A 113,383-nucleotide genomic window follows, 5' to 3' on the forward strand; every position below is an offset into this window, starting at 1 on the left:
CTGGAAGCGCGCGAAGGCGGAGGACGGCACGGAGTTCACCGCGGCCGACGGCAGTCCCGTCGCGTTCGCCGCGGGGCAGGTGTGGGTGGTCTTCGCGAAGGCGCCGTGAGCGGAACCCGCCGTCGGGACCGGCCACGTCATGAGCGGGTCCCGTCGCGGGGCGGCCTCCCCCGGTTCCGGCCGAACCCCTGTCGACGGCCCCGGCCTCCCGGTCCGTCCGCGGTCAGGCCCGGCCGGCCGGCAGGGCCTCGGCCGGGTTGCGCAGTCCCTCGGCCGCGTCCGAGACGCGCTGGATCAGCCGGAGGAACAGGGCCTGTTCCTCGGCCGACAGCGGCGACAGGAAGACCTGGTTCATCCGGGCGGTGCGCACGGTGAGCCTGCGGTGGGTGCGCAGCCCGTCCTCGGTGAGCCGCAGCAGGAAGCGGCGGCCGTCCTGCGGGTCGCGGACCTTGTCGAGGAGGGACCGCCGGGTGAGCCTGCTGATCACCTCGGCGACGGTGGAGCGGTCGAGGCCGACCCGCTCCCCCACCGTGCGCTGGTCGAGGCCCGGTTCGGCGACGAGCGCGTTGAGGACCGCGAACTGCGGCGAGGTGATCTCCTCGGAGACCATCGTGTTCCACAGCAGGTAGTGCGCCTGCTGGAGCCGCCGGGCCAGGTGCCCGGGATGGCTGGCGAGGTCCACCGCGGCCATGAGCGCTCCTCTGCTGAAATCGATCGGTGCACTGAACGATACCGCTCGACGGCGGGCACGTCGCACCTCCCGGCCGGCCGAATCCGCACTGCAGCACGGGTATTGACGGGTTCGGCCGACGGTGGCAGCGTGTGCGAGGTCTCGACGAGATGCTCAGTGTGCTGACTATCGCGCGGAGCGCCTCGGTCCGCGTCAGCAGGTTCGAGAGATGGGCTTCACGGATGGACAAGGTGGTCGCCACAGCCCTGGAGGCGGTGGCCGACGTGCCCGACGGCGCGTCGCTGGCAGTGGGCGGTTTCGGCCTGAGCGGCGTGCCCGGCGTCCTCATCGGGGCCTTGTACGAGCGGGGCGTCAGCGCACTGTCGGTCGTCTCCAACAACTGCGGGGCGATGGAGTCGGGCCTCGCGGTGCTGCTCGCCGCCGGGCGGATCGCCCGGGTGACCGGCTCCTACATCGGCGCGAACAAGGAGTTCGCCCGCCAGTACCTGGCCGGGGAGCTGGAGGTCGAGCTGATCCCGCAGGGCACGCTGGCCGAACGGCTGCGGTCCGGCGGCGCCGGCATCCCCGCCTTCTACACGCCCGCCGGGGTGGGCACGCAGGTCGCCGAGGGCGGACTGCCGTGGCGCTACGACGGTGCGGGCGGCGTCGCGCTGGCGTCGCCGCCGAAGGAGGTCAGGGAGTTCGACGGGGTGGAGTACGTGCTGGAGCGCGGCATCCGCACCGACTTCGCGCTGGTGCGGGCCGCCCGCGGCGACCGGCACGGCAACCTGGTCTTCAACAAGGCCGCCCGCAACTTCAACCCGCTCGCCGCGATGGCCGGACGCGTCACGATCGCGGAGGTCGAGCAGCTCGTGGAGCCCGGTGAGATCGACCCGGACGCGGTGCACGTGCCCGGCGTCTTCGTGCAGCGCGTGGTCGCCCTGACCCCGGAGCAGGCCGACGACAAGAAGATCGAACGGCGGACGGTGAGCGGCTGATGGCCTGGACACGCGAGCAGATGGCCGCCCGCGCCGCGCGCGAACTGCGGGACGGCCAGTACGTCAACCTCGGCATCGGCCTGCCCACGCTCATCCCCAACCACCTCCCGCCGGGCGTCGAGGTGGTGCTGGAGAGCGAGAACGGCATTCTCGGCACCGGCCCCTACCCCGCCGAGGACGCGGTCGACCCGGACCTCATCAACGCGGGCAAGGAGACCGTGACGGTGCTGCCGGGCGCGTCCTTCTTCGACTCGGCCCTGTCCTTCGGCATGATCCGCGGCGGGCACATCGACGTGGCCGTGCTGGGCGCGATGCAGGTCTCCGAACACGGCGACCTGGCGAACTGGGCCGTCCCGGGCAAGATGATCACCGGTATCGGCGGGGCGATGGACCTGGTGCACGGGGCCCGCACGGTCATCGTCGTCATGACCCACACCGCCAAGGACGGCAGCCCCAAGATCCTGGCCGACTGCGCGCTGCCGCTGACCGGGAGGCGCTGCGTCGACCGGATCGTCACCGACCTCGGCGTCCTCGACGTCACGGAGGAGGGCCTGGCGCTGGTGGAGACCGCGCCGGGGGTCGGCGTCGCGGAGATCGTGGCGAAGACCGCCGCCGAGGTCCGGGTGGAGGGGCGCACAAAGGCCCCGTCATGAGCGCCGGCCCGAGGACCGTCCACGTCGTCGACGCCGTCCGCACCCCGATGGGCCGCCACGGCGGCGCCGTCGCCCCCGTCCCCGAACGACAGGAAGACCGGGAACCCCCATGGCCCTCACGCAAGCCGACATGGACCGGGAGATCGCGGCCGAGCACGCCGCCTACCGGAAGCGGCTCGCCGGCGGCGCGCCCGTCGAACACCAGCCGCGCCGCGACTACGCGCCCTACCGCTCGTCCGTCCTGCGCCACCCGAAGCAGCCGCCGGTCGCCGTCGACGTCAGCGGGGATCCGGAGCTGGTGGAGCTGGCCTCCCCCGCCTTCGGCGCGCGGGACGTCACCGAGACCGACAACGACCTCACCCGCCAGCACCACGGCGAGCCGATCGGCGAGCGCATCACCGTCTCGGGCCGGCTGCTGGACCGCGACGGTCGTCCGGTGCGCGGTCAACTGGTCGAGATCTGGCAGGCCAACTCGGCCGGACGCTACGCCCACCGGCGCGAGCAGCACGACGCGCCGCTGGACCCGAACTTCACCGGAGTCGGCCGCACCCTGACCGACGACAGCGGCTTCTACCGCTTCACCACCGTCCAGCCGGGCCCCTACCCCTGGCGTCAGCACCTCAACGCCTGGCGGCCGGCGCACATCCACTTCTCGCTGTTCGGCACGGCCTTCACCCAGCGGCTCGTGACCCAGATGTACTTCCCCGGCGACCCGCTCCTCCCCTACGACCCGATCATCCAGTCGGTGACGGACGACGCGGCCCGGCAGCGGCTGGTCGCCACCTACGACCACAGCCTGTCCGTGCCCGAGTTCTCCATGGGCTACCACTGGGACATCGTGCTCGACGGGCCGCGGGCCACCTGGATCGAAGAAGGACGCTGAGCCGCCATGACGAAGACCGACCCGAGCCGTCCGGAGACCGTGCTGCCCACCCCGTCGCACACGGTCGGCCCCTTCTACGGGCACGCCCTGCCGTTCCCCGGCGGCGGCGACATCGCCCCGCCCGGCCACCCGGACGCCGTCGCCCTGCGGGGATACGTGTACGACGGCGCGGGCGTGGCGCTGCCGGACGCGTTGCTGGAACTGTGGGGCGCGGACCCGGCCGGCAGGCTGCCGCGGGTCGACGGGTCGATGCGCCGCGATCCGGCGTCCGGCGGGTTCCTGGGCCGCAACGGCGTGGAGTTCACCGGCTGGGGCCGGGTCCAGACCGACGCCGACGGGCACTGGTCCGCACGGACCCTGCGGCCCGGCGCGCGCGGCGGCAGCGCCCCCCACCTGAGCGTGTGCGTGTTCGCGCGCGGACTCCTGGTGCACCTGTTCACCCGGATCTACCTGCCCGGCGACGACGCGGCGCTCGCCGCCGACCCGCTGCTGCGGCGGGTGGACCCGGCGCGGCGCGACACGCTGGTCGCGACGCGGGAACCGTCGGGGACCTACCGTTTCGACATCCGCCTTCAGGGCGAAGGCGAGACGGTCTTCCTGGAGTTCCAGTGACATCTGCCGCCCGGCCCGGATCCGCTCTGCTCGCCCCGGGGTGGACCGGCTCCCCCGCCGCCCGCACGACGGACGACGACGCCTACCTGCGGGCGCTCCTGGACGCGGAGGCCGCGCTGACCCGCGCCCAGGAGGCGCTGGGCGCGGTCCCGGAGGGGGCGGGGGCGGCGGTCACCTCGGCCGCGAGCGGCGCGTTCGACGCGCGCTCCCTCGCCGAGCGCGCCCGCGGCGGCGGCAACCCGGTGATCCCGCTGGTCGCCGACCTCACCGAGGCGGCCGGTCCCGAGTACGGCCCGTACGTGCACCGGGGCGCGACCAGCCAGGACATCATGGACACGGCGACGATGCTGGTCGCGGCGCGGACCCTGGACCCGGTGCTGGCCGACCTCGACCGCGTCCAGGAGGCGCTGGCCCGGCTCGCCGCCCGGCACCGCGACACGGCGATGGCCGCACGCACCCTCACCCAGCATGCGGTGCCGACCACCTTCGGGCTGAAGGCGGCCGGCTGGCGCTCCCTGGTGCTGGACGCCCGCGACCGGATCACCGCCGTACGGGACGCGCTGCCCGCCCAGCTCGGCGGCGCGGCGGGGACGGCGGCCGCCTTCACGGCGTACGGCGTGCCGGACACGAGCGCGCTCAGCGCCGCGTACGCCCGCGAAACCGGCCTGGCCGCACCGCTGTTGCCATGGCACACGCTGCGCACGCCCGTCGCCGACCTCGCCGCCTGCCTGGCGTTCGCGGCGGGCGCGCTGGGCAAGCTCGCCGAGGACGTCCTCGTCCTGGGCCGCACCGAGATCGGCGAACTCGCCGAAGGCGGCGCGGGCGGCTCATCGGCCATGCCGCACAAGGCGAACCCGGTGCGCTCGACGCTGATCGCCGCGGCCGCGCGACGGGCTCCGCAGCTCGCCGCCACGCTGTACGGCTCCCTGGTCGCCCAGGACGAACGCCCGGCCGGGGCCTGGCACGCCGAGTGGGAGCCGCTCAGGGATCTGCTGCGGCTGGTCGGCGGGGCCGCCCGGGACGCGGCGGAGCTGGCGGAGGGCCTGCGGGTGGACGCGGACGCGATGCGCGCGAACCTCGGCCTCACCCACGGGCTCGTCGTCTCCGAGCGGCTGTCCGCCGAGCTGTCGGGACTGCTCGGCCGCGCCCGTGCCCGGGAACTCCTCACCGAACTGGCCCGGCGGGCCTGTGCCGAGAACCGGCCGCTCGTCGAACTCCTCGCCCGGGAAGCCGACCTGAAGGACGTCGACCTCGGCGAACTCACCGATCCGGCCCGCTACACCGGCTCCGCCGGAGCCCTCACCGACCGTGCCCTGGAGCGACGTTGACCGGGAAGCTGCTCAACCACCGTGCCGAGGGGCCGGCTTCCGCGCCCGCGCTGCTGCTCGGCCCCTCGCTGGGCGCCTCGCACGCGCTGTGGGACGAGGTCGCGCCCGAACTGTCCCTCACCCGCCGGGTGATCCGCTGGGACCTGCCGGGACACGGCGGTTCGGCCGCCGACCTGATCGGGCCCGGCGCCACCGTGGGCGATCTGGCCGGCCTGGTCCTGGCCCTCGCCGACTCCCTCGGCCTGGAGAGGTTCGCCTACGCGGGCGTGTCCCTGGGCGGCGCGGTGGGGCTGTACCTCGCGCTGCACCACCGCGAACGGGTCTCCTCGCTGGCCGTGATCTGCTCCTCCGCCCACTTCGACGGGCCCGGGCCGTGGCAGGAGCGGGCCGCGCGGGTCCGCCGCGAGGGGCTGGCGGACCTCGCCCGGACCGCGAACGGCCGTTGGTTCACGCCGGGGTTCACCGCGCCGAAGCTGATCGCCGACCACCGCGCCGCCGATCCGGAGGCGTACGCCGCGTGCTGCGACGCGCTCGCCACGTTCGATCTGCGCGAGCGGCTCCCGGAGATAGCCGTGCGGACCCTGCTGATCGCCGGCCGGCAGGACCCGGCGACGCCGCCCGCGCATCTGCGGGAGATCGCGGACGCGGTGCCGGACGCCACCCTGGTCGAACTCGCGGACGCCTCCCATCTCGCGCCCGCCGAGTGCCCCGAGGCCGTGCTGACCGCGCTGCGGGCCCACCTCGACGGCGGGGCCGCGCGGGGCATGGCGGTCCGGCGCGAGGTCCTCGGGGACGCGCACGTGGACCGGGCCCAGGCGCGGCAGACCGCGTTCACCGCCCGCTACCAGGACTTCATCTCCCGCTACGCCTGGGGCGAGATCTGGACGGACCCGACGCTGGACCGCCGCGAGCGCAGCATGATCACCCTGACCGCGCTGGTGGCCCGCGGCCACTACGAGGAACTCGCCATGCACGTGCGGGCCGCCCGACGCAACGGCCTGACCCCGGACGAGATCGGGGCCGTCCTCCTCCAGACGGCCGTCTACTGCGGAGTCCCGGCCGCGAACTCGGCGTTCGCCACGGCCCAGCGGGTGCTCGCCGAGGAAGCCGGCCCGGACGCCCCGCGGTCCGCCCCGGAACCTGCCGGGAACGACACCGACCGACCCGGACCGGCGGCCGGCCCGCCCCGGCCCCGGAACGGCCGCCACGGACCGACGGGCTGACGGGCTGACGGGCTGACGGGCTGACGGGCTGACGGGCTGACGGGCTGACGGGCTCACGTGCCTTCGGGCCGAGCCGGCGGGTTCCGGCCCGCGGGACGGGCCGGCGGCTTCGTGCTAACGCCGGGTCTGTCCGGGCACCAGGCCCGCCTGGGGCGCGCCCAGGCTCTGGAGGGCCTGCTGCGCCTTCTCCGCCAGGGCGTCCGCGCCGCAGGAACGCGCCAGCGTGAGACCCCGGCTCAGTTCGGAGACCGAGCGGGAGAGGATGCCGTACTCGACGCGGGCGGCCGCGTGTTCGTACTGGCAGGGCGAGGACTCCAGATAGGTGACCGCCTGCTGGGCGAGCCGGACCGCGCGCTGGCCGGTCTCCAGGGCGGCGGCGCAGCGCAGGGCCTCGCCGATCGCGGTGTCGGTGCCGAAGCGCTCGGCCTGGCGGCGCGCCTCGGTCGCGAGCCGGGCCGCGCGGGCCGGGTCCTCGTGGGCCAGGGCGCGGGCGAGGTCGACGGCCCAGGGGACCATCACCGGGTTGCAGTGGCCGCGCACGGCGGCCGCCTTCTCGGCCTGCTCCAGTTCGTTGACGCCGTCCTTGAACCGGCCGACGGCGAGCAGCAGCCGGCCGCGCACCGAGCGGGGGTCGGGCAGCACGATCGTGGACGGGTAGGGCGGGGCGAAGCCGTACTGCTCGGCGATCTCCCAGGCCTCCCCGACATGGCCGCGGACGAGCAGCGTGTCGACCAGGTTGCAGATCGCCGACCAGTACAGGGGCAGGCCGCGGCCGACGCGCTCGGCGAGTCGCAACGACTCCCGCAGGGACTCCTCCGCCTCTTTCAGGCGGCCCCGGCGGCGCAGTCCCAGCCCGAGGTAGGCGTGGGCCAGGGCGAGGTGGCCGCCGCTCCAGCCGGCGGAGACGTAGGCGCGCAGGGCCTCGTTGAAGAGGGCGTCGGCGCGGTCGAGCCGGTCGGTGTAGGCGTAGGAGCTGGCCAGCATCATCAGCAGTTCGATGCCCCACTCCTGGTCGGTCCAGCCGAGGCCGGGGGCGAGGCGGCCGTTGACCAGGGCGCGGTCGCAGAACTCGACGACCTCCTCGGCGTTCTCGCCGTGGGTCATGGCGTCGAAGCCGCGCAGGATGAGCAGGGCGCGCTCGGCGTTGTCCCGGCCGGTGCAGGTCGCGGCGAGCGCGGCGAGCTTCTCGGAACCGTGCGGCGAGGTCGGCTCGCCGGCGTTCACGCCTTCCCACATGAACTGCACGGCCTGGAGCCGCATCCGCGCGGGCCCGGGCGCCAGCCGGGCGGCCTCCGCCTCGACCGTGCGGACGGCCTCGTCCATCTGGTCGTTGTGCAGGAGGGCCTGGGAGAGGCGGTAGACGGCGTCGACGCGTTCGCCGCCGTCGAGGCCCGGCAGGGACAGGGCCGTGCGCAGGTGCTCGATGGTCTTGGCGGGTGCGGTGAGGAGGGTGGCGCAGCCCAGTTCGTAGAGCAGGTGGGCGTGGACGTCGGGGACGGGCGGTTCCCGCAGGGCGCGTTCCAGGCAGCGGCGGGCCGCGTCGGGGGCGCCGACGGCCAGGTGTTCGCGGGCGGCTTCGCGCAGTTGCTCGACGAGTTCCTCGTCGCCCTCCGCGTGCACCTGGAGCAGATGCCGGGAGGCGGCGGCGAGTCCTTTGCCGGCGTCGGTGACGACCTGGGCGGCGATGCCGTGCATCGCGGTGCGCAGCCCGCCGGGGATCGAGTCGTAGACGGCGGTGGCGATCAGCGGGTGGACGAACTCGAGGTCGCCGTCGTCCGCGGGGACGGCGCCGGGGTCGGGCTCGGTGAGGATGCGGGCGTTGCGCAGCAGTTCGGCGCAGCGCACCGCCTCGTCGCGGCCGAGGCCGGCGAGCCGGGCGGCCTGGGCGACGGAGATGTCGGCGCCGAGGATCGCGGCGGCCATGGCGAACTTGGTGGCGTCGACGCCGAGTTTCTCCAGGCGGTCGACGAGTCCGCCGCCACGGGCGGCACGGTTGAGGGGGCGCAGTTCGGTGGCCGAGGACTCGCTGGGCGCCAGTTCGCTGTCGCGGACCTTGGCGAGGAGTTCGACGGTCTCGTACGGGTTGCCGTCGGTGACCGCCCACACCTCGCGGCAGAACGCGGCGTCGGCGTGCGCTCCGAGGGTGGCGCGGGTGAGGCCCGCGACCGCGGCCGGGGTGAGGGCGCTGAGGCTCGTGACGGAGCGGCCGGCGGCCTCGTCGACGGCGTCGAGGAGGCGGGCGGCGTCGCCCTTGATCTCGCCGGGCCTGCGGGCCACGACGACCAGGACGCAGAGTTCGTCGAGGCGTTCGACGAACGCAGCGAGCCAGCGCAGGCTCTCCTGGTCGGCCCAGTGCGCGTCGTCGATCAGCAGGACGAGCGGGTAGCCCCCGCGGGCCAGTCGGGTGACGGCGGCGACGAGGCCGTCGCACACGCCCTGCGGGTCGGCGTGGCCCTCGCCGGGCTCCGCGATGCCGAGGGCGGGGCCGGCGATGTCGTACCAGTCGCCGAGGTACTCGCGGGCCTCCTCCGGGTGCAGCGTGAGCAGCGCGGGCTGAAGCAGTTGCCGGACCACGTTGAAGGGGACGGACCGCAGGGTCTCGCCGCCGCGGGCCGACCACACCGCGCAGCCGCGGGCCTCGGCGATACGACGGGTCTCGGCCAGCAAGGCGGTCTTGCCGAATCCTGCCTCGCCCCGGAGCACCAGCAGGTGGCCCGAGGAGGACCGGTCGGCGCAAAGCCTGTCCACCGCCCGCGCGATGGCGGCGACTTCCTCGTCGCGCTCCCAGAGGGGAGCCGAGGGGGCCGTCGTCGGCCTGACCTCCGTCATCCCGCTACCTCCCCATGTCGCCCGAACGACGTACCGACGTCGAGCGTAGCCCGCCGCGGGTCCGTGTGGAGGGTGGACGGCGCAGGTCCCGCTCCACGGGTGACGGGTGACGGCTGCGGAGGCACCGGCGGGCCTGCACGAGAGCCTCCCCGGCGTCAACAGGGAGCGACGCGCACCGAATTGACGGCCGGATCGCGCCACCCCGGTCTCCGGGCGCGCCGGGTGGATCCGGCGCGGGGGGCCGCCCTCTCATCCGGCTTTCACCGACGCCTCATACGGTGGGGGTATGACGCAGGTGACTCCTCCCGGGTGGTATCCCGACCCGGGGCAGACGAATGACGGTCCGGCCACCGAACGCTGGTGGGACGGCAAGGCGTGGACGGACCGGACCCGCACCGCGGGTGAGGCCGCCGCATGGGGTCCGCCGGCGCAGGGCCCGGCCGACGCGACGTATCCGGCGCACCCGACCCAGCTGGACCACCCCGGATACGCGGCCCCGCCGGGGCAGCCCGGCTACCCGGGATACCCCGGTTATCCGGGATACCCGGGACATCCCGGATATCCCGCGGCGCCGCAGGGCGCGGGCGGGCGGCGCGGGCTGCGCACGGGAATAGCCGTGGCCGTGGCGGTCGCCGTCCTGACCAGCATCGGGGTGGGCGTGTACGCGCTGGCCCGGGACGACGGGTCGGGCGGCGGCGGCACGGCCCAGGGGCCGGGCGGCGCCGGCGGCCAGGACGGCGGCCCCTTCGGCGGCCCGGGAGGATCCGGCGGGTCCGGCGGGTCCGGCGGGTCCGGCGGGGGCTCCCCCTCGCCCGGGGAGTCCGAGGCGCCGAAGATCAGGAGCGGCTCGGTGACCGACGCGCTGAACGGCATCAGCATCCCCGTTCCGGCCGGCTGGGCGGGCCAGGAGATGAACGTGGGTGCGCAGGTGAACTCCGAGTCCACCTACAAGTGCCCGGGCGACACCTCCAAGACCTGCACGAAGGGGGGCGTGTACTCCGCGCCCGCCGAGGCGCTGAAGGCCAAGGGCGGCACCGCCGAGGCGGTCGCGAAGGCGGACATCGCGGCCAACGCCGAGGAGTCCTACGGCGGCACGACGTACGGCGCGATCACCTCGCACCAGGTGCTCGCCTCGAAGGCGGTCACGGTGGCCGGGCAGAAGGGCTACCTGGTGCGCTGGAAGGCGGTCACGAGCAAGGGCGCGGACGGCTATGTGCAGTCGGTGGCGTTCCCGGCCCCGGCCGACTCCAAGCGACTGGTGGTGCTGCGCTTCGGCCTCGACGCCGACCAGAGCCCGTCCGTCATCGACACCATCGTGCAGGGCATCGACGTGTCGACGGGGAGCGGTTCCGGACAGCACATCTGAGCGCGCCTCGGGCCCGGCCGCGGAACACGGCCGGCCGGGCGGGGCGCCCTCCGCTCAAGGGCGCCCGGCCCGGCCCGCGGGTGCGCGCCGCCCCCGTCCCCACGGTGCGGCGCGGTACAGGTCGCCGTCCGGTCATCCCGTGGGCGGCGGCCTGAGTCGTCCGCCGGCCCGAGCGGGCCGGCGGACGAGTGCTAGGTGAGGCCGAGCGCCGGGAGCACGGCGGCCTCCACGAAGCGGACCAGGTAGTCCTGGTCCGCGTATTCGCCGTCCACGACGGGACGGGCCCGGATCACCCCGAACATCTGCGCCGGCACGTACTCCAGCGCCGGATGGTCGCGGGGGACCTCGCCGCGCTCGACGCCGCGCCGCAGGATCTCGCGCAGAGCGGCGATCTCGGGGTCGATGAGCGCCTCCCGCAGCGCCTTCGCGAGTTCCTCGTCACCGGTGACGGCGTGCCCGAGGGCCTGCAGCAGCTTGGAGTCGTTGGTCGACCAGCGGCCGGTGGCGCGGGCCGCCTCGCGCAGGTCCTCGGCCAGCGACCCCGTGTCGATGCCGGCGAGCCGGGCGCGGCGGCGCGAGCGCAGGGCGGCCACCACGAACTGGGGCTTGGTCTTCCACTGCCGGTAGAGCGTGGACTTGCTGCACCGGGTGCTGGCGGCGACGCCCTCCATGGTGACGGCCTCGTAACCGCACTCGCGAACCTGGTCGAGGACGGCGTCGAAGAACTCCTGCTCACGCTCGGGCGTGATCTTGGAGCGGCGCGTGGCGGCGGCCGACTCCGGCCCCTCCGCGTCCTGCGACGTCATCTGCTCTTCCTCCCTGGTCCGCTTCGGCTCGGGCCGGTCGCTCCGGCCGGTGCGCCGGGGGCCCGGACGAGCCCGGTCTCCAGTGTGGCGCACATCAATCGATACGCCAGTGTACCGGTACGCGTCCGTATCGGTACACTGACGTATCGGTACGACATCGTATCGATGGTGCATGCACGAGTCACGAGCCCGGCGGCACCGCTCACCGCACCACACCGTCAGCGAAGGGGCCGGGGGATGAATGCCCGCACCGAGCCTGCAGAAGCGGGGCCGGCCACACCGGCCAGGCCGCCCGTAGTCCGCGAGCTCCTGCTTGTCGCAGGGCTCTTCCTCGTCTACAAGCTGGGACGGCAGCTCGTCGCCGGGCACACCGGCGAGGCCTTCCGCGACGCCCATGACGTGTGGCGCCTCGAACGGTGGCTGCGGCTGCCCGACGAAGGCACGGTGCAGTCGCCGCTGCTGCACGGGGACGGCCTGGCACAGGTCGCGAACACCTACTACGCCACCGTGCACTTCCCCGCCACGCTGGCGTTCCTGGTCTGGCTGTACCTGCGCCGTCCGGCGCACTACCTCTGGGCGCGCCGGGCGCTGACGGCGGTCACCGCCGCCGCCCTGGCGCTGCACCTGGCGTTCCCGCTGGCCCCGCCGCGGATGCTGGCGGCCACCGGACTGGTCGACACCGCGCGGGTCTACGGCCCGTCGGTGTACGGCCCGCCGCAGACGGACCAGCTGTCCAACCAGTTCGCGGCGATGCCGTCGCTGCACTTCGGCTGGGCCCTGATGGTCGCGATCGGCCTCATGGCCGCCACCCGGTCGCGCCTGCGCCGGCTGTGGCTGCTGCATCCCCTGCTGACCCTGCTGGTGATCGTGGGCACCGCCAACCACTACTGGCTCGACGCGGTCGCGGCGGGCGTCCTGCTCGGTGCGGCGCTCACCCTGATCCGCGCCCCCCGGCGCACGGCCACCGGCGGCGTCGGACGCGGGGCGCCCGCCACCGTCCCGGCCGACGCGACGCCCGTCCTGGTCGGAGCGGGCCGGTGAACGCCACGCTGCTCGCCGTCGTCCTCTCCCTCTTCTCGGCCGTCGCCTACGCGGCCGCCGCCGTCGCCCAGGAGCGGCTGGCCTCCCGGCATCCCGGCACGGGCCTGCTGCGGCTGCTCGGCAACGGGGCGTGGTGGTGGTCGGTGGGGCTGAACGCCGGCGCCGCGCTGCTGCACGTCGTCGCCCTCAAGTACGGCCCCCTGACGGTGGTGCAGCCGCTGGGCGCCCTCACGCTGGTCGCGGCCGTCCCGATGGGCGCACGGATGGCCGGGCGGCGGGTGAGCGCCGCCGAGTGGCGGGGCACCGCCTTCACCCTGGCCGGTCTGGCCGCGATCCTGGTCACGGCCTCGGGACCGGCCCCCGAGGACGTGCTGAGCCTGCCCGAGGCCGTCGCGGTGGCGGGAGCGACGGCCGCGCTGATCGGGGCGCTGGCCCGGCGCGGCGCCAGGCCCGGACTGCGGCACGCGACCGCTTCCGGCTTCGCCTCGGGTGTCGCCTCGGCGCTCACCCAGACCGTGACGGTGGCCGCCACGGATCCCTCGGGCTCGCCGCTGAGCCTGCGGGTGATCGGGGTGACGCTGCTGGTCGCGGCCTTCGCCACAGGCGGACTTCTGCTGTCGCAGACCGCCTACCGGGGCGGCCTCGGCGCCCCCCTGGCGATGGTCACCCTCGCCAACCCGGTGGCCGCCGCCGCGATAGGACTCGCGCTGCTGGGCGAGCGGCTCCAGGGCGGACCCGCCGGAATACTGCTCGCGCTGACGGGCGCGGGGCTGGCGGGCCGGGGCGTGGTGCTGCTGTCGCGGGCCTCGCCGCACCCGGCGGCCGCCGACCACGAGGACCGTCCGGCCCTCGACCACGAGGGCCGTCCGGTCGTGGACGACGAGGACCACCCGGTGGCGGCGGTGCTGGCCCTGAGGCCGGAGACCGCCTCGGCCGAACCCGCCCTGCTGCCGCGGCCCGCGAACGGGCCCGAGCACCTGACACCCTTGTAGGGCACGCGGCCGCAGGGGCCGTCCTCCCGGGAGGACGGCCCCTGCGGCCGCGTGCGCCCCGGACCGGGCGGGTGCGTCAGCCCAGACCGCGTGCGTCCTGCTTGAGCGCGGTGTCCACGGTCAGCGCCGTGGCGACGACCAGGCTCAACAGCGGCTCGGGCAGCTGGTAGTGGATCTGGAGCACATAGTTGTCCGCGGTGGTGAACATCGTCTTGGCGAGGCCTTCCCAGGTCTTGGTGATCCGGGCGACCTCGTTGTCCGCGTGGTCGACGATCGCGAAGTTCCAGGCCCGCCAGTTCTCCGCCTTGATCGCGCCGACCTGCCGGCCGTCCGCGTTGATCGCGAAGTTGATCTTCCCGAAGACGTTCTGCTGGACGATCTCGCCGACCGGCTGCCCGTCCGGGCGGGTGACGATCACCCTGGACTTGAATATCTTCGCCGGCCGGGTCAGCAGCAGCACGGGGTGACCGTGGGCGTCCCGGATCTCCAGACGCTGCGTCAGGTACTGGTCGATGCTGGCGAGGAAGCGGACGATCTTGCGCAGCATGCTCTGGCCGACCTGGACCACCGAGCCGAGCTGGTTGCCCTGCTGGTCCATGACCTTGTACTCGTTGGTCAGCTCGATCAGCTTGGCCTTCTGGTTCACCACCAGCACCGGCTCGCTGAAGAGCGTGCCGCCGCCGGGGCCGCTCGGCGCGACCCCGGCCTGCCGCTGCACCTGGCTCTGCACCCGGTGGTCCGGCCCCGGCTGCGGCGGCACCTGCGGCGCGCCCTCCCCCGGGCCCTCGGCGCGGGTCTGCTCGGTCCACTGGACGCCGTCCCAGTAGCGCATGGTCCGGGAGGCCCCGTGCGGGTCCGGGTACCAGCCTGAAGGTGTGTTCGAATGCGTGGTCACCGGGGCACACTATCCCGGTCCCGCCCGGGGCCCGACCGCCCCCGCCCCCGGGCGCCGGCCGGGCGTCGGGCGTCCTGTCCGCGTCGGCGCGTCACTCCGTGGCGATCGCCGGGTCGCTGACGCCCGGCCGGCCGTTCTCCACGTGTCCGGCGAACCGCCTGAGGAACGTCCGGTCGGCGGTCGAGGTGACCGTGAGGTCGTACCAGCGCCGGCTCGCGCGCAGGTCCACGGTCCGCTTGAGCACGGCGCCGGGCCGCAGCCGGACCGTCGTGGTCCGGCCGCCGTAGCCGTCGGCCACCTCCAACTCGACCGTGTCCTTGCCCCGGTGCGTGAAGATCAGCTCGACGCCGTCGCCGGCGTGGCGTGCGACGATCTCGGGCCCGGTCGCCCTCCCCGCCCCCTTGAAGGCGCGCAGGAACCCGTTCGGGCCGTGCACCGTCAGGTCGTGCGCGCCGTCGGAGTAGGCCGAGTTCCAGGTGTCGGAGACGGTCGCGCCCGCGCCGGTGGTGTAACTCCAGGGCCCGTCGGCGCGGTTGCCGGAGGTCACCAGGAAGGCTGCGCCCGACTTGGCGCCCGAGGCGAAGGTGAGGGTGAGCGTCCCGGCGGCCGCGTCCACCGAACCGTCCACCTGGGGCGCGTACTTGAGCGGGCGGGTGGGGCGCGTGCCGCGCTCCTGCCTGGGCAGGACGGGGTGGGCCGGCGGGACGGGCACGTAGTCGGGGTGCCGCTCGCGGTCCGGGGGCCGGTAGCCGTCGGTGCCGGGCAGGACGACCGGCCGGGCGTCCGCGCGGGAGAAGTCGAACGCGGCGGTCAGGTCGCCGCAGACGGCCCGCCGCCACGGCGAGATGTTCGGCTCGCGCACGCCGAAGCGGCGCTCCATGAACCGGATGACCGAGGTGTGGTCGAAGGTCTCGGAGCAGACGTAACCGCCCCTGCTCCAGGGGGAGACCACCAGCATGGGCACCCGCTGCCCGAGCCCGTAGGGGCCCGCGGCGTGGCCGGCGTCGCCCGGGAAGAGGTCCGGCCGGACGTCGACCGTGGAGCGGCCCTGTGCGGCCGAGGCCGGCGGGAAGGGCGGAAGCAGGTGGTCGAAGAAGCCGTCGTTCTCGTCGTAGGTGACGAACAGGGCCGTTCTCGCCCACACCTCGGGGTCGGCGGTGAGCGCCTCCAGGACCTGGGAGATGTACCAGGCGCCGTAGTTGGCGGGCCAGTTGGGATGCTCGGTGAAGGCCTCGGGTGCGACGATCCAGGAGACCTGCGGCAGCCTTCCGCCCTCGACGTCCGCCTTCAACCGGTCGAAGTAGCCCTCGCCCGTGCGCGCGTCGGTGCCGGTGCGGGCCTTGTCGTACAGCGGGTCCCCGGGCACGGCGTCGCGGTACTGGTCGAAGTACAGCAGCGAGTTGTCGCCGTAGTTGCCGCGGTAGGCGTCCTGGATCCAGCCCCAGCCGCCCGCGGCGTCCAGGCCGTCTCCGACGTCCTGGTAGATCTTCCAGGAGACCCCGGCCCGCTCCAGTCGCTCGGGGTACGTGGTCCAGCTGTAGCCGGCCTCCTCGTTGCCGAGGACGGGGCCGCCGCCCCTGCCGTCGTTTCCGGTGTACCCGGACCACAGGTAGTAGCGGTTGGGGTCGGTGGAGCCGATGAACGAGCAGTGGTAGGCGTCGCAGACGGTGAACGCGTCGGCCAGCGCGAAGTGGAAGGGGATGTCCTCGCGGGTCAGGTAGGCCATCGTCGTGGCGCTCTTGGCGGGCACCCACCGGTCGTACCTGCCGCCGTCGAAGGCGGCGTGCCCGTCGTTCCAGCCGTGCGGGAGGTCCTGGACGAAGGCGAGGCCCAGGTCGTCGGCCTCGGGACGGAACGGCAGGACGTCCTTGCCCGCGGCGTCCCGCTGGTGCCAGACGGACCTGCCGCCGGCCAGGGTGACCGGACGCGGGTCGCCGAAGCCCCTGACGCCGCGCAGCGTGCCGAAGTAGTGGTCGAAGGACCGGTTCTCCTGCATCAGGACGACGACGTGCTCGACGTCCTGGATCGACCCCGTGCGGTGGTTCGCGGGCAGCGCCGCGGCGCGTTCCACACTGCCGGACAATGCGGTGAACGCCGTCGTGGCGCCCGCGAGTTGGAGGAAGCGACGCCGGTTGACCTCGGACATGGGTGAGGCACCTCTCGTACGGAAGGGTTCTGCCGGCCGGTTCGTGACGGGATGCGCGCGGGAGGAGTCTCGCAAGAGCGGCGGACATCGGGGAAGGCCGAAATGAAGCCAGGGTGAAGGCTGCCGGTACAAGCCCCGCACGCCGCCTCGCGGGCAGCCTCCCGGTCGGCCGTGCTCACCCGGGCCGTCGGCGGCCTCTGCTCAGGAACAGAGACGCTTCCGCCTGACAGAAGCCGTCTTGCGCGCCGGCCGCGGCCGTCAGGAACCTGGGTCCGACCACGGCACGCGGGGCGACGGCGCCCCGCCGACAGTGACGGGAACCCCATGCCGCACACCACCGCATTCGCCAGGAACCAGTGGTACGTCGCCGCCTACAGCCAGGAGGTCGGACGCGAGGAGCTGCTCGGCCGGACGGTCCTCGGGGAGCCGCTCGTCCTCTACCGCACGCAGCAGGACGGCACGCCCGTCGTGCTGCACGACCGGTGCGTGCACCGCAGGTTCCCGCTCTCCGAGAGCCGCCTCGACGGCGACCGCGTCGTCTGCGGCTACCACGGCTTCACGTACGACACCACCGGCGCCTGTGTGTACGTGCCGGGCCAGAAGCGCATCCCGCGCACCGCACGGGTGGCCGCCTATCCGGTCGTCGAACAGGACTCCCTGGTGTGGGTCTGGATCGGCGACCCCGCCCTCGCCGACCCGGGGACCGTCCCGCGCGCCCGGCACCTCGACTCCCCCGGCTGGACGACCGTGCGCGGCATGGAGCCCGTCGACGCCGACTACGGACTGCTCGTCGACAACCTCCTCGACCTCTCCCACGAGACGTATCTGCACGGCGGGTACATCGGCACCCCGGAGGTCGCCGAGACGCCGATCACCACCGAGGTCGACGAGGGCGCGGGCATCGTGCGGGTCAGCCGGCACATGGACGACGCCGAGTGCCCGCCGTTCTACGCCCGCTCCACCGGCATCCAGGGGCGGATCACCCGCTGGCAGGACATCGAGTACCACGCCCCCTGCCTGTACCTGCTGCACAGCCGCATCGCACCGGTGGGCGTCCTGCCCGAGGCCGACGGCAGCGACCCGAACGGCTTCCACACCGAGATCACCTACGCCATCACGCCGTCCGCCGACGGCAGGGTGTACGACTTCTGGATGGTCTCGCGGGACTGGGCGACGGACGACGAGGAGGTCACCGAGTTCCTCCGGGGCAACAACCACACCGTGGTCATGCAGGACGTCGACGCGCTCAACCTCCTTCAGCGCACCCTCGGTTCGGAGCGCGCCGGGTACCAGGAGCTGAGCATCAACATCGACACCGGCGGCCTGGCCGCCCGCCGTATCCTCGCCCGGCTCGTGGAGGAGGGCGACAAGCCGGTGGAGAGGATCTCGTGAGCAGCGGCGACACCGGCGAGGTCTACCGCGTCGACTGGCTGCCGGGCACGGATGTCCTGCACGGCACCTGCCACTGCGGCGCCGAGCACGCCGCGCAGGACCCGGTCGAGATGTGGGAGTGGATGCTCGGCCACCCCGACGGACACCCGCCGCAGGGGAACGTCTCATGAGCGACATGTACGCGACCGAGGTCGAACTGGTCGTCGAGCGACGGGAGTTCGCGGCCGACGAGGTGCTCGCCCTGACCCTGCGCCATCCCCTGGGCGAGCCGCTGCCGGCCTGGGAGCCCGGCGCGCACGTCGACGTCGTCCTCGGGCCGGGCCTGGAACGGCAGTACTCGTTGTGCGGCGACCCGGCCGACCGCACCGCCTGGCGGATCGCGGTGCTGCGCGAGACGGACGGGCGGGGCGGCTCCGCCCATGTGCACGAGCAGGTGAGGCAGGGCGACAAGGTCGCGGTGCGCGGCCCGCGCAACCACTTCGCCCTGCGCCCGGCGCCCCGCTACCGCTTCATCGCGGGCGGCATCGGGATCACCCCCCTGCTGCCGATGGTGGCGGCCGCCGAGGCGGCGGGCGCCGACTGGAGCCTGCTCTACGGCGGCCGCACCCGCGCCTCCATGGCCTTCACCGCGGAGCTCGCGGTCCACGGCGACCGGGTCACCGTCGCCCCGCAGGACGAGACGGGACTGCTCGACCTCGGGCCGGTGCTCGACGCACTGCCCGGGGACGCCCTGGTCTACTGCTGCGGCCCCGGCCCGCTGGTGGACGCGGTGCAGAAGCGGTGCCCGGCCGACGTGCTCCGGATCGAGCGGTTCCGGGCCCAGGAGCAACCGGCTTCCCCCGACGGGGAGTTCCAGGTCGAGCTGGCGCGCAGCGGCCGTACCCTCACCGTCGCGCCGGGCGTTTCCGTACTCGACGCCGTGCGGGCGGCGGGCGTCCAGGTGCTCTACTCCTGTGCCGAGGGAACCTGCGGCACCTGTGAGACCGACGTGCTGGACGGCACTCCGGAACACCGGGACAGCGTGCTCGGCGCCGAGGAGCGGGAGGCCGGGGAGACGATGATGATCTGTGTGTCCCGGTGCCGGGGGAAGCGGCTCGTGCTGGACCTGTGACCGGGGGACGGCCCGCCCGCCCCCGCCCCCGCGCGACCGGGCGGTCCCGGGCACGCGCGAGCCGCGCGCCTCCCGGCCGGCCCCGCCTTCGGGCCAAGGTCCGGACGGTGGAGACGCGCGGCCGCTACGGGACGGTGCGGCGCAGGTCGCCCGCGGGCCGGCTCACGGGGTCGTGTAGGCCTCCACCTCGCTGAACTGCCCGGCCGGCCAACCGGTGTTGGCGGTCACCTGGAGCCGCAGGAAGCGCAGGTTCGTGGTGGCGGGCAGCGGCACGGTGACGGTGTTGCCGGTCGCCGGGTCGAACCGGTGGCCCTGCGAGGGGACCACCGCGGTGTATGTGGAGCCGTCCGTGCTGCCCAGCACGCTCAGCGTCTGGGTGCGCGCGCCCCAGGCGGGCGAGGGCGGCAGCTTCAGCACCAGCCGGCGCAGTGCCCGTGCCTGGCCGAGGTCGACCGTCCAGGCCTGTGGGAAGGCGTTGTTGGCGGACTCCCAGTAGGTGCCCGGGTCGCCGTCGACGGCCTTGCCGGGGGTGTAGACGTCCTGCGAGCCGGTGGCCGTGGCGGGCCGGCCCGCGGCCAGGTTGCGGTCCGGGCCGGGGCCGGGGTTGCCCTGGCCCGGCTGCGGCCAGGTGGAGCAGTCGGCCCAGACGGTGTCCCAGCCGGAGTTGCCGCCGCCGTCGGTGAGGGTGAAGACGCCCGAGCCGGCCGGGTAGGGGCAGTTGTAGACGCCGGCCGCCCCCACGCCGGTCGCGGTGACGTTGCGCAGGACGGCCTCCCCGGGCGCCTCGGCCTGCACCACGACCGTGCCGGTGCCGCGCACCGTCGCGTCCGTGACGTGCACGTTCCTGACGGGGCGGCCCTGGCCGCCCCCGGAGACGAACTCGAACGCGCTGTAGGGGCTGTCGGTGACGGTGGTGCCGGTGATGTTCACCGTGGCGTCGATCGGGCTGTCGTAGGAGTCGACGCGCAGCGCGCCCATCGGGTGGTTCCAGTTCGGGTTCATGGCACCGGTGCGCACGAGGGTGTTGCCGTCGACGGTGATCGTGCCGGCCAGCGGGGAGAAGGGGTCGAGGAACTTCTGGTTGGAGATGGCGATGCCGCTGCCGAGGGCGTTGGTGTCGAGGACGAGGTTGTTGCGGACGGTGAGGTCGGTGCCGCCGTAGACGGCGATGCCGTTGGCCAGGTTGGGCTGGGTGACGGTGTTGTTCTCGAAGCTGCTGTCGGTGTCCGGGGCGTGGAGCGACCACATGGCGAGGGAGTCGTCGCCCTGGTTGCGCAGGAAGTTGTCGCGGACGCGGACCCCCCGGGCGTTGCCGTTGAGGTTGATCCCGTCGGCGGTGGTGTCGAGGATGCGGTTGTCCTCGATGACGAGGCCGTCGTTGTTGCCCGTCAGCCAGAGCCCGACCTTGAGGTGCTGGAGCCACATCCCGGACACCGAACTGCCTGGCCCGAGGCTGCCGTTGACGAAGTTGTCCGGGGCGGAGTCGACGCGTTCGGTGACCTCGCCGATGACGGCGAAGTCCTTGATGTGCACTCCCCCGGACGAGCTCGGCTGGTCGATGAAGCGCGAGGCGTGCACCACGGAGTGCCAGGCGCCCGCGCCCTGGAGCGTCACGTTCTGGACGCCGCCGAGGGAGGAGGTCAGACGGTAGTCGCCGGGCGGGATCCACACGACCTTGCCCTGTGCGGCGGCGATCGCGTCGCGGAAGGCCTGGGTGGAGTCACCCTGTCCGCTCGGGTCGGCGCCCTTGTCGACCACCGAGACCGAGCCGGCCGGGCGGGCGGCGGGCGCGGCGACCTGCTCGAAGTCGGCCACGTCCACGGTGACCTCGACGTCGGTCGCCTCGAACGCCACCTTGTCACCCGCGTGCACGTCCTGTCCCAGCAGCAGCCGTGCCTCGTCGAAGAAGTGGTGGGTCTTCGCGCCGGGTATCCAGCCCGTGTCCACGAACGAGTACTTCGACGTCACCGGGAGCGTCCGGGCGAGCCGGACGCCGTTGACGTAGACGGCGAGGGCGCCGGACCGGCCGTCGGGGACGCTGTACACGAGATTCACGGCGTCGGCCGCGCCCGGCGCGGTGAACTCGACGCGGCGGCCCGCGGCGAGCCGTACCGCCCGGCGGCCCGAGGCCTCGGAGGCGAGGGTGCCCTGGGTGTGGTCGGGGCCGATCGCCGTCCCGTCGGTGGTGGCCGTCTCCGCCTCCACCGAGGTGAAGGGCAGGGTGGCCCCGGCGGCCGCGTGCGCGGCGGGCGCGGTCGCCCCGAGCAGGCCGGCGGCGAGCGCCACGGCCAGCAGGGCGGGAACGCCCCTGACGACGCGGGTGAGGGCTCGGTCTGTGCTGTGGGTGTTCATCCGTGCTGGTCCCTTCGTGGTGGGGGTGCGGGGACAGCGGCACGCGGTCTCAGAGGCGCAGCCAGACCGCGGTGTCCTGGGGCAGCCGCCCCTCGTCGTCCAGCGGACCGCTGGCGAGGAGGAGTTCGGCGGCTGCGGGGGGTGCGTAGGGGGCGCCGGCGAGGTTGACGGCGCAGACCACGCCGTCGGCCCGGCTGAAGGCCAGCACTCCGTCGGGCGCGGGCAGCCAGGTGAGGGGCGCGTCGCCGCCGAAGGCGGGACGCAGCCGGATCGCCGCACGGTAGAGGGCGAGCATCGAGCCGGGGTCGTCCTGCTGCCGGTCGACGGCGTACGAGGCCCAGCCGGCCGGCTGCGGCAGCCAGGGCTCCCGGCCCGGGCCGAATCCGGCGTGCGGGGCCCCGGCCGCCCACGGCAGCGGGATCCGGCAGCCGTCGCGGCCGGGGTCGGCGCCGCCGGAGCGGAAGTGCATCGGGTCGACGATCCGCTCGACCGGCACGTCGGCCTCGGGCAGCCCGAGTTCCTCGCCCTGGTACACGTAGACCGCTCCGGGCAGGGCCAGTGACAGCAGCGCGGCCGCCCGGGCCCGGCGGGCGCCGAGAGCGAGGTCGGTCGGGGTGCCGAAGGACTTCGCGGCGAAGTCGAACGACGTGTCGGCGCGTCCGTACCGGGTGACCGTGCGCGTCACGTCGTGGTTGCACAGCACCCAGGTGGCGGGTGCGCCGACGGGTGCGTGCCGGGCGAGCGTCTCGTCGACGCAGGCGCGCAGCCGGTCGGCCTGCCAGGGGCAGGTCATGAAGGCGAAGTTGAAGGCGGTGTGCAGTTCGTCGGGGCGCAGGTAGCGGGCGAACCGTTCGCTGTCGGGCAGCCAGACCTCGCCCACGAAGACCGCGTCGTACGCGTCGGCGACGGCCCGCCAGGAGCGGTACACGTCGTGCAGTTCGTCGCGGTCGACGTAGGGGTGCGGGTCGCGGCCCTCGACGAGGTCCGGCAGCCGGGGGTCCTTGGCGGGCAGGGCGGCCGAGTCGATGCGGACGCCGGCGACGCCCCGCTCGAACCAGAAGCGCAGGACGTCCTCGTGCTCCCGGCGCACGGCGGGGTGGGCCCAGTTGAGGTCGGGCTGCTCGGGCGCGAACAGGTGCAGGTACCAGTCGCCGTCGGGGAGCCGCGTCCAGGCGGGCCCGCCGAACTCCGACCGCCAGTCGTTGGGCGGGAGTTCGCCGTGCGCGCCGCGCCCCGGCCGGAAGTGGAACAGCTCGCGCTCCGGGCCGCCGGCGCGTGCGGCGCGGAACCAGGGGTGCTGGTCGGAGACGTGGTTGGGCACGATGTCGACGATCGTGCGGATGCCCAGTCCACGGGCCTCGGCGATCAGTTTCTCCGCGTCGGCGAGCGTGCCGAAGGCCGGGTCGACGGCGCGGTAGTCGGCGACGTCGTAGCCGCCGTCCTTCATCGGAGACCGGTACCAGGGGGTGAACCAGAGGGCGTCGACGCCGAGTTCGGCCAGGTAGGGCAGCCGGGCGCGGACGCCCGCGAGGTCGCCGGTGCCGTCGCCGTCACCGTCCGCGAAGCTGCGCACGTACACCTGGTAGATGACGGCCCTGCGCCACCAGTCGTGATCCTGCGCGGCGCGGGCGGTCCGGGTGGTCCGGGTGGGCTGTCCCACGGTGCCTGCCTTTCTGTCGAGGGGGCGGTGTCAGCCCTTCGTGCCGCCCGCGCTGATCCCGGCGACGATGTGCCGCTGGAAGAGCAGGAACAGGGCGACCATGGGGATGCTGGCGATGACCATCGCGGCGAGGAGCACGGTCAGCTGGATGTTCTGCGACAACTGGACGAGGGCCACGCTGACCGGCTGTTCGTCGGTGTCGGAGAAGACCATCAGCGGCCACAGGAAGTCCTGCCACACGGCGACCAGCGCGAAGATCGACACCACGCCGAGCACCGGCCGCGACATGGGCAGCACGACGGACCACAGGGTGCGCAGCCGGCCCGCTCCGTCGATCTCGGCGGCCTCCAGCACCTCGCGCGGGAGCTGGTCGAAGAAGCGCTTCAGCAGATACAGGTTGAAGGCGTTGGCGGCCGCGGGCAGCCAGATCGCCAGGGGGTCGTTGAGCAGACTGATGTGGATCAGCGGCAGGTCGGCGACGGTCAGGTACTTCGGCACGACGAGGGCCTGGGCCGGCACCATCAGGGTGGCGAGGATCCCGCCCAGGATCAGCCTGCCGAACGCGGGCCGCAGCCGGGACAGGGCGTAGGCGGCGGCCGTGCACAGGACCAGCTGGCACAGCCAGGCCCCGGCGGCCTGGACGACCGTGTTCCACAGGTGCTCGGGGAGGTCCATGAGGCGCCAGGCGTCGGTGTAGCCGCTGAGCCGCCACTGCCGCGGGGCGAGCGTGGGCGGGGTGCGCGCCACCTCGTCGGGCGACTTCATCGCGCCGGTCGCCATCCAGTACACGGGGAACAGGAACGCCAGCACGAAGAGCAGCACGACTCCGCAGAAGACGCTCCAGTAGACGGCCCGGCCCCGGGGGCGGGCCAGCGTGGCGGGCGAGACGAGGGTGCGGACGGTGCTCACGCGTCCTCCCCGGAGCCGGTGAGCCGCAGGTACAGGGCGGAGAAGCCGGCGAGCAGCGCCAGCAGCATGACGCTGAGCGCGCAGGCCCCGCCGAAGTCGTTGTAGAGGAAGGCGTACTTGTAGATGAGGTAGAGGACGGTGACCGTGGCGTCCTGCGGACCGCCGCCGGTGATCACGAAGGGTTCGGTGAACACCTGCATGGTGGCGATGATCTGAAGGAGCATCAGCATCAGGATGACGAACCTGGTCTGGGGGATCGTGACGTGCCGGATGCGCTGCCGGAGGCCGGCGCCGTCCAGCTCGGCCGCCTCGTAGAGTTCGCCGGGGATGGACTGGAGCGCGGCCAGGTAGATCAGGACGGTGCCGCCCAGGTTGGCCCAGGTCGTCACCAGGACGAGGGAGACGAGCGCGGTGTCGGCGCCGTTGGTCCAGTTCGAGGTCGGCAGGTGCGCGAAGCGCAGCGCCTCGTTGGCGAGTCCGGCGCCGGGGTCGTAGAACCACTTCCACAGCAGGGCGCTGACCACCGGCGGGATCATCACGGGCAGATAGACCACGACCCTGAAGAACGCTCTGGCGTGCCGGAGTTCGTTCAGGACGAGGGCGAGCGCGAAGGGGACCGCGAAGCCGATCAGCAGGGCGAGCAGGGTGAAGGCGAGCGTGTTGCGCCAGGCGGCGGCGAACTCCGGGTCGTGCAGGACGCGGGTGAAGTTGGCGGCGCCGACCCACTCGGGCGCGGACCCCGGCGTGTACCTCTGGAAGGCGATCACCACCGCGCGGATCGCCGGGTACCAGGAGAACAGGGCGAAGCAGAGCAGTCCGCCGAGGAGGAAGGCGTAGGCGCGGGCCTGCTCGGCGAGGCGGCGCCGCCCCCTGCCCCCCGCCGGGGGCGGCGCCTGCACCGGGTGGGCCGGCACCGCCTCGACGGGCCGGGGAGTCGCGGTCTCGGTCATCGGTTCAGCCCCGGGCCAGGATGCCGTCGATCTTGGCCGAGGCGTCCTTGAGAAGCCGGTCGATGTCGGCGTCCTTCTTGGTGAGGACGGCGGAGACGGCGCCGTCGAGGACGGAGTAGATCTGCTGGGCGTGCGGCGGCTCGATCCTCATCCGCAGGCGCCGGCTGCCGTCGAGGAAGGCCCGGTAGTTCTCCACGGGCACGTTGGCGTTGGCCTTCTTGACCTGCTGGTCCCTGGCGTCGGCGGCGCCGGTGAACAGTCGCGGCTCGGGCAGGCCGACCGGGGCGTCCGCCTTCTTGGCGCGGGCGTAGTCGCCGAGGAACCCGTCGCCGGGGGTGAGGAACATGTGGTCGAGCCACTTCAGGCCGGCGCGGATCTGCTCGGGGGTGTCGCTCTTGCGGAACATGTAGCCGTCGCCGCCGATGAGGGTGCCCTTGCCGCCGGGCATCGGCGCGAGGGCGAGGTCCTTGTAGTCGCCGCCCTTCTCCTTGACCAGGATCGGGATGTTGTCCGGGGCGGAGAGGTACATGCCGAGCTTGCCCGAGCCCATCAGCTGCTGGACGTCGTTGATGACGAGGAGCTGCTTGCTGCCCATGGATTCGTCGCTCCAGCGCATGTCGTGCAGGGTGCGCAGCACGGCGTGGCCGGCGGGCGTGTCGACGGCGGCCCTGCGGCCGTCGGCGCTCACCACGTCCCCGCCCTGCGCGTACATCTCGGCGGTGAAGTGCCAGCCCCCCTGGTTCTGGGCGCTGTAGTCGGCGTAGCCGACCGTGCCGTCGCCGAGCGCGGCGATCCGCCTGGCGTCCGCGCGCAGTTCCTCCCAGGTGACCGGGGGTCTGTCGGGGTCGAGGCCGGCCTTCTCGAAGAGCGCGCGGTTGTAGATCAGCCCCATGGAGTAGCCGGTGCGCGGAACGCCGTAGACCTTGCCGTCGACGGTGTAGATGTCGCGCAGCTGCTTCTGGACGGCGCCGTAGCCCTTCGACTCCTTGAGGTACGGCGTGAGGTCGGCGGCCTGCTTGATGTCGACGACGTGCCGGGCGTCGGTGAAGTACGTGTAGAAGACGTCCTCCATCTGGCCGCCGGCGAGTTTGGCGTCGAAGGTCTTGGGGTCCTGGCAGGGGAACGCGTCGTGCGGGACGACGTCGATGTCCGGGTTCTGCTTCTCGAAGGCGGCGACGTCCTCCTCGAAGAACCGGCGGTCGACCGCGGCGCTCTTGGGGGGCATGCAGTTGACCGTGATGCGGGTCTTTCCGCTCGCGCTGTCGTCGTTCGACCCGCAGGCGGTGAGGACGAGGCAGCCGACGCCGAGTGCGGCGACGGTACGACGGAACCCGGTGCTTGTCATCGGTGGACCCCTCTGGGCAGGAGCAAGGAAGGCCCCACGGCGACGGGTCCGGGCCGCCGCCGTGCTGGCGCGGCACACTCAAGCACCGGCGACAGGTGTCCGCAAGATGTCGCGCAGAATCTGTAATTATTCGACAGGCGGCCGCAGATCAGTCGCGGGGCGCCTGCCCGGTGGAGCCCCGGACCACCAGCTCGGGCTCGAAGAGCAGCTCGTCGGCGGCCACGACACCCCCGGCGACCTGCGCGTTCAGCAGCTCGACGGCCGCCCTGCCCATGGCCTCGATGGGCTGCCGCACGGTGGTGAGCGGCGGCTCGGTGCAGTTCATCAGCGCGGAGTCGTCGTAGCCGACCACCGAGACCCGGCCGGGCACGTCGAGCCCCTTGCGGCGGGCGGCGCGGACCGCGCCGAGGGCCAGCGGGTCGCTGGCGCAGATGAAGCCGGTGACTCCCCGGTCGATGAGCCGGGCGGCGGCCGCGTGACCGCCCTCGATGGAGAACATGGCCCGGGCGACGCGCTCGTCGGGGAGGTCGCCGAGCGCCCGCGCGGCGGCCAGCTTGCGCGCGGAGGGCACGTGGTCGCCCGGTCCGAGCAGCAGGCCGATGCGCTCGTGCCCGAGCGAGGCGAGGTGCCGCCAGGCCTGCTCGACAGCCACGGCGTCGTCGCAGGAGACGCCGGGGAAGCCGAGGTCGTCGATGGACGCGTTGACCAGCACGACCGGGATGTTGCGGTCGGCGAGCCGCCGGTAGTGGTCGTGGGGCGCGTCGGCCTGGGCGTAGAGACCGCCGGCGAAGACGACGCCGGACACCTGCTGCTGGAGCAGCAGGTCGACGTAGTCGGCCTCGGAGACCCCGCCCTTGGTCTGCGTGCACAGCACCGGCGTGAGGCCGAGCTGGGCCAGCGCGCCGCCGATGACCTCGGCGAACGCCGGGAAGATGGGATTCTGCAACTCGGGCAGCACCAGCCCGACGAGCCGGGCGCGCTCCCCGCGCAGTTGGGTCGGCCGCTCGTAGCCGAGGACGTCCAGGGCGGACAGCACCGCCTGCCGGGTGGCCTCGGACACCCCGGGCCTGCCGTTGAGCACCCGGCTGACCGTGGCCTCGCTGACCCCGACCTTCCTGGCCACTTCCGCAAGTCGTCGCGTCATGCGCGCAAGAATAGCGCAAGAAATGCAAGCAGCTTGCGTAAAGGGAGGGAGGGACACGGCGAGAAGGAGGGAGTCGGACGGCCCGGGCGCCGTCGGCGACCTGAACGCCGGCGGTGCCCGGCCGGGCCGGGACGCGGCCCCTGAATCGGTCCCCCGGCGGCGACTTCGCGGCGGCCGCTGCCGCTGCCGCGAAAGTCCGGGGAGCCGGGCGGGAGCCGCTCGGAGGACGAAGTCCACGCCGGGCCGCCTGCCCGCAGCCCCTCGCGCCGGACGTCCGGCGCCTCGGACGGGCGGGACCGAGGGGATCGACGAGATGGAGGGGATCGGAAGAAGCGCGCGTGTCGCGGGTATCGCGGTATCTCGGGAAGCGGGGGGTCCGGTGGGGGCAACGGGCACGGCGGGGGTGCCGGGCCCGGGGCCGAGGGCGGCGGTCCGGCGGTCCGGCGGCGGCCGCGTTTCGGGGGTGCGGGCCCCGGTGGCGGTCAGCCCGCCGGGGGCGGGACCACGCTGAGATGGCTCGCGCCGCGGCGGACGCCGCGCGCTCTGCCGGTCGAGGCGGCCGGGCGGGCCTCGCGCAGCACCAGGGTGAGCCGCGTGTACCCCATGTCGCGCAGGGTCCTCGGGGTCTCGGTCACGATGCGGCACTCCGTGGCGCCCCGGCGCGGGTCGGGATGCAGAAGCGAGCGGACCGCCCCGTCGTGCTCGACGGCGCCCTCGCCGACCGCGCGGACCCAGTGCGGCAGCCCGTGCCGGTAGGCGGCCTCCATGATGGGGTCCTGGCCGATCTCGCGGCGGATCGCCTGAAGGACGTGGTCGTGCGCGTGGCGTTCCACGGCCGCGGAGAAGCCCGCGAGCATCGGCAGGCACCAGCCGGTCTCGTGGTCGCCGAGAACCGCGCACGCGTCGGGATGGAACAGGACGAACCGCAGGAAGTTGTCGGTCGGGTGGGCGGTCGGATGCGGGCTCACGTCGCGGAAAAGTGACGCGAAAGCGGCGTTGGACAGCACCACGTCCCAGCGGTGGTCGAGCACGACGGACGGGAAGGGGACGGCGTCCAGATAGACGCCGTAGTCGTGCAGATACGCCTGGGCCTCGGGACTCTCGGGGACGGGCCGCGGTGCGGACCGCTGCCCTCCTGCCTGATATGCCATCGGGAGGTCACCCCTCTTGCCTATGCGGCCTTCACGCGGCGCCCCGATCCTGCTGCCCGGACGCGAGGCATGTCAACTATCGTGGCATTCCGCGGTCGTTGACGGCTGAAATTGGCCACAGTTGTGGCGAGACCTGGATGTGAGTTCGAAAGACCCGCTACTCTCCACGCAGTTCACGGCGACCGTCCGTGTCGGCGATCGTGTGCCTGTGAGAGGGACGTGAGAGACCTAGGAGACCTGTCGGTGGCGGAGGATGGCTTCGAGGTTCCGGGCGCCGCGGCGACGGTGCTGCTGTCGGCCGTCGTCGCCCGTGTCGCCGCGCTCGCCGACCGGCTGGGCGTGCCGCACGCGGAGGTCTTCGCCACGGGCCGGCTGTCCGTCGCCTCCGGGGTCCCCGAGCCCGTGGTCAAGGCTCTGCTGAGCGGCCGGCCCGCCGGTGAGCCCGACGTCCAGGCACGCTTCCTCCAGCGTCTCGACCTGCTGCGCCGTACGCGGCTCAAGCCCAACGGCCGCAAGTACACCCAGCAGGAGATCGCCGACGGCGCCGGCATGTCGCGCCAGCAGGCGGGCGCCCTCATCAACGGCGACCGGCGCCCCACGATGGAGCACTGCGACGCCCTCCAGCGGTTCTTCCGCGTCCACGCCGGGTTCCTCACGGCCGAGGACCCCGAGGCGCTCGCGGGCGCCCTCCAGCACACCGAGCAGGAGTTGCTTCAGAAGCTCGCCGCGCGCGAGGCGGCCGCGGCCGCCTCGGACCCGCTGGAGCGTCTGCTCCAGGACCACGGCGTGCGCGGGATCGCGTGGCGGGCGGCCCAGCTGCCCACCGACCAGCACCGCGACAAGGTCGCCGAGTGGCTGGACATGCTCCTGGAGAGCGTGAAGCGGCCCGAGTCGTGATCCGGGGGAGAAGCGTGAGCATCGCCAAGGAAATGCGCCGCCTGAGCGGCGAACTGGTCTCGGAGCTGGCCCTTCCGGCCCCCTCGGCGCCGATGGACCTGTACACCGCCCTGTGCGACGGGATGAGCAGACGGCGCGGCCGCCCGGTCCACTTCCGCATGGCGTCCTTCCCCGCCGACACGGCGAGCGGACTGTGGCTCGACATGGCCGACCAGGATCTGGTCGTCATCGAGGAACGCACCGCCCCCGACCACCAGTTGGTGATCCTCGGGCACGAGCTGTGGCACATGAAGGCGGGCCACTGCGGTCATCACGTCGAGGGCGCGACGGTCGCGGCCCGTTTACTCAGCGACGGAGCGGACCTCCAGGCGACCGTGCGCAGCGTCGCCGCGCGCACCCGTTTCGATCTGGCCGACGAAAGGCAGGCCGAGACGTTCGGCCTGCTGCTGGCCAGCAAGTGCCGGGCCTGGCTGCCCGGTTCGGCGCCGCGCGGCCGCGGCCAGCGCGACCACCTGGCGGGCCGGATCGAGGCGTCGCTGGGATACCTCGGCCCGCAGAGCTGACCGGCCGGCAGCCCGGCAGGGACGGACGGGCGGGCCGACGGACGAGCGACAGGCGGACGGGCGGACGGGCGCCGCGTGTTCACCCCCGATGACGACGACCGGGCGGGCGCTACTGCGGGCGCGGGCGCCGTCGGGTGGGCCCGGGCGCGCTCCGTGCTCCCCGGAAGCCCTCGCAGCAGCGAGGATCCGTCTCCTGGAAGGGCCGGGACGGGCCTCGGAGGCGGCACGGAGAGGATCCGGAGAGGGGCGCGCGCAGGTCTGCGCCTGCGCTGAGCGGGCGAACCGACGCGCTGCGCGGCCGGATTGTCAGTGGTGGGCGGCAAGCTGGGTGGTGCGCCGCCGCACGGGGGCGTACGCGCCGTCGGGGCGCGTGGGAGACGACGCCGACACGGGGAGAGCCGACCGATGCCCACAGCCGTACTGACCGACCGCGAGCGCACCGCCGTGCAGGCCTACCTGAGGCTGCTGCACACCGTACGGGCCGCCTTCGGCGACGAGGAGGGCCGGGAGGGCGCACTCCTGTCCGGCGCACGCCTGTCCGGCACATCGCACGACCGGCTGCCGCCCGTGGTGCCGCCCTCCGTGCTGGCCGAGGCGGAGCGGGCCCTGGCGGACGCCGGGCTCACGGGCAACGAGGAGGAGTTCTTCCGGCTGCTGCACAGCTGGTGCCCCGGCGCGTGAGCGCAGGGCCGCGGCCTCAGCCGTGCCGGACCGTCACGGCCGTGGCCACCAGGCCCCGCCGGACGGTCCAGCGGCCCTCGAAGTGCCCGAGCCGCCGGCCGCCCACCAGCGGCCCGGGCACGAGCAGGCGGGCCCGGAAGGTCCCCTGCGGGTCCGCGCCGGGGCCGGCGACGGCCGTCAGTTCGATGTCCGCCTCACTGAAGTCCAGCCACTGGCGGGTGAGGGGGAACCACGCCTTGTAGACGGACTCCTTGGCGCTGAACAGCAGCCGGTCCCAGTGCACCTCGGGCCGCTCCCGGGCCAGGCGCGCGTGCCGGGCCGCCTCGGCGGGCAGGGCCACGGTGGCCAGCACGCCGTCGGGAAGGGGAGCGTGCGGTTCGGCGTCGATGCCCAGGGAGGCGAGGTCGTCGGCGCGGACCAGCGCGGCGGCGCAGTAGCCGTCGCAGTGGGTCATGCTGCCCGTCAGTCCGGCGGGCCACTGCGGCGCGCCGCGCTCGCCGGGCAGCACGGGCTGCGGGGGCACGCCGAGCTTCTCCATGGCCCGCCGGGCGCAGGCGCGCACGACGGTGAACTCGCGACGGCGTTTGTCCACCGCGCGGGTCAGCAGCGCCTCCTCCTGCGGGTACAGCGGCATATCCGCGAACTCGCCCTCGCCGTCCTCGGCGAAGGCCTCCACCGCCACCACCGGTCCGGGCAGCAGTCCGGCGATCACCGGGCCTCCCCCGGCTCCGCGGGTTCCCCGGACGGGTCTCCGGGCCGTCCGGGCCCGCCGGGCGGTGCGGGCAGGACGCGTCGCAGCCGGCCCGGGGGCTGAGGGCGTCCCCGCCACTCGCGGGGGTAGCCCACCGACACCTCCTCGAAGCGGACGCCGTCCTGCCAGGTGGTCCGTGGAATGTGGAGATGGCCGTAGACCATGGCGGCGAGGCGGAAACGGCGGTGCCAGTCGGCGGTCAGCTCGGTGCCGCACCACATGGCGAACTCCGGATGCCACAGCACGTCCATGGGATGCCGGTGCAGCGGATAGTGGTTGACGGGGACGACGGGCAGGCCGTCCGGGATCTGTGCGAGCCGGCGTTCGGTCTCGGCGACCCGGGCCCGGCACCAGGCCTCGCGGGACGGATACGGGTCGGGGTGCAGCAGGTACTCGTCGTTGCAGACGATGCCGGTGCCCTGCGCGTAGGCCAGCCCCTCCGCCTTGGTCGTGCAGCCGGCCGGGAGGAACGAGTAGTCGTACAGCAGGAACAGCGGCGCGACGACCACCGGGCCGCCGGGGCCCTCCCACACCGGGTAGGGGTCCTCCGGCGTCGTCACGCCCAGGTCGCGGCAGACCTCCACGAGGTGCTCGTAGCGGGCCACCCCGCGCAGCGAGACCGGGTCGCCGGGATGCGACCACAGCTCGTGGTTGCCGGGCGCCCACACGACCTTGCCAAAGCGGCTCGCGAGGGTCTTCAGGGCCCAGCGGATGTCGGCCACGTTCTCCGAGACGTCACCCGCGACCAGCAGCCAGTCCTCGTCCGTCTCCGGGGCCATCGCCTCGACCAGAGCCCGGTTCTCCGGATAGCCGATGTGCAGATCGCTGATGGCCAGCAGTCGTCCGGCGCCACCGGCCGTCGTCGTCACCTCGAGCCCCCGCTCACTAGAGCACGCTCCGCGTTCCCGCGAACACACACGTGCTTCCCAAGAGAACACGTTCGCGGCCCGTGGGACAAGGTCGAATCCGGTCGCTTGCGGAGCCGTACCCGCCCCCACCTGCACCGCAGCGCGCCTTTACCCGATCGGGCCGCGTACGGGAACAAGATCGGAAAATCCGTGACACGCGCGTTGCACGCGGCACCCCCGGGACCCCGTATGATCGCCCCAACACCACCGCCATGGACGTCCCTTCACGCAGGGCGGTTTGGTGACCCACCATTTCCCCTGCCCGGGCCGGGCCTGCTTCGCCCTGCCCGCACACCGTGAAAGGCGGCCTCGCATGGTCTCTCGCGTACGCGTCTGGCTCAACCGCACGTACGCGGAGAACGTGTTCTTCACGGATCAGCTGCGACGAAATCCCAGCGACCGGGCCGTCGAGATCCATGCCACGCACGGTGACGCCGACTCCCCCGTGCTGGCCGCCGCCGACACCGCCGAGCTGGAGCCGGAGGGCCTGTCCCCGGCCGCGTACGTCGAGTACGCCCTCGCCCAGTGCCGGCGTCGCGGCATCGACGTGTTCGTGCCGCGCCTGCACCAGTCGGCCCTCGTGGCGCACCGCGCCGACTTCGAGGCGGTCGGCACGGCGCTGCTCGCACCGCCGCCGGAGGCGGTCGCCGTCTTCCACGACAAGGTGGTCGCCTACGAGGCCGTGCAGGCGATCGGAGTGCCGGTGCCGCCATGGCACCGGGTCCGTTGCGCCGACGAACTCGTCGCGGCCGTCGAGGAGTTGGAGGACGCGGGGCATCGCGCCTGCTTCAAGCCTGCGTCCGGAGCGGGCGGGGTGGGCTTCCGGATGATCACCCGGAAGCCGTTCTCACTGGATCTGCTCACCGGGTTCCCCAGCCCCTACGTCCAACTCGACATGGTGGTCGAGGCGTTGCGGCAGGCCGAGGAGCGGGGCGAGGACCGGGTCGACTGGCTGGTCATGCCCCGGCTCGAGCAGCCGGAGGTGTCCGTGGACTGCCTCACCGGCCCCGACAACATCCTGCGGATGTCCGTGGGCCGCACGAAGAACGGCCGCCGCCGGGGCTTCACCCTGCACGAGCAGTGGCTGGAACCCGCGCGTCTCATCGCCGAGGGCTTCGGGCTGCACTACCTGTCCAACATCCAGTTCCGCATGTTCGGTGACCGACCGGTCCTGATGGACGTCAACACCCGTCCGGCCGGCGGCCTGCACCAGCTGGCGCTGTGCGGCGTCAACGCGCCCTGGGCGGCGGTGCAGCTGGCGCTCGGCGAGGACCCTGGCAGGATCGAGCCGCCGTTCCTGGGCCAGGACTACACCGTCGTGTCGGGCCCCCGCCCGCTCCGCGCGGTCGCGCTGCCGCACCAGCGGCTGGAGGAGGCCGAGCCGCTCCTGCCGGCCGTGCCGGCGCCCGCCGGGTCCCCCGAGCCGACCGCGCAGGCCGCCGCGTCGGCGTCCGCGGACGCGGCGCAGGCCCTGCCGCTGTAGCCGAACGGCCCGGGCGTCTCGGTCCCCGCCCTGGCCCGCAGGCCACGACTCGTGTCCCACACCTCCCGGTCCGGTCCCCCGCTCGCGGCTCGCCCGCCCGGATCACCGGACCGTCAACTGGTATGGACCAATCCCGTCACTCTCCTTGACAGCCGGATTGGTCCATACCAAATTTGTTGCGCACCCCCTTGCACAGCTCTGCACTCCCCTTGCACTCCCGAACACCCCCATTCCTTCAGGGAGATCGCGTGCGCACCAGATCCCTCGGACGCCCATGGCGTCGTTTCCTCGCCCTGACCGGCACCGCCGGTCTCGCCCTGGCCGGAGCCGTGGCGCTGCCCGGCACCGCCCAGGCGGCCAACGTCCTGACCAACCCCGGCTTCGAGTCGGGCTCCGTCTCGCCCTGGTCCTGTACGGGCAACCTCGGCTCCGTCGTCTCCTCGCCCGTCCACAGCGGCTCCAAGGCCCTCTCGGGGGCGGTGAGCGCGAGCGACATCGCCAAGTGCGGCCAGACCGTCTCCGTCCAGCCCAACACCACGTACGCGCTGTCCGGTTGGGTGCGCGGCTCCTACGTCTACCTCGGCGTCGACGGCGGGGCCTCCACCTGGACCTCGTCGCCGTCGGCGTACAGCAAGCTCTCGGTCTCCTTCACCACCGGCGCCTCGCAGACCAGCGCCACGATCTACGTCCACGGCTGGTACGCCCAGGGCGCCTACCAGGCCGACGACATCAGCCTGGACGGACCGGGCGGCGGGGGCGGCTCCGACACCCAGGCGCCGACCGCGCCCGGCGGGCTGACCTCGACCGGCAAGACGTCCTCCAGCGTGTCGCTGTCCTGGAACGCCGCCTCCGACAACGTCGGCGTCACGGCCTACGACGTCTACAGCGGGTCGTCCAAGGTGCTCACCGTCTCCGGGACCTCGGCCACGGTCGCCGGGCTGTCCCCGAGCACGTCCTACTCGTTCAGCGTGCGGGCGCGCGACGCCGCCGGGAACACCTCCGGCGCCTCGAACACCGTGAGCGTCACGACCAGCGCGGGCGGCGGTGGCGGGACCGGCTTCAAGCAGGCCGCGCCCTACCTCTTCGAGGGCTGGGGCGATCCCCCGAACGTGACCACGGTGATGAACGCGACCGGCGTCAAGTGGTTCACGATGGCCTTCGTGCTCGACGGCGGCGGCTGCAACCCGATGTGGGACGGCAACCGGCCGCTGGCCGGCGGTGTCGACCAGAGCGTGATCAACCAGGTCCGCTCGGCCGGCGGGGACATCGTGCCCTCCTTCGGCGGCTGGCAGGGCAGCAAGCTCGGCGCCAACTGCTCCTCGGCGAGCGCGCTGGCGGGCGCCCTGCAGAAGGTGATCGACGCCTACTCGCTCAAGGCGATCGACATGGACATCGAGAACACGGACGAGTTCGAGAACGAGGCCGTGCAGGCGCGGATCCTCACCGCGCTGAAGACCGTGAAGGCGAACAACCCCGGCCTGAAGACCATCGTCACCTTCGGGACGTCGACGACCGGACCGACCTACTACGGCAACCGGCTCATCGAGCAGGCCAAGTCGCTCGGCGCCGACATCGACGTCTTCACCATCATGCCGTTCGACTTCGGCGGCGGCTCGGACATGTACGGCAACACCGTGAACGCGACGGAAGGGCTGAAGAACAAGCTGAAGTCCACCTTCGGCTGGGACGACGCCACCGCCTACGCCCACATCGGCATCTCCGGCATGAACGGCCTTTCCGACCAGCAGGAGAACACCACCCCGGCGATCTGGACGTCCATCCGCGACTGGGCCAACTCGCACCACATCGCGCGGCTCGCCTACTGGGCCGTCAACCGTGACCGGCCGTGCCCGGGCGGCGGCGTGGTGAGCAACTGCTCCGGCATCAGCCAGAGCACCTGGCAGTTCACCTCCATCACCGCGGGCTTCACCGGCTGACCTCCCCGGACGTCGTCGGACGTCCCCGAGAATCCCCCGGGCCGCGGTCCGGGGGATTTTTTTCCGCGCAAGGTGTATCAGGGGCCGGACCGCGCGCTCCTAAGGGTGCAGGACCCCGCGGGGGGAGCCGGGGGGAACACCGGGGTCTCGGGGGGAAGCACGGGGATCCACGGGGGAAGAACGGGAATCGACGGGGGATTCCCGGGGGAACGGGGGATCGGGTCGGTCGGCCGCTGTCACGGGGAGCGACCGGCCGGCCCGAGCGCTTGCCGCCCGCCGACGCACAGGCCGGGGGGAACCGGGGCGGGCGGGACGCGAAGTCCCGCCCGCCCCCGCGCGCGCCTCTTCCGCGGCCCACGCCGGGTCAGTGGCCGGCGGCGCGTTCCAGGCGCAGCGTAAGGATCTGGAAGGGGCGCAGGCGGACGGCGACCGCGCCGTCCTCCGTGAGCGCGGCCGGCTCCAGCGGCCGCTCCAGCAGATCGGTGACCCGCGCTCCGGCCAGCGGGAAGCCCGTGCGCAGGACGCCCGTCGCCCGGCCGCCGCTCGACTCGTAGAGCCGTACGACGACGTCGCCGGACGTGTCGTCGGCGAGCTTGACCGCCTCCACGGTGATGCCGTCGCCCTCCACGGAGACGACCGGCCCGGGCGCGCCGGGCGCGTCCGCCACGCGCAGCGGGAGGTTGAGGGCGTAGCCCTCGGCGACCGCGTCCTCGATGCTCGCGCCGGGCAGCAGCGCGTAGGTGAAGCGGTGCCGGCCCTGGTCGGCCTCGGGGTCCGGGATGCGCGGCGCGCGGAGCAGGCTGAGGCGGACCGTGGTCGTGGTGCCGCCGTCCTCGCGGACGGTGCGGGAGACGTCGTGGCCGTAGGTGGAGTCGTTGAGGACGGCGACACCGTAGCCGGGCTCGCCGATGTGCACCCAGCGGTGGCCGGAGACCTCGAACCGGGCCGCCTCCCAGCTGGTGTTGGTGTGGGTGGGGCGCTGGATGTGGCCGAACTGGATCTCGGCGGAGGAGTGCGGCGCGCGGATGTCCACCGGGAAGGCCGCCTTGAGGATCTTCTCCGCCTCGTGCCAGTCGATGTCGGTCTCGAAGTCGACGCGCGGGCTGCCGGCGCGCAGGGTGATCGTCTGGGTGAGCGTGGATCCCTTGCCGAACGAGCGCGTGATCCGGATCGCGCCGACCAGCGGATCGTCCTCGACGACCGTGACCGCGTCCGGCTCCAGCAGGTCGGTGTAGCGGTTCTGATAGTGCTTGTCGATGTCCCAGGCGTCCCAGCAGTTCGGGAGGTCGGTGTGCAGCCGCAGCAGGTTGCCCGCGCCGGCGAGCACCTCGCGGCCGGCCCGCAGGTCGTACACGGAGGACAGGGTGCCGTTCTCGGCGACCTCCACCCGGACCAGCCCGTTGTCGAGCACCCGGCCACAGACCGTCACCGGGTGCGGCGGCCGCGCCTCGTCGAGGGGCGCGCTGCCGTTCGCGGGCGCCTGGACGAACACGGGCCGGCCCTGCGGCGTCCGCATCACCTCGGCGCGCGCGTACGGGCCGGTGTTGAACACCCGCGGCGACGCGTGCGGCTGCCGCTCGCCCGGCCGGCCGGCGCCCAGCGCGGCGACCGCCTCGGCGGTCAGCGTCTCCAGCTCGCCGGCGACGCGGGCGTACTCGGCCTCGGCCTCCCGGTGCACCCAGGCGATGGAGGAGCCGGGCAGGATGTCGTGGAACTGGTGCAGCAGCACCGTCTTCCACAGCCGGTCCAGCTGCTCGTACGGGTAGGCGTAGCCCGGCGCGTGCACTGCGGCCGTCGTCGCCCACAACTCGGCCTCTCGCAGCTTGTGTTCGCTGCGCCGGTTGCCCTGCTTGGTGCGGGCCTGGCTGGTGTAGGTGGCGCGGTGCAGTTCCAGGTACAGCTCGCCGACCCAGACGGGCGCGTCCGGGTACTCGGCGCGGGCCTTGGCGAAGAACGCGTCGGGGTGCTCGACGACGACCTTCGGCGAGCCTTCCAGGTCGGCCAGCCGGCGCGCTCGTTCCATGATCTCGCGGGTGGGGCCGCCGCCGCCGTCACCCCAGCCGAAGGGGGCCAGCGAGCGGGTGCCGCCGCCCTTCTCGGAGTAGTTGCGGACCGCGCGGGCCATCTCCTCGCCGCTGAAGCGGGCGTTGTAGGTGTCGATGGGCGGGAAGTGCGTGAAGATGCGGGTGCCGTCGATGCCCTCCCACCAGAAGGTGTGGTGGGGGAACGTGTTGGTCTGGTTCCAGGAGATCTTCTGGGTGAGGAACCACTCGTTGCCGGCGAGCTTGGCGAGTTGCGGGTAGGCCGCGTTGTAGCCGAAGGAGTCGGGCAGCCAGACGCCCTTGGTCTCGATGCCGAAGTGCTCGATGAAGAAGCGTTTACCGTGGACGAGCTGCCGGGCGATGGCCTCGCCGCCGGGCAGGTTGCCGTCGGACTCGACCCACATGCCGCCGACGGGCGCCCACTGCCCCTTCTTCACCGACTCCTGGATCCGCGCCCACACCTGCGGGTAGTTGTCGCGCACCCATGCGTACTGCTGGGCCTGCGAGCAGGCGAAGACGAAGTCGTCGTACTCCTCGGCGAGCGCGGTGACGTTGGAGAAGGTGCGGGAGGTCTTGCGCTTGGTCTCGCGGATCGGCCACAGCCAGGCCGAGTCGATGTGCGCGTGGCCGACGCCGGAGAGGGTGTGGGCGCTGGCGTGCGCGGGGCGGGCCAGGGCGGGGGCGAGCACCTCCCGCACGGCGGCGGCGCTGCCGCTGACGTCGTCCAGGTCGAGGGCGTCCATGGCCCGGTCCAGGGTGTGCATGATCTCGTGGCGGCGCGGCTCGTGCTCGCCGAGCTGGACCATCAGCTCGCGCAGCACCTGGAGGTCGAGGTCGAGGTGAAAGACCTCCTCGTCGAGGACGGCGATGTCGGCGCGGCGGAACGTGTAGAGGGGGCGGTCGCCCGCGGTCAGCACGTCGCCGAGCGGGGTCGGGGCCGCGAAGCTGCCCGCCAGGATGTCGGGGTTGGAGGCGGCCTCGACCAGGTAGTCGATGCGCTCCCCGCCCTGTGCCGGGTTGCCGATCGGCACGTACTGGTTGAGCGGGTTGACGGCCTTGAGCGGTGTCCCGTCGGTGAGGTGGACCAGGGCCTCGGCCTGGTTGCCGGGCCAGTCGGTGGTGAAGCCGAGGTCGATGACGGCCTCGACGCGCCGGCCGGCCCACTCGGCGGGCACCTGTCCGCGCATCCGGAACCAGGTGGTGCCCCAGGGCGGGCCCCACGGGGTGTCCGTCGCGAAGGGCGCGTAGGCGGCGGCCGCGGCCTCCGCGAACGGCACGGGCTCCCCCGGCGCCTGCCAGGCCTCCACCTCGAAGGGGACGGCGTCCGCGTAGATCGCGGGCTTGACGCGCTGGTGGTGGACGCGCTCGACGCGCTCCTCGATGCGGCGGCGTTCGTCATGCATGGGGCATCTCCAGTGAGGGACCACGAGGGGCGGACAGGCGCGGGGCCGACGCCGGGCGGACCGGGGTCGGCATGCCTGGCGAACCGGATGGAAAGCGCTTTCCCGCCCGGTGTCTACCTAAGGTACGCCAGCCCCGGATGGACGGCGGTGTAGCCCTCCACCAGCCTGCGGGCCACGGTCACCGAGTCGACCAGGGGATGCAGCGCGAACGCCTTCACGGCCGTCGCGCGCGAGCCGGACGCGGCGGCGGAGAGCACCTCGCGCTCGACGCCCTTGACCGCGCAGACGAGCCCGGTGGCGTGTGCGGGCAGCGGGGCCACGGAGACCGGGTGCGCGCCGTTGGCGTCGGCCAGGCAGGGCGCCTCGATGACGGCGTCGGCGTCGAGCGCCGCGAGGGTGCCCCGGTTGCGCACGTTGAGGATCAGCGTGGTGCGCTCGTCGCGGGCGATGGCCCGCATCAGGGCGAGGGCGACCTTCTCGTAACCGCCGGAGAGGTCGTCGGCTTCGCGTTCGCCCGCGCCGGCGCTCTCGCGGTTCTCGGCCATGTAGGTGGCCTCGCGTTCGGCGCGGGTGCGGTCCCAGGCGGTCAGGGCCGCCGCGCCGGGGCGTTTCATCTCCTCGTAGAAGCGGGCCTGTTGCTCGGCGAGGAAGGCGCCGCGGGTCTTCTCGGCCTCCTGGTAGGCGCGTACGGTCTCGCGGTTGAAGTAGTAGTAGTGCAGGTACTCGTTGGGGACGGCGCCGAGGGACTGCAGCCAGTCCACGCCGAACAGCCTGCCCTCCTCGAAGGAGCCGAGCAGGCCGGGGTCGGCGAGCAGCCGCGGCAGCTCGTCGCGGCCGGCGACCCGCAGGCCGCGCACCCAGCCGAGGTGGTTGAGGCCGACGTAGTCGATCCACGCCTCCTTCGGGTCCGCGCCGAGCACGCGGGCGATGCGCCGGCCGAGCCCGACCGGGGAGTCGCAGATGCCGATCACCCGGTCGCCGAGGTGGCGGGACATGGCCTCGGTGACGAGGCCGGCCGGGTTGGTGAAGTTGATGACCCAGGCGTCGGGGGCCAGCCTGGCCACCCGCCGGGCGATGTCGACGGCGACGGGCACGGTCCGCAGGCCGTAGGCGATGCCGCCCGCGCCGACCGTCTCCTGGCCGAGGACGCCTTCGGCGAGGGCCACCCGCTCGTCGTCCGCCCGGCCTCGGAGGCCGCCGACCCGGATCGCGGAGAACACGAAGTCGGCGCCGCGCAGGGCCTCGTCGAGATCGGTGGTGGCCCTGACCGCGGGGGCGTCGGGGACGGCGGCCGCCTGCTCGGCCAGCACGCGGGCGACGGCGTTCAGCCGGCCGTCGTCCAGGTCGTGCAGGACGACCCGGGTCACCCGGCCCTCGCCGCGGTCCGCCAGGAGCGCTCCGTACACGAGCGGCACCCGGAATCCGCCGCCGCCGAGGATCGTCAGTTGCACGCCCGCACCTTTCCTGCCACGGCCGCCTCGACGCCCGCCTCCGGGAAGGAGGAGCGGGCCGCCGGGTCGCCGGGCGTGTCCGTCACCGCCACGTCAGGGTCTTCGGGACCGCAAACCTTCGCCGTCCCGGCGCCCGGGACCCTCGCCGGGCCGGCGGGCAGCACCACCCTGCCACCGGCCCCGGCCACGGCCCGTTCCACCGGCGCCGCGACGACTGTCGTGTCCCTCACCTGGCCGCCCGGCCGCACGGTGAGGTGACGTCGTCGTTCCGCCGGCACGCCGTGAACACTACTCGTCGGCTTCCACCCACCCCTGTCTCACTTCCAATGAGCCGTCGACCGAGCTTCTCGAGGGGGCCACGGACCCTTCTGCGCCGGCTCCCGGATCTGCTCCGGTCCCCTGTTCGCAGCAGGGCGGCCCGGACCGCCCGGGGCTCACGCGTAGAAGCGCGACAGGCTCTGGAGTACCGCCGCGGGCTTGGCTCCGCCCTCGATCTCGACCGATCCGTCGACGGTGATCTGCACGCCGCCCGGCACGTCCTCGACCTCGGCCAGCCGGGCGACCAGGCGGATGCGGGAGCCCACCGTGACCGGCGCGGGGAAACGGACCCTGTTCAGGCCGTAGTTGACCTTGGTGGTGACGCCCCGGACGTCCAGCAGCTCGGTGAACAAAGGGATGAACAGAGACAGCGTCAGGTAACCGTGGGCGATCGGCGCGCCGAAGGGGCCCTCCGCCGCCCTTCGCGGGTCGACGTGGATCCACTGGTGGTCGCCGGTCGCGTCGGCGAAGGTGTCGATGCGCTGCTGGGTGACCTCGATCCACTCACTGGCGCCCAGCTCGCCGCCGGCCAGCTTCCTCAGCTCGTCGAGTCCGTTGACGGTGATGCTCATATGCCGTTCCTCACAGGGGGAGTTCAGAGGGAGTAAGGGGAGTTCCAGGAGAGCTCGGGAGGCGACGGAAGGGTTCGTGGACGGGCTTGGCCGTTCAGGAGCCGGCGCCGTACCGGGAGCGCACCCGGGACTTCAGCAGCTTTCCGGAGGCGGTGCGCGGGAGGGAGTCCGCCACCACCACCGACTTGGGGATCTTGTACTTGGCGAGGCGTCCGGCCAGCGAGGCCAGGACGGCGTCCGGATCGAGCGAGGCGCCCTCACGGGGCACCACCACCGCGCGCGGCACCTCGCCCCATCTGTCGTCGGCCACGCCGATGACCGCGCACTCGGCGATGTCGGGGTGGGTGAGGAGGAGGTCCTCGATCTCGGCGGGGTAGATGTTCTCGCCCCCGGAGATGATCATGTCCTTGATGCGGTCGACGATGTGCACGTATCCGTCCTCGTCGACCCGGGCCGCGTCGCCGCTGCGGAACCAGCCGTCGACGAACGAGGCGGCCGTCTCCTCGGGCAGTCCCCAGTAGCCGGGCATGACGTGCGGTCCGCGGACGACGACCTCGCCGGTCTCGTCCACGTCGGCCGGGGTGAGGTCGGGCCGCAGCACGCGCACGTCGCTGAAGAAGTGCGGGACGCCGGCCGAGCCCGCCTTGCTGACCGCGTGCTCGGCGTCCAGGAACAGCGTGCCGGGCGACGCCTCGGTCATGCCGTAACCCTGGAGGAAGGTGAGCCCTCGTGCCTGGTAGGCGGCGATCAGCGGGGTCGGCACCGGGGAGCCGCCGCAGGTCAGGATGCGCAGGGAGGACAGGTCGGCGCCGGGCCAGCGCGGGTGCCGGGCCACCTGCTCGAACATCGTCGGCACCCCGAACATGAAGGTGATCCGGTGCCGCTCGATCAGGTCGAGGGTGTCCGCCGGGTCGAAGGCCTCGACCAGGAAGCAGCAGCCGCCCTTGAGGAGCACGGGCAGCGTCAGCATGTTGAGGCCGGCCGTGTGGAACAGCGGCGCGCTCACCAGGGCGCGTTCGTCGGCGACCAGGTCGGTGTCGACGAGCACGTTGACCGCGTTCCAGGTGAGGTTGGCGTGCGTGAGCATGGCGCCCTTGGGGCGGCCGGTCGTTCCCGAGGTGTACATGATGATGCAGGTGTCGTCGGGGGCGACCGGGGTGTCGATCGGCTCGCCGGAGGCCGCACCGAGCGCCTCCTCGTACTCGGCGCCGACCTCGACGTACGTGCGGACGTCGGTGTGTCCGGGGAGGCCGGCGACCAGGCCCGAGTGGGAGGGTGCGTGGACGAGCGCCTTGGCCCCGGAGTCGGCCAGCTGGTAGGCGATCTCGGGGCCGGCGAGACGGGTGTTGAGCGGGACGAACACCGCGCCGAGCGTGCCGGCGGCGAACAAGGTCTCCAGGTGGGCGGGGTGGTTGGGGCCGAGGTAGGCGATGCGGTCGCCGCGCCGTACGCCCCGCTCGCGCAGCACGTGCGCGAGGCGCGTGGTGCGGGCGTGCAGCGTGCGGTAGTCCGTCGGCCTCCCGGCGTGGACCAGGGCGGTGCGGTGCGGGGTCTTGCGGGCCCGGCGTGCGGGCCAGGACCCCAGTCCCTCGTTGCGCATTGTCGACGCCCCTTACGGTGTGGTCAGCCCGAGCAGCCGGGCGGCGTTCTCCTTGAGGATCCTCGGCCTCACGTCGTCCTTGATCGTCAGCTTGTCGAAGTCGGCGAGCCAGCGGTCGGGGGTGAGGACGGGGAAGTCGGAGCCGAACAGCACCTTGTCCTTGAGCAGCGTGTTCGCGTACTGCACGAGCTGCGGCGGGAAGTACTTCGGCGACCAGCCGGACAGGTCGATGTGCACGCCCGGCTTGTGCGTGGCGACGGCGAGGGCCTCGTCCTGCCAGGGGAACGACGGATGCGCCAGGATGATCTTGAGGTGGGGGAAGTCGGCCGCCACGTCGTCCACGTGCAGCGGGTTGGAGTACTTGAGCCTGATCCCGCCGCCGCCCGGGACGCCCGCGCCGATGCCGGTCTGGCCGGTGTGGAACAGGGCGATGGTCCCCGTCTCCTCGATCACCTCGTACAGGCCGTACGCGACCGAGCGGTCGTCGGGGAAGAAGCCCTGGATGCTGGGGTGGAACTTGAAGCCCTTCACCCCGTACTCCTCGACCAGCCGGCGGGCCTGCTTCACGCCGGCCTTCCCGCGGAAGGGGTCGATGGAGGCGAAGGGGATGAGGACGTCGGCGTTGGCGGCCGCCGCCTCGGCGACCTCCTCGTTGGGGACCGGCGCGGCGCCGGTCGCGGACTCGGCGTCCACCGTGAAGATCACGGCGGCCATCCGGCGCTCCCGGTAGTAGCGGGCCGTCTCCTCGATGGTGGGCCTGCGCTCGCCCTCGACCTTGAAGTAGGCGGAGGAGGCGTCGTGCAGCTCGTCGTCCAGCGAGGAGTGGCCCTGCGAGGACACCTCCGCGTGGGTGTGGACGTCGATCGCGACCAGGTCGGCGACGTTCATCGGGGCGCCCCCGGAGGGGGCCGCGGCGGGGGTCGGGCCGGGGTTCATCATGCCTCCGGGAACGTGGGGGCCGGGATGCCGACCGTCTGGAGCTCGGCGCCGGCCGAGGCGGGGAAGACGTCGGCCAGGCTCTCCGGCGTCCAGCCGCCGTCGGCGTAGGCGGCGCGGATCTCCTGCGGATGCGACCAGAGTGCCACCTTGTCGCCGCCGATGCCGATGGCCTGGCCGGTGATGCCGCGGGCGGCGTCGGAGGCCAGGAACGGCACGATGGCAGCGCAGTCCTCGGGGGTGCCGAACCCCTCGCCCTTGCGCAGGAAGTCCGGGAACGGCTCGCCGTTCTTCAGGGCCTCGACGTACGGGGCGAAGGCCGGGATCGTCTCGGTCATGGCGGTGGCGGCCACCGGGACGATCGCGTTGACGGTGATGCCGGCGCGGCCCAGCTCCATCGACCAGGTGCGGGCGAACGCGGCGATGCCCGCCTTGGCGGCCGCGTAGTTCGTCTGGCCGAAGTTGCCGCGCTGGCCGGCGGGCGAGCCGACGAGGATCAGCGTGCCGCCCTCGCCCTGCTCCCTCATCCGCACGGCGGCGGCACGGGCGCAGGTGAACGTGCCCCTGAGGTGGGTGGTGATCACGGCGTCGAAGTCGTCGTCGGTCATCTTCCACAGCACCTTGTCGCGCAGGATGCCCGCGTTGGCGACCAGGACGTCGAGCCGGCCGAACTCCTCCACGGCCCGGTTCACCAGCCGCTCGGCGGCCTCGGCCGTCCCGACCGGCGCCACCTCGGCGACGGCTCTGCCGCCGGCCTCGACGAGGGACCGCACGGCCTGCCCGGCGGCCGCCTCGTCGACGTCGTTGACGACCACGGCGGCGCCACGGGCGGCCAGGGCATGGGCGTAGGCGAGGCCGAGGCCCCGGCCGGCGCCGGTGACGACGGCGGCCTTGCCGGTGAGATCGATGCTGGGCACGACGGTGTCCCTTCCCATGGGGTCACGGCTGCCGGTCGGAGCGCGGCGCCGAGATCGAAGCTAAGAGCAATAATTGTCGTCGTCAATAGTTGTGGTCCACCTCGGGGTGCGCCATGCTGCAATCTGTAGGGAGAAACCGCCCCCGCCGGGGGACCGAGCCCAGGGAGCCCGCCATCGCCCGCCAGGACAACGCCGTGAACGCCGCCCCCATCGACGGGGACGAGCCGTGGATGCGCGAACTGCACGCGGACACCGGCTATCTGCTCTACCGCCTGGGGCTGCGCTCGGGTCAGTTGTTCAACACGTTCCTCCAGGAGTCGGGGCTGCGGCTGCGTCACTACGCGGTGCTGCGGTTCCTGGCCACGTCCGAGGGCGCGCTCCAGCGCGAGCTGAGCGCACGGCTCGGCTACGACCCCAGCGCGATCGTCGGCCTGGTCGACGACCTGGAGCGGCAGGGCTTCGCCGAACGCCGGCCCGCCCCGGACGACCGGCGCAGCAGGATCGTCGCCCTCACCGAACAGGGCCGCGCGTTCCTGCGCGGCACCGACGAGGCGGGCCGGCGCGTGACGAACGAACTGCTCGACCCCCTCGACGCGGCCGGACGCGAGACGCTGCACACGCTGCTGCTGCGGATCGCCGGGGACGGACTGGCCTGACGCGTGAGGAGAACGTGGCCGAGAGGAGAACGTGATGGACCGGGGCGTCCTCGCCGCACAGTCCCGTTCCGCGTCCGAGCGGCTGCTGTCGGTGCTGGCCGCGTTCGACCACACGCATGCCGCGCTGTCCCTGAGCGACATCAGCCGGCGCGCCGGGCTCACCCTCACCACCGCGCACCGGCTGGTCGGCGCGCTGACCGAGTGGGGCGCCCTGGAGCGGGACCCGGCCGGGATGTACCACGTGGGGCTGCGGCTGTGGGAGGTCGCGGCGCTCGCGCCGCGCGGACTGGCGCTGCGCCAGGTGGCGCTGCCCTTCCTGGAGGACCTGTACGAAGCCACGCACGAGAACGTCCAGTTGGCGGTTCGGGACGGGTCCGAGGTCGTCTACACCGAGTGGTTGTCGGGGCGTTCGGCCGTCGGCGTGCACATCCGGGTGGGCGCCCGCTGGCCCCTGCACGTCACCGGTGTCGGGCTGGCGCTGCTGGCGCATGGCGGCTCCGCGCTGCAAGAGGCCTACTGTGCACAGCCGTTGGCCGCGTACACCGCCCACACCATCACCGATCCGGCACGGCTGCGCCGGATGCTGGCCGAGGTGCGGCGCTCCGGGGTGGCGGTGAGCAGCCGTCAGGTCACGGACGACGCCCTGTCGGTGGCCGCCCCGGTGCGCGGACCGGACGGCACGGTGACCGCCGCCGTCTCGGTCGTCGTGCCGTACGCCGACGCCCGGGTGCCGGCACTGGCCCCGGCGGTACGCCTCGCGGCCCGCGGCATCTCACGGGCCCTGGGCTGGCGGCCGCGGAGCAGGGAGGAGTGATCGGGGGGACGGGGGCCCCGGCGGCCGGGAGCCCGTTGGCGAGGGGCAGGCGAGAGAGTCCGGACCGGGGGCCGGACCAGGGAGCCCGGAACCGGGGCCGGACAAGGGAGCCCGGGACCGGGGGCCGGACAAGGGAGCCGGGGCCGGGGATCACGGGTCGGCCGGGCAACTCACTGGCGGCCGGGGGCACTCCGGGCGAGAATGCGCAACCATGATCGAGACCGGCCCCCTGGGCCCGCAGGACCGCGCCGCGTGGGAAGTGCTGGCCCGCGGCTACAAGAGGTTCTACCGCACGGACGTTTCCGACGAGGGCTACGAGCGGATGTGGCGGCGTCTGCGCGAGGGCGGTGAGCTGCACGCCGTCGGCGCGCGGGCGGACGGAGAACTGGTGGGCATCGGGCACTACCTGTTCCACGTCACCGGCTGGGCGGCGGACAGCTGTTACCTCCAGGACCTCTACGTCGACGAGGCCGCGCGCGGCCGGGGGGCCGCGCGGGCGCTGATCGAACGGGTCGCCGAGGCGGCGCGCGAGCGGGGGGCCGCCCGGCTGTACTGGACCACCCGGGAGGACAACGTCACCGCACGCGCCCTGTACGACAAGGTGGCGTCCTTCAACGGGTTCGTCCGCTACGACTATCCCCTCGGGCGGTAAGGGGGCGGGCGGGGGCCGCCCCGGCCGGGCGCGGGCCCCGCCCCACCGCCGTACGCGCCACACGCAGGGCGCCCGTCCGGCGAGGGGCCCCGGCGATGGGCCGACGTCCGGCCCCTTCACCACCTTTGGGTGGTTCAAGCCATGAACTTCCGTGCCCCGGAAGCACTTTCCTTGCTTTAAGTCTTGACGGTCTCCGTGACGGGGAGCACATTGGGCCCACTTTGAGAGCGCTCTCAGGCTGTCGTGGAGCGCCCTCGAACGCACCCGCGCACCCCACCCCGTACCCGAGAGGCCCCCATGAGTGTGAGTGCAACCCCCGGCATCCCCCGAAGGCGACGCGCCCTGATCGCCGTCCTCAGCACGCTCGGCCTGGCGGCCGCCGCGGCGGCGGCCGTCACGCTGCCCGCCAACGCCTCCGCGCCCACCCCGCCGACCGGGTGGTCGCAGGTCTTCCTCGACGACTTCACCGGCTCGGCCGGCACCGGCGTCAACACCTCGAACTGGCAGTACAGCACCGGGACCTCGTATCCGGGCGGGCCGGCCAACTGGGGCACCGGCGAGGTCGAGACGATGACGAACAGCACCGCCAACGTCTCCCTCGACGGCAACGGCAACCTGCGCATCACCCCGCTGCGCGACTCGGCCGGACGGTGGACCTCGGGCCGTATCGAGACCAGGCGCACCGACTTCCAGCCCCCGTCCGGCGGCAAGCTGCGGATCGAGGCGCGGATCCAGATGCCGAACGTGACCGGCACCCCCGCCGAGGGCTACTGGCCCGCGTTCTGGGCCCTCGGCGCGCCCTACCGGGGCAACTACCAGAACTGGCCGGGGGTGGGCGAGCTGGACATCATGGAGAACGTCCAGGGCCTGAACAAGGTGTGGGCCACGATGCACTGCGGCACCAGCCCGGGCGGCCCGTGCAACGAGACCAGCGGCATCGGCAACAACGTCGCGTGCCCGAACTCCACCTGCCAGTCCGGCTTCCACACCTACGCGACGGAGTGGGACCGCTCGGTGTCCCCGGAGGCGATCCGCTTCTACGTCGACGGCGTCAACTACCACACCGTCACCGCGAACCAGGTCGACGCGACGACGTGGAACAACGCGACGAACCACGGCTACTTCGTCATCCTGAACGTCGCGATGGGCGGCGGCTTCCCGGACGCCTTCGGGGGCGGCCTGGACGGCGACACCCAGCCCGGCCATCCCATGGTGGTCGACTACGTGCAGGTCCTCCAGGCCGCGGGCAGTGGGAGCGGTACCACGTCGCCTCCGCCCACCGGCGACCGCGACGCCTACGGCACGATCCAGGCGGAGTCCTACGACAGTCAGTCGGGGACGATCACCGAGACGACGACCGACACCGGCGGCGGCCAGAACATCGGTGCCCTGGCCAATGGCGACTGGGCGCTCTACAAGGGCGTGAACTTCGGTTCCTCGGCGGCCACCCAGTTCCGCGCGCGGGTCGCCGGCGGGGCGGCCGGCGGGGTCAGCGGACTGGTCGAGGTGCGCCTCGACAGCCGCGGCGCCGCGCCGATCGGCAGCTTCGCCGTGGGCAACACGGGCGGCTGGCAGTCCTGGCGGACGATCCCCGCGAACATCGGCGCGGTCACCGGCACCCATGACGTGTATCTGACGTTCACCAGCGGTCAGCCGGCGGACTTCGTCAACGTCAACTGGTTCTCCTTCGGCCACTGACCAACCGCTTCCCCCTCCCCTTCTCTCCATCCCCTCGGCGTCCGCTCCCCCCTCCCCCGGTCCCCCGGCGATGGGCGCCGCTCACACGGGACGCACCCCGGCCGGTCTCAGCGCAGTTCCGCGCGGAAGGCCACCGGGGTGTGTCCCGTGTGCAGTTGGAAGAACTTGGAGAAGTTCGCCGCATCCGCGAAGCCCACCGCCGCGCCCACCCGGCCGATCGGCAGGTCCGTGTGGGCCAGCAGCCGCTTCGCCTCCAGGACCACCCGCTTGTCGATGAACCCCTTCGGCGTCTCGCCGGTGGCCGCGCGGACCGCGCGGACCAGGGTGCGGCGGGAGTAGCCGAGCGCGTCGGCGTAGGCGCTGACGCTGTGGTTGGCGGCGAAGTCCCGCTCCACGGCGTCCCGGAAGAGCGTGAAGGTGGTGTCGGCCTGTCGGCGTGCCGCCTCCTCGCCGCTGGCCGCGAGGTGCGCCAGCCGCAGCAGGAAGGCGCTCAACGCGTGCCGCAGCACCGCCGTGTGCTGAGCCGGGGGCAGGGACCGGTCGTCGTACTCCCCGCGCAGATAGGCCAGGGCCGCGCGCAGGCCCGCCAGCTGCGCCGCGTCGGGGCGCAGGCGCGGCGGCAGGTCGTAGCGGTACAGGCCGGCGGCCTCGACGGTGGCGCGGGGCAGGAATCCGGGCTGCATGGTCAGGACGGTTCCGCGGTACTCGCTCGACGGGGAGAAGCGGTGGACCTGGCCCGGGCGGATCCACAGCAGGTCCCCGGCCGCCGCCTCGTGCTCGGCGAAATCGATCATGTGGCGGACCGGACCGTCGTCGAAGAGCATCACGACGTGGAAGTCGATGCGGTGGACCCGGTCCAGCGGGGCATCCGTGTGCCAGGTGCGTCCGGCGTCCATCGGTCCGATCCGCATGCCGACGCCGCCGACGCTGTGCTCGACGGGGAAAGGAAAGGTCCTGATGGCCTCACCGGCGCCGTCTTGGGTACGTGTGTCCACCATGTCCTTCTCGTGTCGCCCACCTGCCGCCCGGCACCGCTCACATGGTGCGCGCCGGTGTCCCACATTCACCACAGGCTGACACAGGAAGACCTACCACCGTAAAAGTCAGACTTTTAAGTTTGAACACGCCAGACCAGCTGACCGCTCCGATCGAGGATTTCTTGAAGATGAGCACGCAGACCCCGAACAGCTTCGAGTGGACCGACATCGACCGGCGTGCCGTCGACACGGCGCGTCTCCTGGCTGCGGACGCCGTGCAGCAGGTGGGCAACGGCCACCCCGGGACCGCGATGAGCCTGGCCCCCGTCGCCTACACGATCTTTCAGAAGGTGATGCGGCACGACCCCGCCGACCCGGAGTGGACCGGACGCGACCGCTTCGTCCTGTCCCCCGGCCACACCTCGCTGACGCTCTACACGCAGCTGTACCTGTCGGGCTACGAGCTGGAGCTGGACGACCTCAAGCGCTTCCGCACCCACGGCTCGAAGACGCCCGGCCACCCCGAGTTCGGGCACACGGCGGGCGTGGAGACGACCACCGGCCCGCTCGGCCAGGGCGTCGCCAACGCCGTGGGCATGGCGATGGCGGCCCGTTTCGAGCGCGGCCTGTTCGACCCCGAGACCCCGGCGGGCGAGTCGCCGTTCGACCACACCGTTTGGGGGATCGTCTCGGACGGCGACCTCCAGGAGGGCGTCTCGGCCGAGGCCTCTTCGCTGGCGGGCCATCAGAAGCTCGGCAACCTGGTCCTCGTCTACGACGACAACCACATCTCCATCGAGGGCGACACCGCGACCGCGTTCTCCGAGGACGTGCTGGGGCGGTACGCCGCCTACGGCTGGCACACCCAGCGCGTCGAGCCCGCCGAGAACGGCGACGTCGACGTCCCGGCCCTGTACGCGGCCCTGACGGCGGCCCGGGCCGAGACCGGGCGGCCGTCGATCATCTCGCTGCGCACGGTCATCGCCTGGCCCGCCCCTCACGCGCAGGGCACCGGCGCCGCGCACGGCGCCGCCCTCGGCGAGGACGAGGTCGCCGCCACCAAGCGCGTCCTCGGCTTCGACCCGGAGCGCACCTTCGAGGTGTCCGACGACGTCCTCGCCCACACCCGTGCGGCCCTCGACCGGGGCGCCGAGGCGCACGCCGCCTGGGACAAGCAGCTCGACGCGTGGCGCGGCGCGGACCCCGAGCGCGCCGAGCTGTTCGACCGGGTGGTGGCCGGTCAGCTCCCCGAGGGCTGGCAGGAGAAGCTCCCCGTGTTCGAGCCGGGCAAGTCCGTCGCCACCCGTGCCGCGTCGGGCAAGGTGCTCCAGGCGCTCGGCGACGTCCTGCCGGAGCTGTGGGGCGGTTCGGCCGACCTCGCCGGCTCCAACAACACGACGATCGACAAGACGTCGTCGTTCCTGCCCGAGGGCAACCCGCTGCCCGAGGCGAGCCCGTACGGCCGCACCGTGCACTTCGGGATCCGCGAGTTCTCGATGGCCGCGGAGATGAACGGCATCGCCCTGCACGGCAACACCCGTGTCTACGGCGGCACGTTCCTGGTGTTCTCCGACTACATGCGCAACGCGGTGCGCATGTCGGCGCTGATGCAGCTGCCGGTGACGTACGTGTGGACGCACGACTCCATCGGCCTCGGCGAGGACGGCCCCACCCACCAGCCCGTCGAGCACCTCGCCTCGCTGCGCGCCATCCCCGGCCTGAACGTGGTCCGCCCGGCCGATGCCAACGAGACCGCGATCGTCTGGCGAGAGATCCTCGAGCGGCACGCGACCCGGCCGGCCCCGCACGGACTGGCCCTCACCCGGCAGGGGGTGCCGACGTACGCGCCCGACCCGGATGCGGCGAAGGGCGGTTACGTCCTGCGGGACGCTTCCTCCGGGACGCCCGACGTCCTGATCGTCGCCACCGGTTCCGAGGTGCAGCTCGCCGTGGCGGCGCGGGAGGCGCTGGAGGCCGAGGGGATCGGCACGCGGGTCGTGTCGATGCCGTCCGTGGAGTGGTTCGAGGAGCAGCCGCTCGAGTACCGCGAGCGCGTGCTGCCGCCCTCGGTGAAGGCGCGGGTGGCGGTCGAGGCGGGCATCGGCCTGACCTGGCACCGCTTCGTGGGCGACGCGGGACGCATCGTCTCCCTGGAGCACTTCGGGGCATCCGCCGACGCCGGGACCCTGTTCGCCGCCTACGGCTTCACCGCCGAGCACGTCGCCGCCGCGGCCAGGGAATCGCTGGCCGCCGCGCGCGGTTGATCCGACCGCAGGAAAGAAGATGATCGAAGTGACCGAAGCGACCGCGACCGCGGGAGCCCTCAAGCGCCTGTCCGACGAAGGCGTCTCCGTCTGGCTGGACGACCTGTCGCGCGAGCGGATCCGCTCGGGCGGTCTCGCCCGCCTCGTCGAGACGCGGGGCGTCGTCGGCGTGACCACCAATCCGTCCATCTTCCAGGCGGCCATCGGCTCCGGCGCGGGCTACGAGGAGCAGCTCGCCGACCTGGCGGTGCGGGGCGTCACGGTCGACGAGGCCGTGCGGATGCTGACGACCGCCGACGTGCGGGCCGCGGCCGACGTCCTGCGTCCGGTGTTCGCGGCCACGGACGGCCTCGACGGCCGGGTCTCCATCGAGGTGGACCCCCGGCTGGCCCACGACACGGCGGCCACCGTCGCCGAGGCCAGGCAGCTCGCCTGGCTGGTCGACCGCCCCAACGTCATGATCAAGATCCCGGCGACGAAGGCGGGACTGCCCGCGATCACCGAGGTCGTCGGCCTCGGCATCAGCGTCAACGTCACGCTGATCTTCTCGCTGGAGCGCTACCGGGACGTCATGGACGCCTATCTGGCGGGCCTGGAGAAGGCACGGGCCGCGGGCCTGGACCTGACGCTGATCCGGTCCGTGGCGTCCTTCTTCGTCTCCCGTGTCGACGCCGAGACCGACAGGCGGCTGACCGCCATGGGCACCGACGAGGCCCTCGCGCTGAAGGGCCGGGCGGCGCTCGCCAACGCCCGGCTGGCCTACCAGGCGTACGAGGAGGTGTTCGGCCCGGCCGACGCCCCGGACCGCGCCGGCGCCCGCTTCGCGGCGCTGGCCGGGGCGGGGGCGAACCCGCAGCGTCCGCTGTGGGCGTCCACCGGGGTGAAGGATCCTGCCTACAAGGACACGCTGTACGTGGACGGGCTGGTCGCGCCGGGCACGGTCAACACCATGCCCGAGGCCACGCTGGACGCCGCCGCCGACCACGGCGACATCACCGGCGACACGGTCACCGGGGGGTACGCCGCGGCCCGCGCCGACCTGGCCGCGGTGGAGGCGCTCGGCGTCTCCTACGACGAGGTCGTCACCCGGTTGGAGGACGAGGGTGTCGCCAAGTTCACGGCGGCGTGGCAGGACCTTCTGGACGCGGTCACGAAGTCGCTGACGAGCAAGGGAGTTGACGCCACATGAGCACCAGCAGTCTCGGCGCGGCCTGGGAGAACCCCCTGCGGGACCCCCGCGACCGGCGCCTGCCCCGCATCGCGGGCCCCTCCGGCCTGGTGATCTTCGGGGTGACCGGCGACCTCTCCCGCAAGAAGCTGATGCCGGCCGTCTACGACCTCGCCAACCGCGGTCTGCTCCCGCCGGGCTTCTCGCTCGTCGGGTTCGCCCGCCGCGACTGGGAGGACCAGGACTTCGCGCAGGTCGTCCACGACGCGGTGCGCGAGCACTCCCGGACCCCGTTCCGCGAGGAGGTGTGGCAGCAGCTCGCCGAGGGCATGCGGTTCGTCCCCGGCGACTTCGACGACGACACCGCGTTCAAGCAGCTCAAGAACGCCGTCGAGGAGCTGGACTCCTCCCGCGGCACGGGCGGCAACTTCGCCTTCTACCTGTCCGTGCCGCCGAAGTTCTTCCCCAAGGTGGTCGAGCAGCTCAAGAAGCACGGGCTGGCCAAGGCCCGCAAGGGTTCCTGGCGGCGGGCGGTCATCGAGAAGCCGTTCGGGCACGACCTGGCCAGCGCCCAGGAGCTGAACTCCGTCGTGCACGACGTGTTCGAACCCGATCAGGTCTTCCGCATCGACCACTACCTGGGCAAGGAGACCGTCCAGAACATCCTGGCGCTGCGCTTCGCCAACACGATGTTCGAGCCGATCTGGAACCGGTCCTTCGTGGACCACGTGCAGATCACCATGGCCGAGGACATCGGCATCGGCGGCCGGGCCGGCTACTACGACGGCATCGGCTCGGCCCGCGACGTCATCCAGAACCACCTGCTCCAGCTGATGGCGCTCACCGCGATGGAGGAGCCCGCCTCCTTCGACGCGGCCTCGCTGCTCACCGAGAAGCTCAAGGTGCTCAGGGCGGTGAAGCTGCCGGAGGACCTGGGCCGGCACACCGTCCGGGCGCAGTACGCGGGCGCCTGGCAGGGCGGCGCGAAGGTGAGCGGCTACCTGGAGGAGGACGGCATCGACCCGGCCTCCACGACCGACACCTACGCGGCCGTCAAGCTGGGCGTGGACAACCGCCGCTGGGCGGGCGTCCCGTTCTACCTGCGCACCGGCAAGCGGCTCGGCCGCCGGGTCACCGAGATCGCGGTCGTCTTCCAGCGGGCCCCGCACTCCCCGTTCGACTCCACCGCCACCGAGGAGCTCGGCGCGAACGCGATCGTCATCCGCGTCCAGCCCGACGAGGGCATCACGGTCCGCTTCGGCTCCAAGGTCCCCGGCACCTCCATGGAGATCCGCGACGTCACGATGGACTTCGCCTACGGCGAGTCCTTCACCGAGTCCAGCCCGGAGGCGTACGAGCGGCTCATCCTGGACGTGCTGCTCGGCGACGCCAACCTGTTCCCGCGCCATCAGGAAGTGGAAGAGTCCTGGAGGATCCTCGACCCGATCGAGGAGTACTGGGCCCGGCACGGCCGGCCCGCGCAGTACGCCTCGGGCAGCTGGGGCCCCGAGGAAGCCGACGAGATGCTCGCACGAGACGGACGGAGCTGGCGCAGGCCATGAAGATCGACCTGACCGACACCACTGCAAGCAAGATCAACAAGGCGCTGGTGAAGGGCCGCCGCGCGATCGGCACACCGGCCGTGGGCATGGTCCTGACGATGGTCATCGTCACGGACGAGGAGAACGCCTACGACGCGATCAAGGCCGCCGAGGAGGCTTCGCACGAGCATCCCTCGCGCACCCTGGTCGTCATCAAGCGGCACGCCCGCAGCCCGCGCGACCGCACCAATTCCCACCTCGACGCCGAGGTGCGGGTGGGCGCGGACGCGGGCACCGGCGAGACGGTCGTCCTGCGCACGTACGGCGAGGTGTCCGATCACGCCGACTCGGTCGTCCTGCCGCTGCTGCTGCCGGACGCGCCCGTCGTCGTGTGGTGGCCGGTGGACGCGCCGGACAACCCGGCCAAGGACCCGCTGGGCGCGCTGGCCCAGCGCAGGATCACCGACCTGTACGCCGTCGAGAACCCGCTGGCGACCCTGGAGGCCAGGGTGCGCTCCTACGCGCCCGGCGACACCGACCTCGCCTGGACCCGGCTGACGCCGTGGCGCTCGATGCTCGCGGCGGCGCTGGACCAGGCCCGGGTGCCGATCGTCTCGGGCGCCGTGGAGGCCGAGGCCGACAACCCGGCCGCCGAACTGCTGGCCCGCTGGCTGGAGGCCCGGCTGAAGGTGACGATCGACCGGGTCGTCACCGACGGGCCGGTCGTCACCGCCGTGCGCCTGGGCACCGCGGACGGCGAGATCGTCATCGACCGCCCGGAGGGCCCGCTGGCCACGCTCTCCCTGCCGGGCCAGCCCTCGCGCACCCTCGCGCTGAAGGTCCGCACCACCTCCGAACTCATCGCCGAGGAGCTCAGGCGCCTCGACGCGGACGAGATGTACGCCGTCGCCCTGCGCGGCGAGGCCACCAAGGAGACCGTCTCTCATGTCTGACACCCCCAAGCTCACCCGCCGGCCCGAGTGGACGGCACTGGAAGAGCACCGCGGCACGCCGCCCATGCAACGCCCGCGGCTGCGCGAGCTGTTCGACGAGGACCCCTCGCGCGCCGAGCGGTACGTCGTGCGGGTCGGCGATCTGCGCATCGACTACTCCAAGCACCTGATCACCGACGAGACCCTCGCCCTGCTGCGCGAACTCGCCGCCGCCACGGACGTGTCCGGACTGCGGGACGCCATGTTCCGCGGCGAGAAGATCAACGTCACCGAGGACCGGGCCGTGCTGCACACCGCGCTGCGCGCCCCGCGCGACGCGGTGATCGAGGTCGACGGCGAGAACGTGGTGCCCGAGGTGCACGCGGTGCTGGACCGGATGAGCGACTTCGCGGACCGGGTCCGCTCCGGCGAGTGGACCGGGCACACCGGCAGGCGCATCCGCAACGTCGTCAACATCGGCATCGGCGGCTCCGACCTCGGCCCGGCGATGGCCTACGAGGCGCTGCGCACCTTCGCGACGCGCGAGCTGACGCTGCGCTTCGTGTCGAACGTGGACGGCGCCGACCTGCACGAGGCCCTGCGCGACCTGGACCCGGCGGAGACGCTCTTCATCGTCGCGTCCAAGACGTTCACCACGATCGAGACCATCACCAACGCGACCTCCGCGCGCTCCTGGCTGCTCGCGGGGCTCGGCGGCGACGCCAAGGCGGTCGCGCGGCACTTCGTGGCGCTGTCCACGAACGCCGGCAAGGTGGAGGAGTTCGGCATCGACCCGGACAACATGTTCGGGTTCTGGGACTGGGTCGGCGGCCGCTACTCGTTCGACTCGGCCATCGGCCTCTCCCTGATGATCGCCATCGGTCCGGACCGCTTCCGGGAACTGCTCGACGGGTTCCACGTCGTCGACGAGCACTTCCGCACCGCCCCGCCCGAGGACAACGCCCCGCTCGTCCTGGGCCTGCTGGGCATCTGGTACAGCAACTTCTTCGGTGCCGAGACGCACGCGGTGCTCCCGTACAGCCACTACCTGTCGAAGTTCACCGCCTACCTCCAGCAGCTGGACATGGAGTCCAACGGCAAGTCGGTGGACCGCGACGGCGACCGGGTCCAGTGGTCGACCGGCCCGGTGGTCTGGGGCACGCCCGGCACCAACGGGCAGCACGCCTACTACCAGTTGATCCACCAGGGCACCCGGCTGATCCCGGCCGACCTGATCGGGTTCGCGCGTCCGGCGGCCGAGCTGAGCGAGGAACTCGCCGCCCAGCACGACCTGTTGATGGCCAACCTGTTCGCGCAGGGGCAGGCGCTCGCCTTCGGCAAGACCGCCGACGAGGTGCGCGCGGAGGGCGTGCCCGAGGAGCAGGTGCCGCACCGCACGTTCCTGGGCAACCACCCCACCACCACGATCCTGGCCCCCGAGCTGACCCCGTCGGTCCTCGGTCAGCTCATCGCCCTCTACGAGCACAAGGTGTTCGTCCAGGGCGCGGTGTGGAACATCGACTCCTTCGACCAGTGGGGCGTGGAGCTGGGCAAGGTCCTCGCCAAGCGCGTCGAGCCCGCGCTCGCCGAGGGCGCCGAGGTGCCCGGCCTCGATCCCTCCACCTCCGCCCTCGTCGCCGCCTACCGCGAACTCAGGAAGTAGTGAACTGACATGACATCGATGCAGCTGGGTCTGATCGGTCTGGGCAAGATGGGCGGCAACATGCGCGAGCGCATCCGCCGCGCCGGCCACACCGTCGTCGGCTACGACCGCAACCCCGACCTCTCCGACGTCAAGGATCTCGCCGAACTGGTCGGGCGGCTCGAAGCGCCGCGCACCGTCTGGGTGATGGTCCCGGCCGGCGCCGCCACCCAGTCGACCGTCGACGAGCTCGGCGAGCTGCTGGAGCCGGGCGACGTCGTCGTCGACGGCGGCAACTCCCGCTGGACGGACGACGAGAAGCACGCCGCGGAACTCGGCGCCAAGGGCATCGGCTTCGTCGACGCGGGCGTCTCCGGCGGCGTGTGGGGCCTCAAGAACGGCTACGCGCTGATGGTCGGCGGCGAGAAGGAGCACGTCGACCGCCTCCAGCCGATCTTCGACGCGCTCAAGCCCGAGGGCCCGCACGGCTACGTCCACGCGGGCAAGGTCGGCGCCGGGCACTTCTCGAAGATGGTCCACAACGGCATCGAGTACGCCATGATGCAGGCGTACGCCGAGGGCTGGGAACTGCTGGAGAAGGTCGACTCCGTGGAGAACGTCCGCGAGGTCTTCCGCTCCTGGCAGGAGGGCACGGTCATCCGTTCCTGGCTGCTCGACCTCGCGGTCAACGCCCTCGACGAGGACACCCACCTGGACAAGCTGCGCGGCTACGCCGAGGACTCCGGCGAAGGCCGGTGGACCGTCGAGGCGGCCATCGACAACGCCGTGCCGCTGCCCGCGATCACGGCCTCGCTCTTCGCCCGGTTCGCCTCCCGGCAGGACGACTCGCCGCAGATGAAGATGATCGCGGCGCTGCGCAACCAGTTCGGCGGCCACGCCGTGGAGTCGGCGCAGAAGTAGCGGCGGTTCCAGAAGGTCGCCGTGGGCCTCCGCCGGACCCTCCCCCGCCGCCTCACGCGCACGGGAGGCCCCGGCGAACGGCCTCTGATCGGCGAACCGGCCGTACAGGCCCGGCCCGGGTGACCCGTGATCGTCGAACGGGACATACGGGCCGGGCCTGTTGACACCGTTCGGACGGGCCCGCCAGAGTCGCGGCTGATGGAGATCGACGATCTGACACCGGCCGAACAGCGCGTCTGGCGGGCCTTCGCCACGGGAGCGACCACCGACTTCCGCGAGGGCGCCGCCGGCGCGCCCGACCCCGACCGCGGTCCCGAACCGGCCCTGCGGGCGGCCGTGCTGCGCACGCTGCTCCTCAACGGGCCCCGCGAACCCGGCGAGGTGGCGGCGCTCAAGGTCATGGGAGCGCGGATAACCGGCGAGTTGGATCTGCGGTACGCGGTCGTCGACAGCGTCGTACGCCTCAACCACTGCCGCTTCGACGCCGTGCCACGCCTGGCCGGCGCCCGGCTGAACTACCTGAATCTGCGGGACTGCGTCCTGCCCGGCCTCGCGGCCGCGCGCAGCCGGATCGACGGCAGTCTGCGGCTGACGCGCTGCCGGATCAGCGGGCCCGTGCTTCTCGGCGGGGCGCACATCGCCGGAGCGCTCTTCGTCGACCGGGCCGAGATCACCACCGGGGACCCCGCACAGCCGGTGCTCGCGCTCCACCAGCTCTCCCTCGACGACGACCTGTGCGCGCGGGGACTGCGCACACGCGGACCGATACGGCTCGACGGAGCCGCCGTGGCCGGCTCCGTCGACCTGGAGGACGCCGAGCTGAGCAATCCCGGCGGCTTCGTCCTCCAGGCCGAGGCCCTCGACGTCGGCGCCAATCTGACGGCCCGGCGCATGCGCGCCGAAGGCCGCGTCGACCTGCGCGGCTCACGCGTCCCCGGCCGGGTGGACCTGCTGCACACCTCCCTGTCCGACCCGGGCGGCACCGCCCTGCGGGCGAGCAGCTGCGTCATGGGCGAGCTCTGGCTGCGCGAGGGGCCGCCGATCCGGGGACGGCTCAACCTGCGACGCGCCGAGATCGGCCGGCTCCACCTCGCGCCCGAGAAGCTGCCCGACCAGGTGGGGCTGCGGGAACTCACGTACACCTTCCTCACCCCGCACGAGCCCGCCGAGCGGCGGCTGCCGATGCTGGAGCGCGACGGCGACGCCTTCGACCCGCACGCCTACGAACAGCTCACCGCCGCCTACCGCACCGCCGGCGACGACCGGGCCGCCCGGCGGGTCCAGCTCGCCAAGCAGCGCCGCCACCGCGGGACGCTCCCCTGGTACGGGCGGCTGTGGGGCCGCCTCCAGGACGCGGCCGTGGGCTACGGGTTCCGCCCGCTGCGCGCGGCAGGCTGGCTGCTGTCCCTGCTGGCCGTCGGCTCGATCGCCTACGCCGGGCACCACCCGCCGCCCCTCAAGGCGGACGAGGCGCCCCCGTTCAGCCCGGTCTTCTACACCCTCGACCTGCTGCTCCCGGTGATCTCCTTCGGGCAGGAGAGCGCGTTCGCGCCGACCGGCTGGTACCAGGCCCTCTCGTACGTCCTCATCGTCACCGGCTGGGTCCTGGCCTCCACGGTCGTCGCCGGCGTCACCAGGACCGTCAGCCGCCAGTAGGCACGCCCGAAAACCGCGGGTCAGGCGACCCCCTGCGCACGAACCCCCGTAGACACTGTCTACTCCTTCTGGTAGACAGTGTCTATGACAACTCCAGGGCCCGAACCCGCACCTCAGGACGCCGGGCTGCGCTCGCGGCTGGTCGACGTCGGCGTGGACCTCGTGTCGAGGGAGGGCGCCGGGGCGCTGACCCTGCGCGAGATCGCACGGCGGGCGGGCGTCTCGCACGGAGCGCCCCGCCGCCACTTCCCCACCCACCTGGAACTGCTGTCGGCCATCGCACACCGGGGCTTCACCGACCTGGCCGCGCGCGTGAACGCGATCCGCGGCGACGGGAGCACGGACGATCCCCGCGGGCGCCTCACCCGGCTCGGCGACGCATACCTGCGCTTCGCCCTGGAGAACACCGGGATGTACGAGCTGATGTTCCGTCACGATCTGCTGGAGAGCGGGCACCTGAGGCTGCGCGACACGAGCCTGCCGCTGTTCGGGGTGCTGGTGGAACTGGTCGGCCGCGTCCGACCGGACGCCGACGCCCGCGCCGTCGCGGCCGCGCTGTGGGCGAACCTGCACGGAATCGCCCAGCTCTGGCGCTGGGGCAGCCTCCAACTCGCCACCGGGGCAATGGACTTCGCGCCACTGCTGCGCACGGCGCTGGACGCGCACCTGGGGCCGGAGGCCGGCCGGTGAACCGTTCCCTGACGCTGGCGAGCAGTGTGGCGGGCGCGGTGATCGTCGCTCTGGACGGCACCGTGCTCACCGTCGCCCGGCCCGCCCTGCAACACGACCTGCACGCGTCGCTGGCCGAGGCCCAGTGGACGGGCACCGGTTACCTCGTCGCGGTGGCCGGTCTGCTCGTGTTCGCCGGCCGGCTCGGCGACCGGCACGGACACCGACGCGTCTTCGCCGTCGGCATGCTCGGCTTCGGGGCCGTGTCGGCGGCGCTCGCGGTGGCGCCGAGCGTGGGCTGGGTGATCGGACTGCGCGTCGTGCAGGGCGTGTTCGGGGCGCTGTTGCAGCCGGCCACCCTGGGCATGCTGCGGGCCTCGTTCCCGCCGGACCGGCTGCGCACGCCGATCGCCGTGCGCACGGCCGCCATCGGCGTGGCGGCGGCCGTCGGGCCCGTCGTCGGCGGGGCCCTGACCACCGGGTTCGGCTGGCGGGCGGTGTTCCTGGTGAACGTCGTGCCCGCGCTGCTGTTCGGGGCGCTCGCCCTCGCCTCCCGGGAGGAGACCCGGCCGTCCGCGGACGCGCCGCTGGACCTGCCCGGCGCCCTGCTCCTCGCGGTGACGCTGGCCTGCCTGGTGCACACGCTGGTCACCCTGCCCGGCGTCACCTGGTCGGCGCCGGTCGCGCTCCTCGCCGCCGTCGCCTTCGTACGGCACGAACGGAGCGCCCCGGCGCCCCTGCTGCCCCCGGCGGCGGCGCTCGGACGGGCGGGAGCGGGCGACGGGGGCCCGCGCCCGGTCGGCGCCGCGCTCGCTCTGCTCGTCCTCGCGTCGGCGGCCCTGAACGGCGCGGTGTTCGCCTGCGTGTACCTCCTCCAGGACGGCCTGGGCCTCACCCCGCTGCACAGCGCCCTGCTCAGCCTTCCGCTGGCCGTGGCCCTGGTGGCCGCCGCCCCCGCCGCCGCGGTCCTGCTGCGCCGGGCCGGCGCGCGCGCCACGCTCACGGGGGCGACAGCCGTGCTCGCCGCGGGACTCGTCGTCCTCGCCGCCGCTTCGGCCCCGGCCGTCTTCTGCGCCGGATTCGCGCTGGTGGGAGCCGGGTTCGGCGCGACGATGGTGGCGGCGACGCATGTGGTCGTCAAGGAGGCGCCCGCCGAGTCGGCCGGAGTGGCGGGAGGGTTGCAGCAGACGGCGATGAACGTCGGGCCGGCGCTCGGCGTCGCGGCGGCGACCGTGCTCATGGACCTCGGCGCACCGCGTTCGCCCCTGTGGGCGCTGGCGTGCGCGGCCGCGGCCGCTCCGGCGCTCTGCGGGGCGCTCCCGGCACGCGCGCGCCCCGGCGCCACCGCCCGCCCCGCCGCCCGCTCCGCCGACTGCCCCGCTGGTCACCCGGCCGAGGGAAGCGACGCAACGCACAGCGATCACGGGGCGCAAGGGGGTCCGCACGCGCGTTCCCTGCGCGACGATGAGGTCGGAGGCCGTCCCGGCGGGTAGGCCCGGACCGCGCCTTGAACGAACGCACCGGAGGACGATGATGGCACTGCTGCGACAAGAGGCCGACCCGAGCGAGGCCGGGCTGGACGGGAAGGCGCTGGAGCGCCTCGACCGGCACCTCGCCCAGTACGTCGGCGAGGGGCGTCTGCCCGGTTTCCTCCTGGCCGTCTCACGCGGCGGCCGGGTCGCGCACCTCACCACGTACGGCCTTCGCGACATCGCCGCCGGGCTGCCCGTGGAAGCCGACACGCTCTACCGGATCTACTCCATGACCAAGCCGGTGACCTCGGTGGCTGCGCTGATACTGATGGAGGAGGGCCGCCTCGGTCTCGACGACCCCGTGGCCGAGCACCTGCCCGCCTTCGCCGACCAGCGCGTGTACACGGGCGGTTCGGGCGCGGACCTGACCACCCGGCCGGTGGAGCAGCCCGTGCTGGTACGTCATCTGATGACCCACACCGCGGGCCTGACGTTCGCGTTCTACCGCTGTCACCCGGTCGACGCCCTGTACCGTGAGGCCGGACTCGACTCGGCGGTGCTGCCGGGCTCCGACCTGGCGGGCACCGTCGAGGCCTACGCGCGGCTGCCGTTGCAGTTCGAGCCGGGCACCCAGTGGAACTACTCGGTGGCCACGAACGTCCTGGGACGGATCATCGAGGTGGTCTCCGGGCGACCGCTGGACGAGTTCCTCGCCGAGCGGGTCTTCCGCCCGCTCGGCATGCCCGACGCCGGGTTCCAGGTGAACGGTGAACAGGCCGCCCGGCTGGCCGAGTTGTACGGGGACGCCGACGGCGGCGGCATCGAGCCCATCGCGGGCCTGCCCCTGTCCGGCCGCCCCCGGTTCCTGTCGGGCAGCGGCGGCATGGTCGCCACCGCCTACGACGTCCACCGGTTCAGCGAAATGCTGCGGCGGCGCGGCGAACTGGACGGCGTGCGCCTGCTCGCGCCCGAGACGGTCGATCTGATGACCCGCAACCACCTCCCCGGCGGCGCGGACCTGCGGACCTTCGGCAGCCGCCCCGCCCACGACGAGCCGGGCAACGACGGCGTCGGCTTCGGCCTCGGGGTCTCCGTGGTCGTCGACCCGAGCCGCACGCAGGCCCCCGGCGGTCTGGGGACGTACGGCTGGAGCGGTGTCGCCACCACCACCTTCTGGGTCGACCCCGCCCACGACGTGTCCGTCCAGTTCCTGACCCAGCTGCGCCCCAGGAAGTCCCTGAAGCTCTACCCCGGCCTCAAGCGCCTGGTCCACGAGGCGATCACGAACTGACCGCACCGGGTCCTTCGCACGACCGGGACGCAGCGCCCCGCGCCCCGGCCGCCGCGGCCCAGGGAACGGACGACACCGGGACGTGAACGGCGTCTTCGCCATTGGACTCTGACACAGCGTCATACGCGCCGTGGCCGCTCCGGACGGCCCTGCGCCCATGTAGCGTCGGCGCCAGGGGGATGAGATGACCTTCGACGAGGACGAACCGCAATCCGTTCGCGAGGAGCGCTTCGCCGCGGAACGACGTGCAAGAAGTGCGGCACGCAAGGCCGCGCCGCTCGACTCCCGGGGGGCCCACCTCGGCGCGGTCGTCGTGAGCGTCGCCCTGGTCCTCCTCGGCCGGTACGGCCGACTGGCCGCTCTGGGCATCGTCAGCAGCGTTTTTCTGCTCTGGTTCGCCGCGGCCCTTGCCTGGGCCCACGTCGACGGGGACGAGGGCCGGCACGCACTCCGACGCGCGTACAACGCCACCTTCGGATGGGGCGGCGGGGTCTGAGCGTCAGTGCCGAGCCGGAGGGCGGCGCGACGCGGTTCGACGAGCGATGTCGTCCCAGGGGGACGCGGCCCCGGCCTCGGCCCCGAGGCGAGTCGGGGCCGAGGCCGGGGCTTTCGTGTGCCGGGCGCGCCGTGCGGGCGCCCGCCGGGGGGCGGCGAGGTGCGGCGGGCTCAGGACCAGTGCGCCACCGCGTCCAGGTGGGGCAGCCGGTGATCCAGGCGCTCCCGCTTGGTGCGCAGATAGGTGATGTTGTTCTCGCACGGCTCGATCAGCAGCGGCACCTCTTCGGCGACCCGGATGCCGTTGTCCACCAGCGCCTCGCGCTTGCGCGGGTTGTTCGACATCAGGCGGACCGAACGCACACCCAGGTCGCGCAGGATGTCGGCGGCCACCTTGTAGTCACGGGCGTCCACCGGGAATCCGAGGGCGACGTTGGCCTCGACGGTGTCCAGGCCCTCCGCCTGCAACGCCATCGCCCGCAGCTTGCCGAGCAGCCCTATGCCGCGGCCCTCGTGCCCGCGCAGGTAGACGACCACGCCGCGGCCCTCCGCGACCACCGACCGCAGCGCGGACTCCAGCTGGTCGCCGCACTCGCAGTGCTGGGAGCCGAACGCGTCACCGGTCAGGCATTCCGAGTGCAACCGGGTCAGCACGTCCTCCGCGCCGATGTCGCCGTAGACCAGGGCGACTTGTTCGTCACCGCGGTCGTGGTCCATATAACCGATCGCCTGGAATTTGCCGTAAACGGTGGGCAGAGGGGCGTTCACCACGCGTTCCACACCGGTGCGCTGCGGGGTCTTCGTGCCGAGTACGCCAAGGTTTTCTGTCATGATCTGGTTCCTAAGCAGAGACGAAGGGCCGGGAAGAAATGAGTGGTTCGGACATACGGTCGGCGGCGTACGGAGTGATGCCGACGGACACTACCGAAGACGTGCGGGCCCGGGGAGCCGGGGTCGCGACGCAGGTGGCGGTCCTTCCCGTCGGCAGCTTCGAACAGCACGGCGCACACCTGCCGCTGGCCACCGACACGCTGGTCGCCTGCGCCATCGCGCGGGAGATCGCCGAGGCGTACCCGGTGCACCTCCTCCCGCCGGTGACCATCGCCTGCTCGCACGAGCACGCGGCCTGGCCGGGAACCGTCAGCATCTCCTCCGTGACCCTTCACGCGGTGGTACGGGACATCGCGGCGTCGTTGCGCCGCTCGGGCGTCGAAGCCCTGGTTCTGGTCAACGGACACGGCGGGAACTACGTCCTGGGCAACGTCGTCCAGGAGTCGTCCGCCGCGGGTGAGCCGATGGCGCTGTTCCCGGCCCCGGAGGACTGGGAGACGGCGCTGGAGCGGTCCGGGGTGTCGACCTCGCTGCTCACCGACATGCACGCCGGGGAGATCGAGACGTCGATCCTGCTGCACGCCCACCCCGATCTCGTCCGGCCCGGTTACGAGTCGGCCGATTTCGTCGCGGACGACCGCCGTCATCTGCTCACGCTGGGAATGTCCGCCTATACCGATTCGGGCGTCATCGGCCGTCCTTCCCTGGGGTCCGCGGAAAAGGGAAAGGAACTTCTCGCGAGCCTCGCGGATTCCTTCGGCGCGTATTTCTCGCTGCTGACCTCGCCGGCCCCGCGGACCTCCGCGGCCGACGACGGCGCGGTTACGGCGGCGGCCGGTGACGACGCGGCCGGTGACGCGGGCTCCGCGTAACGCCGCTCGTCCTCACCGGGCCGCTCGTCGGTGTTCGGAGCGGCCGGGTGCGCGGCCCGGCCGCGCGCTCCGGCGGCCCAGCGCACGACCAGCACGACCGCTCCGGGCAGCGCGGCCACGAAGCTGAGGACGCCGTAGACGACGGCGGCCGACAGGCCGGTGCTCGCGCCGAGTCCGGCCGCGCCGAAAGCCCAGGCGGTGACGCCCTCGCGGGGGCCCCAGCCGCCGACGTTCAGCGGCAGGCCCATCGCGAGCAGCGCGAGGACGGCGATCGGCAGCAGCGCGAGGACGGAGGCGCCGGAACCGGCGACCCGCGCGGCCACGACGAACATGGCCAGATGCCCCGCCAGCACGACCGCGGAGGACAGGGCGACGCCCGGCCCGTTGCGCCGCGACAGCAGGCTCTCGCGGGCCTCAGCCAGCGCCGCGCGCATCCGGCCCGCGCGGCGCGGGGCCGAGGAGCTCATCCGCACGGCGACGACGACGGCGCAGGCGCCCGCGCCGGCCAGCAGGACCAGCGGCGTGATCTGCCGGACGTCCTGCATGACCGGCGACGGCAGGGTCAGCAGAATCGTCACGCCCGCGACGGCCAGCACGAGCTGTCCGGCGGTGCGCTCCAGAACGACGGCCCGCACACCGCGGCCGACGTCACCCTCGCTCTGCCCGTGCCGCACGGCGCGGTGCACGTCGCCGAGGATGCCGCCGGGCAGCGCCGCGTTGAGGAACAGGGCGCGGTAGTAGTCGGCGACGGCCGCGCCGAGCGGCAGCCTGATCCGCAGCCCGCGGGCGACCAGCGCCCACCGCCACGCGCTGAACACGGTGGTGAGCGCGCCGATGGCGAGGCCGGCGAGCAGGGTCGGCGTGTCGATCCGCCGCAGCCCGTCCAGGAAGACGCCGGTGCCCAGCCGCCACAGCAGCACCGCGAGGATGACGACCCCGGCGACCGTCCCGAAGTGGGTGCGCAGGGCACGGCTGCCGAGCAGGGCGCGCAGCCGGGACGGCCGCCCGGCGTGCGGCGCGGTCACGACGACGCCGATGCGGGCCTCCGAGACGGCGGCGTCCCCGCGGGCAGCCGACGCGGCCTGCGCGGGCCGCCGCACGACGGGCGGGGCCGTCTCGGCCCACAGCACGGGCGGTGCGCCCACCCGCGGGCCGGCCGTCCTCGCGCTCATCCGGCTCCGCCCGTGGGCCGGGCCAGCGCCAGCAGGTCACTGTGGTGGACGGTGGCGCGCAGTTCGCCGGCGGCGCAGGCCGCGAGCCGTGCCGCGAGATAGGGCTCGGCACGCTCGGCCAGCTCGGGGCGCTCCTCCACGGCCGCGCCGACCCAGCCGCGCAGCCACTGCGCGGTCAGACCCACGTTCTCCGGGCCGAGCTGCCATGCGCTGGGGTGCACCTTCACGGTCGCGCCCTGGTCGGCGAACGCCTCGCACGCCACCGTGACCGCGTCGGGGCCGAGGAGGCCGCCGCGCCGCTGGTGGTCGTTGAAGGCGGCGGCGATCTCGTCGTCCAGCGGGTCGGGGGCGCTGAGTTCGACGCGGCCGGCGACCGACAGGGTCAGCAGCGCCGGGCAGCCCGCTCCGGCGCAGGCCGCGGCGAGCGTCTCGACCTCCTCGCGGGTGAGGACGTCGAGCAGCGCGGAGGCGGTGACCAGCGACGCGCCGAGCAGGGCGTCCGGGGTGAGGCGGGCGACGTCGCCGCGCCGCGTCTCGACGGTGACCCGGCTGCCGTCGGCGGCCGCCCGCGGGGAGGCGACGGCGGCGAAGTGCAGCAGGTAGGGATCGCGGTCGTGGAGGATCCAGTGCTGGGCGCCGTCCAGGCGGGGGGCGAGCCAGCGGCCCATGGAGCCGGTGCCGCAGCCCAGGTCGTGGATGGCCAGACCGCTGCGGCCGGGCATGTTGGCGAGCCGGATCCGCAGCGGGTCCAGCAGCTCCATCGACCGGGCGGCGGCGTCGGCGGGCTCGCGCAGCTCCAGCCATTCGGGGGCGTAGCGGGGCTGCTCGTCCGGTCCGGCGTCGCGCAGCCGCACGGTGGGCCGCTCGCCGGACCTGCCGACCGGCCCGGCGCCGGCGATGACCGACTCCGGGTCGGCCTCGGCGCCCGCGCCCCCGGCGTGCGGCGCGGGCGGTACGGCCTCCGCCAGGGAGACGGAGTCGCCGCGGCCGGACTGGGCCGGGATGCCGCTCACGTGCCGTGCCACGTCGGCCGGAGTCGCCGTCGTCTTCCTCATGCCGCCCTCCGGGGCTCGCTGGGAAGCCTGCCGAGAACGCCGGCCAGGCTCTGGGCGGTCGACGCCCAGCCGTTCAGGGCGGCCCGGCGGCCGCGCGCGGCCGCCTTGAGCCGCCGTCGCACGTCCGGCTCGCCGAACCAGCCGCGCAGTTCCGCGGCGAGGGCGGCCGGGTCCTCCGGCGGGACGAGGATGCCGGGGACGCCGCCGTCGGGGGCGCGGCCGACAGCCTCGGGCAGGCCGCCGACGTCCGTCGCCAGGACCGGGATGCCACGGGCCAGCGCCTCGGTGACGGCCATGCCGTACGTCTCCGCGTACGAGGTGAGCACCATCAGGTCGGCGGAGGCGTACGCGGCGTCCAGGTCGACGCCGGACTTCGGGCCCGCCAGCTCCAGGCGGTCCTGCAGGCCGTGCCGGGCGATGAGTTCACGCAGGTGGGCGACGTACTCCGGGTCCTGCCCGAGCCCGCCCACGCACACGCAGCTCCACGGCAGGTCCTTCGCCGCGGCCAGCGCCTCGACCAGCCGGTGCTGGCCCTTGCGGGGGGTCACCGACGCCACGCACAGCAGCCGGGAGACGCCGTCGGTGCCGGACGCCAGGGGCGCGATGTCGGCGCCGGGGGCGGCGACGTGCACCCGCTCGGGGGCGAGGCCGTGGTGCGAGACGAGACGGCGCACCGCCCAGTCGCTCGTGGCCACGACCGCCGGCACGGCCCGCAGCACCTCGCGCTCCTTGGCGTCGAGTTCGGCGGCCACCTCGGCCGCGATGCCGCGCTCGTCGCCCAGCGGCAGGTGGACGAGCACGACGAGCCGCAGCCGCTCGGCCTCGGGGGCGATGATCTCCGGGACGCCGCACGCGACCAGCCCGTCGATCAGGACGACCGTGCCGTCGGGGAACTCCCGCAGCCTGCGCGCCAGGTCCGCGCGGGCGTCCGCCTCCGGGCGGGGCCACGATCCGGACACCAGGTGCTTGTGGACCTGCCAGCCGAAACCGGGCAGGTCCAGACAGAGCCGCCGGTCGTAGGCGTTGCCGCCGCTCGGGTTCGCCGCGTCGTCGACGCCGCCCGGCATCACGAAGTGCACGGAGCGCAGGGACATGGGGATGATCCCACCGATCTTGGGAAGCGGCGCCTGCACGGGCACGTACGCCAGCGGAGCCTGCTGCGCGGCGGCCGGAGCGCTCTGCACGGCCGCCTTCTCCAGGGTCACGTCGGTCACAGCGCACGCTCGTAACTCGCCCAGGCGACATGCGACTCGTGCAGGGTGACGGCGATGGCGGCGATGCCCCGCGCGCCCTCGCCGAGCGCGCCCTTGTGGATGCGCTCCGCGAGCCGGTCGGCCACGACCTTCGCCAGGAACTCCGTGGAGGTGTTGACCCCCGCGAAGTCGGGCTCGTTGTCCAGGTTGCGGTAGTTCAGCTCGCTGACCACCGCTCCCAGCTCCTGCGTGGCCAGTCCGATGTCGACGACGATGTTGTCGTCGTCCAGCTGCTCGCGGCGGAAGGTGGCGTCCACGAGGAACGTCGCTCCGTGCAGGCGCTGCGCGGGTCCGAAGACCTCGCCGCTGAAGCTGTGGGCGATCATGATGTGATCGCGGACGGTGACACTGAACAACGGACGACCCTCCAGGTGCGGCGCCTCTGCTCCCCCGGCCGTTGACCGCCGGGGGATGCCGTGTAGTACGGCTCAACGGTTCCCCCTGTTCAGCCTGATCTCACTCTTTTCTCAGGTCAGGCGCTCCTGGTCGTACCTGATGCCGTGGCACAGCGCCGGGATCTCGCCCGACGCGAGCTTCGGCAGCACCTGCGGCAGCTCGTCGAAAGCGCTGTCTCCGGTGACGAGGGCGTCGAGCGCCGGATCGGCCAGCAGCTCCAGCGCGAGGGCGAGCCGGTCGGCGTAGGAGCGGGTGGAGCGCCGCGCCGGGGAGACCGTGCCGACCTGGCTGCTGCGCACGACGAGCCGCCGGGAGTGGAAGTCCTCGCCGAGCGGGAGGGAGACCTTCCGGTCGCCGTACCAGCTCAGTTCGAGGACGGTGCCCTCGCCGGCGAGCAGCTCCAGCGAGCGGGCGAGACCCTGCTCGGTGGCGCTGGCGTGCACGACGAGGTCGCAGCCGCCGACGGCGTCCGCGGGCCCGGCGAAGCCGACCCCGAGCGCTTCGGCGACCTTCTCGCGCGCCGGGTCGGCGTCCACCAGTTGCACGCGCACCCCGGGGAAGCGGGCCAGCAGCGCGGCCACCGAACAGCCGACCATGCCGCCGCCGACCACCGCGATCCGGTCGCCGACCAGGGGCGCCGCGTCCCAGAGCGCGTTGACGGCCGTCTCCACCGTGCCCGCGAGGACGGCCCGGCGCGCGGGCACGGAGTCCGGCACGACCGTCACCGCGTCCGCCGGGACCACGTACCGCGTCTGATGCGGGTACAGGCAGAAGACCGTCCGCCCGAGCAGCTCCGCCGGCCCGCGCTCCACCACCCCGACGTTGAGGTAGCCGTACTTCACGGGCGCCGGGAAGTCGCCCTCCTGGTACGGCGCCCGCATGGCCGCGTGCTGGCTCTCCGGCACCCCGCCGCGGAAGACGAGCGTCTCCGTGCCGCGGCTGACGCCGGACCACAGTGAGCGCACCAGGACCTCGCCCTCGGCCGGCTCCGCGACGACGACGTCACGGATCTCCCCCTCACCGGGCGAGGCCACCCAGAACGCACGAGCGGCGATCGACATCCACATCCTCCTGAACGATCGGGAACCTGTTCACGTACCGAGGTGTGCACAGTCCGCGCACAGTACGCGGCACTGATCATCTCTGTCATCTGGCCGGAGGAACGTGCGGTGGCCCTGAACAACACTTACGACGCGAGGCTGGTCCAGCAGGAGACCGCTGTGGGAGCGGGCGTTCAGATCCTGTTGCTGGCCCTGCTCGGCACGGCGATCGGCATGGGGCCGGCGGGGTGGGTGACCGGCCTCGTCTTCGCCGTCGCCACCTGGGCGGTGCTCTCCCGGGCGCTGCACCGCTCCAGCCTGCGCACGTTCGGCCCGGCCAACCGGGTCACCCTCGGCCGCGCCACGCTGGTCGGCGGGGTGACCGCCCTGGTGGCGGACTCCTTCGAGAGCACGCCCCCGGTGACGCTGCTGGTCGGCCTGACCGCCGTCGCCCTCATCCTGGACGGCGTCGACGGAAAGGTCGCCCGCCGCACCAACACCTCGACGGCACTGGGCGCGCGCTTCGACATGGAGGTCGACGCCTTCCTGATCCTGGTGCTCAGCGTGTACGTCTCGACGATGCTGGGCCCATGGGTCCTGCTGATCGGCGGCATGCGCTACGCCTTCGTCGCCGCGGCCCGCGTCGCCCCCTGGCTCAACGCCCCGCTTCCCCCGAGCACCGCCCGCAAGACGGTCGCCGCGCTCCAGGGCGTTCTGCTGCTGCTGGCGGGCTCCGCCCTGCTGCCCTACGCCGCCACCTTCGCCGTGGTGCTGCTGGCGCTCGGCTCCCTGGTGTGGTCCTTCGGCCGGGACGTGCTGTGGCTGTGGCGCACCTCGCGCGCGGCGACCGCACTCCCCGCGGAAGCGGTCCTGGAGCTGGTGTAGTCGCCGCCCGGCGCGAGGACGGGCGATTTGCGCCCGTGCGGCCGCCCCGGCGCGCGGGGAGCAGGGCCCTCACTCCGACCGCCCCGCCCCGGCCGCGGAAGCGGGCCGCTCGACGGGGAGACCCTCCATCGGGGTCGGTGTCGAGGTCACCATCGAGGGCTGCGTCGATGCCCGGGTCGAGGCCTGGGCCGACGGAGTGCACGTCACCGCCCGCCGCGCCGACGGAGGTTGTGCGACCGGCGCTCGCGTCGCCGGGGACCGCTTCGCACCGCCACGCCGGTGAGATCCTTCCCACCGCCCGGACCGGGATGTGCGTCCCCGAGGTCGCAGCAGGCCGGGCGCCGTCACCGCCAGGGCCCCCAGGACGGCGAGGACACCGGCGGGGGCGAGCACGGCCCACGGAGCCCGTTCCGCGTACGGCTGGTTCTCCGCCAGGAGCAGCCCCCACTCCGGGGACGGCGGCTGGGCCCCGAGACCGAGGAAGCCGAGCGAGGCCAGCGCCAGCGCCACGCCGGGCAGCCGCAGCAGGGCGTGCCGCGCGACCGGCGGCAGGACCGCCGGCAGCAGTTGTCTCCTCAGCAGATGCCAGCGGCCCGCGCCGAGGGCCCGCGTGGCGGCGAGGTGCAAGGTCGCCCGTTCCTGCCGCAGCAGCGCCGAGGTGTGCGCGGCGAGCGGCGCCCACGCCACCACCGCCACGGCCAGGACGGGCGTCGACGGACCGCCGCCCCGGACCGCGGCCGCCAGCAGCGCGGCGAGCACCGGCGGGACCGCGTTGACGGTGTCGACCAGCGGCCCGGACAGCCGGGGCAGCGACCCGAGCAGGATCCCCACCGCCAGGGCGACCGCGCTGACGGCGAGGGCGAGGAGCAGGGTTGCCACCGCACCGTGCGCGACACGGGCCAACAGGTCCCGGCCGAGCGCGTCCGTGCCGAACGGATGGGCCGCGGACGGGGCTTGGAGTCGTTCGGAGGTGTCCAGGGAGAGCGGATCACGGGGCAGCCCGAGGCCGACGACCGCGAGCAGCAGCACCCCGTGGACGAGCGGCGGCGTCCGGCGGCCCGTCGGCGCCGGCCGGTGCAGCGAGTGCAGGGCCCCGTCCCGCAGGGCGGGACCGACGAGCGTCCGGGCGGCGAGCCGCGCCGCGCCCGTGGTCACGGCCGCGAGGACGACGAGCACGAGGGTGCCCGCCTGAAGGACCGGCAGATCCTGGGCGATCGCCGCCCGCAGCGTGGTCCGGCCGAGGCCGGGGATGTCGAAGATCTGCTCCACGGCGACCGATCCCCCGGTCAGCCCGACCACGAACAGCCCCACGTTGGGCAGCAGTCCGGGCACGCAACGGCGCAACGCCATACGGGCGACGCTCCGGCCGGGCAGCCCGCGCGCGACGGCGGCCGACGCCCAGGGCTCCGCGAACGCGGCGGGCAACCGGTCGTCCAGGAGCCGCCCGAGGACCGCCCCGGCGGGCAGGCCGAGAGCGAGCGCGGGCAGCACCGTCCACTGCGGGCCGTACCAGCCGAGGGCGGGAAGCCACCCCCACTGCACGCCCACCACCGTCGCGAGGACCGACGCGACGAGGAACTCCGGCAGCGCGGCGAGCACGGCGGAGCCCGAACCGCCGGCCGGCCGGCCCGCGAGCCGCCGCCGCGCCCCGAGGAACAGGGTGCGGGCGCACACCCCGGCCGCGACGACCAGGGCGACCGCCAGCGCCACCGCCATCAGCAGCAGCGACACGCCCAGCGCCTCCAGCACCCCCGGCGCGACGTCGGCGCCGGAGATCCAGGACCGTCCGGCGTCCCCGCGGAGCAGTCCCGCCAGCCATCTCCCCAGCAGCCGCACCGGACCGTCGTCCAGCCCGAGCCGGTCGCGGATGTCGGCGAGCACCTGCGGCGAGGGGTCGCGGTCGGCGGACCGCGCCTTCAGCACGGTGAGCGCCGGGTCGGTCCGCGACAGCCAGGGCAGCAGCCCGACCCCGCACACCAGCAGCGCGCCCAGCACGGCACGCCACAACAGCGCGCCCGTCCGGCCCCGCACGCCGTCAGCGCCGGGTCCCGGCGCCCACGAGGGTGCGCTCGTAGGGGTCCGGCGCCACCCCTCGGACGTTCGCCGCGACGCCGGTGATGATGCGCTGGTGGACGAGCGGGACCACGGCGTCGGTGCCGAGGATCACCGCCTCGGCGGCCATGGCGGCGTCCTTGCGCCGGTCGGGGTCGGCCGCCGCCTGCGCCGCCCCGACGGCCCGGTCGACGTCCGGGTCGCAGAGACGGGAGAGGTTGTATCCGCCGGCGCAGGTGAAGTCGCCGGCGAGGACGGAGACGGGATCTCCGGTGTCCAGCAGGCTGTTGCGGGCGCCGACGAACGCGTCGAACCTCCCCGCCAGGGCGTCGCTCTCCAGCCGGGAGTACTCCCGCACCTCCAGCTTCACCCGGAACCCGGCCTTCTCCAGCTGCTGCTTCACCACCTGCGCGGCTTCCGGGAGTTCGGGCCGGTTGTCGTAGGTGGCCAGCGTGATGGAAGCGCCGCCCGGCGCGACCGCCCTCGCCCGGCCCGAAGGCTGGACGCGCTTGCCCTGCGCCCAGGTGACGGCGGGTCCGTAGATCCCGGCGCCGGCATCGGCATGCCCCTCGTACACGCCCTCCGCCAGAACGGAGGTGTCGACGGCCGCACGGGCCGCGGCACGCAGGGCCGGGTTCCTGAAGACGCCCGACCTCGCGTTGAGGTGGAGGCTGGTGGTGCGGGTCGTGGCGATCTCACGGCGGGTGGCGGCGTCGAGCCCGGCGGCCTGGGCGACGGGTATCGCCTCGGCGACGTCCACCTCGCCGGTGCGCAGGGCGTTGGCGCGGGCTGAGCCGTCGGCGACGAAGCGCACGTCGACGCCCGGGGATTGGGCGCGGCCGCCCCAGTAGTCGTCGAAGCGGTCGAGACGGGCGGCGGTGGTCCCGGTCAGCCGGGTGATCTCGAAGGGACCGGTGCCGGTGCCGGCCACGTCGACGGCGCCCTCCTTCCCGCCCTCGGCCTCATAGGCCTTCGGCGCGAGGACGGCGAGACTCGGACTGGACAGGCGCAGGGGCAGGACGGGGTCCGGGGCCGCGGTGGTGACGCGCACCGCGGCCCCGCCCGCCGCCTTCGCCGTGAGGGCGACACCGGTCAGGGCGGCCGGGGCGGGCCGGGCCGCGACGGCACGGCCGAGGGAGGCGGCGACGGCGGCGGGCGTGACGTCCGTGCCGTCCTGGAAGACCGCCTCGCGCAGGGTGAACAGCCACGAGCGGTCGCCCTCACGCCGCCACGACGCGGCCAGCGCCGGTACGGCCGAGCCGTTGGCGTCGAGCGCCGTCAGCCCCTCGGTGACGCCGAGCCGGCTGAGGATCGTCGCGTCGGCCCCGAACGGGGAGAGGTTCTCGGCGGGCGGGAAGGCGAGCGCGACCCTCAGCCGGGCGCCCTCCCCGCCGGATGCCTCGCCATCCCCGGCGCCGCCCCCGGACGAGGCGAAGCAACCGGCGAGGAACGGCGCGAGGCAGAGGAAGACGAGAACCCGCGGTCGACGACGACTACCGAACGGCCCGAGTGCACCCCGCGGCCCCTCGGCGCGGGTACTGCGGGAGCTGAGCGAACTGCGGCTGCTACGGGAACTGCGGGAGAAGTACATGGAGTTACCGGCCTGTACGAGGGGGGTGGTGGGAGGGGGCGGCGGAGAGGAGGGGCCCGACCGGGGCGACGCCCGCCGGGAAGCCGACGGCTGAGGCGTGGGTGTCGACGGCGGTGGGAGTGCCGGCGGGGGCGGGGAGGGGGACGTCGAAGTGCACGATGCCCTGACCGCCGTCCGCCTGCTCCCGCTCGTCGTGCACGACGGTGCCGAGCGACCGCCAGAACCCCTCGGCGCCCTCGACGGCCGGGTCCGTGTGCAGATACACGAAGCGGTAGCCGCCGTCCGCGACCGCGAAGGCCAGCAGCTCGGCCACCAGACGCCGGGCGAGGCCGCGTCGCCGATGCTCGGGACGGACGTAGACGCGGCGCAACTGGGCGGTCGGCCCCGAGGGGTAGCGCTCGGCGACGTGGGGCGGGTTCGGCGGGTGCGCCGGGCCGCGGGAGTCGAGCGCGGCGGTGGCGACGACCTCGCCGCCGTGCGCTTCGCCGCCGCGCCCGTCACCGCGGCCTCCCCCGGCGGTCGCGACCAGCAGGGTGTGGCGTTCGGGCGCGAGGTACGCGGCGTGGGGATCGATGATGTCGCCGTGCCAGCGGGGCACGTAACCGCTTCTGAAGTCCCGGTAGACGGTGTCGAGCATGACGGCGCGGGCGCCGTCCAGGTCCTCGGGGCCCGCAGGCCTGATGCAGTAGTTACGCACTTGCGAATGATATGCAGCAAGCGCGAGAAGCCGATCACTGGATCGCCACTCCCGGATTTGACAGAGATCGCGAAGGACTCCCCCATCTAGCCACATGATATTCATTTTCAACAAGACGGTGTGACGCGCATCGCACTCATAAAGGAGAGCAGTCACCTCGGCGCCGGCCGACAACCGCCGCGTGCATCGCAGTTCGCCTGCCGCCGCCCGCCCACCCGTAGCCCGGCGGTCCGCCCCTTACCGCAGCCCGCTCGCGTCCATGAGGCGGATCAGGTCTTTGCGGCCGTAGCCGAGGAGGGCGGCTCGGTGGGCGGCTGTCAGGATCAGTTGCGCCACGGTCTGTGCCCCGTAGCCGTCCTGGTCGTCCGTCAGCCATTCGTGCGGCTTGTCGATGCCGAGGCTGCTCATCACCAGGCCGTGTTCGCGGCGGATCTCCGCGACGGTGTCGGAGACCGCCGCCAGCAGGGTGGCGCCGGGGCGCTCGCACGTGAGGGCGAAGCAGCCCCGGTCGGCCGGCTCGCAGCCGCTGGGCGGATGGGTGCGCAGGCGCTCGTACCGTTCGTCGTCGAAGCCGCCGTCGCCGAACTCGTCGTGCACCAGCACGAACCGGTGATGCCCGGGAGGCGGCGGCGAGGGCGGCGGCGTGTACTCCCAGCCCGCGTCCTCGTGCACCAGCCGCCGCACCTCCTCCTCGTCGGCCGAGGTCACCGAGAAGCCGGTGCCGGTGTTGTGCCCGGTGATCGTGCCGTCGGCGTTGCGCCGGATGTGCAGGCTCATGTCCACCCCCGTGGTCGTGGTGAGCGGGAGGATCCCGTCACCCGCACAACGGGTCGCGCCCCCGGCCCGTGCCCCCTCGCCCGCACATCACTCGATCGTGTGAACGAATCCCCCGCTCAGCGCCCGCCCGCCAGGAACTCCGTCACCGCCGTCACGAAGCGCCCGGGATCGTCCCGCCACGGAAAGTGCCCCGCGTCCGGCTGCACCACGAACTCGGCCTTCGTAAACAGCTCCGCGAACTGCCGCATCACGCGCGGCGGCGCGCCCAGGTCGAGTTCGCCCGCGAGGAGGAGAACCGGGAAGGAGAAGGTGGCGAGGGACCGGCGGGTGGCGGCCGGGTCGAAGGCGCCCTCGGTGGCGTACGCGGCCGCCGCCTCCTGGTTCTTGTCCTTCTCCCCCTCCTCGTCGAAGGCCCGCGCGTCCTCGTCCCAGCGGGCGTGGAAGAAGGGGGCGACGAGCTGCCAGGAGTCGGCGGCGGCCCGGCCCGAGGTGATCGCCTCCAGGGCTGCGTAGCCGGAGGCGAACCACGGCTCGCCGGCCCGCAGACGCGCGGTCGCCAACCGGTCCTCGGCGGTGATCTCCAAACCCGCCGCGTACACGCTCGGAGTGATCAGCAGCAGGCTTGCCACGCGGTCGGGGTGGCGGGCCGCGTAGAGAAGGGCCAGGTTGGCCCCCGCGGAGTGCGCGAGCAGGTCGATCCGGTCGAGACCGAGGTGGGCGCGCAGCGACTCGACGTCGTCGACCTGACGGTCGCAGCGGTAGGACGCGGTGTCCGCCGGGACCGCCGACTCTCCGGTGCCTCTGGGGTCCAGGCCGACGAGCCGCCGGTGGGCGCCGAGCCCGCCGAGGTCGCCCAGGTAGGCGGCGGACTGCATGGGGCCGCCGGGCAGGCAGATCAGGGGTGCCCCGTCCCCTGCCCCGCGGTGGGCGAGGCGGGTTCCGTCGAGGGCGGTGAAGGTCGGCATGGGGTGATCCTCACAAGGACGCCACGCGGGGCGCAACGGAGTTCGCGGACGGCGAGCCGGCTTCCCGGCCGCGCAGCGACGGGGAACTCCCCCCCCCGCACACAAGGGTGGTGGGCGCGGGCTCCCGCACCCGCGCCCACCGGTCTTCGCAGCCCCCGCGGGGGCTCGTGGCCGCCCGTCTCAGGCCGCGCGGGCCGTTCCCTCCCGGTGTCTGCGGACGATCTCCGCGTAGTGGTGTCCGGTGCCCTTGATGGTGCGGGCCTGGGTGCGGTAGTCGACGTGGACGAGGCCGAAGCGCTTGTCGTAGCCGTAGGCCCACTCGAAGTTGTCCAGCAGCGACCAGGCGTAGTAGCCGGCCAGGGGTGCGCCCTTGCGGGCGGCGGAGGCGCAGGCGGCCAGGTGCTTCACCAGGTAGTCCTGGCGTTCGGGATCGTCCACTGTGCCGTCGGGGCGGACGACGTCAGGGAACGCGGAACCGTTCTCGGTGACGTACAGCTTGCGCGCCCCGTACTCGTCGGTGAGGCGGAGCAGCAGATCCTCGATGCCGCTCGCGTCGACCTCCCAGTCCATCCCGGTGCGCGGGACGCCGGACCGTCGGACGGTGCGGACATGCGGGGCGGGGCCGGTCGGGTCGTCGGCGACGGTCTGCGGGAAGTAGTAGTTCAGGCCGAGCCAGTCCAGCGGGGCGGCGATCGTCGTCAAGTCACCTTGCTTCTCCGGAAGTTCGACGCCGTACACCTCCCGCATGTCGGCCGGGAAGCCGCGGCCGTGGACGGGGTCGAGCCACCAGCGGTTGGTGTGGCCGTCCATGCGGCGGGCGGCGGCGACGTCCTCGGGGCGGTCGCCGGCGGGATGGATCGTGGAGAGGTTGTTGACGATGCCGATCTTCGCGCGCGGTGCGGCCGACCGGATGGCCTGGACGGCGAGGCCGTGGCCGAGGAGGAGGTGGTAGGAGGCGCGGACGGCCGCGGTCAGGTCGGTGAGGCCGGGGGCCATGGTGCCTTCGAGGTGGCCGATCCAGGCGGAGCACAGGGGCTCGTTGAGGGTGGCCCAGTGGGTGACGCGGTCGCCGAGCCGTTCGGCCACGGCGGACGCGTACGCGGCGAAGTGCTCGGCGGTCTGCCGTTCGGGCCAGCCGCCCCGGTCCTGGAGGGTCTGGGGCAGGTCCCAGTGGTAGAGGGTGACGGCGGGGGCGATGCCGGATTCCAGCAGTGCGTCGATCACCTGGTCGTAGAAGTCGAGGCCCTTGGGGTTGACGGGGCCGTCGCCGCCGGGGACGACGCGGGGCCAGGCGATGGACATCCGGTAGGCGTTCACGCCCAGGCGTCGCATGAGGGCGATGTCCTCGCGCCAGCGGTGGTAGTGGTCGCAGGCCACGTCGCCGTGGTCGTCGCCCGCGATCTTTCCGGGTGTGTGCGAGAACGTGTCCCAGATCGACGGGGATCGGCCGTCCTCCGCCACGGCTCCCTCGATCTGGTACGCCGAGGTGGCGGTCCCCCACAGGAAGTCGCGGGGCAGGGCGGCGAGGTCGATGGTCACGGAGGTCCCTTCGGGATGGGGGTGACGGGCCGTTGCGGGGTGCGGGGCCGTTGCGGGGTGCCGGGCCGTCGTCGGGATCCGGGTCACTTCACGGCTCCGGCGGTCAGGCCGGCGACGAGGTAGCGCTGGAGCAGCAGGAAGCCGGCCACGACGGGCACGCTGACGACGAGTGAGGCGGCCATGATCTGGTTCCAGTACACGTCGTTGAGGGTGGAGTAGCCCTGGAGGCCGACGGCGAGGGTGCGGGTGGTGTCGTTGGTCATGACGGAGGCGAAGAGGACTTCGCCCCAGGCGGTCATGAAGGCGTAGACGGCGACGGCGACGATGCCGGGGATCGCGGTCGGCACGACGATCCGGAAGAGGGCGCCGAGCGGGCCGCAGCCGTCGACCAGCGCGGCTTCGTCGAGGTCGCGCGGGACCGAGTCGAAGTACCCGATCAGCATCCAGATGGAGAAGGGGAGGGAGAAGGTCAGGTAGGTGAGGATCAGGCCGCCGCGCGAGCCGAACAGGGCGATGCCGGTGCTGTTGCCGATGTTGACGTAGAGCAGGAACAGCGGGAGGAGGAAGAGGATGCCGGGGAACATCTGGGTGGACAGCACGGTGACGGTGAAGGTGCGTTTGCCGCGGAAGTCGTAGCGGCTCACGGCGTAGGCGCTGAACACGGCGATGACGACGGAGCAGACGGTCGCCGCGCCGGCCACGATCAGCGAGTTCACGAAGTAGCGGGCGAGGGGGACCGTCGACCAGATGTCGATGTAGGGGCGGATGGTCAGTCCGCTGGGCAGCCAGCGGAACTTCCCGGTGACGTCGGCGAGGGGCTTCAGGGAGCTGGAGACCATGACGTAGACGGGCACCAGGACGAAGCCGGTGAGCAGGGTGAGGAAGATCCGCCGGGACCACAGGAACGAACTCGGCGGCGCCATGGGCGAGTCAGCGGGCACGGGAGGGCCTCCTTCCCCGGGTGGTGAGGGCCAGGTAGACGCCGGTCACGGTGAGGAGGAAGAGCAGCAGCAGAACGGACATCGCCGATCCGGTGCCGAAGTTCCAGGTGACGAAGGACGCTTGGTAGATGTGGACCGAGATGAGGTCGGCCGCCTCCGGTGCGGCGCGGCCGAAGAGGACGAAGGGGGTGTTGAAGTCGTTGAAGGTCCACAGGAACAGGACGAGGACGAGGACCTGGTTGACCGGGGCGAGGGAGGGCAGGGTGATGCGGCGGATCTGCTGCCACACCCCGGCTCCGTCGAGTGCGGCCGCTTCGTACAGCTCGCGGGGGATGTTCTGGAGGCCGGCCATGACGATGAGGAACGCGAACGGCCAGCCCTTCCACACGGAGACGGTGAGCAGCGCGTAGAAGCTGTTGTCGCCGATGAGCCAGAAGGACGGCTTGTCGGTGAGGTGCAGCTGGTCGTGGAGTACGTGGTTCACCAGGCCGTTGTCGTGCTGGAACATGAACACCCAGGTGATGACGGCCGCGTAGACGGGCAGCGCGTAGGGCACCAGGAACAGCGCCCGGAGCAGTCCGCGGCCGCGGAAGGCGTCCTGCATGAAGATCGCCGCGGCGGTGCCGATGAGCCAGCACAGGCCGACCGACAGCAGGGTGAAGCCGACGGTGACGAAGAAGGAGTGCAGCAGGGCCTGTCCGACGGGGGCGTCGAAGTCCACCGAGACGCGGTAGTTGTCGAGGCCGGACCAGGGGGCGGTGCCCCAGTCGCGGATGTAGAACTGGGTGAGCTCCTTGAAGCTCATCACGACGCCGATCACCATCGGCACCAGGTGCACGAGGAGTTCGAGGACGAGGGCGGGCAGGAGCAGCAGGTAGGGCAGTGCGGTGCGGCGGATCCGTCCGGGGCGGGGGCGTGGGACGGGGTCGCCGTGGGGCGCGGTGGGAGGCTTCGGCGCCTCGACGGTGGTGGTCATCCGGCTCACTTCGCCGGCATCTGCTGCTGGGCCTTGGCGAGCTTGGCCTTCACGGACTCGGTCGTCACGGGGTGGCCGGCGGCGGCGTCGGCGAACAGTTCCTTGACGGCCGTGCCGACCGTCGTCTCGAACTGGGACTCGTCGGCTACCTGCGGGAGTGCGGCGGCGCTCTTGGCGAGGGTGTCCTTGAGGACCGTGTTCGCGGGGGTGGAGAAGGCGGGGTCGGCCTGGGCCGACGCGACCGGCGGGATGGTGCTGTAGGCCTTGTTGAGGATCTTCTGTTCCTCGTCGCCGGTCATGAACTTGACGAACTCGGTGGCGCCGTCGAGGTTGTCGGTGTTCTTGAAGACGGCCAGGTTGATGCCCGCCACCATCGAGTTGACCTGGGCACCGGTGCCGGGAGCGCCGGACTGCACGGGCACGGGGGCGATGCCGTAGCGGTCCTCGCTCATGCCCTGGGAGGCGAGGTTGGCGGAGGCTGACTGCCACAGGAGCATCGCGGTCCGGCCCTTGGCGAAGTCGCTGACGGACTGGTTCTGGGCGTACTCGGCGTTGCCCTGCGGGATGGCCTTGTCCTTGGCCATCAGGTCGACGTACTGCTTGACGGCGGCGACGACGCCGTCGGAGGTGAAGTCGGGCTTGCCGTCGGGGGTGAAGAAGTCGGCGTTGTGCTGCTTGGCGAAGACGAAGACGTGGTGGATGTTCTCCGCGACGTTGGCGCCCTCGGCTCCCAGCACCTGCTTGCCCTCGGCCTGGATCTTCTTGGCGTCGGCCGTGAGTTCGGCCCAGGTGGCCGGGGGCTTGGCGATGCCGGCGTCGGCGAAGATCTGCTTGTTGTAGTAGAGGGCGTACGCCATGGAGTACAGCGGCACGGCGGCGGGGTCCTTGCCCTGGGCGCCGGTGGAGCCGAGCGCGGAGGGGACGAAGCGGTCCTTGCCGCCGATCTTCGCGAGGTTCGCGTCGTTCCAGGGCAGCAGTGCTCCGGTGGCCTGGAGGGAGGCCGACCAGGTGTTGCCTATGTTGAGGACGTCGGGGCCCTGGCCGGAGGTGGTGGCGGTGAGGATCCGGTTGAGCAGGTCGGACCAGGGGACGACCTCCAGTTTGACCTTGATTCCGGTCTTCTTCTCGAACTTGTCGAGCTCCGGGCGGAGGACCTTCTTGTCCACCTCGATGCTCGCGCCCTGGTTGGAGGCCCAGTAGGTCAGGGTCTTCGGCGAGTCGTTGGAGCCCCCGCCGTCGGTCGAGCTCCCACCGCCGCAGGCCGTGGCCGCGAGGGCGAGGGACATGACGACGGCTCCTGTGGCCGCGGCTCGGATGGTGCGCATGGGTGGGCTCCCGGTGTCATCAGGGCTTAATTTAGGACGTGAGTTAAACCGGGCGAGCCGCCCGCGTCAAGAGTCCCGGCACACTCCGCGGAAGTCCGTGCCCACCACTTGACGCGCGCGTTCAGGCAGTTGAAGCATTCAGCGTTGAGAGAGCGCTCTCAGGCAAGTCCTCCTTCACTTCCCCAACTCAGCCGTTCTGTCGAGCGGCCTGACCGAGGAGAGCCGCCCATGCCCCACACCCCGCCGTCCGGCACGCCCGCCGTCCGCCGCAGATCGGTCCTCGCCGCCGCGGCGACTGCCGCCGCCGCACCCGCCCTCACCGCGCTGACCTCCTCGCCCGCCTCCGCCGCGCCCGACACGGCGTCCGCCTCTTCCGCGTCGTCCGCCGCGTCCGCCGCCAAGCCGGGCGGACGTGCGTGCGCGCTGAAGGGCGGCGGTGAACTCGGCCCCAACGTGCTCGTCTTCGACCCGTCGACGCCGGACGTCCAGGCCCGCCTGGACGAGGTGTTCAGCCGGCAGGAGTCGGCCCAGTTCGGCACCGGGCGCTACGCGCTGCTGTTCAAGCCGGGCGTGTACCACGGGCTCAACGCCCAGCTCGGCTTCTACACCTCCATCGCGGGCCTCGGACTCTCCCCCGACGACACCACGATCAACGGGGACGTCACGGTCGACGCCGGCTGGTTCGGCGGCAACGCCACGCAGAACTTCTGGCGTTCGGCGGAGAACCTCGCGCTCGTCCCGGTCAGCGGCACCAACCGCTGGGCCGTCGCCCAGGCTGCGCCCTTCCGCCGGATGCATGTGCGCGGCGGCCTCAACCTGGCCCCCTCCGGCTACGGTTGGGCCAGCGGCGGATACATCGCCGACAGCCGCATCGACGGCCAGATCGGCCCGTACTCGCAGCAGCAGTGGTACACCCGCGACAGCTCGATCGGCAGCTGGCTCAACGCCGTGTGGAACATGGTGTTCTCCGGGGTCGAGGGGGCGCCCGCCCAGAGCTTCCCCGACCCGCCGTACACCACGCTCGACACCACGCCCGTCTCCCGCGAGAAGCCGTTCCTGTACGTCGACGGAGGCGGCGGCTTCCGCGTCTTCCTGCCCGCGAAGCGGACGAACGCCCGCGGCGTCACCTGGGGCAACGGCACCCCGCGCGGCTCCTCGCTGCCGCTGTCACAGTTCTACGTCGCCAGACCCGGCGTCTCGGCGGCCACGCTCAACCAGGCGCTCGCGCAGGGCCTCCACCTGCTGCTGACGCCGGGGATCTACCACGTCGACCAGCCGATCAGGGTGACCCGCGCCGACACGGTGGTGCTGGGCCTGGGGTACGCCACCCTCATTCCCGACAACGGCGTCACCGCGCTCAAGGTCGCCGACGTGGACGGGGTCCGGCTGGCGGGCTTCCTCATCGACGCCGGACCGGTCAACTCCCCCACCCTGCTGGAGGTCGGCCCGCCCGGAGCCTCGCGCGACCACTCCGCCAACCCGACCACGGTCCAGGACGTGTTCGTGCGCATCGGCGGGGCCGGCGCCGGCAAGGCCACCACCAGCATGGTGATCAACAACCGGCACACCATCGTCGACCACACCTGGGTCTGGCGCGCGGACCACGGCGAGGGCGTCGGCTGGGACACCAACCGGGCCGACTACGGCGTGGTCGTCAACGGCCACGACGTCCTGGCGACCGGCCTGTTCGTGGAGCACTTCAACAAGTACGACGTGCAGTGGTTCGGCCAGCGCGGACGCACGATCTTCTTCCAGAACGAGAAGGCCTACGACGCCCCGAACCAGGCCGCGATCCAGAACGGCGCGGTGCGGGGCTACGCCGCCTACAAGGTGGGCGACAAGGTCACCACGCACGAGGGCTGGGGCCTGGGCAGCTACTGCTACTACAACGTCGACCCGACGATCGTCCAGCACCACGGCTTCGCCGCCCCGAACGCGCCGGGCGTCAAGTTCCACGACGTGCTGGTGGTCTCGCTCGGCGGCAACGGACAGTACGAGCACGTCATCAACGAGACGGGGGCGCCGACCTCGGGCACCTCGACGGTGCCCTCGACCGTGGTGTCGTACCCCTGAGCCGCACGCGCCCGAACCCCGGGCGCGACTGAGGACCGGCCCAGCGGCTCCCCGGCGTGAGCGAGGTCGCCGGCAGGGGCGGGCGCCGCGAGCCGGGGCGCGGGTCCACCGACCGAGGTCCGTGGACCCACGCCCCTCACCCGCCCGCCGCGCCCCACCCCGCCCCGGCGACGTGGGGCGGTCACCACGCGGTCGGGCGAGGACCGGCGCAGGGTCACCGCGCGGGGGTGACCGCCGTCGTCGGGGCCGGGGCGGGGGCGTATCCGGTCGGCCTGGCCGTGAAGGCTCCCCGGCCCTGGGTGCGGCTGCGCAGCCGGGTGGCGTAGCCGAACAGCTCGGCCAGCGGCACGGTGGCCGTGACCACCGCCGAGCCGCCGCGCACGGCCGAGTCGGTGATCCGCCCGCGCCGGCCGGCGAGATCGCCGAGGACCCCGCCGACGGCGTCCTCCGGCACGGTGACCGTGACCTCGACGACCGGCTCCAGCAGGACCATCGCGCAGGCGCGCAGGGCCTCCCGCATCCCGAGGCGGCCGGCCGTGCGGAAGGCCGTCTCGGAGGAGTCCTTCACGTGGGTGGCCCCGTCGACCAGGGTGACCCGCACCCCGGTGACCGGGTGCCCGCCGAGGGGACCCTCCGCCAGGGCGTCCCGGCAGCCGGCCTCGACGGCGCGCACGTACTCCTGCGGCACCCGTCCGCCGACGACGGCGGAGCGGAACGCGAACGCGGTCCCGGTGTCCCCGGCCGCGTCCGGCGTGCCGGCGGCCTCCCCCGCGCCGGCCGCGCCGAGCGGTTCGACGTCGAGGACGACATGCGCGAACTGCCCTGCCCCGCCGTCCTGTTTGACGTGACGGAAGACGGCGCCGGACACCCCGCGGGCGACCGTCTCGCGGTAGGTCACCCGCGGCCGTCCCACGACGACCTCGATGCCGAGGCCGCTGCGGATCTTCTCCACCGCCACCTCCAGATGCAGTTCGCCCATGCCCGACAGCACGGTCTGACCGGTCTCGGCGTCGGTCCTGACGACCAGCGACGGATCCTCCTCCGAGAGCCGTGCGAGCGCCGAGGCCAGCCGGTCGGCGTCGGCGTTCGTGCGGGGCTCCACCGCCACCGAGACGACCGGGTCGGGGACCCCGGGCGGTTCGAGGACGACGGGGGCCTCCGGTGCGCACAGGGTCGAGCCCGCGCGGGCCGACCTCAGCCCGACCACGGCCACGATGTCCCCGGCCACGGCCCGGTCCACCTGGGCGTGCCGGTCCGCCTGCACCCGCAGGATCCTGCCGATCCGCTCGGTGCGCCGCGTGCCCGACTCCCACACCGGGTCCCCCTTCTCGATCGTGCCCGAGTACACCCGCAGATAGGTGAGGCGTCCCGTGGCGGTGGCCGCGACCTTGAACGCGAGCGCCGCGAACGGCGCCCCCGGGTCGGCGGGACGCCGCTCACCGGCCCCGTCGGGGGCGGCGGCCGCGAGCCCGCCGGGCCGGGTGCCGTGCTTCGCCGCGCCGTCCCGGGTACCGCTCACCGGCGGCACGTCGAGCGGCGACGGCAGATACGCGACGACCGCGTCGAGCAGCGGCTCGATCCCCCGGTTGCGGTACGCCGACCCGCACAGCACGACCAGTGCGTCGCCCGTGCGGGTCAGGTCGCGCAGGGCGCTGGACAGGGTCCGGGCGCTGAGCGTCTCCCGGTCGCAGAACTCCTCCAGCGCGGCCGGGTGCCGCTCCGCCACGGCTTCCTCCAGCAGCCGGCGCCGGCGCAGCGACTCCGCCGCCAGTTCCTGCGGCACCTCCCCTTCGACGGCCGTCTCGCCGGCGTCGTTCCAGGTCAGGGCCCGCATCCGGAGCAGGTCGACGACGCCGGTGAAGCCGTCCTCCACGCCGATGGGCAGCTGCACCGCGAGCGGGAGCGGATGCAGCCTGGTGCGGATCGACTCCACGGCGGCGTCCAGGTCGGCGCCCGCCCGGTCCAGCTTGTTGACGAACGCGATCCTGGGGACGCCGTGCCGGTCGGCCTGCCGCCACACGGACTCGCTCTGCGGCTCCACTCCGGCCACGGCGTCGAACACCGCCACCGCGCCGTCGAGGACGCGCAGGGCCCGCTCCACCTCGTCGGCGAAGTCGACGTGCCCGGGGGTGTCGATCAGGTTGACGCGGTGACCGTCCCAGTCGCAGCTGACGGCCGCGGCGAAGATCGTGATGCCGCGGTCGCGTTCCTGCGGGTCGAAGTCGGTGACGGTCGTGCCGTCGTGGACCTCGCCGCGCTTGTGCGTGGTCCCGGTGGCGTACAGGATCCGCTCGGTGACGGTGGTCTTGCCGGCGTCCACGTGGGCGAGGATGCCCAGGTTGCGCACGGTGTGCAGCTGACGGTCGAGGTGGTTGCGCATGGCCCATGGCCTTTCGGGGTGTTCCGGGAACGGGCGGCGCGATTGTCCTGACGGTCCACGGCGGGAGCCGTGAAGGGTGCCGACGGATTCCATGGCGGCTCAAAGACGCTCGCACGGCGGCTCTCCGGCGGAATCCAGGGGGATTCCTGAGGGAGTCCAGGGCGGAGGCCGGGTGGAGTCCGTTGCGGATCCGGGGACGCAAGGGAAACTGACGTTTCGTCAGGCGCGGTGCGCCCGACGGGTCGTCGGGGTGTTCAGGCGTCCGTCAGGATCACCGGTGCGGGCCGCGCGGCGAGCACCGGTCGGACGAAGACACGAGGATCACCTCGTAGCGGGAACGGGAAGCGACGGCGGCGGTGTGGTCACGCATGGCCGGGCTCCCCTCGTTCGTCGCGGCACGGCGCGCCGCCCTCGTCGTGGGCCGCGCTCGGTCCGGCGAGTGTAGAGCGCAACGGTCGCGCCGCGCACGCGATTTGACCGCGCCCTGCGGGAGCGGCGGCGCGGCGCGTTCAGCGGTAGCGGGCGAGGAAGGCCTTCACCTGCTTCCACACCGCCGGCTGCTGCTCCAGGATGTCGTTGCCGTGCGCGCCGCCGGAGACGATCACCAGTTTCTCGTCCTTGGACTTGCGGGCCAGTTCGTCCAACTCGCGCGCGTCCGAGGCGAACTGGCCGTCGTCCTGGGCGGCCACCAGGAGAACGGGCATGGTCAGTCCGGCGATCGCGGCGGTGGCGTCCATGCCGTTGTAGAGGCCGGGGCCGGAAAGCGAGACGACCGCGGCCACGGGCGGCCTCACCTTCGCCGCGGCGGCGAGGGAGGCGGTGCCGCCCTTGGACGCTCCCATCAGCAGCACCTTCTGCGCGCCGTCGTCGCGCAGTCGTCCGACGGCGCCCTGGATCTCCGGCACCTCGGAGCCGGTGCTGTCCACGGCGAGCACCCGGTAGCCGTCCTCGGCGAGTTCGTCCGCTCCCGCGACCCATGAGCAGACGTTGTTGTTCGACTGGTGGGAGAGCACCACGCCGGTCTTTCCGGAGCCGGTCTCGTAGCCGGCGACCTCGTTGCCGTCGGCGTCCTTGAAGGTGACCGACTTCGCGGTCTGCTCGCCGGTCAGGCAGCCGAAGTCGGCAGCGGTGGGCGAGGGGCCCGCGCCGTCGGTGTCGGTGTCGCCGCCGCAGCCACCGAGCGTCAGGACCCCTACGCTCACGAGCGCGGCGGCCGTGAGCATGCGCTGCCTCATACGTCTCTCCCCCGTCAAGGCGCGGAGCGCTCCTCGTGCCCCCGCGCACGAACGCGCGGAACGCTAACGGCCGTGCGAGCCACCGTCAACGCCCCGGCGGCGTGCGCCGAAGGGCGCGTCGGGTCCCGCTCACACGGAGGCGGCGGGCGCCGTGGCGTAGAACTCCCTGCGCACCTTGCGCAGCCAGGCGTCGGCGGCCCGGTCGTCGGGCTGTTCGGGCAGCGGGCTGCGGGTCCCGGCGAAGGCGTCCTCGAAGTGGCGCAGCAGCGGTTGCGCCACGGCGGGGTCGGCGGCGACCTGTTCTCCGAAGCGGTGGTAGCTCTCCGGGTCCTCGACGCGGACCGTCAGCCGGCCGGTGGCGTACAGCTCGTAGCCCTGGGTGCACAGCCGTTTGAGGTGCCGGGCGTGCTTGGCGACACGGCGGTCGGGGACGCCGGCGGCGTTGCCTTCGCCGCGGTTGTGCAGTTTGCGGAACTGCTGGGTGGCGTAGCCGAGGTAGGCGTCGCGGATCCGGCGTGCGCCGAGCAACGTCTGGCGCAGGGAGACGAGTTCGTCGCCGAGCGGTGTGCGGACCTCGTACAGCTCGTCGGGCAGCCAGACGAGTTCCATGACGGTGGGGTTGCCGGCGAGGGCGAGGCGGCACCACTTGCCCGCCTCGTGCAGGGTGCGGTCGGGCGCGGTGCTGACCTGCGATTCCGAAGGGCGGTGCAGGCCGTGCAGTTCCTCGGTGGGGGTGGCGAACATGCCGAGGCGGTCGATGTCGGAGCCTTCGTGGGCGAGCCCGTAGGCGGTGGAGCCGACGATGCCGGACAGCAGGATGTTGGTGACGGTCACAGGTGCCCCCGGTCGTACCCCGACGATGGTCTCCCGGCTCGTGGCCGTGGGCCGGGACCGCCATGATGCCCCGGCCCCGGCCCGCGTCACCTCGGATTTTCCGGCTCGCCCCGGCGTCCGGCCGCCGTCGGGCCCGGCGCGGGGTCCGTTCGCCGTCTCACCCGTACGGCTCCTTGCGCTGGTCGTGCGGCCGCGCCGGTGGTGCCGTGGAGGCAGGGGCAGCCGGCCCCCGTCCTCAGGAGGCATCCGTGACCACCGCCCGTCCGTCGTCCCGCCCGTCCTGCCCGCCCCGCCCGTCGGGCCCGGCCGGTCCGACCCGTCCGGCGCGTCCGGCGCGTCCGGCGCGTCCGGCCCGCGCGCTGGCCGCGGCCCTGGCCTGCGGCACCCTGCTCGTGACGGCGGCCTGTTCGAGCGGGGACGACGGCGCGTCGGCCGGCTCGGACGTGGCGGCGGCGCCGGTCGCCGGGCGGACCACGACACCCACCGCGCTGCCGCTCACGAACGTGCGCGCGCGGATGGCGCTGATCACCGAAGGGGACCTGGAGGACGACTGGACGCAGGTCAAGACCGCGGGGAACTGGCACGACCGCCTCCTCGTCGGCAAGGTCGACGTCGCCCAGTTCCTCACGGCGAGCACGCAGGCGGCCGCGTGCCAGCAACTGCTCGACGGGCTCTACGAGAACGACCTGCTCGGCAAGCCGTCGGGTGGCTCGGCGCTCACCGGTTTCCAGCAGGGCGAGGCGCGGCTGTTCTACCAGGTGGCCGAGTACAAGAAGGCGGATCTCGACAAGTCGCTGGCCTGGCTGAAGTCGCTGCCGACCGAATGCGACCAGTTCGACGCGGTCGGCGCGAAGAACTCCACCCGCTCGGTGCAGGTCGTCGCGGCATCCCTGCCGAAGGCCGGGGACGCCCGGCAGGGCCTCACCGTGACCGTGAAGGGCGCCTCCGGCGGTTCGCCCGTCACCCTCACCCTGGACGTGGCCGTCGTGCGGGTCGGCGACGACGCGATCACGGTTGTCAACGGCGGGACGGACGGCGTCGACCACGACAGCACCGACGACGCGGTCAGCCACGGCGTCACCCGGCTCAAGGACGTCCGCGAAGGCCGTACGCCGGCCCCGGAGCCCAGTCAGTTCGACTGAACGGGGCGGCCCTTCGGCCTTCTTCCTCCCCGATGCGCCATGTGACATATTACCGGCGTGACCCCTCGACCCAGCGGTGACGTCGTGGTGGTCGGCGCCGGCATGGTCGGCGCCGCCTGCGCGCTGTACGCGGCCCGTGCCGGGCTGGAGGTGATCCTGGTCGACCGCGGCCCGGTCGCGGGCGGGACGACCGGCGCGGGCGAGGGCAACCTCCTCGTCTCCGACAAGGAGCCCGGCCCGGAACTCCGACTGGCGCTGCTGTCCGCCCGGTTGTGGCGGGAACTGGCACGGGAGGGCCTCGGGGAGGCCTTCGAGTACGAGGCCAAGGGCGGGCTGGTCGTGGCGTCGAACCCGGGCGCTCTCGCCTCGCTCACGGTCCTCGCGGACGGGCAGCGGGCGGCCGGGGTCGAGGCCGTGCCGGTCGACGGGCACCGGCTGCGGGACCTGGAACCGCACCTGGCGCCCGGACTCGCCGGCGGGGTGCTGTATCCGCAGGACGCCCAGGTGATGCCCGCGCTCGCCGCGGCCCACCTGGCGCGGGCGTCGGGCGCGCGCCTGGAGACCGGCCGCACGGTGACGCGGATCCTGCGCGGCCCGGACGGCGCCGTCCGGGGCGTGCGCACCGACCGGGGCGACCTTCTCGCGCCGGCCGTGGTGAACGCGGCCGGCACCTGGGGGGCCGACGTCGCGGCTCTGGCGGGGGTGACGCTGCCGGTGCTGCCCCGCCGCGGTTTCGTGCTGGTCACCGAGCCGTTGCCCCCACGGGTGCGGCACAAGGTGTACGCCGCCGACTATGTGGCGGACGTGGCGAGCGACTCGGCCGCGCTCCACACCTCGCCGGTCGTGGAGGGCACCGCCGCGGGTCCCGTGCTGATCGGCGCGAGCCGTGAGCGGGTGGGATTCGACCGGTCCTTCTCCCTCCCGGCGGTGCGCGCCCTGGCGGCGGGCGCCACCCGGCTGTTCCCGTTCCTGGAGCGGGTGCGCGTGATCCGCACCTATGCCGGTTTCCGCCCCTACATGCCCGACCATCTGCCGGCCGTCGGCCCCGACCCGCGCGTACCCGGCCTCTTCCACGCCTGCGGGCACGAAGGGGCCGGCATCGGCTTGGCCACGGGCACCGGCCTGCTGATCGCGCAGTGCCTGACCGGGGAGCGCCCCGAGCTGGACCTCACGCCGCTGCGCCCCGAGCGGTTCGACGGCCCCGGACACCCTGACCGCCGAACCGAGGAGGCCGCCCCGTGGACCCGTTGACACCGGCCCGCACGGGCCCGGACGCCCCGTTCACCGTCATGTTCGACGGCCGGGAGATCCGGGCGCTGCCGGGGCAGAGCATCGCCGCCGCCCTGTGGTCGTCCGGGGTGACGGCCTGGCGCACGACCCGGGGCGGGGGGCGCCCGCGCGGGGTGTTCTGCGGGATCGGCGTGTGCTTCGACTGCCTGGTCACTGTGGACGGCCGTCCCAACCAGCGGGCCTGTCTGGTGCCGGCCGTGCGGGGCGCCGACGTCCGCACGCAGCACGGGACGGGCCACGATGACTGAACGGACCGCTGTGCTGGCGGTGGTCGGCGCCGGCCCGGCGGGTCTGGCCGCCGCGCCGGCGGCCGCGTCCCGCGGTGTGCGCGTGCTGCTGCTCGACTCCGCCCCGGCGGCGGGCGGTCAGTTCTACCGGCACTCCGCCACCGGGCCCGGTGGGCCGGACGGGCCCGGACCGCGGCTGCCCGCGCACCAGCGGCGCACCTGGGACCGGCTGCGGGCCGCACTGGACGCGCATCTCGCCGCCGGCCGGATCACGCACCTGAGTGAGCGTCATGTGTGGTGCGTGGAACGGGAGTCGGACGGTTTCGTGGTGCACGCGCTGCTCGGTCCGGAGCAGGAGGAGTCCTCGGCGGTACGCGCCGACGCCGTGCTGCTGGCCACCGGCGGCTATGAGAAGGTCCTGCCGTTCCCGGGCTGGACGCTGCCGGGTGTGGTGACCGCGGGCGGCGCGCAGGCCCTGACGAAGGGCGGTCTCGCCCTGCCCGGCCGCACCGCGGTCGTCGCGGGCTCGGGTCCGCTGCTGCTGCCCGTGGCCGCCGGCCTCGCGGCGGCGGGCGCCCGGGTCGCCGCTCTCGTCGAGTCGGCCGGCCCCGCGGGCTTCGTCCGCCGCGCCGGGGCCTGGGCGGCGTCGCCCGAGAAGCTCGCCGAGGGCGCCGCGTACGCGGGACGGCTCCTGCGCGGGCGGACCACGGTGATGACCCGTCACATGGTGGTGGCAGCGCACGGCGGGGAGCGCCTGGAGGCGGTCACCGTCGCCGCGTCCGGCGCCGGCGGCGGACCGGTGCCCGGCTCCGAGCGGCGGCTGGTCTGCGACGTGCTCGCCGTCGGCCACGGTCTGCTGCCGCACACCGACCTCGCGGCGGGCCTCGGCTGCCGTCTCGACGGAACGGGCGTCCAGGTGGACGACGAGCAGCGCACCGACGTCCCCGGCGTGTGGGCCGCGGGCGAGACGACGGGCGTCGGCGGCGCGGCCCTGTCGCTCGCCGAGGGGCACATCGCGGGCCGGTCGGCGGCCGCCAGACTGGCGGGGAGGGTTCCCGACCCGCGGGGCTGGGCGGCGGCCGCCCGGTCCCGCGCCCGGCTGCGGAGGTTCTTCGCGGCGCTGGAGGCCGCGTACGGCGACCCGCCCGCGCGGTGGCCGGAGCGGGTCGCCGACGACACGGTCGTGTGCCGCTGCGAGGAGGTCACCGCCGGCGCCGTCCGCGAGGCCGCGGGCACGCTCGGCGCGGGTGATCTGCGCACGGTGAAACTGCTGACGCGGGCCGGGATGGGCTGGTGCCAGGGCCGGATGTGCGAGCCCGCAGTGGCGGGCGTCGCGGGCTGCGCGCTCACCCCGGCGCGCCGGATGCCGGCCCGGCCCGTCCCGCTCGGCGTGCTCGCCGCGCCGCCCGACCCCACGACGCCCCGGTGACCTGTCACGTTCCGTACCGCGAAGGGACTTCCGCATGACCACCTACGACCGCCCCGCCCCCGCCGGGCGCCCCGCCCCCGCCCCCGCGCGGCGGCCCTGGCACGGTGTCCTCGTCGCGACCGCGCTCCCGCTCGACGACAGGCTGCGCGTCGACTACGACCGGTACGCCGAGCACTGCGCCTGGCTGGTGGGGAACGGCTGCGACGGCGTAGTCCCCAACGGGTCGCTGGGCGAGTACCAGGTGCTCACACCCGAGGAGCGCGCCCGCGTGGTGGAGACCGCGGTCGCCGCTGTCGGCGGGGACCGGGTGATGCCCGGAGTCGCCGCCTACGGCTCCGCCGAGGCCCGTCGCTGGGCGGAGCAGGCGGCCGGAGCGGGCTGCACGGCGGTGATGCTGCTGCCGCCCAACGCCTACCGTGCCGACGAGCGGGCCGTGACGGCCCACTACGCGGAGGTCGCCGGCGCGGGGCTGCCGGTCGTGGCGTACAACAACCCCGTCGACACCAAGGTCGACCTGGTGCCCGAACTGCTGGCCCGGCTGCACGGCGAGGGACTCGTCCACGCCGTCAAGGAGTTCTCCGGCGATGTCCGACGCGCCTACCGGATCGCCGAACTGGCGCCCGAACTCGACCTGTTGATCGGCGCGGACGACGTCGCGCTGGAACTGGCCGTCGCGGGCGCCAAGGGGTGGGTGGCCGGGTACCCCAACGCGCTGCCGAAGGCGTCGGTCGCCCTGTACCGGGCGGCCGTCGCGGGCGATACGGCGATCGCGCTCCCCCTGTACCGGCAGCTCCACCCGCTGCTGCGCTGGGACTCACGGGTCGAGTTCGTGCAGGCGATCAAGCTGTCGATGGACGTCGTGGGCCGGTACGGCGGCGGCTGCCGGCCGCCGCGGGTCCCGCTGCCGCCCGAGCAGGCGGCCGCGGTCCGCGCGGCCACCGAGAAGGCGGTCGCCGCCGGACTGGCGTGAGGCCGCAGCACGTTCGGGGACCGCACAAGGGACACACAAGGGGACTTCATGCGCAGCAAGCTCGTCCTGCACGCCGTCGACTCGCACACCGAGGGCATGCCCACCCGCGTGATCACCGGCGGCGTCGGCGTCGTGCCCGGCGCGACGATGAACGAACGGCGGCTGCACTTCCGCGAACACCGCGACGACGTCAAGCGGTTGCTCATGAACGAGCCGCGCGGCCATGCCGCGATGAGCGGCGCGATCCTCCAGCCGCCCACCCGGCCCGACTGCGACTGGGGGGTCGTCTTCATCGAGGTCTCCGGCTATCTGCCGATGTGCGGGCACGGCACGATCGGCGTGGCCACCGTGCTCGTCGAGACGGGCATGGTCGAGGTCGTCGAACCGGTCACGACGATCCGCCTGGACACGCCCGCCGGTCTCGTCGTCGCGGAGGTGGCGGTCGAGGACGGCGCCGCCCGGGCCGTGACCCTGCGCAACGTCCCCTCCTTCGCGGTCGGCCTGGACCTCCGGGCGACGCTGCCGGACGGGCGGACCGTGACGTACGACCTGGCCTACGGCGGCAACTTCTACGCGATCCTGCCCCTGGAGGAGTTCGGGCTGCCCTTCGACCGCGCCCGCAAGGACGACATCCTGCGGGCCGGCCTGTCGCTGATGGAGGCGATCAACGCCGTGGCCGAGCCGGTCCACCCCGAGGACCCGTCCATCCGCGGCTGCCATCACGTCCACCTGTACGCGCCGGGCGCCACGGCCCGCCGTTCCCGGCACGCGATGGCCATCCACCCCGGCTGGTTCGACCGCTCGCCCTGCGGCACGGGAACGAGCGCGCGCATGGCCCAGCTGCACGCGCGCGGCGAACTGCCCCTGCACACCGAGTTCGTGAACGAGTCCTTCATCGGCACCGAGTTCACCGGCCGGCTCCTCGGCACCACGGAGGTGGCCGGCCGCCCCGCGGTCCTGCCCAGCTTCACCGGACGCGCCTGGATCACCGGGACGGCCCAGTACCTGCTGGATCCGGCGGATCCGTTCCCGGCCGGCTTCGTGCTCTGAGGCGGCCGCCCCGCGCGGCCCTGGTGGCACGTGACATGGCACAGTGCACTGGTCAGCGGTGACACGCCGCCGTTTCCCCGAGGAGAGACACCATGGCCGCCGCCCGGCGCACCAGCAGCGAGACCCCCACCGCGCCGGGCGTGCCCGCCGCACCCGCCGCCGCGACCACGGTTCCGCCGGCGCTGCCGGTGCTGGGGGGCAGGCGCAGCAGCTACCGCGAACGGGTCGCCGACGCCCTGCGCGCGGCCCTGATCGCGGGCGAGCTGCGGCCCGGCGAGGTGTACTCGGCGCCGGCGCTGGCCGCCCGCTTCGGCGTCTCGGCCACTCCGGTGCGCGAGGCGATGCTGGACCTCGCGAAGGAAGGCGTGGTCGCCGCCGTCCCCAACAAGGGGTTCCGGGTCACCGACGTCTCCGACCGGCAACTGGACGAGTACACCCACGTCCGCGCGCTCATCGAGATCCCCACCGTGGCGGCGCTGGCCACGAGCGCCGACCCGGTGTCGCTGGAGGCGCTGCGCCCTGCCGCCCGCGAGATCGTCACCGCCGCCGTGGCGGGGGATCTCATCGCCTATGTGGAGGCCGACACACGCTTCCATCTCGGCCTGCTCGCCCTGGCCGGCAACGCGCACCTCGTCGAGGTGGTGCGCGAACTGCGGGGCCGGGCCCGGCTGTACGGCCTCACCGCGCTCAGCGCGTCGGGGCGGCTGCTGGCCTCGGCCGAGGAGCACCTGGAGCTGCTGGACGCGCTGCTGGCCCGTGACGAGCGGGCGGTGCGCGAGGTGATGACACGGCATCTGGGACATGTGCGGGGGCTGTGGGCGTCCGCGCCCGAGTAGCGCCCGCGGTCCAGGACCCGCTCCCGTGCCCGATCCGGGCGACGCCCGCTCCGGGTCGCCCCCGCCGCGCTGTGTCCCTGTGATCCTTGTCGCTGTCGTGCAAGGCGTGGCGGGAGTGCCGATCGGGCATGCAACTGCCCGTATGCGAAAGGGCGGTGTGGAAACTGTGGGGGAACGTGTGAGCCGGTGCGTGATCGGCGCAGGTCTGTCGGGGCTGGCGGCGGCGCACGCGCTGAAGTCGGCGGGACTCGACTTCGTCTGTCTGGAGCAGGCGTCCGACGTGGGCGGTCTGTGGCGGCAGCCGGCGGCGGGCGAGCGCGGGCCCGGGTATCTGTCGCTGCACCTGAACACCAACAAACGGCTCACGGGGTACGCCGATCACCCCATGCCGGAGTCGTACCCGGTGTATCCCCGGCACAGCGAGGTCGCCGCCTATCTTCGGTCGTTCGCCGAGTGGGCCGGTCTGCTCGGCCACATCGAGCTGGGGACGACGGTGGAGTCGGTCCGGCGCAGGGCCGACGGAGCGTGGACGGTGGTCAGCCGGGACGCCCACGGCACGCGCGCGGAACGGGAGTTCGCGGAGGTGATCGTCGCCTCGGGGCACAACACCGAGCCGGTCCGCCCTCCCGCACCGCCCGGCGCCGACCGGTTCCGGGGGACGGTCCTGCACGCGCTGGACTACCGTGACGGCAGCGACCACGCGGGACGGCACGTCGTCGTCGTGGGGCTCGGCGCCTCGGCGGTCGACATCGCGGCCGACGTGTCGCGCCATGCCGCCCGGACGGTGCTCTCGGTGCGCCGGGGACTGCACATCCTGCCCAAGCAGGTCTTCGGCATGCCCCTCGACGACGTCGCCGAGGCCCCGTGGTGGACGGCCATGTCCCTGGAGGAGCAGCGCCGGTTCATCGAGCAGGCGCTGCTCGTCGCGCGCGGCAAGCTCTCGGACTACGGTCTGCCCGAACCGGACCACCGGATCTTCTCCTCGGCCGTCACCATCTCGGACGAGATCCTCACCCGCATACGCCACGGCGCGGTCACCCCCAAGCCGGGCATCGCCTCCCTCGAGGAGGACCGGGTGGTGTTCACCGACGGCACGGCGGTCCGCGCCGACACGATCGTCCACTGCACCGGGTACCGCATGGCGTACCCGTTCCTTCCGGCGGGAACTCCGATCGGCGCCCAGGGCGCCGTCGAGCTGTACAAGCGGGTGGTCGCGCCCGACCATCCCGGGCTGTACTTCATCGGGCTGGTCCGCCCGCACGGTTCCGTCACCCGTCTGGTGGAGGCGCAGGCGCGCTGGGTGGCCCGGCTGTCCGCGGGCAGGGCGGCGCTGCCGGAGCCGGAGGTCATGCGCAAGGAGATCGCCGGCCATCTGGCCGGCATCGCCGACCAGTACGGCCTGACGCAGGGCGCGTCGATCCAGGTCAACGTGGCGCCCTATCTGGAGGAACTCCGCCAGGAGTGACGTCTGCGGCGGGGGCGCGCCCCGCCGGGCGACGTCGTGCCTTGCGGCGGTGGGCCGAGGCGGCCGCCCGGGCGGTCGAGGCGGCCGTCCGGTCACGTCCCGGCGGGTCCTCGTGCCGTGGCCCGGGCCGGTGGCGGTCCGCTCACGGCACGGCGGGCTGCGGTGCGGCCGGCTGCGGTGCGGGCGACAGGACGGCGACGGCCGGGGAGCCCGCACGCCGGGCGGCCGGGGCGGGGGCGGGCGCGGGCGGCCGGACCTCGTACGCCTCCGAGGAGAGGTACGTCGTCACGCGCGGCGGGCGGCCGTGCTGGTGGGCCACTCCCAGGTAGGCGACGAGTCCCACGCCGTCCTCGGGCCGCCGTTCGGTGAGCGCGGCCGGGGCGCGGAGCACCGGGGCCGGGTCGAGTCCGTAGCGGCCGAGCAGGGCCGCGGCCCGGACCAGCGCCTCGCCGTCGTGCGGGGCGTGGTCCCGCACCGGGACGTACAGGGTGAAGCCGCTCGGGCGTGCGGCGCCGGTGTCGGTGAAGGCGTGGCAGGTCTGCACGGGACGGCGGACGATCCGTGGCCCCGCGCCGTCCTTCCCGGCCGGGACGCCGTCCGCGTCGCCCTCGGGTCCGCCCGGCGCGCTTGCGCCGTCGTGACCGGCGGCGATGCGGAAGCAGTCCTCGATCTCGGCCGGGTCCGGCCCGCCGTCCATCCGGCACAGGGCTCCGGCCTGCGTGGCCGACAGATCGTCGTGCGCGAGGTAGACCTTGGCCCGGGGCTCGGCCCAGTCGCCCAGGTCCAGGGCGAAGAACAGGTGCCGGTCGGTGTCGGGCAGCGACGCGAACGCCTGCCGGTGCCCGAGTCGCTTCAGCGCCTTGCGGACGGTCTTCGCGGCCCGTTCCGGTCCCGCTGCCGCGGGGTTGAGGTAGGCCTTGACCTTGGGGACGCCGCCGGGGCGCAGCTCCAGCGCGCACCACAGGGCCAGGGGGCCGTGCGGGGACGCCGGGAAGAAGAGGTCCTCCAGTTCGTCGAGGCGCCCGGTGGTGAAGCCCCAGCGCCGCCCCATGTCGCGGAGCACGCGCAGGCCGGTGCGGCCGTTGTGCGCAAGGTCGGGCTCGCCGGCGCCGGGCTCGATCAGCACGCGCAGGCTCGGCGCCGCGCCGGGTTCGCAGGAGACGGAGAACTCCACCAGCGTGTGGTCGTCGGAGAGGAAGCTCCGGCTGGGCGCCGGCAGGTCGAGGGGGCGCAGCGCCACGGGGCCGAGGGCGTCGACGAGGGTGCGTGCGTAGCTCTCGGTGTCGGCGGTGGACAGTCCCGTGCTCTCGCCCAGTCGCAGTAACTGGCGGGCGGCGTGTCCGCCGAGCGTGGCCGCCGGCGGGACGCCCCTGCCGCCCGGTCGGGGGGCGGTCACCTGGCATCAGCCCCGGCGAGGGGGGTGGCAAGACGATACCCGCCTGCGGAGGCGGGTATCAGGGGGTGTGCGGCGATGGGGCGTTGTATGAACACGGCGCCGGTGGATATGTGGTCCACGACACCTCCTCTGTCTCGTGAGCAACACGGAATGCCGTGTCCCTCACTACCCATGAGGTTGAAACGTCATGCAACGGTGAAGAGTTGGCGGGTGTTGTGTGAATCACCTCGTGAGCCAGTTGAGGAACTGGCTCCACACGCCTCCGCGTTCCCCTCGGCCCCGTGCCGGGCCCGGCTCGCGCTGTGACGACGTCTCGTCGCGGGCTTCGGGGGCGGGCCGGGGCGCGGACCGCACGGGGGTGAACTTGGCGGGCAGGGCGGTCAGTCCGCGGTTGAACGGGCCCGGCCGCCACGTCAGGCTCTCGGTCGGCACGGCGAGTTCGACGTCGGGCAGCTTGTTGAGCAGGTTCTCGATGGCCGTCACGGTGATCTGCCGGGCCAGCTCCTTGGACGGGCAGGCGTGCGGGCCGGCGCTCCAGGCGAGGTGGGCGCGGTTGCTGCCCGCCTGGCGGGCCGCCGTCAGCGCGGGACCGGTGTTGGCCGCCGCGAAGCTGACCAGCATCAGGTCGCCGGCCTGCACCTTCTGTCCGGCGAACTCCATGTCGGACGTGGGGTAGTGGGGCGCGAGGTTCTGCATGGGAGGGTTCTCCCACAGCGTGTCGTCGATCGCCTCGTCGATCAGACCACCCTGGTTGGCGTACGCGTCGTGGGTGAGCAGCCGCTGAAGGGTGTTGCCGATGAGGTTGCGCAGGGGTTCGTTGCCCGCCACCAGCAGCAGGGCGATCTGGTGCATCAGCTCCTCGTCGGTGAGCCTGGACTGGTGCTCCATCAGCCATGAGGGGACGTCGTCGCCGGGCTTGACGCGCTTGAGCGCCACCAGCTCGCTGATGGCCCCGAACATCACGCCGACGGCCTGTTCGGCGTTGACGCCGTCGAACATGCCGGTGATCCCGAACACGACCCGGTCGCCGATGTCGGCGGTGCAGCCGAACAGTTCGTTGAACACGAACAGCGGCAGCTGCTTGGCGTAGTCGCCGAGCAGGTCGGCCGATCCGCGCGTACCGAACTGCGAGATGAGGTAGTCGGAGACCTGCGCGGTGCTCCGGCTCAGCCTGCGCGAGTCGACGCGGGCCATGCTGTCCGTGATGGCCTGACGCAACCTCAGGTGTTCGGCGCCGTCGCTGAACATGGCGTTGGGCCGGTACGCGAGCAGGGGCGCGACCGGGCTCTCCGGGGACACCCGGCCCTCGTTGAGGTCGCGCCAGCGGCGGGCGTCCTTGCGGAAGGACCCGGAGTCCTGGAGGAGTTGGAGCGCGGTCGCGTAGTCGGTGACGAGGGTGGCCTCGACTCCCGGGGCGAGCTCCACGGGCGCGGTGGGCCCGTAGTGGCGCAGGTAGGAGTAGTAGGCCTGGGGGTCGGCCGCGAACTCCGGTCCGTGCAGCGGCACTCTGCCGCCGGGCTGGTGCGCCGGGCACCCGGGCGGGGGCACGGGTGCGGTGGGTCGGTCCATTTCTGCTCCCTAGTGGGCACGGTCCTGCAAGTGGCGGACGAGCGTGATGAGGGCCTCGGCCGACGACTTCTCGTCCCGTGCGTCGCAGGTGACGACGGGCGTGTCGTCGAGCAGGTCCAGCGCCTCGCGCAGGGCCAGCTCGTCCCGCAGCGGCGAGCCGTCGAAGTGGTTGACGGCGATCGCGTAGTCGAGTCCGTACTGCTCGATCAGGTCGATCACGGCGAAGGAGTCCGCGAGCCGCTCGGGGTCGACCAGCACCAGCGCGCCGAGTGCGCCGCGTGCCATGTCCTCCCACATCTGCACGAAACGCTGCTGGCCGGGCGTTCCGAAGAGGTAGAGCACGACGCGGTCGCTGATCGTCAGGCGTCCGAAGTCCATGGCGACCGTGGTGGTCGTCTTGCCCTGGACCCCTTTGAGGTCGTCGACCGACTCGGCCGCCCGGGTCATCGTCTCCTCGGTGGACAGCGGCTCGATCTCGGAGATCGCCCCGATGAACGTGGTCTTGCCGACCGCGAAGTGGCCCACGACCAGGATCTTCACCGCCGTCTGGGTCGCGCCGCCGCGGACGTAGGCCTGCTCATCCAAACTTGGCCCTGAGACCATTCAGCACCTCCTCCAGAATGTCCCGGTCGGCGAGGGGCGCCCGCTGCACCGGTGGCCGGGTGACGAGGTAGCCGCCTTCGGTGAGGGCGGCGAGCAGGATCTTCACCACGCCCAGGGGCAGTTGGGTGTGCCCGGCTATCTCGGCGACCGAGAGGTAGCCGGCCTCGCACAGCTCCAGCAGGTTCTGTTCCTCGGGTGACAGACGGGTGGGCCGCTGCTGATGGTCGGCGGCCGCCGTGACCAGGGTGATGAGGGAGAGCTGCTCCTCGTCGGGCAGTCCGCGTCCCTTGGTGATGACGTAGGGACGCACTAACTCCGGCGTCTGGGGCTCCAGTTCGTCGAAACCGGTCATGACCGCACGCCGAGGTTCTCGCGCGGCGGCGTGGTCAGCGCCTTGCCGAGCTGGCCGACGAGCTGCTGCATCCGGAAGGTGATGTCCGCCATGTCGACCTCGGGCGAGGCGGACACGCCGAGGTAGGCGCCCTCTCCCGCGGAGATGAGGAAGACCCAGCCGCCGTCGAACTCGACGAGGGTCTGGCGCCACTTCTGGGTGGCGTCCTCGCAGAAGAAGGCGAGCGAGCGGCTGAGCGACTGCACGCCGCTCATCGCCGCGGCCACGCGGTCCGCGTCGTCCTTGCCGAAGTCCTGCGTGCGTGCCATCAGCAGGCCGTCGGCGGATATCAGGACTGCGTGCAGGGCCCCGGGGATCTCCAGGGCGCTGTCAAGCATCCATGACAGGTCGTCGTTCACGAGAACTCATGCCCTTCGCTGCTTGCACCACGGGTGCTGCTCGACTGTTCCGCGGGGTCCGTCTGCGAGGCCCGGCCGGAGCGGGTGCCGCGCTGGAACGCGCCCATGATCGCCGCCGTCTCCGCGCCGGAGCGCGAGGGGCCGGGGGCGGTCGACGCACTGCCGGGCACGATGGCCATCGGCCGCTTGCGGCGCCGCCTGGGCAGGCCGTCGGAGGTGGTGCTCGCGGTCAGCCCGTTCTCCGGGCCCCCGCCTGCGGGAGCGGCCTGGGCGGCGGGGACGACCGGAGCCGGCTCCTTCTGCTCGGGCGCGTTGGTGAGCAGGTCGTGCGGCAGGAGGAGGACCGCCCGGACGCCTCCGTAGGGGGAGGTGGAGTCCACGGACACCTCGAAGCCGAAGCGCTCACTGAGCACGCCGATCACCGCGAAGCCGAACTGCGGCGGGTTGCCGAGTCCGGAGACGCCGGAGACGCGTTCGCTCGACAGGAGTTTCTCGGCACGGGCGCGTTCTTCGTCGTTCATGCCCACACCGGCGTCGTCCACGACGATGCAGATGCCCTTGGGGACGGTGCGGATGTTGATCTCGACGACGGTGTCCGGGCTCGAATAGCTCGTGGCGTTGTCGAGGAGTTCCGCGAGGGCCAGGGCGACGGGTTCGACGGCCCGGCTGGTGATGCCGAAGTCGACCTGCGAGAGGATCTCCACCCGGCGGTAGTGGCGGACCCTGCCCTGCGCGCTGCGGACGACGTCGTAGACCGACGCGACGTCACGCTGACGTCCCAGCCAGCCGTCGCAGAGCACGGCGATGGACTGGGCACGGCGACCGAACTGGGAGTTGGTGTGGTCGATTTCCAGGAGGTCCTGGAGAATCACCGACTCACCGTATTTGCTCTGGAGCCGGGAAACGATCAACTGCTGTTCCGCGGCGAGGCCCTGAAGCGTCCGCATCGCGGACTTGAGGACCGTCTTCGTAGCCTCTTCGGCTCTTTCCTGAGCTGCCTCGACGGATTTCGCGTACCCGTTCTCGAGCTCGGCGTGACGAGCCCGGAGATCTGCGAACTCCTGCCTTGACGTGCGCGCCGCCCTGCGCTGACGAATGATCAGGGCGACGGCGACGACCAGGGCGACGAGGAGAGCCCAGAGTACCGGGTTCTGTATGTAATCAGTCATAAGACTCTCTTCAGGCGACTGACGGCCAGTTGCTGAATTCCCGTCAATTGCGGGTGGACCGGCGGACCGCCCGCATCGGGGGTGACCGCCCGGACTGTCCCCGTAGTCGGAGATGTCGTCTTGCACCCATCCGCCCGCTCTACAAGCGAGCGTGATCGTATCACCACAAGAAGCGGCCACAGACCGCCAATATCGGGACGGAGCTGAACATTGACGGATCGTCAGCGATTGTGGCGAGTACCGCGAAGAGGGCCGTGAACGACCCGACGGCACCTCTGGAACAGCGTCGCGACCGGACCCGGCGACGGCACGCCGGCCGCACGGTGAACGGCCGCGGACGGCGACATGAACAAGCGGTGCGAACCACTGGGTGAACGGTGAAGTGAACGCCGACAGGAACGGCGATGTGAACGGCGGGACGGCACAACCGATAAACGGGCTTCCGCGACATTCGGGCGGCAACGCAGACGGAAACAGCAAAAACCCGCACCCGGCGTGACGCCGAATGCGGGTAACCATGATCACCGAGCGGAATCCGCTCGACACGGAGAGTGAAAAGTGTCCGAGGGGGGACTTGAACCCCCACGCCCGATAAAGGGCACTAGCACCTCAAGCTAGCGCGTCTGCCATTCCGCCACCCGGACCAGGTGTCTGCCGTCGCAGGGCTTGCCCCGCGGCGACACGGACAACAATACCAAGCTTTCGGAGTGCCTTTCACCTGCATATCCGCTGGCCGGGCCGGTGCGCGCGAGCGGCGGCGCCGGCGGCCGCGGCCTCCGTCGGGGGGCGGACGGAGAGGAGTCGGCCCGCCCCCTCCCCGGTCGGCTCACGGGCAGCACACGACCTGGCCCGCGTACGACAGGTTGCCGCCGAAGCCGAAGAGCAGCACCGGGTCGCCGCTGGAGACGGCGCCCTGCTCCACGAGCTTGGAGAAGGCGAGCGGGATGCTGGCGGCGGAGGTGTTGCCCGACTCGACGACGTCGCGGGCGACGACGGCGTTCACCGCGCCGATCTTCTGGGCGAGGGGTTCGATGATCCGCAGGTTCGCCTGGTGCAGGACGACGGCCGCGAGATCCTCGGGGGCCAGCCCCGCCCGCTCGCAGGCCTGTCGGGCGAGCGGCGGCAGCTGGGTCGTGGCCCAGCGGTACACGCTCTGTCCCTCCTGGGCGAAGCGCGCCGGCTGGCCCTCGATGCGCACCGCGTGTCCCATCTCGGGCACCGAGCCCCACAGCACGGGCCCGATGCCGGGGGCGGCGCCGCCGGGGCAGGCCTCGACCACGGCGGCGCCCGCTCCGTCGCCGACCAGCACGCAGGTGGTGCGGTCGCTCCAGTCGGTCACCTCGGACATCTTGTCGGCGCCGATCACCAGGGCACGGGTCGCGGCGCCCGCCCGGACGGTGTGGTCCGCGGTGGCCAGCGCGTGGGTGAACCCGGCGCAGACGACGTTGACGTCCATCGCGGCCGGCCGCGGGACGCCGAGGCGGGCGGCGACGCGGGCGGCCATGTTGGGCGAGCGGTCGACGGCCGTGGAGGTGGCGACCAGGACGAGATCGATGTCGGCCGGCGTGAGGCCCGCCGAGGCGAGGGCCTTGGCGGCGGCGTGCGCGGCCAGCTCGTCCACCGGCTCGTCGGGGCCGGCGATGTGACGCGTGCGGATGCCCACCCGGCTCCTGATCCACTCGTCACTGGTGTCGACCAGGCCCGCCAGCTCCTCGTTGGTGAGCACCTTGGCGGGCTGGTAGTGGCCGACGGCGGCGATGCGCGAGCCGTTCATCTGGGGGGTCCCCTCGTTGCCTTGGGTAGCGGGATCCTCCAGTCTGATCAGTGACTCACGGGTACGGAGGCGCGTGAAGCGACAGGAATACGGTGTCGGGGTTGTCGGCTTCCCCATAGGCCTCGGACGCCCGGACAACCGTCGTACGCACGCTCGGCGAACACGCGCCCCACGGCTTCCGCTACCCGGTGAACAGCTGCGTCGCCTTCCGTACGAGCTCGTAGAGACCGTAGGCGAGCGGCGCTCCCACCCACAGCCAGGAGAAGACGATCAGCGGGCGCCGGTCAGGCTGCGGACTCGGGCTGCTGTCGTGCGACATCGGCGGCCTCCCTCTGGGCGGGGATGTGGTGTCGGGGGTGGACCGGGCGGACGAGTTCGTTGGCGACGAAGCCGACGGCCAGCAACCCGATCATGATGAACAGTGACAGCGTGTAGAGGGACGATCCGTGCCGGCCCGCCTCCTCCTGCCGGTCGGCGATCCAGTTCACGATCAGCGGGCCGAGCACGCCGGCCGTGGACCAGGCGGTGAGCAGCCGGCCGTGGATGGCGCCGACCTGGTGGGCGCCGAAGAGGTCCTTGAGGTAGGCGGGGATCGTCGCGAAGCCGCCGCCGTAGAAGGAGAGGATCACCAGCGCGCACAGGACGAAAACCGGTTTCGAGGAGTCGCCGACCAGCGCGATCAGGGCGTACATCAGCGCGCCGGCGCCCAGGTAGACACGGTAGACGTTCTTGCGTCCGATCAGGTCGGAGGTCGAGGACCAGCCGATCCGGCCGGCCATGTTGGCCGCCGACAGCAGCGCGACGAAACCGGCGGCCGCGGACGCGGAGACCGGGGTGGAGGTGTCCGCGAAGAAGTCCTTGATCATCGGAGCGGCCTTCTCCAGGATGCCGATGCCCGCCGTCACGTTCATGCAGAGCACGACCCACAGGCACCAGAACTGCGGGGTGCGCACCGCGCTGCGGGCCGACACCTGCACCCCCTGCGCGACGTCCGGCGCGCCCGAGGCGGGCCGCTCACCGCGCGGGACCCGGACCAGCAGCACCCCGAGCGTCATGAACACCGCGTACGAGATCCCGTGGACGAGGAACGCCAGCGCGATCCCCGAACTGCCGGAGCCGAACGACTCCAGCATCCGCGCCGACCAGGGCGAGGCGATGAGCGCGCCCCCGCCGAAGCCCATGATGGCGATGCCGGTCGCCATGCCGGGGCGGTCCGGGAACCACTTGATCAGTGTCGAGACGGGCGAGATGTAGCCGATTCCCAGGCCGACGCCCCCGACGAAGCCGTAGCCGAGGACGATGAGCCAGTACTGCTCGGTGGCGGCGCCGAGCGCGGAGATCAGGAATCCGGACGAGAAGCAGACCAGGGCGACGGTCATGGCCCAGCGCGGTCCGTTGCGTTCCACGAGGGTGCCGCCGAAGGCCGCGGAGAGGCCGAGCATGACGATGGCGAGCTGGAACGGCAGCGCGCTCTGCGTGCCGCTGAGGCCGAGGGCCGACTCCAGCGGTGGTTTGAACACCGACCACGCGTAGGCCTGGCCGATGGAGAGGTGGACGGAGAGGGCGGCCGGCGGGACGAGCCAGCGGCTCCAGCCGGGCGGCGCGACGGGGGGACTCATGAGTCCTGGACGGTAGGAACCCGCAAGGCCGTTGAGAAGGCGGCACGTCACCGGTATGCGGTGAACGGTATGCGGCCTGCGCCGAACGGTCGGGCCACCGGCTTCCCCAGGAGTGCCGGCGCAGCGCCACGGCCGGCCGCGGCCGTGCACACCCGCGGGTGTGCACGCGGCTGCCGCGTACACCTCGCCGCCTTGCGCGCGGCTGCTCCGCACGCCCACGGCGGAGCGGGCTGCGGCCCGGTGTTCCGTGTGCAGGACAATGGGACGGTGAAGGTCACCTCGCCGCACGACGGCCCGGTGGCCCACGGCGGTCTCCGCATCGAGGGCCGTTTCGGCTGCCAGCACGTACAGAACCGGGGCTGATCACGACATGGGACGAGTCACCGAACGGCGCAAAGTGATCCGTATCAGGGACGGGGCGGTCAGCACCCGGCCGGACACCCTCGTGGCCGAGGAACCGCTGGAGATCCGCCTCAACGGCAGGCCGCTCGCCATCACCATGCGCACCCCCGGTGACGACTTCGCGCTGGCGGCCGGCTTCCTCGTCAGCGAGGGCGTGCTGGCCGAGGCGTCGGACCTGCTGAACATCGTGTACTGCGCCGGAGCGACGGCCGACGGCGTCAACACCTACAACGTGGTGGACGTGCGGACCGCCCCGGGCGTGCGGATCCCCGACATCACGCTGGAGCGCAACGTCTACACCACGTCGTCGTGCGGTCTGTGCGGCAAGGCCAGTCTGGACGCGGTGCGCACGACGGCCCGCTGGCCGATCGCCGACACTCCCCCGCTGCGGGTGGGGCCCGAGCTGCTGGTGAGCCTCCCCGACCGGCTGCGCGCGGCTCAGCGGGTGTTCGACCGGACCGGGGGGCTGCACGCGGCGGCCCTGTTCTCGGAGGGCGGCGAACTGCTGGACGTGCGCGAGGACGTCGGCCGGCACAACGCGGTGGACAAACTGGTCGGCCGCGCCGTGCAGAGCGGCAACCTTCCCCTGTCGCGGACGATCCTGCTCGTCTCGGGCCGGGCCTCCTTCGAGCTGGCGCAGAAGGCCGTGATGGCGGGCATTCCGCTGCTCGCGGCGGTCTCGGCGCCCTCCTCCCTGGCCGTCGACCTGGCTGCGGAGACGGGACTGACGCTGGTGGGCTTCCTGCGGGGCGCCTCCATGAACGTGTACACGGGTGAGGACCGCATCGCCCTGCGGACCGCGGCCACCGGCTGAGGGCCGCTCACGCGGTGGCGAACCGCACCTCGGCCGCGCGCGTGACCGCCCCTAGCCGGGGGAAGTCCAGGCGCACGGACGCGTCGTGCTCGGCTGCGGTCAGGGCGGACATCGCGTCCTCGACGAAGACCAGGTCGTAGCCGAGGTCGCCGGCCGCGCGGGCGGTGGACTCGACCCCGAGATTGGTGGCGATGCCGCCGAGGACGAGGGTGCCGACTCCGCGTTCGCGCAGCCGTGCGTCGAGGTCGGTTCCCTGGAAGGCGCCGATGGTCCGCTTGACGATCACCAGGTCGCCCTCGGCGGCGAGCCCTTCGACGAGAGCGCTGCCGGGCGGCTGCTCGGCGACGCCGGGACGCTCGACCCGGACGAGGACGACGAAAGCGCCCGCCGAGCGGAACGCCACCGCCAGCTCATGGGCTGTCCGCAGCACTTCGGCGCCTTTGCGGGGCTCCAGGGGCAGCGCGACGATGCGGTCCATCAGGTCGACGAGGACGAGGGCGGTGCGCGCGGGATCGAGCGCGGGGAGTGCGGTCATGACGCGAACGCTAGCCACCGTCAGCGGTCCGTGCCGGAGATCTTGGCCAACAAGGCCGTGAACAGCTCCCGTTCGGCCGCGGTGAGCGGGGCGAGCAGCGCGTCGTTCGCCTCCCGTGCGGCCCGTTCGCAACGCTCCAGCAGGCGTTCGCCGTCCGTGGTGAGGGAGACGGCGTTCTTGCGGCGGTCGTTCGGGTCCGGCTCGCGCACGACGAGGCCCGCGGACTGCAACTCGTTGAGGACCCCGACCAGGTCCTTCGGGTCCAGCCCGACGGATCGGCCGAGGTCGGCCTGGGCCACGGGGGCGAGGTCGCGCACGGCGGAGAGCACGACGTGGGACCACATCTTCACGCCTTCGACGGCGAGGGCGCCGGCCACCAGCGAGCGTCCCCGCGCGGCGGCCCGGCCGAGCAGCCAGCTGGGCAGGGAGCGGATCGCGGCAAGGGGGGCTTCGGACATGGCCGCACCCTACCAAATTCATTGGACTTCCCAACGAAGCGTCGATACCGTTGGTGCTCCCAACGAATCATGGAGGTGCGATGCGTCGCGTCCGGTACGAGTCCGCCGGCGGCCCGCTGTTCCTGGAGGACGTGCCGGTGCCCGAGCCCGGCCCCGGCGAGCTGCTGCTGCGGTGCGAGGCGGTCGGCGTGACCCTGCCCGTCGTCCGCAAGGTCGCCGAAGCGGCGCAGCCGATCCCGCTCGGGGGCGAGGTCGCCGGGCCGGTAGAGGCGGTGGGCAGCGGGGTCGACGGGTTCCGGGTCGGCGAGCGCGTCACCGGCCTGTGCTTCGGCCACGGCTACGCCGACTTCGCACTCGTGCACCGGACGATGGCCTCGCCCGTCCCCGACGACGCGAGCGCGGTCGACGCCGTGGCCCTGGTCCGCAGCGGGCTCGTCGCGCTGGGCGCGCTCACCGCCGCGCGCCCCGAGCCCGGCGAGCGAGCCCTCGTCACCGCCGCGGCGAGCGGCGTCGGTCACCTCGCCGTGCAGCTCGCCGCGGCACGCGGGGCGGCCCGCGTGGTGGGCGCCGTGTCCGATCCGGCGAAGGCGGCGTTCGTGCGGGGCCTGGGCGCCGACGAGGTCGTCGCCTACGACACGGACGACTGGGGCGCCCCCGCCGACTACGTGCTGGACGCGGTCGGCGGCGACCTGCTCACGCCCGCCGTCGCCGCCCTCGCGCCGGGCGGACGGCTGGTGGCGTACAGCTCGGGCGGCGGGACCGTCCGGGCATACGACCTGCTGGTGGGCGCCAAGTCGGTGATCGGCTTCCAGATGGCCCATGTGGCGCGCGGGAAGCCGCAGTTGTACGAGCAGTGGCGGCGCGAGCTGTGGCGGCTTTTCGCTCAGGGCACGCTGAAGCCGTCCGTGCACGGCGAGTTCGCCCTGGAGGACGCCGTCGAAGCGCACGCGGCGATCACCTCCCGGCGCAACCTGGGGAAGGTGGTCCTGGTGCCGTGACCCGCGCGGCGCACCCGTACGGCGCACGGTCGGCGCCCCGTGGCGTCAGGCCGCCGCCGGAGTCCTGTCGCCGCCGGCCTGCTCGTCAGCGGGGTCGAGAGGGTCCCGGGCGCGGCGCTTGGCGATGACCGCGCACACCATCAACTGCATCTGGTGGAAGAGCATCAGCGGCAGCACCGCGAGGGAGGCGTGCGCGCCGAACAGGACGCTCGCCATGGGCAGTCCGGACGCCAGGGACTTCTTCGAGCCCGCGAACTGGATGGCGACGCGGTCCCCGCGGCCGAACCGCAGGGCCTTCGCGCCGTACCAGGTCAGGGCGAGCATCACCGTGAGCAGCACCGCCTCGACGACGAGCAGGCCGCCCAGCCGCACGGCGCTCACCTGATGCCAGACGCCACGGTTCACGCCCTCGCTGAACGCGGTGTAGACGACCAGCAGGATCGAACCGCGGTCGACCAGTCCGAGCACCTTCTTGTGCCGGGCGACGAAGCCGCCGATCCACCGGCGCAGCACCTGCCCCGCGGCGAACGGCACGAGCAGTTGCAGCACGATCTCCACCAGCGAGTCCGTGGAGAGGCCGCCGCCGCTGCCGCCGAGCACGGCGGCGGCCAGCAGCGGGGTGACGACGATGCCGGCCAGCGAGGAGAACGAGCCCGCGCAGATCGCGGCGGGCACGTTGCCGCGCGCGATCGAGGTGAAGGCGATCGACGACTGGATCGTCGACGGAACGAGGGTGAGGAAGAGCAGCCCCTGGTAGAGGGGGTCGGTGAGGAGGACCGGGACGAGGCCGCGCGCGGCGAGACCGAGCAGCGGGAAGACCACGAACGTGCAGACCAGGACGGTCACGTGCAGGCGCCAGTGCCTGAGCCCGTCCATCGCCTCACGGGTGGACAGACGGGCCCCGTAGAGGAAGAAGAGGAAGGCGATCGCGGCCGTGGAGGCGCCGGAGGCCACGTCGGCGGCGGCGCCGCGCGCCGGGAACAGCGCCGCGATCCCGACGGTGGCGAGCAGCAGCAGGATGTAGGGGTCGACCGGCATCCGACTCGGCCAGTGCAGGCGTTTCACGGGGCTCCACATGCGATTCGACGGGCGTGCGCCGGGCCCGGAGGCCCCCTCCATGGTCCTCCCCGGCACCGTGATCGGGAATCCGGCTCACCGCTCTCACTGTCATCACGCACCGCGATGACGGCGGGTACCGTTGCCGGTGTGTACGACCCCTCCCAGCTGCGGACCTTCCTCGCCGTGGCGCAGACCCTGAGCTTCACCCAGGCCGCGCGGCGGCTGGGGCTGCGTCAGTCCACCGTCAGCCAGCACGTGCGCCGGCTGGAGGACGCGACCGGGCGGACCCTGTTCACCCGGGACACGCACTCCGTGGAGCTGACGGAGGACGGCGAGGCGATGCTCGGCTTCGCGCGCCGGATCCTGGACGTCCACGAGCAGGCGACGGCGTTCTTCACCGGCACCCGGTTGCGGGGGCGGCTGCGCTTCGGCGCGTCGGAGGACTTCGTGCTCACCCGGCTGCCGGAGATCCTGGAAGGCTTCCGCTCCGACCATCCCGAGGTCGACCTGGAGCTGACGGTGGAGCTGTCGGGCACCCTGCACGAGCAGCTGGCCGCGGGAAAACTCGATCTGGTGCTGGCCAAGCGGCGCCCCGAGGACCCGCACGGCGAGCTGGTGTGGCACGACGACCTGGTGTGGATCGGCGCCGAGCGGTTCCGTCTGGACGCCGACCGGCCGGTCCCGCTGATCGTCTTCCCGCCGCCCGGCATCACCCGTGCGCGGGCCCTGGAGGCGCTGGAGCGGCAGGGGCGGTCCTGGCGGATCGTGTGCACCAGCGGCAGCCTGAACGGGCTCATCGCCGCGGCTCGGGCGGGGCTCGGCGTGATGGCCCACTCGCGGGGCCTGATTCCGCCCGGCCTGGTGCGGCTCCCGGACCGGGCGGGGCTGCCGGAGCTGGGGCGCGTCGACTTCGTGCTGGCGCACGGCCGTCGGCGGCCCTCCGCCCAGGACGCGGCCGACGCGCTGGCGGCGGCGGTCCTCGCGGGCGGCGACCGTCTGCACCGCCGGTCCACGACGGCCCGCCGGTCCGGGCCGCGCCCCGCCGACGGCTGACGGCTGCCAGGTGACGGGCGAGGGGTGACGGGCGAGCGCGGTCCGCGCCCGCGCCTCTACCGGGCGGTGGGCCGGTAGGTCAGCTGTTTCACGCTGCGCAGGAGCGGTGACGCCTCGACGTGCTGGACGCCTTCCAGCCGTCCCAGAGGTCCGCTGAGGTAGGCGTAGAGGCCGGCCGTGTCCCGGAACACCGCGGTCGCCACGATGTGGGAGGGGCCTGTCGTGGCCGAGGCGTAGGCGACCTCGTCGTGGGTGGCGAGGGCCTCTCCGACCGCGTGCAGCACGGAGGGCGCCGTGGTGATCCACAGCACGGCCGCGACGGGGCGGCCGACGAACTCGGGACGGTACTCGACGTCGATGTAGAGCGCGCCGGACGCGCGCAGGGCGGCGAGGCGGCGCTTGACGGCGGATTCGGAGCGGCCGGTGGCGCGCTGGAGTTCGGGGTAGCCGGCGCGGCCGTCGCGTTCCAGCACGGCCAGCAGGGGCTCGTCCTCGGGCTGGAGCCGGGGCGGGCCCGCGCTCGTTCCGGGGACCTGCGCGAAGTCGGGGGTCAGAGCGGCGATCTCGTCGTCGTCCAGCGTCCGGAACTTGCGCGTCCAGCCGGCGGGGCCGCCGTAGTAGCGGTGCAGGAGCTGCTGGGCGCGGATCTCCACCACGCTCGGAGTGCGCGGCAGCTTGCCCAGGAGCAGGTCGTCGTGGTCGTCGGGGTGGCGGGGCCGGGTCATGCAGACGATCTCGGTGCCGCCGGAGGCCAGGCCGATCCACTGCGTGTCGGGGCGTCTGGCGAGCGCGTCGGCGATCACGGCGGCGCCGTCGGGCGCGCAGCGCAGACGCAGCATCCAGTGGTCCTGCCCGAGCCGGGCGGCGTCGCGGACGGCGACGGTCCGCAGGCCGGCCCGCTCGCAGAGCCTTCGGTAGCGGCGCGCGACGGTCTGGTCCGAGACGCCCAGGACCGCGGCGATCCTGCTGAAAGAGGCCCGGCCGTCCACCTCCAGCGCGGCGAGCAGTCGCAGGTCCAGCGCGTCCGCCGTGGAGGATTCCATCCCGCTCGGCCTCTTCTCTGTCGGATCCCGTCGCGTGGCGGCCCGTTTCGCTCGCGATCTCCCGTGTCCGCCCCATCCTACGGAGCCTCGGTCGGCGGAAGTCCGCCGGACGACTGTGCACGCACGACGATGAGGAGTGGGACATGCGCACATGGGGGCCGCTGACAGCGGTGTGCCTGGGCACGTTCATGCTGTTGCTGGACGTGACGATCGTGGTGGTGGCGCTGCCCGACATGGCGCGGGCTCTGAACGCCTCGCTGAGCGATCTGCAGTGGGTGGTGGACGGGTACGCGCTGGCGCTGGCCGCGCTGCTGCTGGGGGCGGGGGCCGCGGCCGACGTCCTGGGCCGGCGCCGGGTGCACGTGGCCGGCGTGGTGCTGTTCGCGACGGCGTCACTGCTGTGCGGGCTGGCGAGCGGTCCGACCGTCCTCGTGGCCGCGCGGGCGGTGCAGGGCGTGGGCGCGGCGGCGATGCTCTCCACCACGCTCCCGCTGCTCGGGTCGGTCTACCAGGGCAGGCAGCGGTCGGCGGCGCTCGGGGTGTGGGGCGCGGTGAGCGGCGCGGCCGCGGCGGTCGGGCCGGTGCTGGGCGGGCTGCTGGCCGAGGGGCCGGGCTGGCGCTGGATCTTCTACGTGAACCTGCCGGTGAGCGTGGCCGCGGTGTGGCTGACGCTGAAGGCCGTGCCCGAGTCGAGGGGGCCGCGCGGGATGCGCGTGGACCGGGCGGGCACCGTGTCCTTCGCCGCCTTCGCGGGCGGCGCCACGTACGCGGTGGTGCGGGCCGGTGAGGACGGCTGGACCGCGTCGGCGACATGGGTCGCGTCCGGTCTCGCCGCGGCGGCGCTGGTGTGTTTCGTGCTGGTGGAGCGGCGGGCGGCGCATCCGCTGCTCGACCTCTCGCTGCTGCGGCGGCCCGCGTTCGTGGGGGTGATGGTGGGCGCGCTGGCCTACAACGCGGTGGCCTTCGGGGTGACCCCGTACCTCTCGATCTGGATGCAGACGCTGCTGGGGATGAGCCCGGTCCGCGGCGGTCTCACGCTGCTGCCGATGACGGTGGCGGCCATGGTCACGGCCGTCGTGG

Annotated in this window: 98 protein-coding genes, 1 tRNA gene and 4 pseudogenes (2 of these 103 only partly in view); 49 read left to right on the top strand and 54 right to left on the bottom strand. The window is 73.1% G+C overall.

All coding sequences use genetic code 11. The features are described from left to right. Window positions 1–109, top strand: the final stretch of a protein-coding gene (locus ACGFSH_RS19705; RefSeq protein WP_393350191.1) for a DUF3048 domain-containing protein. It extends 917 nt beyond the left edge of the window; the window shows 109 of its 1,026 coding nt (coding positions 918–1,026); its start codon lies beyond the left edge, outside the window; the stop codon is at window positions 107–109. 114 nt (window positions 110–223) lie between these two features. Here ACGFSH_RS19705 and ACGFSH_RS19710 read toward each other — a convergent pair whose 3' ends face one another. Further along, window positions 224–691 carry a MarR family winged helix-turn-helix transcriptional regulator gene (locus tag ACGFSH_RS19710; RefSeq protein ID WP_393350193.1) on the bottom strand — a complete coding sequence of 156 codons (468 nt, stop codon included), beginning with the start codon at window positions 689–691 and terminating at the stop codon, window positions 224–226. A 221-nt stretch (window positions 692–912) separates the two neighbouring features. On the opposite strand from ACGFSH_RS19710, the gene ACGFSH_RS19715 reads away from it, so the two are divergent. From ACGFSH_RS19715 to pcaD, 6 genes are all read left to right on the top strand, one after another. Next, window positions 913–1,668 (top strand): CoA transferase subunit A, encoded by a 756-nt coding sequence (locus ACGFSH_RS19715; RefSeq protein WP_393350195.1) that lies wholly within the window; start codon window positions 913–915, stop codon window positions 1,666–1,668. Next, a complete protein-coding gene (locus tag ACGFSH_RS19720) occupies window positions 1,668–2,321 on the top strand; it encodes a CoA transferase subunit B (RefSeq protein ID WP_393350197.1) in 654 nt (217 codons plus the stop codon). Before ACGFSH_RS19715 ends, ACGFSH_RS19720 begins: the two co-directional genes overlap by 1 nt. A gap of 109 nt (window positions 2,322–2,430) precedes the next feature. Beyond that, window positions 2,431–3,204, top strand: a complete 774-nt coding sequence (pcaH, locus tag ACGFSH_RS19725; protein ID WP_393350199.1) for a protocatechuate 3,4-dioxygenase subunit beta — start codon at window positions 2,431–2,433, stop codon at window positions 3,202–3,204. Window positions 3,205–3,210: 6 nt separating this feature from the next. Continuing rightward, a complete protein-coding gene (gene pcaG, locus ACGFSH_RS19730) occupies window positions 3,211–3,816 on the top strand; it encodes a protocatechuate 3,4-dioxygenase subunit alpha (RefSeq protein WP_393350202.1) in 606 nt (201 codons plus the stop codon). After that, window positions 3,813–5,144, top strand: coding sequence for a 3-carboxy-cis,cis-muconate cycloisomerase (pcaB, locus tag ACGFSH_RS19735; protein ID WP_393350205.1), 1,332 nt, complete (start codon window positions 3,813–3,815; stop codon window positions 5,142–5,144). Before pcaG ends, pcaB begins: the two co-directional genes overlap by 4 nt. Then, window positions 5,141–6,367 carry a 3-oxoadipate enol-lactonase gene (gene pcaD, locus ACGFSH_RS19740; protein ID WP_393350207.1) on the top strand — a complete coding sequence of 409 codons (1,227 nt, stop codon included), beginning with the start codon at window positions 5,141–5,143 and terminating at the stop codon, window positions 6,365–6,367. Before pcaB ends, pcaD begins: the two co-directional genes overlap by 4 nt. 114 nt (window positions 6,368–6,481) lie before the next feature. Here pcaD and ACGFSH_RS19745 read toward each other — a convergent pair whose 3' ends face one another. Next, window positions 6,482–9,196, bottom strand: a complete 2,715-nt coding sequence (locus ACGFSH_RS19745) for an ATP-binding protein (protein WP_393350210.1) — start codon at window positions 9,194–9,196, stop codon at window positions 6,482–6,484. Between the two features lie 286 nt (window positions 9,197–9,482). Between ACGFSH_RS19745 and ACGFSH_RS19750 the strand changes: the two genes are divergently transcribed. Continuing rightward, the gene (locus tag ACGFSH_RS19750; protein ID WP_393350213.1) at window positions 9,483–10,562 is read left to right on the top strand and encodes a DUF2510 domain-containing protein; all 1,080 of its coding nucleotides are present in this window, start codon (window positions 9,483–9,485) and stop codon (window positions 10,560–10,562) included. A 191-nt stretch (window positions 10,563–10,753) separates the two neighbouring features. Here ACGFSH_RS19750 and ACGFSH_RS19755 read toward each other — a convergent pair whose 3' ends face one another. Further along, a complete protein-coding gene (locus tag ACGFSH_RS19755; RefSeq protein ID WP_329415363.1) occupies window positions 10,754–11,368 on the bottom strand; it encodes a TetR-like C-terminal domain-containing protein in 615 nt (204 codons plus the stop codon). Between the two features lie 237 nt (window positions 11,369–11,605). On the opposite strand from ACGFSH_RS19755, the gene ACGFSH_RS19760 reads away from it, so the two are divergent. Both ACGFSH_RS19760 and ACGFSH_RS19765 read left to right on the top strand, forming a co-directional pair. Beyond that, window positions 11,606–12,409: a phosphatase PAP2 family protein gene (locus ACGFSH_RS19760; RefSeq protein ID WP_393350215.1), complete on the top strand. Its 804-nt coding sequence runs from the start codon at window positions 11,606–11,608 to the stop codon at window positions 12,407–12,409. Beyond that, window positions 12,406–13,401, top strand: coding sequence for a DMT family transporter (locus ACGFSH_RS19765; RefSeq protein ID WP_393350218.1), 996 nt, complete (start codon window positions 12,406–12,408; stop codon window positions 13,399–13,401). The genes ACGFSH_RS19760 and ACGFSH_RS19765 overlap by 4 nt, the downstream gene beginning before the upstream one ends. 76 nt (window positions 13,402–13,477) lie before the next feature. Here ACGFSH_RS19765 and ACGFSH_RS19770 read toward each other — a convergent pair whose 3' ends face one another. Both ACGFSH_RS19770 and ACGFSH_RS19775 read right to left on the bottom strand, forming a co-directional pair. Continuing rightward, window positions 13,478–14,296 (bottom strand): phospholipid scramblase-related protein, encoded by an 819-nt coding sequence (locus ACGFSH_RS19770; RefSeq protein ID WP_393350221.1) that lies wholly within the window; start codon window positions 14,294–14,296, stop codon window positions 13,478–13,480. A 91-nt stretch (window positions 14,297–14,387) separates the two neighbouring features. Then, window positions 14,388–16,442: a phosphocholine-specific phospholipase C gene (locus tag ACGFSH_RS19775; protein WP_393350223.1), complete on the bottom strand. Its 2,055-nt coding sequence runs from the start codon at window positions 16,440–16,442 to the stop codon at window positions 14,388–14,390. Window positions 16,443–16,766: 324 nt separating this feature from the next. On the opposite strand from ACGFSH_RS19775, the gene ACGFSH_RS19780 reads away from it, so the two are divergent. The 3 genes from ACGFSH_RS19780 to ACGFSH_RS19790 are packed head-to-tail and all read left to right on the top strand — an operon-like array spanning window position 16,767 to window position 18,945. Further along, complete coding sequence (locus ACGFSH_RS19780; protein ID WP_393350225.1) at window positions 16,767–17,834, top strand: Rieske 2Fe-2S domain-containing protein; 1,068 nt, start codon at window positions 16,767–16,769, stop codon at window positions 17,832–17,834. After that, window positions 17,831–18,004, top strand: coding sequence for a hypothetical protein (locus tag ACGFSH_RS19785; RefSeq protein ID WP_393350227.1), 174 nt, complete (start codon window positions 17,831–17,833; stop codon window positions 18,002–18,004). Before ACGFSH_RS19780 ends, ACGFSH_RS19785 begins: the two co-directional genes overlap by 4 nt. 5 nt (window positions 18,005–18,009) lie before the next feature. Beyond that, on the top strand, window positions 18,010–18,945 hold the full coding sequence (locus ACGFSH_RS19790; RefSeq protein WP_393350863.1) for a PDR/VanB family oxidoreductase: 936 nt from the start codon (window positions 18,010–18,012) through the stop codon (window positions 18,943–18,945). Between the two features lie 162 nt (window positions 18,946–19,107). On the opposite strand, the gene ACGFSH_RS19795 is transcribed toward ACGFSH_RS19790, so the two are convergent. The 7 genes from ACGFSH_RS19795 to ACGFSH_RS19825 form a co-directional block, all read right to left on the bottom strand. Then, a complete protein-coding gene (locus tag ACGFSH_RS19795; protein ID WP_393350230.1) occupies window positions 19,108–21,297 on the bottom strand; it encodes a discoidin domain-containing protein in 2,190 nt (729 codons plus the stop codon). Between the two features lie 49 nt (window positions 21,298–21,346). After that, complete coding sequence (locus ACGFSH_RS19800; RefSeq protein WP_393350232.1) at window positions 21,347–22,957, bottom strand: glycoside hydrolase family 13 protein; 1,611 nt, start codon at window positions 22,955–22,957, stop codon at window positions 21,347–21,349. A 30-nt stretch (window positions 22,958–22,987) separates the two neighbouring features. Beyond that, entirely contained in the window at window positions 22,988–23,866 is an 879-nt protein-coding gene (locus tag ACGFSH_RS19805; RefSeq protein WP_393350234.1) for a carbohydrate ABC transporter permease, read from the bottom strand. Continuing rightward, on the bottom strand, window positions 23,863–24,816 hold the full coding sequence (locus ACGFSH_RS19810; protein ID WP_393350236.1) for a carbohydrate ABC transporter permease: 954 nt from the start codon (window positions 24,814–24,816) through the stop codon (window positions 23,863–23,865). The genes ACGFSH_RS19805 and ACGFSH_RS19810 overlap by 4 nt, the downstream gene beginning before the upstream one ends. Window positions 24,817–24,820: 4 nt before the next feature. Next, entirely contained in the window at window positions 24,821–26,161 is a 1,341-nt protein-coding gene (locus ACGFSH_RS19815) for an ABC transporter substrate-binding protein (protein WP_393350238.1), read from the bottom strand. Window positions 26,162–26,309: 148 nt separating this feature from the next. Next, window positions 26,310–27,305, bottom strand: a complete 996-nt coding sequence (locus ACGFSH_RS19820; protein ID WP_393350240.1) for a LacI family DNA-binding transcriptional regulator — start codon at window positions 27,303–27,305, stop codon at window positions 26,310–26,312. Between the two features lie 482 nt (window positions 27,306–27,787). Further along, window positions 27,788–28,456 carry a hypothetical protein gene (locus ACGFSH_RS19825; protein WP_393350243.1) on the bottom strand — a complete coding sequence of 223 codons (669 nt, stop codon included), beginning with the start codon at window positions 28,454–28,456 and terminating at the stop codon, window positions 27,788–27,790. Between the two features lie 243 nt (window positions 28,457–28,699). Here ACGFSH_RS19825 and ACGFSH_RS19830 point away from each other — a divergent pair, with 243 nt between their 5' ends. The 3 genes from ACGFSH_RS19830 (at window position 28,700) to ACGFSH_RS19840 (ending at window position 30,597) form a co-directional block, all read left to right on the top strand. After that, window positions 28,700–29,353 (top strand): helix-turn-helix domain-containing protein, encoded by a 654-nt coding sequence (locus tag ACGFSH_RS19830; RefSeq protein WP_393350246.1) that lies wholly within the window; start codon window positions 28,700–28,702, stop codon window positions 29,351–29,353. A gap of 32 nt (window positions 29,354–29,385) precedes the next feature. Continuing rightward, window positions 29,386–29,916: a toxin-antitoxin system, toxin component gene (locus tag ACGFSH_RS19835; RefSeq protein ID WP_393350865.1), complete on the top strand. Its 531-nt coding sequence runs from the start codon at window positions 29,386–29,388 to the stop codon at window positions 29,914–29,916. 405 nt (window positions 29,917–30,321) lie between these two features. Then, window positions 30,322–30,597: a hypothetical protein gene (locus tag ACGFSH_RS19840; protein ID WP_393350248.1), complete on the top strand. Its 276-nt coding sequence runs from the start codon at window positions 30,322–30,324 to the stop codon at window positions 30,595–30,597. A 16-nt stretch (window positions 30,598–30,613) separates the two neighbouring features. Here ACGFSH_RS19840 and ACGFSH_RS19845 read toward each other — a convergent pair whose 3' ends face one another. Both ACGFSH_RS19845 and ACGFSH_RS19850 read right to left on the bottom strand, forming a co-directional pair. Next, window positions 30,614–31,309, bottom strand: coding sequence for a 4'-phosphopantetheinyl transferase (locus tag ACGFSH_RS19845; RefSeq protein ID WP_393350251.1), 696 nt, complete (start codon window positions 31,307–31,309; stop codon window positions 30,614–30,616). Further along, window positions 31,306–32,217 (bottom strand): metallophosphoesterase family protein, encoded by a 912-nt coding sequence (locus tag ACGFSH_RS19850; RefSeq protein WP_393350252.1) that lies wholly within the window; start codon window positions 32,215–32,217, stop codon window positions 31,306–31,308. The genes ACGFSH_RS19845 and ACGFSH_RS19850 overlap by 4 nt, the downstream gene beginning before the upstream one ends. Window positions 32,218–32,569: 352 nt before the next feature. Between ACGFSH_RS19850 and ACGFSH_RS19855 the strand changes: the two genes are divergently transcribed. Together ACGFSH_RS19855 and ACGFSH_RS19860 are read left to right on the top strand one after the other, a co-directional pair. Then, window positions 32,570–33,739: an ATP-grasp domain-containing protein gene (locus tag ACGFSH_RS19855; protein ID WP_393350254.1), complete on the top strand. Its 1,170-nt coding sequence runs from the start codon at window positions 32,570–32,572 to the stop codon at window positions 33,737–33,739. Window positions 33,740–33,987: 248 nt separating this feature from the next. Then, window positions 33,988–35,676, top strand: coding sequence for a carbohydrate binding domain-containing protein (locus tag ACGFSH_RS19860; RefSeq protein WP_393350256.1), 1,689 nt, complete (start codon window positions 33,988–33,990; stop codon window positions 35,674–35,676). Window positions 35,677–36,040: 364 nt separating this feature from the next. On the opposite strand, the gene ACGFSH_RS19865 is transcribed toward ACGFSH_RS19860, so the two are convergent. The 7 genes and pseudogenes from ACGFSH_RS19865 to ACGFSH_RS19895 form a co-directional block, all read right to left on the bottom strand. Continuing rightward, window positions 36,041–39,121 (bottom strand): alpha-mannosidase, encoded by a 3,081-nt coding sequence (locus ACGFSH_RS19865; protein ID WP_393350258.1) that lies wholly within the window; start codon window positions 39,119–39,121, stop codon window positions 36,041–36,043. Window positions 39,122–39,234: 113 nt separating this feature from the next. After that, a complete protein-coding gene (locus tag ACGFSH_RS19870) occupies window positions 39,235–40,572 on the bottom strand; it encodes a 6-phospho-beta-glucosidase (RefSeq protein ID WP_393350260.1) in 1,338 nt (445 codons plus the stop codon). Then, a pseudogene (locus ACGFSH_RS19875) lies at window positions 40,563–40,820 on the bottom strand (ArsR family transcriptional regulator); the annotation flags it as partial. The pseudogene ACGFSH_RS19875 and the gene ACGFSH_RS19870, both read right to left, overlap by 10 nt. A 186-nt stretch (window positions 40,821–41,006) precedes the next feature. Further along, the gene (locus tag ACGFSH_RS19880; RefSeq protein WP_393350262.1) at window positions 41,007–41,462 is read right to left on the bottom strand and encodes a MaoC family dehydratase; all 456 of its coding nucleotides are present in this window, start codon (window positions 41,460–41,462) and stop codon (window positions 41,007–41,009) included. A 94-nt stretch (window positions 41,463–41,556) separates the two neighbouring features. Next, window positions 41,557–43,062, bottom strand: coding sequence for a long-chain fatty acid--CoA ligase (locus tag ACGFSH_RS19885; RefSeq protein ID WP_393350264.1), 1,506 nt, complete (start codon window positions 43,060–43,062; stop codon window positions 41,557–41,559). Between the two features lie 12 nt (window positions 43,063–43,074). Then, on the bottom strand, window positions 43,075–43,950 hold the full coding sequence (locus ACGFSH_RS19890) for an amidohydrolase family protein (RefSeq protein WP_393350867.1): 876 nt from the start codon (window positions 43,948–43,950) through the stop codon (window positions 43,075–43,077). A 47-nt stretch (window positions 43,951–43,997) separates the two neighbouring features. Beyond that, on the bottom strand, window positions 43,998–44,915 hold the full coding sequence (locus ACGFSH_RS19895; protein WP_393350266.1) for an SDR family NAD(P)-dependent oxidoreductase: 918 nt from the start codon (window positions 44,913–44,915) through the stop codon (window positions 43,998–44,000). A 230-nt stretch (window positions 44,916–45,145) separates the two neighbouring features. Between ACGFSH_RS19895 and ACGFSH_RS19900 the strand changes: the two genes are divergently transcribed. The 4 genes from ACGFSH_RS19900 to ACGFSH_RS19915 all read left to right on the top strand — a co-directional run bounded on the left by ACGFSH_RS19900 (window position 45,146) and on the right by ACGFSH_RS19915 (window position 48,735). After that, window positions 45,146–45,571: a MarR family winged helix-turn-helix transcriptional regulator gene (locus ACGFSH_RS19900; protein ID WP_393350869.1), complete on the top strand. Its 426-nt coding sequence runs from the start codon at window positions 45,146–45,148 to the stop codon at window positions 45,569–45,571. A gap of 34 nt (window positions 45,572–45,605) precedes the next feature. Next, entirely contained in the window at window positions 45,606–46,385 is a 780-nt protein-coding gene (locus ACGFSH_RS19905) for an IclR family transcriptional regulator (RefSeq protein ID WP_393350268.1), read from the top strand. Window positions 46,386–46,596: 211 nt separating this feature from the next. Beyond that, a complete protein-coding gene (locus tag ACGFSH_RS19910; protein WP_393350270.1) occupies window positions 46,597–47,037 on the top strand; it encodes a GNAT family N-acetyltransferase in 441 nt (146 codons plus the stop codon). 303 nt (window positions 47,038–47,340) lie between these two features. After that, window positions 47,341–48,735: a glycoside hydrolase family 16 protein gene (locus ACGFSH_RS19915; RefSeq protein WP_393350871.1), complete on the top strand. Its 1,395-nt coding sequence runs from the start codon at window positions 47,341–47,343 to the stop codon at window positions 48,733–48,735. A 107-nt stretch (window positions 48,736–48,842) separates the two neighbouring features. Here ACGFSH_RS19915 and ACGFSH_RS19920 read toward each other — a convergent pair whose 3' ends face one another. Beyond that, window positions 48,843–49,733: a helix-turn-helix domain-containing protein gene (locus ACGFSH_RS19920; RefSeq protein ID WP_393350272.1), complete on the bottom strand. Its 891-nt coding sequence runs from the start codon at window positions 49,731–49,733 to the stop codon at window positions 48,843–48,845. A gap of 167 nt (window positions 49,734–49,900) precedes the next feature. Between ACGFSH_RS19920 and tkt the strand changes: the two genes are divergently transcribed. The 11 genes from tkt (at window position 49,901) to ACGFSH_RS19975 (ending at window position 63,764) form a co-directional block, all read left to right on the top strand. Beyond that, window positions 49,901–51,976, top strand: coding sequence for a transketolase (tkt, locus tag ACGFSH_RS19925; RefSeq protein WP_393350274.1), 2,076 nt, complete (start codon window positions 49,901–49,903; stop codon window positions 51,974–51,976). Window positions 51,977–51,995: 19 nt separating this feature from the next. Continuing rightward, a complete protein-coding gene (gene tal / locus ACGFSH_RS19930) occupies window positions 51,996–53,165 on the top strand; it encodes a transaldolase (RefSeq protein ID WP_393350277.1) in 1,170 nt (389 codons plus the stop codon). Continuing rightward, on the top strand, window positions 53,162–54,706 hold the full coding sequence (gene zwf, locus ACGFSH_RS19935) for a glucose-6-phosphate dehydrogenase (RefSeq protein ID WP_393350279.1): 1,545 nt from the start codon (window positions 53,162–53,164) through the stop codon (window positions 54,704–54,706). The genes tal and zwf overlap by 4 nt, the downstream gene beginning before the upstream one ends. Then, window positions 54,703–55,638: a glucose-6-phosphate dehydrogenase assembly protein OpcA gene (gene opcA / locus ACGFSH_RS19940; RefSeq protein WP_393350281.1), complete on the top strand. Its 936-nt coding sequence runs from the start codon at window positions 54,703–54,705 to the stop codon at window positions 55,636–55,638. The genes zwf and opcA overlap by 4 nt, the downstream gene beginning before the upstream one ends. Continuing rightward, window positions 55,631–57,280, top strand: a complete 1,650-nt coding sequence (gene pgi, locus ACGFSH_RS19945) for a glucose-6-phosphate isomerase (RefSeq protein ID WP_393350283.1) — start codon at window positions 55,631–55,633, stop codon at window positions 57,278–57,280. Before opcA ends, pgi begins: the two co-directional genes overlap by 8 nt. Before the next feature lie 18 nt (window positions 57,281–57,298). Next, window positions 57,299–58,180 (top strand): phosphogluconate dehydrogenase (NAD(+)-dependent, decarboxylating), encoded by an 882-nt coding sequence (gene gnd, locus ACGFSH_RS19950; protein ID WP_393350873.1) that lies wholly within the window; start codon window positions 57,299–57,301, stop codon window positions 58,178–58,180. 198 nt (window positions 58,181–58,378) lie between these two features. After that, window positions 58,379–59,836 (top strand): membrane-associated oxidoreductase, encoded by a 1,458-nt coding sequence (locus tag ACGFSH_RS19955; RefSeq protein WP_393350285.1) that lies wholly within the window; start codon window positions 58,379–58,381, stop codon window positions 59,834–59,836. Window positions 59,837–59,920: 84 nt separating this feature from the next. Continuing rightward, window positions 59,921–60,526: a TetR/AcrR family transcriptional regulator gene (locus ACGFSH_RS19960; protein ID WP_393350288.1), complete on the top strand. Its 606-nt coding sequence runs from the start codon at window positions 59,921–59,923 to the stop codon at window positions 60,524–60,526. Continuing rightward, window positions 60,523–61,998, top strand: a complete 1,476-nt coding sequence (locus ACGFSH_RS19965) for an MFS transporter (RefSeq protein WP_393350290.1) — start codon at window positions 60,523–60,525, stop codon at window positions 61,996–61,998. The genes ACGFSH_RS19960 and ACGFSH_RS19965 overlap by 4 nt, the downstream gene beginning before the upstream one ends. A gap of 40 nt (window positions 61,999–62,038) precedes the next feature. Then, window positions 62,039–63,268: a serine hydrolase domain-containing protein gene (locus ACGFSH_RS19970; protein ID WP_393350292.1), complete on the top strand. Its 1,230-nt coding sequence runs from the start codon at window positions 62,039–62,041 to the stop codon at window positions 63,266–63,268. A gap of 184 nt (window positions 63,269–63,452) precedes the next feature. Beyond that, window positions 63,453–63,764, top strand: a complete 312-nt coding sequence (locus ACGFSH_RS19975; RefSeq protein WP_393350294.1) for a hypothetical protein — start codon at window positions 63,453–63,455, stop codon at window positions 63,762–63,764. Window positions 63,765–63,934: 170 nt separating this feature from the next. Here ACGFSH_RS19975 and ribA read toward each other — a convergent pair whose 3' ends face one another. Further along, entirely contained in the window at window positions 63,935–64,594 is a 660-nt protein-coding gene (ribA, locus tag ACGFSH_RS19980) for a GTP cyclohydrolase II (RefSeq protein ID WP_329415288.1), read from the bottom strand. Window positions 64,595–64,632: 38 nt separating this feature from the next. Between ribA and ACGFSH_RS19985 the strand changes: the two genes are divergently transcribed. Beyond that, entirely contained in the window at window positions 64,633–65,466 is an 834-nt protein-coding gene (locus ACGFSH_RS19985; protein WP_393350296.1) for a creatininase family protein, read from the top strand. Between the two features lie 113 nt (window positions 65,467–65,579). Here ACGFSH_RS19985 and ACGFSH_RS19990 read toward each other — a convergent pair. The 5 genes and pseudogenes from ACGFSH_RS19990 to ACGFSH_RS20010 all read right to left on the bottom strand — a co-directional run. Continuing rightward, window positions 65,580–66,638 (bottom strand): annotated as a pseudogene (locus ACGFSH_RS19990) (YbhN family protein); the annotation flags it as partial. Beyond that, entirely contained in the window at window positions 66,635–67,693 is a 1,059-nt protein-coding gene (locus tag ACGFSH_RS19995) for a trans-aconitate methyltransferase (protein WP_393350298.1), read from the bottom strand. The gene ACGFSH_RS19995 and the pseudogene ACGFSH_RS19990, both read right to left, overlap by 4 nt. Continuing rightward, window positions 67,690–68,907 carry a glycosyltransferase family 4 protein gene (locus ACGFSH_RS20000; protein WP_393350300.1) on the bottom strand — a complete coding sequence of 406 codons (1,218 nt, stop codon included), beginning with the start codon at window positions 68,905–68,907 and terminating at the stop codon, window positions 67,690–67,692. The genes ACGFSH_RS19995 and ACGFSH_RS20000 overlap by 4 nt, the downstream gene beginning before the upstream one ends. Further along, window positions 68,904–69,302: a 6-carboxytetrahydropterin synthase gene (locus ACGFSH_RS20005; protein ID WP_329415280.1), complete on the bottom strand. Its 399-nt coding sequence runs from the start codon at window positions 69,300–69,302 to the stop codon at window positions 68,904–68,906. Before ACGFSH_RS20005 ends, ACGFSH_RS20000 begins: the two co-directional genes overlap by 4 nt. A 111-nt stretch (window positions 69,303–69,413) precedes the next feature. Continuing rightward, window positions 69,414–70,403, bottom strand: a complete 990-nt coding sequence (locus tag ACGFSH_RS20010; RefSeq protein ID WP_393350302.1) for a zinc-binding alcohol dehydrogenase — start codon at window positions 70,401–70,403, stop codon at window positions 69,414–69,416. A gap of 108 nt (window positions 70,404–70,511) precedes the next feature. On the opposite strand from ACGFSH_RS20010, the gene ACGFSH_RS20015 reads away from it, so the two are divergent. After that, window positions 70,512–71,267 carry a CDP-alcohol phosphatidyltransferase family protein gene (locus ACGFSH_RS20015; protein ID WP_393350304.1) on the top strand — a complete coding sequence of 252 codons (756 nt, stop codon included), beginning with the start codon at window positions 70,512–70,514 and terminating at the stop codon, window positions 71,265–71,267. Window positions 71,268–71,336: 69 nt separating this feature from the next. Here the strand turns inward: ACGFSH_RS20015 and ACGFSH_RS20020 are convergent, their stop codons facing one another. From ACGFSH_RS20020 to ACGFSH_RS20060, 9 genes and pseudogenes are all read right to left on the bottom strand, one after another. Then, window positions 71,337–73,298: an ABC transporter permease subunit gene (locus ACGFSH_RS20020; RefSeq protein ID WP_393350305.1), complete on the bottom strand. Its 1,962-nt coding sequence runs from the start codon at window positions 73,296–73,298 to the stop codon at window positions 71,337–71,339. 4 nt (window positions 73,299–73,302) lie between these two features. Continuing rightward, complete coding sequence (locus ACGFSH_RS20025; protein ID WP_393350307.1) at window positions 73,303–74,910, bottom strand: ABC transporter substrate-binding protein; 1,608 nt, start codon at window positions 74,908–74,910, stop codon at window positions 73,303–73,305. A gap of 136 nt (window positions 74,911–75,046) precedes the next feature. Beyond that, a pseudogene (locus ACGFSH_RS20030) lies at window positions 75,047–75,607 on the bottom strand (GNAT family N-acetyltransferase); the annotation flags it as partial. Window positions 75,608–75,844: 237 nt separating this feature from the next. Further along, window positions 75,845–76,384 (bottom strand): hypothetical protein, encoded by a 540-nt coding sequence (locus ACGFSH_RS20035; protein ID WP_393350310.1) that lies wholly within the window; start codon window positions 76,382–76,384, stop codon window positions 75,845–75,847. A 116-nt stretch (window positions 76,385–76,500) separates the two neighbouring features. Further along, a complete protein-coding gene (locus tag ACGFSH_RS20040) occupies window positions 76,501–77,349 on the bottom strand; it encodes an alpha/beta fold hydrolase (protein WP_393350313.1) in 849 nt (282 codons plus the stop codon). A gap of 180 nt (window positions 77,350–77,529) precedes the next feature. Beyond that, complete coding sequence (locus tag ACGFSH_RS20045) at window positions 77,530–78,888, bottom strand: GH1 family beta-glucosidase (RefSeq protein ID WP_393350316.1); 1,359 nt, start codon at window positions 78,886–78,888, stop codon at window positions 77,530–77,532. A gap of 83 nt (window positions 78,889–78,971) precedes the next feature. Beyond that, window positions 78,972–79,811, bottom strand: coding sequence for a carbohydrate ABC transporter permease (locus ACGFSH_RS20050; RefSeq protein ID WP_393350874.1), 840 nt, complete (start codon window positions 79,809–79,811; stop codon window positions 78,972–78,974). A gap of 7 nt (window positions 79,812–79,818) precedes the next feature. After that, complete coding sequence (locus ACGFSH_RS20055; protein WP_393350318.1) at window positions 79,819–80,805, bottom strand: carbohydrate ABC transporter permease; 987 nt, start codon at window positions 80,803–80,805, stop codon at window positions 79,819–79,821. A gap of 5 nt (window positions 80,806–80,810) precedes the next feature. Further along, window positions 80,811–82,130 carry an ABC transporter substrate-binding protein gene (locus tag ACGFSH_RS20060; protein WP_393350320.1) on the bottom strand — a complete coding sequence of 440 codons (1,320 nt, stop codon included), beginning with the start codon at window positions 82,128–82,130 and terminating at the stop codon, window positions 80,811–80,813. A 228-nt stretch (window positions 82,131–82,358) separates the two neighbouring features. On the opposite strand from ACGFSH_RS20060, the gene ACGFSH_RS20065 reads away from it, so the two are divergent. Further along, window positions 82,359–84,203 (top strand): coagulation factor 5/8 type domain-containing protein, encoded by a 1,845-nt coding sequence (locus tag ACGFSH_RS20065; protein ID WP_393350321.1) that lies wholly within the window; start codon window positions 82,359–82,361, stop codon window positions 84,201–84,203. Window positions 84,204–84,417: 214 nt separating this feature from the next. On the opposite strand, the gene fusA is transcribed toward ACGFSH_RS20065, so the two are convergent. The 3 genes from fusA to ACGFSH_RS20080 form a co-directional block, all read right to left on the bottom strand. Continuing rightward, complete coding sequence (gene fusA, locus ACGFSH_RS20070) at window positions 84,418–86,583, bottom strand: elongation factor G (RefSeq protein ID WP_393350323.1); 2,166 nt, start codon at window positions 86,581–86,583, stop codon at window positions 84,418–84,420. Window positions 86,584–87,092: 509 nt separating this feature from the next. After that, the gene (locus ACGFSH_RS20075) at window positions 87,093–87,818 is read right to left on the bottom strand and encodes a hypothetical protein (protein WP_393350325.1); all 726 of its coding nucleotides are present in this window, start codon (window positions 87,816–87,818) and stop codon (window positions 87,093–87,095) included. A 129-nt stretch (window positions 87,819–87,947) separates the two neighbouring features. Beyond that, entirely contained in the window at window positions 87,948–88,652 is a 705-nt protein-coding gene (locus tag ACGFSH_RS20080) for a DNA polymerase beta superfamily protein (RefSeq protein ID WP_393350327.1), read from the bottom strand. Window positions 88,653–88,900: 248 nt separating this feature from the next. Here ACGFSH_RS20080 and ACGFSH_RS20085 point away from each other — a divergent pair, with 248 nt between their 5' ends. From ACGFSH_RS20085 to ACGFSH_RS20120, 8 genes are all read left to right on the top strand, one after another. After that, window positions 88,901–89,794 (top strand): hypothetical protein, encoded by an 894-nt coding sequence (locus ACGFSH_RS20085; RefSeq protein ID WP_393350329.1) that lies wholly within the window; start codon window positions 88,901–88,903, stop codon window positions 89,792–89,794. Between the two features lie 57 nt (window positions 89,795–89,851). After that, window positions 89,852–91,045: an NAD(P)/FAD-dependent oxidoreductase gene (locus ACGFSH_RS20090; RefSeq protein WP_393350332.1), complete on the top strand. Its 1,194-nt coding sequence runs from the start codon at window positions 89,852–89,854 to the stop codon at window positions 91,043–91,045. Then, window positions 91,033–91,332, top strand: a complete 300-nt coding sequence (locus ACGFSH_RS20095; protein ID WP_393350334.1) for a (2Fe-2S)-binding protein — start codon at window positions 91,033–91,035, stop codon at window positions 91,330–91,332. The genes ACGFSH_RS20090 and ACGFSH_RS20095 overlap by 13 nt, the downstream gene beginning before the upstream one ends. Further along, window positions 91,325–92,740, top strand: a complete 1,416-nt coding sequence (locus ACGFSH_RS20100) for an FAD-dependent oxidoreductase (protein ID WP_393350337.1) — start codon at window positions 91,325–91,327, stop codon at window positions 92,738–92,740. Before ACGFSH_RS20095 ends, ACGFSH_RS20100 begins: the two co-directional genes overlap by 8 nt. A 34-nt stretch (window positions 92,741–92,774) precedes the next feature. Next, a complete protein-coding gene (locus tag ACGFSH_RS20105) occupies window positions 92,775–93,710 on the top strand; it encodes a dihydrodipicolinate synthase family protein (protein ID WP_393350338.1) in 936 nt (311 codons plus the stop codon). 48 nt (window positions 93,711–93,758) lie between these two features. Then, window positions 93,759–94,760: a proline racemase family protein gene (locus ACGFSH_RS20110; protein ID WP_393350340.1), complete on the top strand. Its 1,002-nt coding sequence runs from the start codon at window positions 93,759–93,761 to the stop codon at window positions 94,758–94,760. A gap of 92 nt (window positions 94,761–94,852) precedes the next feature. Continuing rightward, complete coding sequence (locus ACGFSH_RS20115; protein WP_393350341.1) at window positions 94,853–95,596, top strand: GntR family transcriptional regulator; 744 nt, start codon at window positions 94,853–94,855, stop codon at window positions 95,594–95,596. A 178-nt stretch (window positions 95,597–95,774) separates the two neighbouring features. Then, window positions 95,775–97,061 carry a flavin-containing monooxygenase gene (locus ACGFSH_RS20120; RefSeq protein ID WP_393350343.1) on the top strand — a complete coding sequence of 429 codons (1,287 nt, stop codon included), beginning with the start codon at window positions 95,775–95,777 and terminating at the stop codon, window positions 97,059–97,061. 142 nt (window positions 97,062–97,203) lie between these two features. Here ACGFSH_RS20120 and ACGFSH_RS20125 read toward each other — a convergent pair whose 3' ends face one another. The 10 genes from ACGFSH_RS20125 to ACGFSH_RS20170 form a co-directional block, all read right to left on the bottom strand. Further along, window positions 97,204–98,457, bottom strand: a complete 1,254-nt coding sequence (locus ACGFSH_RS20125; RefSeq protein WP_393350345.1) for a tryptophan dimethylallyltransferase family protein — start codon at window positions 98,455–98,457, stop codon at window positions 97,204–97,206. Window positions 98,458–98,679: 222 nt separating this feature from the next. Further along, on the bottom strand, window positions 98,680–100,026 hold the full coding sequence (locus tag ACGFSH_RS20130; RefSeq protein WP_393350347.1) for a cytochrome P450: 1,347 nt from the start codon (window positions 100,024–100,026) through the stop codon (window positions 98,680–98,682). Window positions 100,027–100,035: 9 nt separating this feature from the next. Beyond that, complete coding sequence (locus tag ACGFSH_RS20135) at window positions 100,036–100,629, bottom strand: ATP/GTP-binding protein (RefSeq protein ID WP_190153081.1); 594 nt, start codon at window positions 100,627–100,629, stop codon at window positions 100,036–100,038. Further along, window positions 100,604–100,981 carry a DUF742 domain-containing protein gene (locus ACGFSH_RS20140; protein ID WP_329415243.1) on the bottom strand — a complete coding sequence of 126 codons (378 nt, stop codon included), beginning with the start codon at window positions 100,979–100,981 and terminating at the stop codon, window positions 100,604–100,606. The genes ACGFSH_RS20135 and ACGFSH_RS20140 overlap by 26 nt, the downstream gene beginning before the upstream one ends. Further along, window positions 100,978–101,379 (bottom strand): roadblock/LC7 domain-containing protein, encoded by a 402-nt coding sequence (locus tag ACGFSH_RS20145; RefSeq protein WP_069772890.1) that lies wholly within the window; start codon window positions 101,377–101,379, stop codon window positions 100,978–100,980. The genes ACGFSH_RS20140 and ACGFSH_RS20145 overlap by 4 nt, the downstream gene beginning before the upstream one ends. Then, complete coding sequence (locus tag ACGFSH_RS20150) at window positions 101,376–102,548, bottom strand: ATP-binding protein (RefSeq protein WP_393350351.1); 1,173 nt, start codon at window positions 102,546–102,548, stop codon at window positions 101,376–101,378. The genes ACGFSH_RS20145 and ACGFSH_RS20150 overlap by 4 nt, the downstream gene beginning before the upstream one ends. A 559-nt stretch (window positions 102,549–103,107) precedes the next feature. After that, window positions 103,108–103,192, bottom strand: a tRNA-Leu gene (locus ACGFSH_RS20155). A gap of 182 nt (window positions 103,193–103,374) precedes the next feature. Then, entirely contained in the window at window positions 103,375–104,322 is a 948-nt protein-coding gene (locus tag ACGFSH_RS20160; RefSeq protein WP_393350354.1) for a beta-ketoacyl-ACP synthase III, read from the bottom strand. A gap of 181 nt (window positions 104,323–104,503) precedes the next feature. Next, the gene (locus ACGFSH_RS20165; protein ID WP_393350356.1) at window positions 104,504–104,641 is read right to left on the bottom strand and encodes a hypothetical protein; all 138 of its coding nucleotides are present in this window, start codon (window positions 104,639–104,641) and stop codon (window positions 104,504–104,506) included. Further along, window positions 104,607–105,941, bottom strand: a complete 1,335-nt coding sequence (locus tag ACGFSH_RS20170; RefSeq protein WP_393350357.1) for an OFA family MFS transporter — start codon at window positions 105,939–105,941, stop codon at window positions 104,607–104,609. The genes ACGFSH_RS20165 and ACGFSH_RS20170 overlap by 35 nt, the downstream gene beginning before the upstream one ends. Window positions 105,942–106,154: 213 nt before the next feature. Here ACGFSH_RS20170 and ACGFSH_RS20175 point away from each other — a divergent pair. Together ACGFSH_RS20175 and fdhD are read left to right on the top strand one after the other, a co-directional pair. After that, window positions 106,155–106,304: pseudogene (locus tag ACGFSH_RS20175) on the top strand (Fe-S-binding domain-containing protein); the annotation flags it as partial. Window positions 106,305–106,311: 7 nt separating this feature from the next. Next, a complete protein-coding gene (gene fdhD, locus ACGFSH_RS20180; protein ID WP_393350360.1) occupies window positions 106,312–107,157 on the top strand; it encodes a formate dehydrogenase accessory sulfurtransferase FdhD in 846 nt (281 codons plus the stop codon). A gap of 7 nt (window positions 107,158–107,164) precedes the next feature. Here fdhD and ACGFSH_RS20185 read toward each other — a convergent pair whose 3' ends face one another. Together ACGFSH_RS20185 and ACGFSH_RS20190 are read right to left on the bottom strand one after the other, a co-directional pair. Then, window positions 107,165–107,692: an isochorismatase family protein gene (locus ACGFSH_RS20185; RefSeq protein WP_393350362.1), complete on the bottom strand. Its 528-nt coding sequence runs from the start codon at window positions 107,690–107,692 to the stop codon at window positions 107,165–107,167. Window positions 107,693–107,712: 20 nt separating this feature from the next. Then, window positions 107,713–108,150, bottom strand: coding sequence for a MarR family winged helix-turn-helix transcriptional regulator (locus ACGFSH_RS20190; protein ID WP_393350365.1), 438 nt, complete (start codon window positions 108,148–108,150; stop codon window positions 107,713–107,715). An 80-nt stretch (window positions 108,151–108,230) separates the two neighbouring features. On the opposite strand from ACGFSH_RS20190, the gene ACGFSH_RS20195 reads away from it, so the two are divergent. Continuing rightward, window positions 108,231–109,148, top strand: a complete 918-nt coding sequence (locus tag ACGFSH_RS20195) for a zinc-binding alcohol dehydrogenase family protein (protein WP_393350368.1) — start codon at window positions 108,231–108,233, stop codon at window positions 109,146–109,148. Window positions 109,149–109,193: 45 nt separating this feature from the next. On the opposite strand, the gene ACGFSH_RS20200 is transcribed toward ACGFSH_RS20195, so the two are convergent. Beyond that, window positions 109,194–110,213 (bottom strand): bile acid:sodium symporter family protein, encoded by a 1,020-nt coding sequence (locus tag ACGFSH_RS20200; RefSeq protein WP_393350370.1) that lies wholly within the window; start codon window positions 110,211–110,213, stop codon window positions 109,194–109,196. Between the two features lie 141 nt (window positions 110,214–110,354). On the opposite strand from ACGFSH_RS20200, the gene ACGFSH_RS20205 reads away from it, so the two are divergent. Beyond that, entirely contained in the window at window positions 110,355–111,260 is a 906-nt protein-coding gene (locus ACGFSH_RS20205) for a LysR substrate-binding domain-containing protein (protein WP_393350372.1), read from the top strand. A 56-nt stretch (window positions 111,261–111,316) separates the two neighbouring features. Here the strand turns inward: ACGFSH_RS20205 and ACGFSH_RS20210 are convergent, their stop codons facing one another. Beyond that, window positions 111,317–112,303, bottom strand: coding sequence for an Lrp/AsnC family transcriptional regulator (locus ACGFSH_RS20210; protein ID WP_393350374.1), 987 nt, complete (start codon window positions 112,301–112,303; stop codon window positions 111,317–111,319). 143 nt (window positions 112,304–112,446) lie between these two features. Between ACGFSH_RS20210 and ACGFSH_RS20215 the strand changes: the two genes are divergently transcribed. Continuing rightward, on the top strand, window positions 112,447–113,383 hold the 5' portion of the coding sequence (locus tag ACGFSH_RS20215) for an MFS transporter (RefSeq protein WP_393350376.1). The gene runs 575 nt beyond the window's last position; 937 of the gene's 1,512 nt are visible here — the first part of the coding sequence; it begins with the start codon at window positions 112,447–112,449; the stop codon falls past the right edge of the window.

This window comes from Streptomyces sp. NPDC048481, from assembly GCF_043200075.1.
Lineage (GTDB): Bacteria > Actinomycetota > Actinomycetes > Streptomycetales > Streptomycetaceae > Streptomyces.

What these genes read in the sequence shown, in the direction of transcription:
- ACGFSH_RS19710 (WP_393350193.1), bottom strand. Translation starts at nt 691, where the DNA reads ATGGCCGCGGTGGACCTCGCCAGCCATCCCGGGCACCTGGCCCGGCGG.
- ACGFSH_RS19715 (WP_393350195.1), top strand. Translation starts at nt 913, where the DNA reads ATGGACAAGGTGGTCGCCACAGCCCTGGAGGCGGTGGCCGACGTGCCC.
- ACGFSH_RS19720 (WP_393350197.1), top strand. Translation starts at nt 1,668, where the DNA reads ATGGCCTGGACACGCGAGCAGATGGCCGCCCGCGCCGCGCGCGAACTG.
- pcaH (WP_393350199.1), top strand. Translation starts at nt 2,431, where the DNA reads ATGGCCCTCACGCAAGCCGACATGGACCGGGAGATCGCGGCCGAGCAC.
- pcaG (WP_393350202.1), top strand. Translation starts at nt 3,211, where the DNA reads ATGACGAAGACCGACCCGAGCCGTCCGGAGACCGTGCTGCCCACCCCG.
- ACGFSH_RS19745 (WP_393350210.1), bottom strand. Translation starts at nt 9,196, where the DNA reads ATGACGGAGGTCAGGCCGACGACGGCCCCCTCGGCTCCCCTCTGGGAG.
- ACGFSH_RS19750 (WP_393350213.1), top strand. Translation starts at nt 9,483, where the DNA reads ATGACGCAGGTGACTCCTCCCGGGTGGTATCCCGACCCGGGGCAGACG.
- ACGFSH_RS19755 (WP_329415363.1), bottom strand. Translation starts at nt 11,368, where the DNA reads ATGACGTCGCAGGACGCGGAGGGGCCGGAGTCGGCCGCCGCCACGCGC.
- ACGFSH_RS19760 (WP_393350215.1), top strand. Translation starts at nt 11,606, where the DNA reads ATGAATGCCCGCACCGAGCCTGCAGAAGCGGGGCCGGCCACACCGGCC.
- ACGFSH_RS19775 (WP_393350223.1), bottom strand. Translation starts at nt 16,442, where the DNA reads ATGTCCGAGGTCAACCGGCGTCGCTTCCTCCAACTCGCGGGCGCCACG.
- ACGFSH_RS19780 (WP_393350225.1), top strand. Translation starts at nt 16,767, where the DNA reads ATGCCGCACACCACCGCATTCGCCAGGAACCAGTGGTACGTCGCCGCC.
- ACGFSH_RS19790 (WP_393350863.1), top strand. Translation starts at nt 18,010, where the DNA reads ATGTACGCGACCGAGGTCGAACTGGTCGTCGAGCGACGGGAGTTCGCG.
- ACGFSH_RS19795 (WP_393350230.1), bottom strand. Translation starts at nt 21,297, where the DNA reads ATGAACACCCACAGCACAGACCGAGCCCTCACCCGCGTCGTCAGGGGC.
- ACGFSH_RS19810 (WP_393350236.1), bottom strand. Translation starts at nt 24,816, where the DNA reads ATGACCGAGACCGCGACTCCCCGGCCCGTCGAGGCGGTGCCGGCCCAC.
- ACGFSH_RS19815 (WP_393350238.1), bottom strand. Translation starts at nt 26,161, where the DNA reads ATGACAAGCACCGGGTTCCGTCGTACCGTCGCCGCACTCGGCGTCGGC.
- ACGFSH_RS19820 (WP_393350240.1), bottom strand. Translation starts at nt 27,305, where the DNA reads ATGACGCGACGACTTGCGGAAGTGGCCAGGAAGGTCGGGGTCAGCGAG.
- ACGFSH_RS19825 (WP_393350243.1), bottom strand. Translation starts at nt 28,456, where the DNA reads ATGGCATATCAGGCAGGAGGGCAGCGGTCCGCACCGCGGCCCGTCCCC.
- ACGFSH_RS19835 (WP_393350865.1), top strand. Translation starts at nt 29,386, where the DNA reads ATGCGCCGCCTGAGCGGCGAACTGGTCTCGGAGCTGGCCCTTCCGGCC.
- ACGFSH_RS19840 (WP_393350248.1), top strand. Translation starts at nt 30,322, where the DNA reads ATGCCCACAGCCGTACTGACCGACCGCGAGCGCACCGCCGTGCAGGCC.
- ACGFSH_RS19855 (WP_393350254.1), top strand. Translation starts at nt 32,570, where the DNA reads ATGGTCTCTCGCGTACGCGTCTGGCTCAACCGCACGTACGCGGAGAAC.
- ACGFSH_RS19865 (WP_393350258.1), bottom strand. Translation starts at nt 39,121, where the DNA reads ATGCATGACGAACGCCGCCGCATCGAGGAGCGCGTCGAGCGCGTCCAC.
- ACGFSH_RS19880 (WP_393350262.1), bottom strand. Translation starts at nt 41,462, where the DNA reads ATGAGCATCACCGTCAACGGACTCGACGAGCTGAGGAAGCTGGCCGGC.
- ACGFSH_RS19885 (WP_393350264.1), bottom strand. Translation starts at nt 43,062, where the DNA reads ATGCGCAACGAGGGACTGGGGTCCTGGCCCGCACGCCGGGCCCGCAAG.
- ACGFSH_RS19890 (WP_393350867.1), bottom strand. Translation starts at nt 43,950, where the DNA reads ATGAACGTCGCCGACCTGGTCGCGATCGACGTCCACACCCACGCGGAG.
- ACGFSH_RS19900 (WP_393350869.1), top strand. Translation starts at nt 45,146, where the DNA reads ATGCGCGAACTGCACGCGGACACCGGCTATCTGCTCTACCGCCTGGGG.
- ACGFSH_RS19905 (WP_393350268.1), top strand. Translation starts at nt 45,606, where the DNA reads ATGGACCGGGGCGTCCTCGCCGCACAGTCCCGTTCCGCGTCCGAGCGG.
- ACGFSH_RS19910 (WP_393350270.1), top strand. Translation starts at nt 46,597, where the DNA reads ATGATCGAGACCGGCCCCCTGGGCCCGCAGGACCGCGCCGCGTGGGAA.
- ACGFSH_RS19920 (WP_393350272.1), bottom strand. Translation starts at nt 49,733, where the DNA reads ATGGTGGACACACGTACCCAAGACGGCGCCGGTGAGGCCATCAGGACC.
- tkt (WP_393350274.1), top strand. Translation starts at nt 49,901, where the DNA reads ATGAGCACGCAGACCCCGAACAGCTTCGAGTGGACCGACATCGACCGG.
- tal (WP_393350277.1), top strand. Translation starts at nt 51,996, where the DNA reads ATGATCGAAGTGACCGAAGCGACCGCGACCGCGGGAGCCCTCAAGCGC.
- zwf (WP_393350279.1), top strand. Translation starts at nt 53,162, where the DNA reads ATGAGCACCAGCAGTCTCGGCGCGGCCTGGGAGAACCCCCTGCGGGAC.
- opcA (WP_393350281.1), top strand. Translation starts at nt 54,703, where the DNA reads ATGAAGATCGACCTGACCGACACCACTGCAAGCAAGATCAACAAGGCG.
- pgi (WP_393350283.1), top strand. Translation starts at nt 55,631, where the DNA reads ATGTCTGACACCCCCAAGCTCACCCGCCGGCCCGAGTGGACGGCACTG.
- gnd (WP_393350873.1), top strand. Translation starts at nt 57,299, where the DNA reads ATGCAGCTGGGTCTGATCGGTCTGGGCAAGATGGGCGGCAACATGCGC.
- ACGFSH_RS19955 (WP_393350285.1), top strand. Translation starts at nt 58,379, where the DNA reads ATGGAGATCGACGATCTGACACCGGCCGAACAGCGCGTCTGGCGGGCC.
- ACGFSH_RS19960 (WP_393350288.1), top strand. Translation starts at nt 59,921, where the DNA reads ATGACAACTCCAGGGCCCGAACCCGCACCTCAGGACGCCGGGCTGCGC.
- ACGFSH_RS19970 (WP_393350292.1), top strand. Translation starts at nt 62,039, where the DNA reads ATGGCACTGCTGCGACAAGAGGCCGACCCGAGCGAGGCCGGGCTGGAC.
- ACGFSH_RS19975 (WP_393350294.1), top strand. Translation starts at nt 63,453, where the DNA reads ATGACCTTCGACGAGGACGAACCGCAATCCGTTCGCGAGGAGCGCTTC.
- ribA (WP_329415288.1), bottom strand. Translation starts at nt 64,594, where the DNA reads ATGACAGAAAACCTTGGCGTACTCGGCACGAAGACCCCGCAGCGCACC.
- ACGFSH_RS19985 (WP_393350296.1), top strand. Translation starts at nt 64,633, where the DNA reads ATGAGTGGTTCGGACATACGGTCGGCGGCGTACGGAGTGATGCCGACG.
- ACGFSH_RS19995 (WP_393350298.1), bottom strand. Translation starts at nt 67,693, where the DNA reads ATGAGGAAGACGACGGCGACTCCGGCCGACGTGGCACGGCACGTGAGC.
- ACGFSH_RS20010 (WP_393350302.1), bottom strand. Translation starts at nt 70,403, where the DNA reads ATGTCGATCGCCGCTCGTGCGTTCTGGGTGGCCTCGCCCGGTGAGGGG.
- ACGFSH_RS20025 (WP_393350307.1), bottom strand. Translation starts at nt 74,910, where the DNA reads ATGTACTTCTCCCGCAGTTCCCGTAGCAGCCGCAGTTCGCTCAGCTCC.
- ACGFSH_RS20035 (WP_393350310.1), bottom strand. Translation starts at nt 76,384, where the DNA reads ATGAGCCTGCACATCCGGCGCAACGCCGACGGCACGATCACCGGGCAC.
- ACGFSH_RS20040 (WP_393350313.1), bottom strand. Translation starts at nt 77,349, where the DNA reads ATGCCGACCTTCACCGCCCTCGACGGAACCCGCCTCGCCCACCGCGGG.
- ACGFSH_RS20050 (WP_393350874.1), bottom strand. Translation starts at nt 79,811, where the DNA reads ATGGCGCCGCCGAGTTCGTTCCTGTGGTCCCGGCGGATCTTCCTCACC.
- ACGFSH_RS20055 (WP_393350318.1), bottom strand. Translation starts at nt 80,805, where the DNA reads ATGACCACCACCGTCGAGGCGCCGAAGCCTCCCACCGCGCCCCACGGC.
- ACGFSH_RS20060 (WP_393350320.1), bottom strand. Translation starts at nt 82,130, where the DNA reads ATGCGCACCATCCGAGCCGCGGCCACAGGAGCCGTCGTCATGTCCCTC.
- ACGFSH_RS20065 (WP_393350321.1), top strand. Translation starts at nt 82,359, where the DNA reads ATGCCCCACACCCCGCCGTCCGGCACGCCCGCCGTCCGCCGCAGATCG.
- fusA (WP_393350323.1), bottom strand. Translation starts at nt 86,583, where the DNA reads ATGCGCAACCACCTCGACCGTCAGCTGCACACCGTGCGCAACCTGGGC.
- ACGFSH_RS20075 (WP_393350325.1), bottom strand. Translation starts at nt 87,818, where the DNA reads ATGAGGCAGCGCATGCTCACGGCCGCCGCGCTCGTGAGCGTAGGGGTC.
- ACGFSH_RS20100 (WP_393350337.1), top strand. Translation starts at nt 91,325, where the DNA reads ATGACTGAACGGACCGCTGTGCTGGCGGTGGTCGGCGCCGGCCCGGCG.
- ACGFSH_RS20105 (WP_393350338.1), top strand. Translation starts at nt 92,775, where the DNA reads ATGACCACCTACGACCGCCCCGCCCCCGCCGGGCGCCCCGCCCCCGCC.
- ACGFSH_RS20110 (WP_393350340.1), top strand. Translation starts at nt 93,759, where the DNA reads ATGCGCAGCAAGCTCGTCCTGCACGCCGTCGACTCGCACACCGAGGGC.
- ACGFSH_RS20115 (WP_393350341.1), top strand. Translation starts at nt 94,853, where the DNA reads ATGGCCGCCGCCCGGCGCACCAGCAGCGAGACCCCCACCGCGCCGGGC.
- ACGFSH_RS20130 (WP_393350347.1), bottom strand. Translation starts at nt 100,026, where the DNA reads ATGGACCGACCCACCGCACCCGTGCCCCCGCCCGGGTGCCCGGCGCAC.
- ACGFSH_RS20135 (WP_190153081.1), bottom strand. Translation starts at nt 100,629, where the DNA reads ATGGTCTCAGGGCCAAGTTTGGATGAGCAGGCCTACGTCCGCGGCGGC.
- ACGFSH_RS20140 (WP_329415243.1), bottom strand. Translation starts at nt 100,981, where the DNA reads ATGACCGGTTTCGACGAACTGGAGCCCCAGACGCCGGAGTTAGTGCGT.
- ACGFSH_RS20150 (WP_393350351.1), bottom strand. Translation starts at nt 102,548, where the DNA reads ATGACTGATTACATACAGAACCCGGTACTCTGGGCTCTCCTCGTCGCC.
- ACGFSH_RS20160 (WP_393350354.1), bottom strand. Translation starts at nt 104,322, where the DNA reads ATGAACGGCTCGCGCATCGCCGCCGTCGGCCACTACCAGCCCGCCAAG.
- ACGFSH_RS20165 (WP_393350356.1), bottom strand. Translation starts at nt 104,641, where the DNA reads ATGTCGCACGACAGCAGCCCGAGTCCGCAGCCTGACCGGCGCCCGCTG.
- ACGFSH_RS20170 (WP_393350357.1), bottom strand. Translation starts at nt 105,941, where the DNA reads ATGAGTCCCCCCGTCGCGCCGCCCGGCTGGAGCCGCTGGCTCGTCCCG.
- fdhD (WP_393350360.1), top strand. Translation starts at nt 106,312, where the DNA reads ATGGGACGAGTCACCGAACGGCGCAAAGTGATCCGTATCAGGGACGGG.
- ACGFSH_RS20185 (WP_393350362.1), bottom strand. Translation starts at nt 107,692, where the DNA reads ATGACCGCACTCCCCGCGCTCGATCCCGCGCGCACCGCCCTCGTCCTC.
- ACGFSH_RS20190 (WP_393350365.1), bottom strand. Translation starts at nt 108,150, where the DNA reads ATGTCCGAAGCCCCCCTTGCCGCGATCCGCTCCCTGCCCAGCTGGCTG.
- ACGFSH_RS20195 (WP_393350368.1), top strand. Translation starts at nt 108,231, where the DNA reads ATGCGTCGCGTCCGGTACGAGTCCGCCGGCGGCCCGCTGTTCCTGGAG.
- ACGFSH_RS20210 (WP_393350374.1), bottom strand. Translation starts at nt 112,303, where the DNA reads ATGGAATCCTCCACGGCGGACGCGCTGGACCTGCGACTGCTCGCCGCG.